The sequence below is a fragment of the Vibrio sp. 2130-1 genome, from assembly GCF_033339515.1.
Window position 1 is genome coordinate 171,289 of sequence record NZ_JAWOUT010000003.1, and the last position, 115,343, is coordinate 286,631.

Annotated in this window: 107 protein-coding genes, 2 pseudogenes and 1 riboswitch; of the genes and pseudogenes, 45 read left to right on the forward strand and 64 right to left on the reverse strand. The window is 44.7% G+C overall.

The window, feature by feature from the left end:
* Positions 1-177 precede the first annotated feature (177 nt).
* Together R7Q09_RS05550 and R7Q09_RS05555 are read right to left on the reverse strand one after the other, a co-directional pair.
* Positions 178-1,407 carry a glycine betaine/L-proline ABC transporter ATP-binding protein gene (locus tag R7Q09_RS05550; protein WP_318070581.1) on the reverse strand — a complete coding sequence of 410 codons (1,230 nt, stop codon included), beginning with the start codon at positions 1,405-1,407 and terminating at the stop codon, positions 178-180.
* A complete protein-coding gene (locus R7Q09_RS05555; RefSeq protein WP_005373926.1) occupies positions 1,400-2,299 on the reverse strand; it encodes an ABC transporter permease in 900 nt (299 codons plus the stop codon). Before R7Q09_RS05555 ends, R7Q09_RS05550 begins: the two co-directional genes overlap by 8 nt.
* Before the next feature lie 500 nt (positions 2,300-2,799).
* Between R7Q09_RS05555 and R7Q09_RS05560 the strand changes: the two genes are divergently transcribed.
* The 3 genes from R7Q09_RS05560 to nqrM are packed head-to-tail and all read left to right on the forward strand — an operon-like array spanning position 2,800 to position 3,804.
* On the forward strand, positions 2,800-3,090 hold the full coding sequence (locus R7Q09_RS05560) for a DUF134 domain-containing protein (RefSeq protein WP_005373924.1): 291 nt from the start codon (positions 2,800-2,802) through the stop codon (positions 3,088-3,090).
* Entirely contained in the window at positions 3,087-3,593 is a 507-nt protein-coding gene (locus R7Q09_RS05565; protein ID WP_005373923.1) for a NifB/NifX family molybdenum-iron cluster-binding protein, read from the forward strand. The genes R7Q09_RS05560 and R7Q09_RS05565 overlap by 4 nt, the downstream gene beginning before the upstream one ends.
* Before the next feature lies 1 nt (position 3,594).
* Positions 3,595-3,804 (forward strand): (Na+)-NQR maturation NqrM, encoded by a 210-nt coding sequence (nqrM, locus tag R7Q09_RS05570; protein ID WP_005373922.1) that lies wholly within the window; start codon positions 3,595-3,597, stop codon positions 3,802-3,804.
* On the opposite strand, the gene R7Q09_RS05575 is transcribed toward nqrM, so the two are convergent.
* Positions 3,782-4,528: a phosphotransferase gene (locus R7Q09_RS05575; RefSeq protein ID WP_318070631.1), complete on the reverse strand. Its 747-nt coding sequence runs from the start codon at positions 4,526-4,528 to the stop codon at positions 3,782-3,784. The genes nqrM and R7Q09_RS05575 overlap by 23 nt on opposite strands.
* A 253-nt stretch (positions 4,529-4,781) precedes the next feature.
* On the opposite strand from R7Q09_RS05575, the gene R7Q09_RS05580 reads away from it, so the two are divergent.
* Positions 4,782-4,976, forward strand: coding sequence for a hypothetical protein (locus R7Q09_RS05580; RefSeq protein ID WP_005373920.1), 195 nt, complete (start codon positions 4,782-4,784; stop codon positions 4,974-4,976).
* Positions 4,977-5,051: 75 nt separating this feature from the next.
* On the opposite strand, the gene fusA is transcribed toward R7Q09_RS05580, so the two are convergent.
* The 5 genes from fusA to R7Q09_RS05605 form a co-directional block, all read right to left on the reverse strand.
* The gene (fusA, locus tag R7Q09_RS05585; protein ID WP_318070582.1) at positions 5,052-7,076 is read right to left on the reverse strand and encodes an elongation factor G; all 2,025 of its coding nucleotides are present in this window, start codon (positions 7,074-7,076) and stop codon (positions 5,052-5,054) included.
* A 293-nt stretch (positions 7,077-7,369) separates the two neighbouring features.
* A complete protein-coding gene (dgcA, locus tag R7Q09_RS05590) occupies positions 7,370-8,362 on the reverse strand; it encodes an N-acetyl-D-Glu racemase DgcA (RefSeq protein WP_318070583.1) in 993 nt (330 codons plus the stop codon).
* Positions 8,363-8,412: 50 nt separating this feature from the next.
* Complete coding sequence (gene dgcN / locus R7Q09_RS05595) at positions 8,413-9,417, reverse strand: N-acetyltransferase DgcN (protein WP_005373907.1); 1,005 nt, start codon at positions 9,415-9,417, stop codon at positions 8,413-8,415.
* A gap of 101 nt (positions 9,418-9,518) precedes the next feature.
* Positions 9,519-10,400, reverse strand: coding sequence for a LysR family transcriptional regulator (locus R7Q09_RS05600; RefSeq protein ID WP_318070584.1), 882 nt, complete (start codon positions 10,398-10,400; stop codon positions 9,519-9,521).
* Between the two features lie 154 nt (positions 10,401-10,554).
* On the reverse strand, positions 10,555-11,763 hold the full coding sequence (locus R7Q09_RS05605; protein ID WP_062731075.1) for an MFS transporter: 1,209 nt from the start codon (positions 11,761-11,763) through the stop codon (positions 10,555-10,557).
* Positions 11,764-11,964: 201 nt separating this feature from the next.
* Here R7Q09_RS05605 and soxR point away from each other — a divergent pair, with 201 nt between their 5' ends.
* Positions 11,965-12,399, forward strand: coding sequence for a redox-sensitive transcriptional activator SoxR (gene soxR, locus R7Q09_RS05610; protein ID WP_005373898.1), 435 nt, complete (start codon positions 11,965-11,967; stop codon positions 12,397-12,399).
* A 9-nt stretch (positions 12,400-12,408) separates the two neighbouring features.
* On the opposite strand, the gene R7Q09_RS05615 is transcribed toward soxR, so the two are convergent.
* Both R7Q09_RS05615 and R7Q09_RS05620 read right to left on the reverse strand, forming a co-directional pair.
* Positions 12,409-12,804 (reverse strand): DUF2391 family protein, encoded by a 396-nt coding sequence (locus tag R7Q09_RS05615; protein ID WP_005373896.1) that lies wholly within the window; start codon positions 12,802-12,804, stop codon positions 12,409-12,411.
* A 13-nt stretch (positions 12,805-12,817) separates the two neighbouring features.
* A complete protein-coding gene (locus R7Q09_RS05620; protein WP_005373890.1) occupies positions 12,818-13,663 on the reverse strand; it encodes a tetratricopeptide repeat protein in 846 nt (281 codons plus the stop codon).
* A gap of 200 nt (positions 13,664-13,863) precedes the next feature.
* Here R7Q09_RS05620 and R7Q09_RS05625 point away from each other — a divergent pair, with 200 nt between their 5' ends.
* Positions 13,864-14,334, forward strand: a complete 471-nt coding sequence (locus tag R7Q09_RS05625) for an ASCH domain-containing protein (RefSeq protein WP_005373887.1) — start codon at positions 13,864-13,866, stop codon at positions 14,332-14,334.
* Between the two features lie 54 nt (positions 14,335-14,388).
* Here the strand turns inward: R7Q09_RS05625 and R7Q09_RS05630 are convergent, their stop codons facing one another.
* Positions 14,389-14,976 (reverse strand): class I SAM-dependent methyltransferase, encoded by a 588-nt coding sequence (locus tag R7Q09_RS05630; protein WP_318070585.1) that lies wholly within the window; start codon positions 14,974-14,976, stop codon positions 14,389-14,391.
* Between the two features lie 91 nt (positions 14,977-15,067).
* Positions 15,068-16,585 (reverse strand): phospholipase D family protein, encoded by a 1,518-nt coding sequence (locus R7Q09_RS05635; protein ID WP_318070586.1) that lies wholly within the window; start codon positions 16,583-16,585, stop codon positions 15,068-15,070.
* Between the two features lie 518 nt (positions 16,586-17,103).
* Between R7Q09_RS05635 and R7Q09_RS05640 the strand changes: the two genes are divergently transcribed.
* The 5 genes from R7Q09_RS05640 to R7Q09_RS05660 all read left to right on the forward strand — a co-directional run bounded on the left by R7Q09_RS05640 (position 17,104) and on the right by R7Q09_RS05660 (position 24,437).
* On the forward strand, positions 17,104-18,261 hold the full coding sequence (locus tag R7Q09_RS05640) for an efflux RND transporter periplasmic adaptor subunit (protein WP_025767993.1): 1,158 nt from the start codon (positions 17,104-17,106) through the stop codon (positions 18,259-18,261).
* A gap of 13 nt (positions 18,262-18,274) precedes the next feature.
* Positions 18,275-21,433 carry an efflux RND transporter permease subunit gene (locus R7Q09_RS05645; RefSeq protein ID WP_318070587.1) on the forward strand — a complete coding sequence of 1,053 codons (3,159 nt, stop codon included), beginning with the start codon at positions 18,275-18,277 and terminating at the stop codon, positions 21,431-21,433.
* A gap of 324 nt (positions 21,434-21,757) precedes the next feature.
* Positions 21,758-22,024, forward strand: coding sequence for a hypothetical protein (locus R7Q09_RS05650; protein WP_318070588.1), 267 nt, complete (start codon positions 21,758-21,760; stop codon positions 22,022-22,024).
* Between the two features lie 339 nt (positions 22,025-22,363).
* Complete coding sequence (locus R7Q09_RS05655) at positions 22,364-23,584, forward strand: hypothetical protein (protein WP_318070589.1); 1,221 nt, start codon at positions 22,364-22,366, stop codon at positions 23,582-23,584.
* A gap of 4 nt (positions 23,585-23,588) precedes the next feature.
* A complete protein-coding gene (locus tag R7Q09_RS05660; protein WP_064369407.1) occupies positions 23,589-24,437 on the forward strand; it encodes a hypothetical protein in 849 nt (282 codons plus the stop codon).
* A 498-nt stretch (positions 24,438-24,935) separates the two neighbouring features.
* On the opposite strand, the gene R7Q09_RS05665 is transcribed toward R7Q09_RS05660, so the two are convergent.
* The 9 genes from R7Q09_RS05665 to R7Q09_RS05705 form a co-directional block, all read right to left on the reverse strand.
* Entirely contained in the window at positions 24,936-28,037 is a 3,102-nt protein-coding gene (locus tag R7Q09_RS05665; RefSeq protein ID WP_318070590.1) for an efflux RND transporter permease subunit, read from the reverse strand.
* Positions 28,034-29,362 (reverse strand): HlyD family secretion protein, encoded by a 1,329-nt coding sequence (locus R7Q09_RS05670; RefSeq protein WP_318070591.1) that lies wholly within the window; start codon positions 29,360-29,362, stop codon positions 28,034-28,036. The genes R7Q09_RS05665 and R7Q09_RS05670 overlap by 4 nt, the downstream gene beginning before the upstream one ends.
* Complete coding sequence (locus tag R7Q09_RS05675) at positions 29,349-30,005, reverse strand: TetR/AcrR family transcriptional regulator (protein WP_005387092.1); 657 nt, start codon at positions 30,003-30,005, stop codon at positions 29,349-29,351. Before R7Q09_RS05675 ends, R7Q09_RS05670 begins: the two co-directional genes overlap by 14 nt.
* A gap of 187 nt (positions 30,006-30,192) precedes the next feature.
* Positions 30,193-30,858, reverse strand: a complete 666-nt coding sequence (locus tag R7Q09_RS05680; protein ID WP_315957408.1) for an HAD family hydrolase — start codon at positions 30,856-30,858, stop codon at positions 30,193-30,195.
* Positions 30,859-30,860: 2 nt separating this feature from the next.
* Positions 30,861-31,880 (reverse strand): ABC transporter ATP-binding protein, encoded by a 1,020-nt coding sequence (locus tag R7Q09_RS05685; RefSeq protein WP_025767985.1) that lies wholly within the window; start codon positions 31,878-31,880, stop codon positions 30,861-30,863.
* Positions 31,877-32,665: an ABC transporter permease gene (locus tag R7Q09_RS05690; protein ID WP_315957409.1), complete on the reverse strand. Its 789-nt coding sequence runs from the start codon at positions 32,663-32,665 to the stop codon at positions 31,877-31,879. The genes R7Q09_RS05685 and R7Q09_RS05690 overlap by 4 nt, the downstream gene beginning before the upstream one ends.
* A 2-nt stretch (positions 32,666-32,667) precedes the next feature.
* Entirely contained in the window at positions 32,668-33,558 is an 891-nt protein-coding gene (locus tag R7Q09_RS05695; RefSeq protein WP_047102769.1) for an ABC transporter permease, read from the reverse strand.
* Complete coding sequence (locus tag R7Q09_RS05700) at positions 33,555-34,379, reverse strand: alkaline phosphatase family protein (protein WP_318070592.1); 825 nt, start codon at positions 34,377-34,379, stop codon at positions 33,555-33,557. The genes R7Q09_RS05695 and R7Q09_RS05700 overlap by 4 nt, the downstream gene beginning before the upstream one ends.
* Before the next feature lie 12 nt (positions 34,380-34,391).
* Positions 34,392-35,459, reverse strand: coding sequence for an ABC transporter substrate-binding protein (locus R7Q09_RS05705; RefSeq protein WP_318070593.1), 1,068 nt, complete (start codon positions 35,457-35,459; stop codon positions 34,392-34,394).
* A gap of 210 nt (positions 35,460-35,669) precedes the next feature.
* Here R7Q09_RS05705 and R7Q09_RS05710 point away from each other — a divergent pair, with 210 nt between their 5' ends.
* Positions 35,670-36,398 (forward strand): UTRA domain-containing protein, encoded by a 729-nt coding sequence (locus R7Q09_RS05710; RefSeq protein WP_005387087.1) that lies wholly within the window; start codon positions 35,670-35,672, stop codon positions 36,396-36,398.
* 62 nt (positions 36,399-36,460) lie between these two features.
* On the opposite strand, the gene R7Q09_RS05715 is transcribed toward R7Q09_RS05710, so the two are convergent.
* Complete coding sequence (locus R7Q09_RS05715; RefSeq protein WP_005373846.1) at positions 36,461-38,047, reverse strand: BCCT family transporter; 1,587 nt, start codon at positions 38,045-38,047, stop codon at positions 36,461-36,463.
* A 303-nt stretch (positions 38,048-38,350) separates the two neighbouring features.
* Here R7Q09_RS05715 and R7Q09_RS05720 point away from each other — a divergent pair, with 303 nt between their 5' ends.
* Complete coding sequence (locus tag R7Q09_RS05720; RefSeq protein WP_318070594.1) at positions 38,351-40,759, forward strand: beta-mannosidase; 2,409 nt, start codon at positions 38,351-38,353, stop codon at positions 40,757-40,759.
* A gap of 101 nt (positions 40,760-40,860) precedes the next feature.
* Here R7Q09_RS05720 and R7Q09_RS05725 read toward each other — a convergent pair whose 3' ends face one another.
* Positions 40,861-41,115: a hypothetical protein gene (locus R7Q09_RS05725; protein ID WP_005387084.1), complete on the reverse strand. Its 255-nt coding sequence runs from the start codon at positions 41,113-41,115 to the stop codon at positions 40,861-40,863.
* A 166-nt stretch (positions 41,116-41,281) separates the two neighbouring features.
* Between R7Q09_RS05725 and R7Q09_RS05730 the strand changes: the two genes are divergently transcribed.
* Together R7Q09_RS05730 and R7Q09_RS05735 are read left to right on the forward strand one after the other, a co-directional pair.
* Positions 41,282-41,641 carry a DUF6559 family protein gene (locus R7Q09_RS05730; RefSeq protein ID WP_054865478.1) on the forward strand — a complete coding sequence of 120 codons (360 nt, stop codon included), beginning with the start codon at positions 41,282-41,284 and terminating at the stop codon, positions 41,639-41,641.
* A 137-nt stretch (positions 41,642-41,778) separates the two neighbouring features.
* Positions 41,779-42,813: a PotD/PotF family extracellular solute-binding protein gene (locus tag R7Q09_RS05735; protein WP_047102765.1), complete on the forward strand. Its 1,035-nt coding sequence runs from the start codon at positions 41,779-41,781 to the stop codon at positions 42,811-42,813.
* 107 nt (positions 42,814-42,920) lie between these two features.
* Here the strand turns inward: R7Q09_RS05735 and tyrS are convergent, their stop codons facing one another.
* From tyrS to ppsA, 4 genes are all read right to left on the reverse strand, one after another.
* Positions 42,921-44,180, reverse strand: a complete 1,260-nt coding sequence (tyrS, locus tag R7Q09_RS05740) for a tyrosine--tRNA ligase (RefSeq protein ID WP_318070595.1) — start codon at positions 44,178-44,180, stop codon at positions 42,921-42,923.
* An 82-nt stretch (positions 44,181-44,262) separates the two neighbouring features.
* Positions 44,263-45,069, reverse strand: coding sequence for a helix-turn-helix transcriptional regulator (locus R7Q09_RS05745; protein WP_318070596.1), 807 nt, complete (start codon positions 45,067-45,069; stop codon positions 44,263-44,265).
* Between the two features lie 193 nt (positions 45,070-45,262).
* Complete coding sequence (locus tag R7Q09_RS05750) at positions 45,263-46,042, reverse strand: hypothetical protein (RefSeq protein ID WP_005373824.1); 780 nt, start codon at positions 46,040-46,042, stop codon at positions 45,263-45,265.
* Between the two features lie 170 nt (positions 46,043-46,212).
* Positions 46,213-48,585: a phosphoenolpyruvate synthase gene (gene ppsA, locus R7Q09_RS05755; RefSeq protein WP_047102763.1), complete on the reverse strand. Its 2,373-nt coding sequence runs from the start codon at positions 48,583-48,585 to the stop codon at positions 46,213-46,215.
* Positions 48,586-48,836: 251 nt separating this feature from the next.
* Between ppsA and R7Q09_RS05760 the strand changes: the two genes are divergently transcribed.
* The gene (locus tag R7Q09_RS05760) at positions 48,837-49,673 is read left to right on the forward strand and encodes a pyruvate, water dikinase regulatory protein (RefSeq protein ID WP_005373820.1); all 837 of its coding nucleotides are present in this window, start codon (positions 48,837-48,839) and stop codon (positions 49,671-49,673) included.
* Between the two features lie 76 nt (positions 49,674-49,749).
* Here R7Q09_RS05760 and ansB read toward each other — a convergent pair whose 3' ends face one another.
* Together ansB and R7Q09_RS05770 are read right to left on the reverse strand one after the other, a co-directional pair.
* The gene (ansB, locus tag R7Q09_RS05765; protein ID WP_064369398.1) at positions 49,750-50,814 is read right to left on the reverse strand and encodes an L-asparaginase 2; all 1,065 of its coding nucleotides are present in this window, start codon (positions 50,812-50,814) and stop codon (positions 49,750-49,752) included.
* A gap of 371 nt (positions 50,815-51,185) precedes the next feature.
* On the reverse strand, positions 51,186-52,442 hold the full coding sequence (locus R7Q09_RS05770; protein ID WP_318070597.1) for an adenylosuccinate synthase: 1,257 nt from the start codon (positions 52,440-52,442) through the stop codon (positions 51,186-51,188).
* A 105-nt stretch (positions 52,443-52,547) separates the two neighbouring features.
* Between R7Q09_RS05770 and R7Q09_RS05775 the strand changes: the two genes are divergently transcribed.
* The 3 genes from R7Q09_RS05775 to R7Q09_RS05785 all read left to right on the forward strand — a co-directional run bounded on the left by R7Q09_RS05775 (position 52,548) and on the right by R7Q09_RS05785 (position 54,521).
* On the forward strand, positions 52,548-53,417 hold the full coding sequence (locus R7Q09_RS05775; RefSeq protein WP_086047533.1) for a LysR family transcriptional regulator: 870 nt from the start codon (positions 52,548-52,550) through the stop codon (positions 53,415-53,417).
* Positions 53,418-53,436: 19 nt separating this feature from the next.
* Positions 53,437-53,829, forward strand: coding sequence for a ribosome recycling factor family protein (locus R7Q09_RS05780; protein ID WP_017819813.1), 393 nt, complete (start codon positions 53,437-53,439; stop codon positions 53,827-53,829).
* A 77-nt stretch (positions 53,830-53,906) separates the two neighbouring features.
* The gene (locus R7Q09_RS05785) at positions 53,907-54,521 is read left to right on the forward strand and encodes a LysE family translocator (RefSeq protein WP_017633575.1); all 615 of its coding nucleotides are present in this window, start codon (positions 53,907-53,909) and stop codon (positions 54,519-54,521) included.
* Positions 54,522-54,613: 92 nt separating this feature from the next.
* On the opposite strand, the gene R7Q09_RS05790 is transcribed toward R7Q09_RS05785, so the two are convergent.
* From R7Q09_RS05790 to doeA, 6 genes are all read right to left on the reverse strand, one after another.
* Positions 54,614-55,135, reverse strand: a complete 522-nt coding sequence (locus tag R7Q09_RS05790) for a DUF2058 domain-containing protein (protein WP_086047532.1) — start codon at positions 55,133-55,135, stop codon at positions 54,614-54,616.
* A 172-nt stretch (positions 55,136-55,307) separates the two neighbouring features.
* Positions 55,308-56,711 carry an aspartate aminotransferase family protein gene (locus R7Q09_RS05795; protein ID WP_318070598.1) on the reverse strand — a complete coding sequence of 468 codons (1,404 nt, stop codon included), beginning with the start codon at positions 56,709-56,711 and terminating at the stop codon, positions 55,308-55,310.
* Positions 56,712-56,752: 41 nt separating this feature from the next.
* Positions 56,753-58,273, reverse strand: a complete 1,521-nt coding sequence (locus tag R7Q09_RS05800; protein ID WP_213965405.1) for an NAD-dependent succinate-semialdehyde dehydrogenase — start codon at positions 58,271-58,273, stop codon at positions 56,753-56,755.
* 155 nt (positions 58,274-58,428) lie between these two features.
* Entirely contained in the window at positions 58,429-58,908 is a 480-nt protein-coding gene (locus tag R7Q09_RS05805) for an Lrp/AsnC family transcriptional regulator (RefSeq protein WP_005387046.1), read from the reverse strand.
* Between the two features lie 124 nt (positions 58,909-59,032).
* Entirely contained in the window at positions 59,033-60,040 is a 1,008-nt protein-coding gene (gene doeB / locus R7Q09_RS05810) for a N(2)-acetyl-L-2,4-diaminobutanoate deacetylase DoeB (protein WP_318070599.1), read from the reverse strand.
* Between the two features lie 54 nt (positions 60,041-60,094).
* A complete protein-coding gene (doeA, locus tag R7Q09_RS05815) occupies positions 60,095-61,282 on the reverse strand; it encodes an ectoine hydrolase DoeA (RefSeq protein ID WP_005373780.1) in 1,188 nt (395 codons plus the stop codon).
* Positions 61,283-61,553: 271 nt separating this feature from the next.
* Here doeA and R7Q09_RS05820 point away from each other — a divergent pair, with 271 nt between their 5' ends.
* Positions 61,554-62,987 (forward strand): PLP-dependent aminotransferase family protein, encoded by a 1,434-nt coding sequence (locus R7Q09_RS05820; RefSeq protein ID WP_080996739.1) that lies wholly within the window; start codon positions 61,554-61,556, stop codon positions 62,985-62,987.
* Between the two features lie 20 nt (positions 62,988-63,007).
* On the opposite strand, the gene R7Q09_RS05825 is transcribed toward R7Q09_RS05820, so the two are convergent.
* Entirely contained in the window at positions 63,008-64,030 is a 1,023-nt protein-coding gene (locus R7Q09_RS05825) for a helix-turn-helix domain-containing protein (RefSeq protein WP_170896895.1), read from the reverse strand.
* 131 nt (positions 64,031-64,161) lie between these two features.
* On the opposite strand from R7Q09_RS05825, the gene R7Q09_RS05830 reads away from it, so the two are divergent.
* From R7Q09_RS05830 to R7Q09_RS05840, 3 genes are read left to right on the forward strand one after another with little or no spacing between them, the layout of a single operon-like run.
* Complete coding sequence (locus R7Q09_RS05830; RefSeq protein ID WP_054702561.1) at positions 64,162-64,923, forward strand: SDR family NAD(P)-dependent oxidoreductase; 762 nt, start codon at positions 64,162-64,164, stop codon at positions 64,921-64,923.
* Between the two features lie 40 nt (positions 64,924-64,963).
* Entirely contained in the window at positions 64,964-65,476 is a 513-nt protein-coding gene (locus R7Q09_RS05835) for a 2,4'-dihydroxyacetophenone dioxygenase family protein (RefSeq protein WP_023585584.1), read from the forward strand.
* Between the two features lie 4 nt (positions 65,477-65,480).
* A complete protein-coding gene (locus tag R7Q09_RS05840) occupies positions 65,481-66,539 on the forward strand; it encodes a zinc-binding dehydrogenase (protein WP_170896896.1) in 1,059 nt (352 codons plus the stop codon).
* A gap of 82 nt (positions 66,540-66,621) precedes the next feature.
* Here the strand turns inward: R7Q09_RS05840 and R7Q09_RS05845 are convergent, their stop codons facing one another.
* Both R7Q09_RS05845 and grxB read right to left on the reverse strand, forming a co-directional pair.
* A complete protein-coding gene (locus tag R7Q09_RS05845) occupies positions 66,622-67,746 on the reverse strand; it encodes an alkene reductase (RefSeq protein WP_318070600.1) in 1,125 nt (374 codons plus the stop codon).
* Positions 67,747-67,756: 10 nt separating this feature from the next.
* A complete protein-coding gene (grxB, locus tag R7Q09_RS05850; protein ID WP_085569174.1) occupies positions 67,757-68,386 on the reverse strand; it encodes a glutaredoxin 2 in 630 nt (209 codons plus the stop codon).
* A 198-nt stretch (positions 68,387-68,584) separates the two neighbouring features.
* Between grxB and R7Q09_RS05855 the strand changes: the two genes are divergently transcribed.
* Entirely contained in the window at positions 68,585-69,520 is a 936-nt protein-coding gene (locus R7Q09_RS05855; protein ID WP_064369389.1) for a LysR family transcriptional regulator, read from the forward strand.
* Here R7Q09_RS05855 and R7Q09_RS05860 read toward each other — a convergent pair.
* Complete coding sequence (locus tag R7Q09_RS05860) at positions 69,473-70,384, reverse strand: LysR family transcriptional regulator (RefSeq protein WP_318070601.1); 912 nt, start codon at positions 70,382-70,384, stop codon at positions 69,473-69,475. The two genes, R7Q09_RS05855 and R7Q09_RS05860, sit on opposite strands and share 48 nt — an antisense overlap.
* A 220-nt stretch (positions 70,385-70,604) precedes the next feature.
* On the opposite strand from R7Q09_RS05860, the gene R7Q09_RS05865 reads away from it, so the two are divergent.
* Positions 70,605-73,484 carry an MGH1-like glycoside hydrolase domain-containing protein gene (locus R7Q09_RS05865; RefSeq protein ID WP_318070602.1) on the forward strand — a complete coding sequence of 960 codons (2,880 nt, stop codon included), beginning with the start codon at positions 70,605-70,607 and terminating at the stop codon, positions 73,482-73,484.
* Positions 73,485-73,589: 105 nt separating this feature from the next.
* On the opposite strand, the gene R7Q09_RS05870 is transcribed toward R7Q09_RS05865, so the two are convergent.
* A complete protein-coding gene (locus tag R7Q09_RS05870; protein WP_318070603.1) occupies positions 73,590-75,158 on the reverse strand; it encodes a DEAD/DEAH box helicase in 1,569 nt (522 codons plus the stop codon).
* Positions 75,159-75,306: 148 nt separating this feature from the next.
* Here R7Q09_RS05870 and R7Q09_RS05875 point away from each other — a divergent pair.
* A pseudogene (locus R7Q09_RS05875) lies at positions 75,307-75,384 on the forward strand (VOC family protein); the annotation flags it as partial.
* A 59-nt stretch (positions 75,385-75,443) separates the two neighbouring features.
* Here R7Q09_RS05875 and R7Q09_RS05880 read toward each other — a convergent pair.
* Together R7Q09_RS05880 and R7Q09_RS05885 are read right to left on the reverse strand one after the other, a co-directional pair.
* Entirely contained in the window at positions 75,444-76,154 is a 711-nt protein-coding gene (locus R7Q09_RS05880) for a biotin/lipoate A/B protein ligase family protein (protein WP_053349299.1), read from the reverse strand.
* A 27-nt stretch (positions 76,155-76,181) separates the two neighbouring features.
* Positions 76,182-76,337 carry a hypothetical protein gene (locus R7Q09_RS05885; protein ID WP_196358484.1) on the reverse strand — a complete coding sequence of 52 codons (156 nt, stop codon included), beginning with the start codon at positions 76,335-76,337 and terminating at the stop codon, positions 76,182-76,184.
* Between the two features lie 42 nt (positions 76,338-76,379).
* On the opposite strand from R7Q09_RS05885, the gene R7Q09_RS05890 reads away from it, so the two are divergent.
* Entirely contained in the window at positions 76,380-76,706 is a 327-nt protein-coding gene (locus R7Q09_RS05890; RefSeq protein ID WP_005387015.1) for a DUF4156 domain-containing protein, read from the forward strand.
* Between the two features lie 68 nt (positions 76,707-76,774).
* Here the strand turns inward: R7Q09_RS05890 and R7Q09_RS05895 are convergent, their stop codons facing one another.
* Positions 76,775-77,803, reverse strand: coding sequence for a hypothetical protein (locus tag R7Q09_RS05895; RefSeq protein WP_053349297.1), 1,029 nt, complete (start codon positions 77,801-77,803; stop codon positions 76,775-76,777).
* A gap of 410 nt (positions 77,804-78,213) precedes the next feature.
* Positions 78,214-79,362, reverse strand: coding sequence for a PLP-dependent aminotransferase family protein (locus tag R7Q09_RS05900; protein ID WP_017819834.1), 1,149 nt, complete (start codon positions 79,360-79,362; stop codon positions 78,214-78,216).
* Positions 79,363-79,487: 125 nt separating this feature from the next.
* On the opposite strand from R7Q09_RS05900, the gene R7Q09_RS05905 reads away from it, so the two are divergent.
* A complete protein-coding gene (locus R7Q09_RS05905; protein ID WP_064369384.1) occupies positions 79,488-80,357 on the forward strand; it encodes a GyrI-like domain-containing protein in 870 nt (289 codons plus the stop codon).
* A gap of 80 nt (positions 80,358-80,437) precedes the next feature.
* The gene (locus R7Q09_RS05910) at positions 80,438-81,334 is read left to right on the forward strand and encodes a LysR family transcriptional regulator (protein ID WP_213867584.1); all 897 of its coding nucleotides are present in this window, start codon (positions 80,438-80,440) and stop codon (positions 81,332-81,334) included.
* 80 nt (positions 81,335-81,414) lie between these two features.
* On the opposite strand, the gene R7Q09_RS05915 is transcribed toward R7Q09_RS05910, so the two are convergent.
* Positions 81,415-82,452 carry a DUF4382 domain-containing protein gene (locus R7Q09_RS05915; protein ID WP_318070604.1) on the reverse strand — a complete coding sequence of 346 codons (1,038 nt, stop codon included), beginning with the start codon at positions 82,450-82,452 and terminating at the stop codon, positions 81,415-81,417.
* A gap of 232 nt (positions 82,453-82,684) precedes the next feature.
* On the opposite strand from R7Q09_RS05915, the gene R7Q09_RS05920 reads away from it, so the two are divergent.
* Entirely contained in the window at positions 82,685-82,924 is a 240-nt protein-coding gene (locus tag R7Q09_RS05920; protein ID WP_005373737.1) for a YdcH family protein, read from the forward strand.
* A 73-nt stretch (positions 82,925-82,997) separates the two neighbouring features.
* Here the strand turns inward: R7Q09_RS05920 and R7Q09_RS05925 are convergent, their stop codons facing one another.
* Entirely contained in the window at positions 82,998-83,669 is a 672-nt protein-coding gene (locus tag R7Q09_RS05925; RefSeq protein WP_005387008.1) for a cupin domain-containing protein, read from the reverse strand.
* A gap of 208 nt (positions 83,670-83,877) precedes the next feature.
* Here R7Q09_RS05925 and R7Q09_RS05930 point away from each other — a divergent pair, with 208 nt between their 5' ends.
* From R7Q09_RS05930 to R7Q09_RS05955, 6 genes are all read left to right on the forward strand, one after another.
* On the forward strand, positions 83,878-85,020 hold the full coding sequence (locus R7Q09_RS05930; protein ID WP_182015828.1) for a hypothetical protein: 1,143 nt from the start codon (positions 83,878-83,880) through the stop codon (positions 85,018-85,020).
* Entirely contained in the window at positions 85,010-85,936 is a 927-nt protein-coding gene (locus R7Q09_RS05935) for a metal ABC transporter solute-binding protein, Zn/Mn family (protein WP_213871436.1), read from the forward strand. The genes R7Q09_RS05930 and R7Q09_RS05935 overlap by 11 nt, the downstream gene beginning before the upstream one ends.
* 3 nt (positions 85,937-85,939) lie before the next feature.
* Entirely contained in the window at positions 85,940-86,734 is a 795-nt protein-coding gene (locus R7Q09_RS05940; RefSeq protein WP_005373725.1) for a metal ABC transporter permease, read from the forward strand.
* A gap of 299 nt (positions 86,735-87,033) precedes the next feature.
* Entirely contained in the window at positions 87,034-87,753 is a 720-nt protein-coding gene (fabG, locus tag R7Q09_RS05945) for a 3-oxoacyl-ACP reductase FabG (RefSeq protein WP_213871435.1), read from the forward strand.
* 312 nt (positions 87,754-88,065) lie between these two features.
* Positions 88,066-88,794 (forward strand): hypothetical protein, encoded by a 729-nt coding sequence (locus R7Q09_RS05950; protein WP_025767960.1) that lies wholly within the window; start codon positions 88,066-88,068, stop codon positions 88,792-88,794.
* 519 nt (positions 88,795-89,313) lie between these two features.
* On the forward strand, positions 89,314-90,687 hold the full coding sequence (locus R7Q09_RS05955) for a carbohydrate porin (protein WP_318070632.1): 1,374 nt from the start codon (positions 89,314-89,316) through the stop codon (positions 90,685-90,687).
* Positions 90,688-90,750: 63 nt separating this feature from the next.
* On the opposite strand, the gene R7Q09_RS05960 is transcribed toward R7Q09_RS05955, so the two are convergent.
* Positions 90,751-91,737: a LacI family DNA-binding transcriptional regulator gene (locus R7Q09_RS05960; RefSeq protein ID WP_050940955.1), complete on the reverse strand. Its 987-nt coding sequence runs from the start codon at positions 91,735-91,737 to the stop codon at positions 90,751-90,753.
* A gap of 235 nt (positions 91,738-91,972) precedes the next feature.
* On the opposite strand from R7Q09_RS05960, the gene R7Q09_RS05965 reads away from it, so the two are divergent.
* The 3 genes from R7Q09_RS05965 (at position 91,973) to R7Q09_RS05975 (ending at position 95,987) form a co-directional block, all read left to right on the forward strand.
* Positions 91,973-93,412: a sucrose-specific PTS transporter subunit IIBC gene (locus R7Q09_RS05965; RefSeq protein WP_005450218.1), complete on the forward strand. Its 1,440-nt coding sequence runs from the start codon at positions 91,973-91,975 to the stop codon at positions 93,410-93,412.
* Positions 93,413-93,577: 165 nt separating this feature from the next.
* Positions 93,578-94,501: an aminoimidazole riboside kinase gene (locus tag R7Q09_RS05970; RefSeq protein WP_318070605.1), complete on the forward strand. Its 924-nt coding sequence runs from the start codon at positions 93,578-93,580 to the stop codon at positions 94,499-94,501.
* A 31-nt stretch (positions 94,502-94,532) separates the two neighbouring features.
* Positions 94,533-95,987, forward strand: coding sequence for a sucrose-6-phosphate hydrolase (locus tag R7Q09_RS05975; protein WP_318070606.1), 1,455 nt, complete (start codon positions 94,533-94,535; stop codon positions 95,985-95,987).
* A 64-nt stretch (positions 95,988-96,051) separates the two neighbouring features.
* Here R7Q09_RS05975 and R7Q09_RS05980 read toward each other — a convergent pair.
* Positions 96,052-96,171: pseudogene (locus tag R7Q09_RS05980) on the reverse strand (dihydrofolate reductase); the annotation flags it as partial.
* A 253-nt stretch (positions 96,172-96,424) separates the two neighbouring features.
* Between R7Q09_RS05980 and yghU the strand changes: the two are divergent.
* From yghU to R7Q09_RS05995, 3 genes are all read left to right on the forward strand, one after another.
* Positions 96,425-97,282: a glutathione-dependent disulfide-bond oxidoreductase gene (yghU, locus tag R7Q09_RS05985; RefSeq protein ID WP_005373705.1), complete on the forward strand. Its 858-nt coding sequence runs from the start codon at positions 96,425-96,427 to the stop codon at positions 97,280-97,282.
* 1,182 nt (positions 97,283-98,464) lie between these two features.
* A complete protein-coding gene (locus R7Q09_RS05990; RefSeq protein WP_017819852.1) occupies positions 98,465-99,634 on the forward strand; it encodes a D-alanyl-D-alanine carboxypeptidase family protein in 1,170 nt (389 codons plus the stop codon).
* Between the two features lie 212 nt (positions 99,635-99,846).
* On the forward strand, positions 99,847-100,254 hold the full coding sequence (locus R7Q09_RS05995) for an SPOR domain-containing protein (RefSeq protein WP_005373701.1): 408 nt from the start codon (positions 99,847-99,849) through the stop codon (positions 100,252-100,254).
* A gap of 50 nt (positions 100,255-100,304) precedes the next feature.
* On the opposite strand, the gene R7Q09_RS06000 is transcribed toward R7Q09_RS05995, so the two are convergent.
* From R7Q09_RS06000 to R7Q09_RS06020, 5 genes are all read right to left on the reverse strand, one after another.
* A complete protein-coding gene (locus tag R7Q09_RS06000) occupies positions 100,305-100,778 on the reverse strand; it encodes a peroxiredoxin (protein WP_005373699.1) in 474 nt (157 codons plus the stop codon).
* A gap of 126 nt (positions 100,779-100,904) precedes the next feature.
* Positions 100,905-101,921: an adenosine deaminase gene (locus tag R7Q09_RS06005; protein ID WP_017819853.1), complete on the reverse strand. Its 1,017-nt coding sequence runs from the start codon at positions 101,919-101,921 to the stop codon at positions 100,905-100,907.
* 89 nt (positions 101,922-102,010) lie between these two features.
* Positions 102,011-102,110, reverse strand: a riboswitch (purine riboswitch).
* Between the two features lie 237 nt (positions 102,111-102,347).
* Positions 102,348-102,488 (reverse strand): PA3496 family putative envelope integrity protein, encoded by a 141-nt coding sequence (locus R7Q09_RS06010; protein ID WP_017633782.1) that lies wholly within the window; start codon positions 102,486-102,488, stop codon positions 102,348-102,350.
* Positions 102,489-102,538: 50 nt separating this feature from the next.
* On the reverse strand, positions 102,539-102,739 hold the full coding sequence (locus tag R7Q09_RS06015; RefSeq protein WP_318070633.1) for a hypothetical protein: 201 nt from the start codon (positions 102,737-102,739) through the stop codon (positions 102,539-102,541).
* 249 nt (positions 102,740-102,988) lie between these two features.
* Positions 102,989-103,198 carry a cold-shock protein gene (locus R7Q09_RS06020; RefSeq protein ID WP_005373691.1) on the reverse strand — a complete coding sequence of 70 codons (210 nt, stop codon included), beginning with the start codon at positions 103,196-103,198 and terminating at the stop codon, positions 102,989-102,991.
* A 401-nt stretch (positions 103,199-103,599) separates the two neighbouring features.
* Here R7Q09_RS06020 and R7Q09_RS06025 point away from each other — a divergent pair, with 401 nt between their 5' ends.
* Positions 103,600-104,448 (forward strand): pirin family protein, encoded by an 849-nt coding sequence (locus tag R7Q09_RS06025; protein WP_318070607.1) that lies wholly within the window; start codon positions 103,600-103,602, stop codon positions 104,446-104,448.
* A 142-nt stretch (positions 104,449-104,590) separates the two neighbouring features.
* Here the strand turns inward: R7Q09_RS06025 and R7Q09_RS06030 are convergent, their stop codons facing one another.
* The 10 genes from R7Q09_RS06030 to R7Q09_RS06075 all read right to left on the reverse strand — a co-directional run bounded on the left by R7Q09_RS06030 (position 104,591) and on the right by R7Q09_RS06075 (position 113,626).
* Entirely contained in the window at positions 104,591-105,439 is an 849-nt protein-coding gene (locus tag R7Q09_RS06030; RefSeq protein ID WP_318070608.1) for a patatin family protein, read from the reverse strand.
* 257 nt (positions 105,440-105,696) lie between these two features.
* Positions 105,697-106,035 carry a hypothetical protein gene (locus R7Q09_RS06035; protein WP_017635147.1) on the reverse strand — a complete coding sequence of 113 codons (339 nt, stop codon included), beginning with the start codon at positions 106,033-106,035 and terminating at the stop codon, positions 105,697-105,699.
* A gap of 690 nt (positions 106,036-106,725) precedes the next feature.
* Positions 106,726-107,157: a YccF domain-containing protein gene (locus R7Q09_RS06040; RefSeq protein WP_005373685.1), complete on the reverse strand. Its 432-nt coding sequence runs from the start codon at positions 107,155-107,157 to the stop codon at positions 106,726-106,728.
* 218 nt (positions 107,158-107,375) lie between these two features.
* Positions 107,376-108,308 carry a Gfo/Idh/MocA family oxidoreductase gene (locus R7Q09_RS06045; RefSeq protein WP_318070609.1) on the reverse strand — a complete coding sequence of 311 codons (933 nt, stop codon included), beginning with the start codon at positions 108,306-108,308 and terminating at the stop codon, positions 107,376-107,378.
* A 123-nt stretch (positions 108,309-108,431) separates the two neighbouring features.
* On the reverse strand, positions 108,432-110,087 hold the full coding sequence (locus tag R7Q09_RS06050; protein WP_086047515.1) for a phosphoethanolamine transferase: 1,656 nt from the start codon (positions 110,085-110,087) through the stop codon (positions 108,432-108,434).
* 21 nt (positions 110,088-110,108) lie between these two features.
* Entirely contained in the window at positions 110,109-110,465 is a 357-nt protein-coding gene (locus R7Q09_RS06055; RefSeq protein WP_017635149.1) for a diacylglycerol kinase, read from the reverse strand.
* A 127-nt stretch (positions 110,466-110,592) separates the two neighbouring features.
* Positions 110,593-110,985 carry a glycine zipper family protein gene (locus R7Q09_RS06060; RefSeq protein ID WP_005373677.1) on the reverse strand — a complete coding sequence of 131 codons (393 nt, stop codon included), beginning with the start codon at positions 110,983-110,985 and terminating at the stop codon, positions 110,593-110,595.
* 119 nt (positions 110,986-111,104) lie between these two features.
* The gene (locus tag R7Q09_RS06065) at positions 111,105-112,403 is read right to left on the reverse strand and encodes an ATP-binding protein (RefSeq protein WP_042522686.1); all 1,299 of its coding nucleotides are present in this window, start codon (positions 112,401-112,403) and stop codon (positions 111,105-111,107) included.
* Positions 112,403-113,116 carry a response regulator gene (locus R7Q09_RS06070; protein WP_005373673.1) on the reverse strand — a complete coding sequence of 238 codons (714 nt, stop codon included), beginning with the start codon at positions 113,114-113,116 and terminating at the stop codon, positions 112,403-112,405. Before R7Q09_RS06070 ends, R7Q09_RS06065 begins: the two co-directional genes overlap by 1 nt.
* A 213-nt stretch (positions 113,117-113,329) precedes the next feature.
* Positions 113,330-113,626: an isoamylase early set domain-containing protein gene (locus tag R7Q09_RS06075; protein ID WP_005373671.1), complete on the reverse strand. Its 297-nt coding sequence runs from the start codon at positions 113,624-113,626 to the stop codon at positions 113,330-113,332.
* 278 nt (positions 113,627-113,904) lie between these two features.
* Between R7Q09_RS06075 and R7Q09_RS06080 the strand changes: the two genes are divergently transcribed.
* Together R7Q09_RS06080 and R7Q09_RS06085 are read left to right on the forward strand one after the other, a co-directional pair.
* Positions 113,905-114,285 carry a hypothetical protein gene (locus R7Q09_RS06080; RefSeq protein ID WP_005373669.1) on the forward strand — a complete coding sequence of 127 codons (381 nt, stop codon included), beginning with the start codon at positions 113,905-113,907 and terminating at the stop codon, positions 114,283-114,285.
* A gap of 83 nt (positions 114,286-114,368) precedes the next feature.
* Positions 114,369-114,968 carry a thiol:disulfide interchange protein DsbA/DsbL gene (locus R7Q09_RS06085; protein WP_005373667.1) on the forward strand — a complete coding sequence of 200 codons (600 nt, stop codon included), beginning with the start codon at positions 114,369-114,371 and terminating at the stop codon, positions 114,966-114,968.
* 70 nt (positions 114,969-115,038) lie between these two features.
* On the opposite strand, the gene R7Q09_RS06090 is transcribed toward R7Q09_RS06085, so the two are convergent.
* The gene (locus tag R7Q09_RS06090; RefSeq protein ID WP_017819860.1) at positions 115,039-115,284 is read right to left on the reverse strand and encodes a hypothetical protein; all 246 of its coding nucleotides are present in this window, start codon (positions 115,282-115,284) and stop codon (positions 115,039-115,041) included.
* Positions 115,285-115,343: the final 59 nt, after the last annotated feature.

The following is a 115,343-nucleotide window of genomic DNA, read 5'->3' on the forward strand; positions in this document are numbered from 1 at the left end:
TGATCTAACTATGTCAATAAAACCGGATATGAGCATGAAATTGTCAGGAAAATCAGAACAATGTAAATGTTGCTTTGGGTATCAAGCTTGAGCCCACAGACAAATATCTAAAAGGGGATTGTGAGCGAGTTAATTGATAACAGCCCACATTGTTGTGAGCTGTATTATCAACATCATCTAAGAAACGTTATTGAAGCTTGAGCGTGAAGTGCCTCGTTTTGTGCTTCGTTGATCAGAAAACAGCTCCGCAATAACCTGACGATTTAATTCGCCTTTCAAATGGCCGTGCTCATCGATGACGGGCAGTGAATGTTCACACGACATGACTTCAGTCAGCACTTGCTCAATGGCTAAATGTGGAGAGATGATAGGCACCTCTTCATAGATATCATCACGCCAATCTGATATATGAGTTAACTTCGCTGCGTTTAGCAATCCTTGCTGTGTTATCACGCCTTGATAGCCTGCATTGGTCTCATGGTAGGCATAATCACGTTTAACACGTTTCATTTCACTTAGTGCATCTTCAATGGTTTCAGCGCGAACACAGTACGAAGGTGGCAGCATCAGCGTTTCGACTGTCAGTGCTCGCGCTCTATTGACGTCTTTTACAAAGGCTTCAACGTACTCATCGGCAGGATGCAGTAAAATTTCGTCTGGTGAACCTTGTTGGACAAGTTCACCGTCTTTAAGAATCGCGATGCGATCGCCAAGTCGAAGCGCTTCATCTAAATCATGAGTAATGAAAATAATGGTTTTGTGCAGCTTCTGTTGCAGCTCTACCAGCTGATCTTGCATTTCGCTCCGAATCAGAGGGTCCAATGCTGAAAAAGCCTCGTCCATCAACAGTATTTCGGCGTCGGTAGCCTGTGCCCGTGCAAGGCCCACACGCTGTTGCTGTCCACCCGATAGTTGAGCAGGATACTGGTGCTTATAACCCGTCAGTCCAACGGTTTCTAACCATTCATTTGCTTTTTCTAAGCGCGCCTCTTTATTCATTCCCTGAACTTCCAAACCATATGCGATGTTGTCGATAACAGTGCGATGAGGCAGCAAACCAAAGCGCTGGAACACCATAGACATCTTGTGACGGCGAAACTGTTCAAGCTCTTTGTTCGAAAGTTGCATGACATCCACCCTTTCTACCAAAATCTGCCCCATGGTTGGATCGATTAATCGGTTGAAGTGGCGAATCATGGTGGATTTTCCAGAACCGGATAATCCCATAATGACAAAAATTTCACCCTTTTGAATTTGCAGGTTGATGTCTTTTAGTCCGACCGTGTGGCCCGTTTCCGTTAAAACCTGCTCTTTACTATGTCCCAACTTAACGCGCTCAATCACGCTATTGGGCTTGGGGCCGAAGATTTTATACAGACCGCTGATTTCGATAAGTGGACTAGTCATGTTTTGAGTCTCCTAAATGAGCTTGAGTGCGTTTCGCATACGCTTGTGAAGCACGATCAAAAAGGATTGCTAGGGCGACAATTGCTAAACCATTGAGAAGACCAAGAGTGAAATATTGATTGGTAATAGACTTTAGAACAGGCTGACCTAAACCTTTTACCCCAATCATTGATGCGATGACCACCATTGACAGTGCCATCATGATCGTTTGGTTAATTCCCGCCATGATGGTTGGCATTGCAAGCGGAAGCTGAACCCCAAAAAGCCGTTGCCGAGTGCTGGCACCAAATGCGGTTGCGGCTTCCAATACTTCTTTATCAACTAGACGAATGCCCAAATTGGTTAAACGAATAACCGGTGGAATCGCGTAGATCACTACTGCGATAAGGCCAGGAATTTTCCCGATGCCCAATAACATCACAACTGGAATGAGATACACAAATGCCGGCATGGTTTGCATGACGTCGAGTAATGGTGTTACCACCGACTGAATGCGATTAGAGCGCGCCATAGCGATGCCGATAGGGATACCAAGTGCGATGGCAAGCATAGTACATACAGTGATGATACTGAGCGTGCGCATAGTATCTTCCCACATTCCAAAATAGCCAATCAGAATCAGCGAACCAAAACATGCAGCGGCCAGTTTCCAAGAGCGGCTAGCGGCATAAACGAGAGTGGTGCAGACACCTAAAATAATGAACCAAGGTGTAGAAATCAGAAGTTTTTCAAACCAGACAAGAAACGCCAGGAGCGGATCAAACAGAGACTCAATGAGTTCACCATACTCGCGAGAGAAATCTCTGTAGGCGCCGTCGAGTGTTTTGCGAATCGCCCTGAGATCAGAGGCATCCATTTCCGGGAATTCGCTGAGCCAATTTGAGTCAGACATATGTACTTCCTTTTTCTGATATACCTAAGCGCTTTCAAGAAACTTAATTTGGCAAGAAGAGTAGGGCACCTAGGCCAAGTAATGGTCGTTCGACAGGTTCTTTATCGAACGTATTACTCTTTAAGCTCAGGCGAATATCGTCAAACTTCTCTTTTTCGTTCCTTAGGTATACATCCTTTAAAATAAAACAATCATTAGTGTTCAAACTAATGATTTGCTTGGATTATAGTTTTTCTTCTTCAATAAAATGAACACATTAGCGTGTATTTGTATGAAAAATCTGCGCAAACTAACGTTTTTATTATCCGGTTAATTAGAATTGATCTTTTTGCTCGTTTGTCATCGAAATTTCTAAATTATTAGATGTCTAATTAATGCTGATGTATTACGTATTTGTCGTGTTGATTTTTGCAAACTTAGTTTATTGGCATATGCTAAAAATGTTATTGGCATATGCCAGTTTAAGGCGTAATTTGACTCTGTGTTTTTGAGGGACAATGATGGCAAGACCAAAGATAGAAAGACGAATATGCGGACGTGCGGCTCACCACTGCTTTAAGCCCAATGGCATTCCATTTAATCAGTTGGAGCAAGTCGCCATATTACCAGAAGAGTTAGAAGCGCTACGTTTAGCCGACTTAGAGGGGCTTAGCCAGCAGCAAGCTGCGGAGCAGATGGGCGTTTCTAGACAAACTTTTGGTAACACAGTAAAAAGTGCAAGATTGAAAGTCGCAAAAAGTTTAGTTGAAGGTCATGCATTAGTTTTTCCGAATGAGGAGTCAAACTTATGATTTATGCTATTCCTAATGATGGTGAGCGGGTGGCAAACCACTTTGTAAAAGCACCATACATCGCTATTTATTCTGATACTGACGGTATGCTAAAAAACTTAGCGAACATTGCTTCTATGCCACAAGCGGGTTGTAATGCGAAGTCTCAGTTGATTCAGTCTCTACAAGGGTACAATGTGGATGCTGTTCTTGTGCGAAATATTGGTGAACGTGTATTGGCAAAGCTACTTAGCAGTGGCACGCCAGTATTTAGGCTGTCTACTCGTAGTTCATTGGAAGATGTGCTTGCGGTTCCAAGAGAGCCTTTGATTGAGCCCTCTCAAGGACGCCCATCAAACAATCATAAGAAAAGTGTTCACAAACAAAAAGGCGGCTGCGGCTCCTGTGGTTGTGGTGGCCAAAAATCAAAAACCTCCTTGTTGGCAAGACCTAAAGCGCTACTCAAAGCAACATCTAGCCCTGCTATACTTAAGCTAGAGTCGATGGCTAATAAGGCAGGTTAACATGGTTTGGTTATTTACCTTTCTTGGTTTTCTCGCAATCATTTTGTTGATGTCACTTGGCGTCATTTTTCATAACAAGCGTATTCAAGGAAGTTGCGGCGGTTTAAACAACGTCGGTGTTGATAAAGTATGCAACTGCGAAACCTCATGCGCAGAACCTGAAAGGCGTTTATATCAAATCTCAGAGCCTAACTCATCACCTGAGCACTAAGGCTTTTGGCCCATTGCGGCAAGGTTTGCCGAAACCAGTCCAAATATTTGCTGGTCTGCGGATTCTCTCTGGAGACCAGTATGTTGACTACCTCGACAACGATCCACGCTTTTGCTAGTCCGATATCGCGCGCCAATTCTGTTGTTTCACCTCTCTCTGCGCACTTTATATATTTGTCTGCTACGTTCAAGTAATCATCAAATGTGCCCATGCCCTCGATGAGCGGCGCTAAATCTATCGCGACATGCCCTGTAGAAAAGCGCTCCCAGTCGAACAGCACCAGCTCGCCATTTTCGCGCTGTCCCCAGTTTCCTGCATTGGTGTCTCCGGAGATCAAGTTCCGCCTATCAAAAAGGTGCGCCGATCGTTGTTGTAGCTGGTGGAAGAACTGTTCTGTCTCTGAGCCCAGCTTAAGTGTAGTGAGTGCTTGTTGAGTCGCTTGTGGTGTCCACTGGTGGCGGTGATAAACACCATCTGATGTTGGTGGAAGTTGGTGCAGTTTGACGAGTTGTTCAATGACTCGATCATCTTCAAGTAAGAATGCTTGCTCGACTGCGTGGGGAACGTATTCAATGTGCAGAACGTTTTTCTGGTCGTCGAATTGAATCAAGCGCGGTACGTGTATTCCAAGCGCGTTAAACTGTTCGGCATAGCGTTGATAAAACGCGACTTCTATTTGAGTAGGGTTACGTTTTTCTATTACTTGGACGCCATCTTTTTCGATGAGAAAAACTTAGGCACTGCCCATTTGGTTGAGTTCTTGCTGCGACACCGGACTTCCTGTCTTCATGTAGAGAGAGCTCACCTTAATCGCTGCACTCACGTTTGCCAATAGCCACGACAAAGTGCCTCAAAAATATTAAATGCAACTGTTTAAATATGATTTTGTCGTTGGTGTCTAAATTTTACACAGTTACGCCTGTACTCCGATAAATTCGTTCTACGCTTACTATTCGTCTTAATAAAGGAGAACCAAAATGGCTGTAATGAAGCAGGATATTCCAAATCGTGTAACGGTTTACCATGACAATATCGATCAAGAACAAGAGCTGAAAAATGCGATGCTGCCAGAGAAACCACGCTACTTTAACGGTGCTCCGACTTACAAAGCGAACAGCATCGAAGAGTTTGAAAGCAAAATCAGTCAGATAGGTTTGTCTCTCGATAAATAATTTTTCTTTTACCTAAAAGCGCCCTCAAAATGAGGGCGCTTTTTTGTTTATGTGATTGATTTGAATCTTAGGGAATTAACCTTGTTGTGTACTGCCTTGGCAGACCTGTTTTTGCACTGCTGGTGGCGCAGGCTCGTAATGGCTTAAGGTCATACTAAAGCTGCCTTCACCACCAGTGATAGAGCGTAATCGACGAGCGTAATCTTGCAGCTCGTTTACAGGTGACTTGGCTCTGAGTAAGGTGAAGCTGCTGTCGATTGGCTCGGTGCCTTCGATTAAGCCTCGGTTTCCAGATAAATCTCCAGAAACATCGCCAACGTTCGCGGTTGGGATGTGCAGTTCCATCTGGACAATGGGTTCTAGCACAATAGGATCTGCGTTGTTAATCGCATCTAAAAAGGCTTTCTTACCTGCGATGACAAACGCAATTTCTTTCGAATCGACGGAGTGATATTTACCGTCATAAACGGTGACTTCCACATCCTTAATTGGGTTGCCAGAAATCGCGCCTTCCTCTAACGCTTGCAAAATACCTTTTTCTACAGCAGGAATGAGCGCGGTTGGAATGGCGCCACCCACCACTTTGTTGATGAACTTAAATCCGGCACCACGTTCGAGTGGACGAACCTTCAATTGCACTTCACCAAATTGGCCTGCACCGCCACTTTGTTTTTTGTGTCGATAATGCCCTTCGGCAGGTTTGGTGATGGTTTCAAAGTATTCGACGCTTGGTTGGCAGGTTTCGACGTCCAGTTTGTACACGTTCGCCATCTTTTCTAATGCGACTTTGAGGTGAAACTCCCCTTGGCCGCTGATGATGGTTTCGTTGGTGCGAGCGCGATGTTCGATGCGCAGCGAAGGATCTTCACTGGCAATTTTATTCAGCACATCTCCTAATTTTTGCTCATCTCCACGCTTAAGAGGCTTCAAGCACAAAGAATACATGGAGTCAGGAAGGTCCAACGTTTTGAGTTGAACTCCATCTTCTTCGTGAGAGTCATGAACGATTGAATCGAATTCGAGATCATCCACTTTGGCTAAAACGCAGAAGTCGCCTGCAAGCGCGCGAGGGATCTCGGTTCTATCTTTGCCCTGCAGTTGATATAAGTGCCCAACTTTAAATGCTTTGTTGCTTTCGCCAATATAAAGCTGGCTGCCCGCATTGATTTCACCCTGATACACACGTAAGTAGGCAAGTTTTCCCATGTATGGGTCGACGCTGACTTTGTACACGTGCGCGACGGTGTGCTCTAAGGTTTCGCAATTTACTTTGATTTTTTTGCTGTTCTTTTCCAGTAGAGGAGGGTTACCCTCGTTTGGCATGGGCATGATCTCCGCCAAGGTGCGTAGCAGCAGCTCGACGCCCGCGCCGGTTTGTGCTGAGACAAAACAGACCGGAATCACATGTCCAGTTCTCAGTGCTTCTTCAAACGGATCATGCAGTTGCTCTGCGGTGAGTTCAGAGCCTTGTTCCAGATACAGTTCCATCAGTTCTTCATCGACTTCGATGACTTGGTCAATTAAGGTCTCATGAGCTTCATCTACCGTTGCAAGTAAGGTTTCTCGTCCCAATTCTGGTTCGAAATAGCAGTCAACTACAGATTCCCCGTCAGCCGAAGGTAAGTTGATCGGCAAGCAGTGGTCCCCAAAATGCTCAACGATGTTCTCCATCAATCTTTCTAACTGATTACCGTGGTTATCGAGCTTATTGATGATGATCATCTGACATTTTTGTTGCTCTTTAGCAAAGGTGAATAAGCGATCGGAAGTTTGGTTTAGTGGCGTTTGAGGGTCGATGACAAGGGCGGATGTTTCAACGGCGGGAAAAACGCTGATCGTACGGCCAAGTAACTCGTTTTGTCCCGGAGTGTCGATGATATTGAGCCGGTGTTTATTCCTGCGCAGTGCGACTGGCGTTGCTTCAATACTGTGTTGATATTGGATGGACTGAGGGTCGAAGTCGGTAACAGTATCGCCTTTTTCTACGCTGCCTAAATGGTGGGTGGCATCGCAGGTGAAGAGCAGTTTTTCTATCAGTGTGGTTTTACCGGTCCCGGTTTGACCGACAAAAGCGATATTGCGTATTTTATTGATAGGCATAAAGCCTCCTTGCAAGATGGCGTGAAAAACCTACGAATTGCTAGGAAGTGGGTTGTTATAGAAACCCACGCACTGCATTGGAGTAGGGCGGGATTACCGCCTATTCGTTTTCCACGTCATTTTCCGGATGACTCGATACATAAGACCACCTTCTTGGACTACTGGAATCTTAGCATGCCTCAATAACCATATAATTTATGTGACTTATTTCATGATGGGGCTGATTGTTTTTTAATCGAGATCATAAACTCAGAGGTTCTGACTTTTGGAGCAAAACCTCTGGATTGTTTAGGCTATTTGGAAAGAACGATTTCGCCGTCGCGATAAACCAAGCTTGGCGTTACATCTTGTCCGAGCAACACCGGGCCATCAAGATCGACAACGCTTGCCTGAGCAGCAATGGGTAAGGCAGCACGCATCGCAAGCGACGTCCCCAACATACAACCGGACATGAGGCTAAAACCGAGTTTTTGGGCGTCGTCGGCTAATAATAGTGCTTCAGTGAGCCCGCCAGTTTTATCTAGCTTAATATTCACCATTTCATATTTTCCAACCAGCTGATGTAATTGCTCTCTGGTGTGACAACTTTCATCGGCGCAAAGTGGAATGGGGTGCGGAATGCTGGCGAGTACGTCATCGCAGTCTTGTGGCAACGGTTGTTCGATCATGGTGATGTCTAGCGGTTCGAGTTGAGCAAATACCGTCGCGAGGTCGAGGCCTTGCCACGCTTCATTCGCATCTAAAACAATTTGCGCGTGCGGCGCAGCATCGCGTACTGCTGCAACGCGCTCAAGCACGTGTTCACCATCCAGTTTTACCTTAAGCAGTTTTGCGCCTTGGCTAAGGTAAGCTTGTGCCTGTTTTGCCATCGCTTGCGGCGTGTCGATAGAAACCGTCATCGCCGTCACAATCGCCTCTGGTAACGTAAAGAGGTCGTGAACCTGTTGCTTGTGGCTCAAAAGCGCGTGAAGATGCCAAAGGGCGCAATCCAATGCATTTCTTGCCGCCCCCGTGGGCAATAACGATTGAAGCTGGCTTTTGAGAACCATGACATCAGCTTCGCCTTTGGCATACAAACTTTGCAGTTCATGTGCGGCGTGAGAAATCGCCTTAATCACCGATTCAACCGATTCACCATAACGAGGGTATGGCGTGCATTCACCTTGGGCGGTCATGCCTCGATGTTCAATTGTCACTCGGACTACGTGGCACTCTGTCCGACTGCCGCGAGAGATGCGAAATGGTGTCGCCATGGCAATCGTGACAGGTTCTACATGAATTTTCATCTCACTAGTTTTCCCTAAACCGCAGTTATTTTCTAAACCGTAAATGTTTCTTAAATCGTAAGGAGCCTATCTGCAACCGCATCAACGCCAAAACGTACAGGGTCGGTGACGGGCACTTGGTATTTGTCGCTCCAATCCTGGCATAACTGGGCAGCATCTTCTTCGCTGAGCGCCGAAGTGTTTAAGCAAATACCCACTAATTGAGCGTTTGGATTTGTTAGGCGAGCAGCGGCCAGATTCGCTTCTATCGTTTGTTCAATGGTTGGCAAGCTCGCATGTGGTAAGTTGCGGATGTGCGGGCGACCAATCTCATGGCACAGTATCAGAGCGTCAGCTTGTGCGCCGTGAAGTAAGCCCAAACTTACGCCAGCAAACGAAGGGTTAAATAACGAACCTTGCCCTTCGATGATGTCCCAATCGTGATCGGTGAACTCAGGGCTGATCGTTTCTACTGCGCCGGAGATAAAATCGGCAACTACGGCATCAATTGAAATGCCACTGCCTGCGATGAGAATTCCAGTTTGACCCGTTGCTTTGAACTCTGCGCGACAGTTTTTACGCTTTAATGTGTGCTCAATGGCGAGGGCAGAGTACATTTTGCCAACGGAGCAATCTGTTCCTACAGTAAGTACTCGCTTGCCTGCGCGAGCTTTGCCATTGCCGACCTTGAGCGGGGCATCATAATGGCGAACATCATACAGTTTGGTTAATCCGCGTTGTTCTAGATCGGCAAGAGGAGAAAGTTCCGCCAAACGTTGGTGCATGCCCGATGCAATTTCAAATCCCATCTCTGCCGCTTCAAGTAAGGTTGCTTGCCAAGCTTCGGGAATGACGCCTCCTGGATTTGCCGTGCCGAGCACCAGCGTTTTTGCTCCTTGCTGCTGCGCTTGTTGTAGTGTCATGTCGGTTAAACCAAGCGATACGGTTTCTGGCGTCAGGCGGATTTGGCCAAGACAAATCTCAGGTCGCCATTGGTATATGCCACGCGCGGTTTTTGCTGCGAGTGGATCGGTTACATCGCCAAGAAAGAGTAGGTAAGGTTGAGCAATTTGCATGATGGTTCCCTTCGTCATCGTTATTGCTCATTAATGTAGCCAGACTGATTTAGGAAACCGAATGCTTATTTGTTAGGCAGGTATAACTTCAGGTTATACCTTTAACCCATCTGTTGTTTTAGGGCGGTGATAAATTGCTTTGTCGCAATGGATTGAGGTGTGTGCTCTGCGAATAAAATAGAGACGGAGAAGGACATATTTGGCTCCAAAGCATGCACGGAAACGGCATTATCTTGGCGATATTGTTTTGCAGTCCAAGGGTCTACAATCGCGAATCCTGCTTCGTTTTTCACCAGTTCAGCCGCCGCGGAGTAGCTGCGGACGGTAATGGCATGTTGATAATGCTCGTCACGCGCTGACAAGGTTTGATGTAACAGCAAGCCCAGAGGGTCTCGGCTATCTAAACCGATAATGGGTAAATCGTGACTGATGAGTTCTTCTAAAGTGACGGTTTTTTCTGTGGGTATCGCTGCGCTTTTAGGGGCAATTAGCGCCAAGTTTTCTTTTAATAACATGTGTCCCATGATCGCTGGTGGCGTTTCTTCACCGAACGCAATGGCGACATCCAGTTCATGTTTCAGTAAACCTGAGCACAGCTCATCGCGATTAGCCGTTGAGAGCTCAAAGGAGATGCCGTGCTCTTTCGACAGCAACGCGACAGTCGGCGCTAACAAGTGTGCGGCCAAAACAGGCGGAGCACCGACTCGTAAATGTTGAGTTCCCTGTTTGACTTTGTTGGTCAGAGAGCGAAATTGTCCGAGTTGTTGATAGACTTTTTCAGCCTCTGGCAATAAGGCTTTGGCTTCTTGAGTTGGAACGAGACGGCCCTTTACACGCTCAAATAAAGCGAAGCTCAGTTGTTGTTCTGTATGGGCGAGAACTCGAGTGACATTAGGTTGGGAAACGTGCAGTAAGCGAGCCGCGTCTGACACCGTTCCTGCTTGCATAATGGCGTAAAAGACTTCTAATTGCCTTAAGTTCACTGCGATTTCCCTCTGCTCATGTTGGTCACCTCAGAATACCCAACCTTGCTGATAAGCGATAGAGGTAAAAGTGCTGGCGTAAAAAATAGGAAGACGATGTTGGTTGCCTTCCTATCTCGCTTTTTCAATTTCTCAACTTCTCAATTTCTATGCTTCACTTTGCTGCTGCATGAAGGGGTAGGTCGTTAAACGGCTCGACGTCTCGACTGAGTAATCCCATCAAAATCACTGCTAACACCATGACAGCAGCCGCGATTGCAAAACCGTATTGTGTTAGTTCGTAATGACTCAATATTGCAATCAGGACGTAACTGAGAGATTGAATGGTGGTGGCAAACATGCTGATGCCGCCATCGACGCGACCTCGTTGATGAACCGCTACGGTGTGATGCATCCAGTTGACTCTCGCAATGCGATTTAGCGCGTTAAATACGCCAAACAGCGCCGTAAACAATAAGATGGTCAGCGGGCTCATCGCAAAACTCATCCCGATAAGCGCAAAAGAGACCATAACCATCGAAGCGAACATAATGTGGCTATGGGAGGCACGGCTTAGCACTTTGGTGACAATAAAGCCGGTTAGCAACGAGCCGAGGCCAAAACTGATGTTGAACCCTGCAAACCAATCGCCAGAGATGCCTTGTTCAGAAAACCAAATCGGCACCAGTTTGCTCAAATACGTCAATGCAGGATAAGAGAGGCAAGAGAGCAGAATAAAGCCATAAAATCGGGGTTCGAGACGGAATATTTGTTTGCTCTCTTTGAGTTGCGCGATGAAAGCAACGGATTTTGATGCCCTTAATTGTTGGGTATAAGGCGTCAGAATATAGAACATCGCTGCTAACGCAGAGGCGCTGGCCGCAAACAAAGCAAACTCTTTCATACCCCACATTTCAAGCAAAACAATACCCAACGCGCCAGCTCCGAGGGTCGTGGATTGCATTACAATTTCTTGCTGACCCGAAATTTTCGCATACTCATGGTGCTGATAATTTTCTTGGGTGAAGGCATTGTTGGTCGTCCATGCAAAATTACTCGAAACCCAATACACCAATTGCGCAAAAGCCAGCAACCAGTGTGACTCAAACCCTAACCAATAAGCAATGAACACCACCAAAGCCATACCCGATTGAATCCATTGATTGAGCACGAGTAGTACTTTGCGTGAATGTCGGTCAATTAAAGTGGAAAAGAAAGGCGTTGCTAGAAAAGAAATCGCGGTGCAGCTCAGAGAAACTAAAGCTACGAAAGTGCCCATGTTAGGTTCGGAAAGCATGACCCATGGCAGCGCCATCATGAATAAGCCAGAGGAAATGCTGTCGAAGAAGCGGCCAGCTAAGTACGGCTGAGTTTTATTTTTCATTATGTTTGCCTCTAACTCCCGATGGATTTCAAAAGGTTGATGTCCAACTGTCTTGTGTTTAACAACCAAGTCGTTCGCGCTGAACACATTATCTTGAGATCGCCGGGGTTTAGCGTTAATTGAGATGGTGTAACTTTAAAACCTCAAGTAAACTTGAGGTAAAGCATTTTTTTAACAAAATTGATACACAGGGAGTCAAGGATGGAAATCAGCGTAGGAGAAGTGGCAAAACGTTCTGGAGTGAAAGTATCTGCCCTACATTTTTACGAGCAAAAAGGACTGATTTCGAGCTGGAGAAATCAAGGTAATCAGCGTCGCTACCATCGTAGTGTGTTGCGCCGTGTTGCGGTGATCAAAGCAGCGCAGCAAGTTGGGTTGTCGTTAGAAGAAATTAAACATGCGTTAGATGAACTGCCGAAACACCAAGCCCCTAACAAAGCGCAATGGGAAGAAATGGCAAGCCATTGGCATGAACAGTTAGAACAAAAGATTCAAAAACTTAAAGCGTTGCAAAACGATTTAGGCGGATGCATTGGCTGCGGGTGCTTGTCGTTAGAAACCTGCGCACTGCGAAACCCAGAAGATGTATTAGGGAAAGACCACTCGGGGTCGAACTTAACGTTAGAAGAAGAGTAGCGATTATCTCTATTCTTTGTCGAAACTGTCGACTACGATCGCGCCCATCGAAGCAGGCATTGTGATGACGATAACGCGTTTTATCGCAACCAAAGGCTCATTCATGAGTGGCAGTTTATCAAGACAGAAAAGAACTAACGCTACCACAACGGCCGCAATGAGGTACGCGATAACCACACGAAAAATAAAGATGGATACGCGATTCTTGATGTGGCTTTGAAACACGCTTTGATACGCGAAAAAACTGAGGAAAATGACAGAAAGACTTAACAGCATGAGCAAGTTTGCCATTGGTAGGCTCTCACCCAATCGCCACGCTTCCTCCGAAAATGAGATCGGGACTGCTAGGGCAAAAGCGCCAACCAATACTTGGCTAGCGTCTTCTAGATTAAAGTGGCTGCTCATGCTGTTTATTCCATTATTCGCTTGCTAGATGTAAGAGCTTTTCAAAACGCTCATTACCGTGCAGCAATTCGAGGTCTCGTTCTTCGGCAAGTAAATCACGAATGGATGGGCTGTATTCAATTGCGCGTTCCAAGTCTTCAATAGCTTGCTCTTCGATACCAAGGCGAGAGTATGCACACGCGCGTTGATACAGTGCAGGGCCGTTGGTGTAATCGACTTCAAGTACGCGGTTACAAATGCTAAGTGCCCAATGGTATTCGTTGATTTCCATCGCTGCGTCGGCTTTGTAAGTCAACGCTTCTAAATCACCTGGACGAATTAATAAGATTTCATCATAGATTTCAATACGTTGTTCTGGAGTTTGAGAGCTTTGTGCACGTAGCCATAAGTTATGGATCTCGTTGATTTTCTCGATCTCTTTGTTGTTTTCACTGATAATGCGAGTTTTGCGTTTTAAATCTCGCTCAAGGGCGACAAACTTTTTCTCGTATTCTTGGGCGATCTTCTCCAATCGTTTATCAGCCATCTCTTTGGTGTTGTGTTTAAACTCACGCAGAGATTGCCATCCGACAAAGGCAATCAGCGATGCGACACCAGCAATGATGTAGAAGAAGTATGTAACGGTCACGTTGGCATAGTTCAACGATTTATCTGCGACCGTTAGCTCGCGATCGGTGATCTCTGTGATCATTCGCTTTTCTAGGCTTTGATAGTCCTGACGCAGCGCTTTTAGTTCATCTAAAATATAGCGTTCCATTAATGGTCTATCTAACAGATCCGATTCTGAATACTTTTCCTCCGATGCCATTGTTGGCAAGGCAAGTATCAGCGAGAAAAAAATACCAATAAATAAGCGCATATAACGTCCTTTCACGAGAAGAGTACAGATAGACCATGCAACAATAGCAAATAGCACAAACGTTTAGCAAAGTTATTACAAAAGAAATAACAGTCGTCTACGTAGAAGTCATATTCTTGTTGTTTTTCAGCTTGTTCCTGGTGGTTATTTGTTGTGATATCTTTTATCCTCCTTGCGAATTTATGATTAATGGAGTGAGCATGGACGCGCGAGCTAAGGATTACTTAGAACAATTCCTAGAATTATTATCACCAGAACAAAGGGAAGCTGTACCATCAGTCAGTGCTGACTATTATTGTGCCGATGAATACAACGCGAATGTATGCGCAGATTTGGTTCGTATTGGACAGAAAACTGCATCGTGCAGTTTGGAGCTTTGGTATCGAGAGCATGGTGAAACCATGCCCCAAGTCGGTCATTTACAAGTAGTGACGAATTGGGATGGGGACCCTGTTTGCGTGATACGAATTACTGACGTAAGTACATGCAAATATGAGGATGTAACCGCAGAGTTTGCCTTCGCAGAAGGCGAAGGTGATAGAACCTTAAACTGGTGGCGTGATGCACATACTGCATTTTTTAAAGCTGAATGCGATGAGTTGAACATCGATTGGCATGAGAAACGTACGCTGGTTTTAGAGCGTTTTGAAGTGGTGTATCCCGTCAATTAATCTCTGATAGCAGCACTGATTTGAAGTGCTGCTTTCTTTATTGAGGGACCATTTTTAGCGCTTTCGAGCGGTCACACTAAACATATGCCAATGTTTTTGGCTTCCTACTACAGTGGTCCCGTCTTCATCTCTTTCATGCAATGAAATGAGGTCGTAACCCTCGAATAAGCTTTCCACTTCCTTTTTTGTTAATGCGGTAATGTTTGGATGCATTTCGGAGGTAACCCACGAGTCTTTCACTCCCAAGAAATCGCCGCAGAAGATACCGCCCGGTTGTAATGCGCTGTCTATTTTTGTCCAGACTTGTTTGAAGCCTGTGTCAGGGCAAAAGAACAAACTGGCATTTGCGATAACCAAGCTGCACTGAGGGTAATTAAATTCAGTAAAACAGCACTGCGAAACCGAAAATCGCTTATTACCTTCAAAGCGTGTTAAACAAGTTTTTACTGCATCTTCATTGCTATCACATGCGTGAACCTTAAATCCTTGTTTGAGGAGAAAGTGGCTGTCTCGACCTATTCCGCAGCCAATATCGAGAGCGACTTTGCCTTCTATCTTAAGTCGGGTTAGGGCATTTTCTACGTTTGGGCGGTGAGGTTGGCTTAAAATCTTCTGATAGTATTCATTCCATTGCGCTGGCATTGAACTTCCTTATGTTGGTTGTGTCCCCAGCCCCAAAACTAGCGTCCATTTTGTTTTGCGTGACTGGGGAGATTTGCAGTATTGGCAACTGTTATAGCTGATCTTCAATCGGTAATATTCCGGAGAACCAAGCGCCCATTTTTCGCCATACTCCTGCTTCTGGTTCGGAGTCGTATTCTTCGCCTGTTTTTACGTCGGTCCAGACAATGTCCCCGTCGCGCAGAGTTAAGGCGTAGGCGTTACTCGACAGTTGATTCGGCAGTTGTTCTAGAAACATTTGCACATATTCTGGCTGTTCTATAACAACGGCCATTTCGGTATTCAAAGCTGCCGAACGTGGGTCCCAGTTCATTGAACCAACGAAAAGTGTTTTGTTATCAATCGTCATTGCTTTAGCGTGTAAACTTGCTCTGCTACTCCCCGTGAGGCTCCACTTACTTTTGAGTTTTGCGCTCGCTTTTACTTCCCAAAGCTTGATTCCAGCTTCGAGTAGATCTTTTCGATATTTTGCGTACCAACCATGCACGGCAAACACATCGTTAGACGCGAGGCTATTGGTCACAATCGTGATATCAACGCCTCGCTTGGCCGCGTTACTTAATGCTTGAGTACCTACTTCAGTTGGAACGAAATAGGGAGAGATGAGCACAAATGAATCCTCAACACTTTTAACCAGCTCCGTTAAATTATCAATAAGTTGGCTCTCTCGAGTCGCGACTTTATCGGGCAGGTCAAACCATACTTTTGCTTCTCCCCAGTAGAGCTTGAGTTTGCCTTGTTTTAGATCTTGGTACATATCCAGTTGAGTGAAGTCATAGCGGCCGGTTGAAAACTTTTCCTCTAACCGGAGTTTATTGACCTGCTTTTGAATCGCTTGGTCGGTAATTTGCTGTGAATTCGGTGTAATCCATTCCATTGGTATCGAATAGGCGCTATTCCAGTAGAGGTCGAACTGATCGGCAGTTTGTTGTACCGCCTCACCATAGAGCAGAAGATCAAAATCACCAAACTCAACTTGCGATTCAAAAGAGAAGTATTCATTGCCGATATTTCTACCTCCGACAATGGCGGAAACACTGTCTGCAATCAGAGACTTATTGTGCATACGACGATTAAGGCGTTCAAAATCGCTAGCAAGAGCGAACCAACGGGAGTCGCGATACTGATGCGGGTTAAATAAGCGGATTTCTATATCAGGATGTGCATTTAGGGCAGCCATCACATCGTCGTTTCGCTTTTGCATATCGTCAAGCAACAGCCTTACTCGAACACCACGCTTAGCCGCTTCATACAAGCGCCACGTTATTAGCTGACTCGTTTCGTCACCACGGTAAATATAGTATTGAAGATCAAGGCTTTTCTGGGCGGACTCGATCAAAGAGGTTCGAGCAAGAAGGGCATCGTGTCCCTGATTTAACGGTGCAAAGCCAGTTATGGACTTAGGGTTTCTCCCGTAAGCTTCAAAGTACTGCGCAAGAACAGAATCCTTTTGATAACCGAGCTGAAAGCTGGTGGACTTTTCACTGGCGTCATTCAACGATACGGATGAGCATGCCGATAAAATAGTGAGCAGCGAGGGGAAGAGCAACTTGGCGAGCGTTTGTAACAAAGCACATTTCCTTGTCTTACAGAGTGTTACCTACTCCAAATTATAGACTTAAGCTGACGCCACATGCACCCAGAACCGTTTGATAACGAGCGATTAATCAATGAATTGCCATAGAGCCTGCACTAAGTTCAACTTTTAGAGCGCAGATAATCATTTATTTTAATTATCATTATGGCCGTATTGGTCATAATCACTAATATCTGGTGATTATGACCAATAGCACACTGGATAAAATAATGGTTTTTATATAACCATATGATTTCTAATAAATAAATGCTTGGCATGTCATTTGCTGTTTAGAATAAAAGTTAAGTCAGAGCAACTTGCGCAGTTGGTTAATTTTTTGTTAATTTTATTAACTTTGAATTGGCAATAACTATCTAGTTAGCTGCTTAAAAGACTAGGCAAGTGCCGCTTTGATGTTTATTCAAATTCAATTCTCTCACCACCATGCTTACCGGGAGCAATGGACTGAATAAAAGTGTGGTGTTGAAAACAACAATAAAAAAGGATTTTCGATGTTAGCAAAACCCATATTACGTTGGCTTTTACCCTTCGTCGTCGTTGGAGGCTCTTATGCAGGATATGCTGCAATTGCCGCAACTGCGCCGGAAAAAGAGTCAACCAAAGATGCAATTACAGAGCCTACTGTTCAGGCTTCTTCTCTTTTTCCTACCGATCACAAAGTGGTGATTACCAGTCACGGTGAATTAGTCCCTTTTGAAAAAACACACCTTTCCGCGCAAGTCAGTGGTGAAGTGATAAGTTGGCACCCGAATTTTGTAACGGGTGGCATCGTGAAACGAGGAGAGGTTCTTTTCACAATTGAGAGTGACAACTATGAAGCGTCGGTTTTACAAGCTGAAGCCGATTTAGCTAGTGCACGCGCAAACTTGATTGAGGAACAAGCGAAAGCCGAAGTTGCAAAACGTCAGGCAAAGAGACTGAGCGATAAGCAAGTGACGGATCTGTATTTACGCAAGCCTCACGTTTTGAGCGCACAAGCGCAAGTGAAGTCGGCTCAAGCGGCACTCAAACGAGCAAAAAGAGAGTTAGAAAATTGCAAAGTCGTTGCACCTTACGATGCGCTGGTTGTTGAGCGTGATATTGGTGTTGGTCAATTTGTTACATCTGGTTCTCGAGTTGCCACGTTAAACAACATCGAAGTGGCAGAGGTGCACGTACCCATTGCCGGTTTTGATAGTGCATTTTTACCCGAATCCATTGGTGAACTCACTGCGACAGTGACGCAGCAAGGTGTGTTTTCTACCACTAGAGAAGGTCGAGTAGTTCGTGATCTAGGCATGATTGATAGCGCTACCCGAATGATTAACATGGTCATTCAAATCGCGGACCCATACGGTGTCGATAACCAGCAGCCTCCAATTAAATTCGGCTCCTACGTTGAAGTGAGCTTCACTGGTAAGGAACTTAAGCACATCTACCGCTTGCCACAGGAATTAGTTAAAAACCGTACCGTGTGGGTGGTGAATGGCGATAATCAACTTCAACCCAGAACTGTCACGGTTTTGAGAGCAGAAGGTGAGTTTTTGCTGGTGGGCGAAGGCTTAGAGCAAAGTGATAAGTTGGTACTGACCTTACCCGAGTACCCTCAAAAAGGCATGGCGGTACAAATCGCAAAAAAGAGTGACGACTCCGAAACCGTCGTACAGTAAGTAGGAGTTTGTCATGGAAGATACTAAACAAAAGGGCTTAATTGCCTATTTTGCGAATAACCCCGTCGCTGCCAACCTTTTGATGGTGTTCATCATTATCATGGGTGTGGTGAGTTTTCTCTTTATTCAAAGGCAGATGTTTCCGAATATTGAGGTGAACTACATTGATGTTCGCGCGACTTATCCTGGCGCTTCTCCTCAAGAGATAGAAGAGAGTATTCTCGTTAAGGTCGAGGAATCGATTAAAGACGTCACCGGGATTAAAAAAGCAGTCTCAACGGCCTCTAGAGGTAGCGCGTATGTTTCTATCGAGGTAGACGTTAATGCCGATATCAAGCGTGTCTTAGATGATGTAAACCAACGTATTGATACATTGTCTAACTTACCAGCGGGTATGGAACCAATCAATGTTTACCAAGTTGAATGGCGCCAAGATGTAATCGAAATGGGATTAGTTGGGGACCGACCGCTCGAGGAGCTTAAACCGATCGCTAAGCAAATCGAAGATGAATTACTTCAGTTAGAAAACGTCATGCTGGTGTACCTGAGTGCGCCAGAAGAAGAAATAGCGATTGAAGTTGACCCACTTGTTCTTCGTAAATACGACCTTACGTTGAGCGATATCAGCAGCGCGATCAGCCGTTATTCAGCTAACTTTTCTGCGGGCGAAGTAAAAACAAATTCAGGGATGATTGCAGTAAGGATTGAAAACCAATACTACCGTGGTGATGAGTTTAGAAATATTCCTGTAAAGCTTGGCGCAAATGGTGCGAAGGTTTTACTGCAAGATATCGCCACGATCAAAGATGGTTTTACGGAAGAAGAGCGCTATTTTGAATACTCAGGGCAAAATGCGATCTACATGTCTGTTGAAGCAACTCGTGATCAGAACATTATCCCTGTTGCACAGTCCGTTCGTAATTATATTGAAGCAAAAAACAAGACATTGCCGCAGGATGTTAAGCTCAAAGTCTTAGTTGATACGACTTATTATTTAAATGGGCGTCTCGACATGATGTTGAAAAACTTGCTGCAAGGCGCTGCATTAGTCGCGATTATGCTGACCATTTTCCTACGTTTCCGCTTGGCTATGTGGGTAATGATTGGGCTACCTGTCTGTTTTCTCGGTGCCGTAATGATGATGCCTGCATTAGGGATCACGGTAAACATAGTGTCTCTTTTTGCCTTCATTATGGTGCTAGGTATTGTAGTTGATGACGCCATCGTGATGGGAGAGAGCGCTTACAGCGAAATTGAAGAAAAAGGCGGTGGCGTCGAAAACGTGGTTCGTGGTGTAAAACGTGTTGCCACACCAGCCACTTTCGGTGTGTTAACCACAATTGCTGTGTTTGCTCCTTTCTTGTTGTCTAGTGGTATTGATAGTGCCTTCTTTTATGGTATCGCGGGGGTCGTGATTCTTTGTTTGATCTTCAGTTTGATTGAATCGAAGCTGATCCTTCCTGCACACCTTGCGCATACTCATTTTAAGCCAGTTAAACCAGGTGGCTGGCGTGACCGATTTAACCAACGTTTTTTTGGTTTTGTAAATGGTCCATATCGTAACTTTGTAACAACATGCACCCATTGGCGCTGGACAGTGTTTGCGGTGTTCTGTGGTTTACTGCTGATCAGCGCGGCTTTGATCAACGCGAATTATGTTCGGGTGATCCCTAACCCTAAAGTGCCGACCGACTATCCTGCGATCACTATTGAAATGAATGATACCGTTTCAAGTGAGCAGACAATCAGTGCACTCAAGACTATTGAACGTATCATGCAAAAGATCGAATCTGAGACCATTGCGGAACATGGTCAAGGAATGATTCGTGATGTGCTGTCGTACAACAGAAGCCGCACCGAAGGTCGTGTATTAGTACCTCTGGTTGATGAAGAGTTACGCCCGTTCAATACATTTGAACTGGCTCGACGTTGGCGTGAAGCTATGCCTGTTATTCCAGGTATGAAGAGCATCAAAATCCGCGAGCAGAGTGCGGGTGGTGGTGACAGAGATGAGTTTGGTTACTTGTTGTTTGGTTCTAACATCAATGAGCTCAACAAGGCTGGGCGTTACTTGATAGAGCGTTTACAGCAGGAAGAAGGGTTATATGATATTTCATCTTCTATTGATTCTGGAAGCAAAGAAGTACTCCTGTCTCTTGCGCCTGTAGCGTACGATCTCGGTCTGGATCTCACCATGATCGCAGAGCAAGTTGGTGGCAGCTTTTATGGTGGCGAAGCACAGCGCATTATTCGTGATGGTGAAGAAATTAAAGTTATGGTGCGTTACCCGCAATTGACGCGTGAAGCATTCTCATCATTGCGTTACGCTGTGATTACCACACCAGCAGGTAAGAAGGTCATGTTGGGTGATGTGGTGAAGATCAATGAGCAGCCGGGCGTGAGTAGCATTCGACGTGAAGGCGGGTATCAAACCGTTTATGTCTATGGTTCCATAGACGAAGAATTGGTTGAACCTCAAGAAATCGTTAAGGTCATTGACGACAATATCTTACCGGACATGAAGCAAGCCTTCCCAACTGTGAAAACAGAATTGGGCGGTGATATTGAAGAGCAGGCTGCGCAGCGTAATGAACAGATTTTGTTCTTTATTGCAGGCATGATCATCGTCTACATCTTGTTAGCTGTACCGTTAAAAAGTTATACCCAACCTTTGATTGTAATGTCCGTCATTCCGTTTAGTCTGACGGGGGCGATTTGGGGCCATTTCTGGCTAGGTTTAGACATCAGTATGATGTCGACATTTGGTTTGATCGCCGCTGCTGGCGTGGTTATTAACGACTCTCTGGTTATGACAGATTACGTAAACCAAGTGAGAGAAAAGGGTATGAACATCAAACAAGCGGTTGTTGAGGCGGGTTGTGCTCGTTTTCGAGCTATCACGCTCACCTCAATAACGACGTTTGCGGGTGTATTGCCGATAATGTTTGAAACGAGTTTGCAGGCGCGTTTTGTCATACCGATGGCTGTCGCTTTGGGCTTTGCGGTGTTGTACGCAACGGTTCTGACTTTAGTGTTGGTGCCTTGTTTGTATTTAATGCTTGAAGATATTAAAAATATTTTCAGATCGATTAACAGGTTTATCCATCGTTTGATTAATCGTTTCAGAAAGTCGCCAGTGACGTCGAGCGTTGAAGCAAGCGTATCGAGTTAACAAGCTTGGTATTAACGATTAGGAGCAGCCTTCGGGCTGCTTTTTTGTTTCCGCATTTTGATTCAAAGCGATTTTTTAGTGGGCAGTTACGTAATTATCTGATGAGAAAACTGCCTGACAAAGCATTTCTAATGTGTATGTTTCTAATGTTTTAAATTCGTATGGTTAATTTGACACTTGGTTAGCGAAATTTACCATACGAAGATAACGTTGAACATGAGGGTTTGTTTAAGTTGTTGAAAAATAACAAAATAAAAGTTGGCATCGTATGTGCAATATATAAATTGTAATTAAAATTAACTGCTAATCCTCAAGGAGCTTATTATGAAAAGCGTATTTCTATCTACTCTAAGTCTTATTGCTGTAATGTCATCACCAATCGCTGCTGCTAACACTTTAGACAAAGAGGAGTGGAGCTCAGATTTACGTCAGGACTTTTTTGAAATGAAACATGAAGCTATAGCAGATATTCAGCAAATGAACATGGATGCCATTCACGCACGTGATGAGCGTATCGTGAAAAACATTAAAGATGAGCAAGAACAGTTAGTAAAGGTAACGTGCCACAAAGAGAAAGCAAGCAAGTCATAAACGCCGATAAAAGAGACTAACAGACGAAAATGAATCCAATACGAGTTCGGTGTTAGTTAGCAGTAAGCACTGACCTTGTTGCTCTACTTGCCAGCCTTTTAAGGCTGGCTTTTTTGTTTCTCATCTCATGGGTGGAGATCAGATCCTCAAGCCTATTATCAATAGTTGGCGTGTTTGATGAGCTATTGCTGGATGGAGCGGATGTAACTTTTAAAAGTGTAGATTTCAGTAAAGTGGAGGTGATGTTAGATATTTAAAATTTTGAAAAGATCCGATCTCCTTTTTGACCTTCATAATACCTTAGTATGTGGCTCACTTTTATTTGAAGAGGGATTAGTAATGACTTGGGAATTTATTGAAAGGAAAGAGGCTTTTGATTACATTGGGCTAAATAATAAGTCGGTTAATGAGGTTGAACAATTCTTACATGGAAGAGTGAGACTTTCAGCTGCACTCTTTAGCAATAAAAAACTATACTTATCAAGACAATCCCTCATCATGCTTGCGTCTCTGAATGAATATGATCAGAAGCAAGTTGTCAAAGAAATGTATTTTCTCTCATCTAATCCAAGCACACCGTCTGTAGTTAGACACAAACGCAATCCATTGCTTCGAATATTTCGAACTAGGTATCCCTTCAAAAATTATCATTATTTATTAACTTGTATCCTTAGAGACGGGAAAGTTGTAATTCATGATATTGCTTTTGATGAAAGATTACATGGCAAGGATATCGCAAGACATCCTGAACAAAGAACCCAGATGTACCATGTAAAAAAAATAGAGGGTAGAGGAGGTGAATACGATGGAACACAAAGTCACGAGGAAGCGGAGTTGCTTTTGGCTGAGTGGGATCACGCTAAGGCAAGTTCTACACATCAAGTTAACACACTTCATGCTTCGGTAAATGGAATGCTAAATGGCTATCAGAAAGCTGCGACACTGATGGGAGTGCATACGCAGGTAGCTTATAAAGAAGACAAACCGACCGAATATACTTTATTTCACAACCCTTCAGATCATGCAAAATTAGATCTCATTGAATGTGTTTATGACAAAACTCGTTTTACTTCGCACAATGCTCAACACCTTGCAGCAGTGATGAAACAATGTGCAGAGCAGGGTAAGCAAGTAAAATGGACAGTGCATAGCCAAGGTGCCATTATTTTTAACTCTGCTCTTGAGTATGTTAGAAAAAAGAACCCGAGCTTAAGATTATTGAATCAACAAATCGTTGTGCATGCAGGGGGAGCAAATACAACGAAGGTAGGGAAAAATGCACAGCAGCTTGGCTTGAAAGTTAATTACATAAAAACCAGAACTAACCCTTTTGATATAGTGCCAAATATTGCAGCGAGACAAACCCCGTTATCGGCAAGTAGTCTTGTTCGCTGTTGTAAGTTCTTGGGGCTGGTAATGAATGGAGAGGTAACTGAAAGTCCGCATACATTACCCTATTTTGGAGTTGAATCTTATCGACGACAGCTAATGATGTCTGGTAATAATATGGCTAGTAAACGTTTAAAAGATGTTGATAAATATTTAAAAAGTAAGAGATAGACATATGAGTTTTATTAAAATGTGTAAAGATGGTTTTAGAGGAAAGCCGGATTTCTCTAATTTATTACATAATGCGTTCCAGATAGATGACTTAGTGCTGTCATTTGAGTGTCCGAACAACATATATGAAGGACATGTATACCAGGATCTTGTTAATTTAGAACAGTTTGATGTTGAATCAAAAGTAGAGAGGCATGAAAGGTTTGTAAAGTTAGCTACGGTATATTTTTTGTTTCAGAAGAAAATATTAAACCCTTTGCTTCCTATTAACAAACAAGGTGGATTATATATTAGGCTACGGGTTAAATCTACTGGAGAAGATATTGATAATATTAGTCAATTGTCCTCATTTTTAGAGAGAGAATATTATGATTTTTATCATGCCCCGGAGCAAAGTGAAGGCTCTATGAGGGGGTATCATACAGACTTGATGAAAGAATTGACTAAGCGTGCGAATAAACAATGGGGAGAAATTCCAGAAAGTGAAGACCGAAAAAGAGAAAAAGAAGAATATTTAATTAGAGGTTTCTTAAGTGGTTATCCACCAATAAAGTGTGAGCTAGTTGAAGTTGGAAAAAACAAATACTCAAAATACTCAGAAGGTAATCTTAAGTATAAGAGTGAATTACGAAGAGTATACAATTTACCCATAAAAAATGAATTCTACCTGAGCATCGAGTTTTGGTATAAGTACGAATCGATGTTTGCTAAGCAGAAGTTTTTAGATTGGGTGAGAAGTGCTGATGAAACTTTTGAAAAAAAAGTATTGGAATTACTGGACTTGTCTCCGGTAATCGAATCGTATACGGCTGGAAAAACAGAGAGATTGAGCAAAGAAACTAACGCAGATTAAGTCCATTTCAGTGGGAAGAAAAAAGCCCGCGAAGAATGCTTTCACGGGCGAAAAAAGGGCACCAAATTGGGTGTCTATTCATTTTGGAGATGGTCGAACGTCCATATAAAACTGACAATAGGCTTGGTGAGAGGCTTACCACCAGCGCGACCAACGAGGCTAAAGTTAACATTGTTGTAATGATTGTTAAAATGTTAATTCTTCAATCAATGTTTTCATTATCGTGAGTTTAAATTGTGAATGTGTTGCCTACGTGTATTTTTACTCTGTGAAATTCCGTTTTTGACAATAAGACATATTATAAATCTTGTGTTGGTTATTTGATTTGGTTATATAAAACTCAACATACTTAATCCTTAACTGTTCATATTTACACTTAATGAGACACAATAACCCTCTGTTTGTTAAGTGATTGTGTGTTTTTTAACGTGTTGGTATTGAACAAAAAGCGACCTAAGCCGCTCTTGTTCATTTTGATAAGTTTACTTATCAGTCGTTTTAGATTTCTTCGTGCTTATGGACTAGACCGAAGTCAGCTAAAATGGCATACGCAGCAGGGATCATAAACAACACCAGCAGAGTGGATGCGAAAATACCAAACACGATGGAGATAACCAGTGGTTGGATAACCTGTGCTTGCAAACTGGTTTCAGTCAGTAACGGAAGCAAACCTGCTGCAGTGGTCATTGATGTTAGGAATACTGCTCTAAAGCGTTCCCGACTGGCTTTGACTACTGAGTCATGCACATTATCCCCTTCATCCACATGATGGCGTATGTACTGAACTAACAGAATCGAGTCATTCACCACAATCCCTGCTAATGAGACGAAGCCCATCATACTTGGCATACTTAATGAGTGACCGAGTAGGATGTGTCCCCATACCACGCCAATAAAAGCGAGGGGAATCGCAAGCATGACGACGAATGGTTCCAAATAACTGCGGAATTGGTAACTCAGAATCGCAAACACGCCAAACAAACCAAGCAAGAAGCCTTTACCCATTGATGCGCCAGTTTCAGCGGTATCTTTGGCTTCACCTTCAAAATCAAAGCGAAGACCAGGATACTTTTGCATAAGCTTTGGTGCTTCATCCTGTTGGAACTGACGAATAATGGCGGTTGAGTTGGCTTTCGTATTGTCGATATCGCCGAATACGCTTACAGTGCGCAAGCCATCAATGCGCTGGATTCTTACGTAATTACGCTGGAAATCCAAAGTTGCAATGGTCGCGAGTGGGATTTGATTACCATCGGACAAGATTATTGGGAAGTTTGCCAATTGCTGTAAGTCACCAGCTTGCGCTTTATTGAGGCGAACTTCGATGGAAATGTTTTCTACCCCAACTTGGATCTCGTCTGCGGTTTGGCCAAAGAAAGCCGCGCGCAATTGATTGGCAATGAGCTGACCGTTAATACCATAAGCTTCCGCCCCAGGACGAAGTTTAACCAAGACTTCTTCTTTACCCATGCGCATGTCATCTAATACGCCATGGACACCGTCAAATTCATTCAAGTATTGCTGAATGTCGATAGAGGCTGCTTTGAGTGCATCCAGATCATCATGCTTCGCTCGAATCTCAATCGCCCGGCCACCTGGCCCCATGGTCGGTTGTTTAAATACCAGTGAGATAGGATCCGCAAGTTCACCAATGTCTTCACGCCATGCGTCGATAAATTCATCGATGAGTGTGTTACGACTCTCGGCGCCAAGCAAATCCAGACGTACCGTGGCAATGTGAGGGCCAGATTCATTCGCGTCGGCGTTAGCATTGAATTGACTGGTGATGTGCAGAACCAATGGATTGCCGTCTTCCACTTTTTCTGTCCCTTCTTTATCTAGCTTTTGAGCGGAAGCGACGATCTTATCGACGACAGCTTCCGTTTGAGACAGAGAAGAACCCGGAGGAAGAATAATGCGCGCTTCTGCAATATCGCCATCCAGTTCAGGGAAGGGTTGGAACTTGAGTAAACCACCTACTAACGTGGCCGCGGAGATAAGAAGCAAGGCAACCACGCCACCCATAAAGGCATAGCGATACTCGACCACTTTATCTACTGCGTTGACCAAGGTGGTGTTACGGAAGTTTTCAAAAGAAGCGAGCAGCTTTTGTTTAAACTTCGGTGTCTTTCGCTCTTGCTTTTGTTTATGCAGTGAATGAGAAAGGTGGTTAGGTAGGATCAAGAAGGCTTCCACCAAACTTAAACTCAGTACGAGGATCAGAACTTGAGGAACCGCTTTAAGTACCGCACCCATTTCACCTTGCAAAAATAACAAGCTACCGAAAATACACACCGTAGTTAAAAAGGAAGAGATGACCCCTGGCAGTACCTTTTTCACTCCTTTGATAACAGCATCATCGATCTCTTCTCCTCGGTCGAGGTGAGCGGCAATCGATTCGGCAATAACGATGGCATCATCCATCATGATACCGATGGCCATGAGTAACCCGACCAAAGACATGATGTTGATGGACAGGCCAAGTTGCGCCATCAAAAATAACCCACCTAAGAAGGCAACGGGTAAACCAGCTGCGACCCAAAAGGAATAGCGAAAACTAAAGAACAACCACATGGTGGCGAAGACCAGAATGATACCTTGCCAACCGTTTTTGACCATCATGGTCAGGCGATCCCAAAGCACGGATGAAAGGTCATTGGTCATTTGTAGCATCACACCGTCTGGCGCGATAGCTTGTTGTTCTTCGACAAATTGAGCAACCCGTTCTTTAATGCGCAGTGCGTCATCTTCTTTGTTTTTGCTGACTTTTAGTAGGGCAGAAGGGTGACCATCGAAGAGGACTTTCTGTTCGTCCAATTCAAACCGGTCGGTAATCGTCGCAATATCTCTTAGACGGATGATTGAGCCATTTGTACCAGAGCCCACGACGATAGTCTCAAGCTCTTCCGGCGTCACGCGTCGTTCGTCAAAGCGGATCAGAAAGTTCTTATCTGGTGTTTCGACATTACCACTTGGCAACTTGACGTTTTGACGACCAATCTGGTCCGCAATATCACCAACACTCAAACCAAGTTGTCGGATAGCTTGAGTGTCTAACTCTACTCGGTATTGGTGGTCAGAGAAGCCAGCAACTTCAACCAAAGAGACATCGTAATCGATTTTTAACGTGCGTTTAAGCTGTTCGGCATACGCTTTTAGCTCTGGCCATGTGGTATCTGCGGTGATCGCGACATCCACAACTGGCTCGTTCCAATCGAGCTCTTGGACCACAGGAGATTCAATCTCTTGTGGGAAGTCGTTTATCGAGTTGATCTGGGTTTGAACATCAACCAACATGCGCCCAATGTCGGCTTCTTCATTCAGTTTTAAGATAAGACGCGCAGAACCCTCAATCGCTTCACACTGAGTTTCTTTAATGTTGGCAAGGCCATCGACAGCATCTTCCATTCGGATACAGATGCTCTCTTCTACCTCTTGAGGGGAAGCGCCGGGGTAAACCACACCAGCTAGGATGTAGGGCGGATCAAACTCAGGAAAAGTTTCACGCTTAATCGTGGAAAGTGAAGAAATCCCCAATATCAGCAGCGTTAGCATCAGCAAGTTGGCTGCTGTTGGATGCTTGGCGAAGAATCGGATCATGAATCAGACTCCTCAATAGCCGTTTCTGACTGTTCAGGTGACTCTTTCAATAGCATGCCGTTAATCGCAGGCAGCAAATCGTTGATGATCAGCTTCTGACCTTGCTCTAGTTCACCATCGATCACCACTTGGTTATTGCGACGATATAACACTTCAACCGTGACGACTTGCAGACGGTTGTCATCTCCCATCAGGTAAATCTTATCGCCATGAAGCGCACGCTCTGGGATGACCCAACTCGGGTTCTCTTGTCCCTCAATTAAGGCACGCACAAACATGCCGTTCACCAATGGAGGCGCAGACGTTGGGTTTAATGCACGGTAGTCTTGTTCAATTTCCAGAATCACACCGGCAGTCGCTTGGCTTGGATCAACCGTTTCACTGATGCGTGCAACTTTCGCAGGCCAGCTTGCAGAGAGGTTACCGCTGCTGAGTTCAATGTTGGCATGAATCGCATTCATATCAGGTTGTGGAATACCAGATTCATCGCGGACAAACTCACCGATGCTCGCCGCCAAAGTTTGCATGTCATGAATGGATAGTTGAGCTTCCACTTCCATGACATCAATACCATGTCCTGTCACCATGGTTTGTTGGAGGTTAACCACTTGCTTTTTCTCAATTTCTACGTCAGCAATACGCAAATCGTAAGGAAGCGTGATGATGGTTTTATCAAGCGAGCGTTCGGCCTCATCCACTTTTGATGCATTAACTTTAACTAGGGCTTCCGCGACTCGCTTCTCATCCGGCATCAAACCAATTTGATTTTCAATATCCAGTACTAACTTACGTTGAGAGAGCGCGTTTTGCTCTTGCTGATCTACATCCGATTGCGAGGTTAAGCCTTTCTTACGTAGGTTTTGTTTACGGTCTAACTCTTTGTTGGCGATAACCAGACGGTTGGCTTCTATCTTGAGTGTGCTTTTGAGATTCGCTTCTTCTTGGTTCAGCTTAGCCAGAGAGGTTTGAGCAGATTTGAGATCGGCTTGAGCTTGAACCAGTTTCAGTTCGTAATCGAGTGGGTCGATTCGCAAGATTTCTGTCCCTGCTTGCAACACTTGTCCTTTTTCCAGCTGCGGATGGCGGTAGACCACTTTACCCGTCACTTCGGCTATCGCTTTCCATTCCACTTTTGGGGCGATCTTGCCAAACCCTACGGCTACTGGAGCAATGGCTTTGAGCTCAAGAGGAATTGTCTCGACCAACCGTGCACGATCTCCTGCGGGTTTTACGGGCAAATCTGGTTTGAGGCTAATCGCCAAAAACAGAATGACGACCCCAACCGCAAGAGCAGGAAAGAACAGCAGCTTTTTATTTATTTTCATATTGGTCGCCCGAGTCTAAAAATCCATGTTTCATCAGTTGTATGTTGTGTTCGAATAATCGGTTCAAGAAGGCTTCTGAAAGTTCAATGCCATGAATGGCGAGCAGTGCTGGTGGTGCCATAAAAGGAAACACCATTAAGCTGATGTAAGAGACGCGACAAAGTTGAGGGTCGGCGTCTTTTCGTAAAACGCCACTGTCGATCAACTTATCAAAGATCACGCCTTGCATTGGCTTGCTGATATCTGCGAAGACTTTTTCGAGCAGTTTGCGTTGGGTTTCCGATGGGGGCATATTCATAACTTGGGCAACTAAGCGTGGGAACTGTGGTACCTTGATCATTTCGCGGTAGTAGGTACGCATTAGATCGAGAAAGTTTTGCTCGTTACTGTTGGATACCAACGTCTGCATCTGCTTTTGCATCGGTGACAGTGTTTCGCGCAACATGGTCTCGAACAAGCCTTCTTTGTTGCCAAAGTAGTAACGAATCATCGCCACGTTCACGCCTGCTTTCTGCGCGACTAGGCGAGTAGAGACCTTGTCATAAGCCATAATGGTGAAGAGTTCGCGCGCGTGGAAAATCAGTTTTTCCCGTGCGTCGATATTATCTGTGGGTCTTCCCGCCCTTCGATGCGCTTCCGTCACAATCTTCTCTCAAAATATTAAACATTTGATTAATTATAAGACGCTGATTTCTCATGCGACATGTGAAAAATTAATCAGTATTTAATCAATTGATTAATTTGTGATGAAGAGAAGTAAAAAAGAGCAGAAAGAACTGCTCTTTGAACAAATAGAAAAGTATTTACTTAGGAAGAACGGTCTTTTGAGGCTAGATCACCCCCCAACTTAACACACTCCAATTCGGTCTGTTGGCGTGTTCTTTTAGTTGTGGGCATGGATTTACCAGATAAGCGTAGTTCGCGTATTCACAAAGCGGTAAATCGTTGATTGAATCGGTATAGAAATGGATTTCGGAATAAGGCTCAGGCTGATTTTCTAGCCACTGTTTTAATCGCGTGACTTTGCCTTCACGATAACTCGGGATACCGTCGATTTCAGCAGTATAACGGTTGTTTTTCTCGATTAAATCAATTCCGAGTGCGGTTGGAATATTAAGACGGCGACCAACGGCTTCCACCAAAAAAGTGACGCTGGCAGAGATGATAACCATATCTATACCATCACGAGACAGCTGCTCAATCAGGGTTTTGGCTTGAGGGAACTGTTTAGGCAAAATATGGCTTTCAACACATTCTTCAACCAAGGCGTTTACTTCTTCAATCGGCATGTTTTCTAGTGGCTTCATGGAGAACGCTAGGTAATCTTCCATGTCCATTTTGCCTTCAGAGTACAAGGCCATTAGACGCTGATCTTCCTTAATAAATAAAGGATCAGTCGCGATGCCTCTCTCAACCATAAACTCGTTCCAAATCATTGCGCAGTCAGCGTTTATTAGGGTTTCATCCATATCAAAAACATACAAAGGTTTGGACATGTTTAGGCTCTCACTGGTTGAATTTCGTTTAGGTTAAAGAGTAGCTCTAGTTGGCTACCATTCGCTAGTAAGCGTTCTGAAGAGCGGTTAAGCAAGTCAACAGTGAGCTCACACTCTTCAACGTTCACTTGATAGCGAATAACATTACCTAGAAGCTGGTGGTTGGTGATCGTACCTACTTGTGGCGCTGAGATGTGGCTATCATATTGACGACCTTGCTCTTTTACATATATAGACTCTGGGCGAATCGCTACTTTCCATTCGGTATCAATGTTGAAGAGTTGCTTGGCTTTATTGGCCTCTACAAGGTTGTAGTGCCCCATGAAACCGGCCACAAACTCGTTAGCAGGATGAGTATAAATTTCTTCAGGTGTTCCTGCTTGAACAATTTCCCCTTTACTCATTAGGAAGATACGATCAGACATAATCATCGCCTCTTCTTGGTCATGAGTTACGAAGATAGTGGTGAGATTCATCTCTTTCTGAATGTCTCGGATTTGCTGACGAAGGTGTTTGCGGATTTTGGCATCAAGCGCAGAAAGTGGCTCATCAAGCAATAATATGCGAGGTTTCACCACCAACGCTCGAGCGAGTGCGACACGCTGGCGCTGACCGCCAGAAAGTTGATGCGGATAGTGTTTTTCTTTACCTGCCAGATCCACCAGTTTGATGACTTTAGCCACTTCACGTCGAATATCATCATTCGCAAGCTTTTTCATTTTTAAGCCAAATGCAATGTTGCCTTCGACGGTCATATTGGGAAACAGCGCATACGATTGAAAGACCATCCCAATACCACGCTCTTGCGGGACTTGATGCGTGATATCTTCTCCGTTTACCCAAACCTCGCCTCCATCGACAGGGTTAAGCCCAGCAAGGCTGCGAAGTAGTGTCGATTTACCACAACCGCTAGGGCCCAAAAGCGTAATGAATTCACCTTGCTCGATGTTAAAGTGAATGTCCTCAAATACGGTGTTATCACCAAAACGTTTAGTCAGATTTTTCGCTGTTACGTAGCTCATTGTTTGACTCCTCGGCTGAAACGACTTGCCAACCAAGTCAGTAAAAAAATAAATAGGAAGTAGGTCATCACTAAGGCAGACGTAAAGTGGCCGCTCGTCTGACGCATGTTATACAAGTAGATTTGTAGGGTTTCATAACGTGTGCCGACTAAAATATTGGCGAACACAAACTCTCCCAATAGAAATGAAAATGAAAGGAAAAGCGATGCCATCAGTCCTTTTTTGAGGTTAGGTAAAATGACCATCAAAAACGTTTTGGTTGTGCTTGCTCCTAGCAAGTGTGCAGCGTCCATTAAATCGTTAAGGTTAATTGCTTCGAAGCTATTAGAAATCGCACGATACATAAACGGTAACGCTATGGTGAAGTAAGTACCTACTAGAATCCAAGGAGTACCGATAAGGGAGATTTCACTGTCAGCATAAAGTTGAAGCAAGCCGACGGAGGACACCACTGGTGGTACAGCGAATGGTAGCAAAATCAATACGTTCATGAGCTTATCGAGCCTTGGAAAGTAGTAAAACACCACGAATATCGCTGGCAGAACCAGAATCACACTGAGGGTTAGCGAAGCAATACAAATAAACAGCGAACGCCCAAACGCTTGCAAAAAGCGTGGGTCGGTCAGCAATTTAACGTACCAATCAAAAGTGAAACCATCTGGAAGCACCGTGGCGCCCCAGCGTGATGAAAGCGAATAGACAAAGGTCGCTAAAATCGGGATGAGCATGATCCCAACAATGGAATAAACCACCGTTTTATGGAATCGAGTATTAACGTTGTTCATGACTACTTCCTACCTGCATAGCTTTTCGAAATGAGCCATTGGTTAATCACTGTGATAAAGGCAAGTAACGCCATTAGAATCACCGAAATTGCAGCGGCGAGATTAGGTTCAAGGAACAGGTCTCCCGATACCAGACTCGCAATTCGAATTGTGATGACGTTATAGTTACCGGAGGTCAGCGCATAAACACTCGCATAAGCGCCAATTGCGTTGGCTATTAAGATAATAAAGGTACCGAATAAGGCTGGTGAGAGCACTGGCAGAGCGATTTTCGCCCAATACTGTGATGTTTTGGCTCCCAGTAGCGCAGCTGCTGCTTGCCAATCATCACTCAACGCGTCGAACGCAGGGTAGAGCAACAACACCGCCAGCGGGATTTGGAAGTAGATGTAAATGGCCAGCAGGCCCCATTTACCATAAAGGTCGAAATCACCGAGTAAGCCATACTGCTTGAGCAAAAGGGTAATCGCCCCATTGGTGCCCAAAATAATAATAAAAGCGAATGACAGAGGTACGCCTGCAAAGTTGCTGCTCATGTTTGTAAACGCAATCACACCGTCGCGGACTTTAGAATCGACTCTGCGTAGAGAAGAGACCAACAGAGTCGCAATGGCTAAGCCAAAAATGCTCGACCATACAGCTAACCACAAACTGTTGCCAAACGCCTGCATCATAAAGGCGGAGTCGAGCACTTCAATGTAGTTATCGAAGGCAAACTCGCCATCGTAGATAAAGCTGTTTAACAGTACCCAAATCATCGGTGCGAGTTGAAATAGGTAGAAAAACAGCGCGAAAGGCACCAACCAAATGGCTGGCTTAAAGCGCTTTAACCAAGTACTTGCCAAATTTGAGCGTGATTCGCTGGAGCTTGGGGAGAGGACTGAACTGCTCATAGTGCTAACAATTCCTGAGTGTATGGCTTCGTGTGGTCAAGGTTTAGCAATTGACAAACGGTGCCACAAATATCAGTCTGCTTAATATGACAATCTTGATGGGTAAACTTATCACCAATGACAAACAGGGGAACTTCTCGTTCTTCAGGTAAAATCCCACCGTGAGAAAGATCGTTGTTCATGCCATGATCGCTGGTCACAATGATTTGATACCCATCAGCAAGCCATTGATCGATGTAGTTGGAAAGAATAACGTCTGCACCTCGCGCACAATTGCGGTATTGGCGAGAGTCTAGGCCAAACTTATGTCCTGTATCGTCGATATTCATCGGGTGGATCAGTAAGAAATCAGGTTGATAGTTTCGACGTAAATACTCTGCGTCCAGGAACAAGGCTTCATCAGGATAATGATCCCAATGGTAAAAGTAGCCGTGCTGGATATTCAGGGTTTCATCATGCGTGAAACGATCGCGAACAGGTTCAAATGGCGCGCGATTATAAAGCTCACTTACCCAGTGGTAGGCAGCCGCAGCGGTCACTTTTCCTTGGGCTTTTGCCAAACTGAAAATGGAATCGTGTTTGGATAGACGAACGATATTGTTGTTTACGATGCCGCTTTCTACAGGGCGAACGCCCGTTAAAATGCACTCATAAAGTGGGCGAGACATAGAGGGCAGCTCACACTGCACAGGATAAAGCGTTGCGCGAGTTTCTTGTTGGGAACGACTTTGCTCTAGAAGACCATTGAGGTAGCCCATGCAATCACGGGCTACCTGATAGTTCAGTCCATCTAGAACAACAAGGATGACCTTATTGCTCATAACGACTTACTCTTATTGCTGGTGGATTAAGACACTTTCTTGCCATTGACGTGGCAGCTTACGTGCGGACTTTTCCCAAGCTGAGAAGTCAGTCACTGGGTGAACATTGCTGTATTGGTCATTAGCAATTAGCTTGTCTTGCACTGCTTGAGGCAGTGTGATGTTGGTGCGGATTGGACGCGCATAACCTTCTGCTAAGTTGATTTGCCCTTGATCGCTGAAGATGTATTCACGAGCAAGCTTTGCTGCATTAGGGTTCTTCGCGTATTTATTGATTATGGTTGTATAACCAGAAATCACAGAGCCATCTTGAGGAATGCTCACTGTAAAGCGGTCGCGGTCAATTTTGTCGCGGTAGTTCAATGCATTGAAGTCCCACATGATCGCCACTTCCACTTCGCCTTTTTCTAGGTTGGCGATGTTCGGATCGGTAAATGAAAGACGACCTTGCTTCGCGAGTTCAGAAAAGAATTTGAGCGCAGGCTTGAGGTTGGATTCGTCCCCACCGTTGGCGAACGCTGCGGCGAGAACCGCGTTGTTTGCCTGTGCTGCTACGCCTACGTCACCTACGGTCACTTTGTAGTCGCCTTTTAATAGGTCACCCCACGTTTTTGGCGCGTCTTTTACGAGGTTATTGTTGGAGATAAAAGAAATAGTGCCAGTGTAAGCAAGTGCCCAATGACCATCTTCGTCTTTTGCCCAATCTGGGATGTCATTCCAAGTTGTTGGTTTATATGGCTGAGTGACGCCTTTTTTTACCGCTACACGTGCGAAGGCAAAGCCTATGTCACCAATGTCTGCGGTCGCGTTTTTCTTCTCAGCTTCGAATTTTGCGATTTCTTGAGCCGAGCTCATATCCGTGTCTTGGTGCTTAAGGTTGTAATTTGACTTTAAATCAGCCCAAGTGTCTTTCCAGTTTGCCCAACTGTCAGGCATACCCACACTGTAAACCGCCCCTTCTTTTTGTGCTGCTGCTACCAAAGATTCAATATCGGCTTCTTTCGCTACTGTTGGCGTAGCGAGCGTTACCGCAATGATTGCCGCTGGTGCGGTAATTGAACGACTTAGCAAAGTTTTCATTGTCTCCATCCTTCTGGACTAGGTCAGTAAGTTCGCTTTGTATGCTATGGATGGAATGTGACGATTTAGCGCAAGTAATTTGACAGTTTTGCTGATTTTATATGGCACTTATATTTCATACGTTCAGTATGTGTTCTGTTGATTAATGTCATACTTTTGTTACGTAAACGCCTTATGTTATTCGTCAAATTATCGTTGGACTAGATCAGAATGAGAGCGACAGGCACCGGACAATTTGGTACTCAATTAGGAAAAATTAGAAGCAGCTTAAAACAGCAGATTCTTTCCGGCATCATGTCGGAAGGACAAAAACTGCCGTCAGAGAGAGAGCTCAGTGAGCTGTTTTCTACAACTCGAATCACTATCAAAGATGCGTTGGTGTCTTTAGAAACTGAAGGTCTTATTTATCGAGAAGAGCGCCGGGGTTGGTATGTATCTCCTGAGCGTATCTGTTACAACCCGTTGTCTCGTTCTCACTTCCATCAGATGATTCGAGAGCAGCATCGTATTGCAGAAACCAAGTTACTCAACGTGCGAAGTGAAATGGCCGCAGGTGAGTATGCCAAATCGTTAGAGGTTGAGCGAATTACCCCAATTTATGTGATTGAACGGTTACGTTTTATTGATGGGCGAGCGGTATTGTTTGTTGAGAACGTGCTCAAAGCGGCACTGTTTGAGGGTATATTGTCTGAGAACCTCACCATGTCCCTGACGGGCATTTATCGTGAGAAGTATGGTTACGAGACAAAGCGCTCTCGTTTTGATGTGATTCCCACGTCAGCTCCTGCTCATGTCGCTAAGGCGTTGAACCTAGCTGAAGGACAACCCGTTCTGAAAATTCGGCGGGTAAACTACAAACAAGATGGGCATTTAATGGACTGCGAATTCGAGTATTGGCGTCCAGACGCAGTGATGATTCGCATTGATAGCGTAGGATAAAGCGCAGAATTAAAAAGAGCCCAATGAAGGGCTCTTTTTCGCATATTGGTTAGAGAGGCGGTTTAAACGAGGCCTTGCTCTTTTGCCATTCTGCTTGCAATGCCGGGTGCTTTCCAAATGCTTGGCAGCAAAATGAAAGACACAGGCACGGCAGTAATTACAATGAAAGACTGCAATGCAGAAATACCACCAGAGCCCATTGAGATAAGCGCAATAGCGACAATACCCATAATCAGACCCCAGAACGAGCGAATCACTGCGTTTGGTTCTGTTGAGCCCGTCATCACTACACTGATTGTGTAAGTCATCGAGTCACCCGTCGTCACGATAAATGTTGTCGTTAAGATCAGGAACAGAACCGAAATGATCATTGGGTAAGGTAATTCACCAGTAATCGCTAGCAGTGCTGCGGGCAAGTTAAAGCCTTCAAACGCAGATGAAATCAAACCAGGGTTATCAAGTTCAAACGCAAGGCCACTGCCACCAACGATACTAAACCAGAAGCAAGTAATCAGCGGTGCCGCGATGCTAATAGACATGATTAATTGGCGAATTGTACGACCACGAGAGATACGAGCAATAAAGATCGCCATCATTGGGCCATAACCGATAAACCAACCCCAGAAGAATACTGTCCACCAACTTAGCCAGCCTGTATCACCACGGTAAAGTGCCATAGGGAAGAAGTTATCCACCATACGACCAACGCCTTGCACGTAGCCATCAACGATAAAGCTTGTCGGCCCGAAGAACAGGATGTAACCAATTAATAGTACAGACAAAATGATGTTGTAACGACTGACGATTTGAATACCCTTGCTCAAACCGCTCAGTGCGGAAAGGGTATACATCAGGATCGCCGCCATGATAACCATGCTTTGCGTTACGAACGTATCTGGCAGGCCAAACAATGAGTTTAGCGCGTAGCTAATTTGTAAACCTAAGAAGCCGATAGGACCGATGGTTCCTGCTGCTACGGCAATGATGCTACATGCGTCAGCAACATCACCAATCCAGCCTTTAATGGCTTTATCACCAAAAACAGGGTAAAGCAGAGTACGCGGCTTAAGAGGCAGGCCTTTATCGTAATGCAAGTGCATTAAGACAATGGAAGATAGACCACCAAGGATCGCCCAAGCTAAGAAGCCCCAGTGCATAAAAGACTGAGATAGGGCATTGATTGCGGCAGTTTTCGGTGAAGCTTCCCCGTATAGAGGCGGAGCAGTCACAAAGTGCGCGATAGGCTCAGCAGCGGCCCAGAACACACCACCACCTGCAAGTAGAGTACAGAGTACGATTGACAACCACTTAAAGTTATCAATATCAGGTTTCGCTAGACCACCTAGGCGCACATAACCAGTGCGACCAAACGCAAGAGCCAAACCAATTAGGAAATTCAGAAGAAGCAGTACTTGCCAGTAAGCTCCGAAATATTTAGTAGCAAAGCCGAAGCCGGTGTTAACCATTGCGGTTAGAGAGTCGGTATTCGTTAGAGCAAGTAAAACGAATAGAGTGAGGAAGCTACCACTTAACCAAAAGACAGGATTGGTGAGTTCGAGGCGCTTGAGTAAAGATGGGGGATGAATAGCAGAATAGTCAGCATCCTGAATAGGCGCTGTGTGGGAGGCGGCATTCGTCATATTTGACATAATTACTTCGCTTTTTAGGGCTATGAAGCCGTGCATTTCCCCTCACATCGTTTCAACGAAAAGTGTGAGGATGTTCAAAAAGCCGATGATGTTAACATGTCGAAGTTGCAAATATAACCTTAGATTTCGATTAATTTTTAACAGGTTAGCCAAGTTGCTGATTTTTGGGTAGAGATCAAAAGAAAGAGTTTTTACGTGAAATGCACCGCATTTCGTATGTAATTAACATTTCCCTTGTTTTCGCATGGGTTTATCAGGATTACATTGAGAAAACATGTTTTTCCCAAGCTAAGGTTTAACTCGATGGCTCACTTCGAACTTAACGGGCAGTGGATGCTTACCTCGCCACAGCGCCCCAATCTTGAAATTCCAATGTTTATTCCGGGCGATAATGTGTCGGCGCTTTTACAAGCAGAGCAGATTCCAGATCCTTATTTTGCCGATAATGAAAACAAAGTTCGATGGATTGAAGAGTGTGAGTGGCATATCTCACGTGAGTTTGACGTCGACGCGTTTACGTTGTCTGCCAAGCAAATTTGGATGACGCTAACTCGTGTCGATACATTGGCAACCTTCTATGTTAATGGTGAGCTAGCACTAACTTGCAGCAACATATTTACCCAGCAACGTGTGGATATTAAACCGCATTTAAAGCAAGGTACTAACACGATTCGGGTTGAGTTTGCTCGGGCGGATTTAGAAGGTATCGCAAGAGCAAAAAAACTGCCATTTCCTATTCCATCGGCAATGGGCAACAACCAAATTCCACACATGAACTTGATCCGCAAAACACAATGCCATTCCGGATGGGACTGGGGCATTTGCTTGATGGTATCGGGTATTTACGACCCCATTCAAATCGACATTGTGAATGAGCTTTGGCTCAAAGGCTTCTCGACAGAGCAGCAATGGCAAGCCGATGGGAGTGTGTTTCTTGATGTAGTAGTTGAAGTGGAAACGGACAGTCAACGCCATGAAATGATGGTTGAATTTAATGGTGAGCGTCAATGTATTCAAACAAAAGGAAGTGGTCACTATCATTGCCAGTTCCACATTTTGGAGCCTCAACGCTGGTGGCCATCGGGTTATGGCGAAGCGTATCTCTATCCCATTACCATTTCTTGCAGAGAGCAAAAGTTAACGCACAACATTGGTTTGCGTCAGTTAACCCTAAATAACCAAGCTGATGAGCACGGCTCTGCAATGGAATTTATCGTCAATGGCGTACCGATTAATGCTAAAGGTGCCAACTGGATCCCTATTGACGCAATGCCGGGGCGAGAGTACGAAACACGTTATCGCAACCTTTTGCAAAGTGCGGTTGACGCCAACATGAACATGATTCGCGTATGGGGCGGTGGTCAGTACGAGAGTGAAACCTTTTATAACCTTTGTGATGAACTTGGCTTGTTGGTGTGGCAAGACATGATGTTCGCCTGCTCGTTGTACCCATCAAACGACGAGTTTTTAAAAGACGTAGAAGAAGAACTTAGATTCCAAATCCCGAGGCTTAAGAAGCACCCATCAATCGCACTTTGGTGTGGTGACAATGAAGTGATTGGAGCTATTGGTTGGTATGACGAATCTAAGCGCAGCAAAGTCAAATACACGGTTAACTACGATCGCCTCAACCGCATGATTGAGAAGGAGATTACCGAGCAAGATAGCACTCGCCGTTTCTGGCCAAGTTCCCCATGTAATGGTGAACTGGATTTCGGTGATGCGTGGCATGATGATAGTAAAGGCGATATGCACTTTTGGGACGTTTGGCATTCAGGAAAATCATTCAGTGCCTACCTTGACGTGAATCCTCGTTTTTGCTCTGAGTTTGGTTTTCAATCTTGGCCATCTTTTGCTGAAGTTAAGCGGTTTGTCCCTGAGCAAGACTGGAATATTACATCCCCAACTTTCGAACAACATCAGAAGAACCCTCGAGGTAATAGTATTATCACAGAGATGTTCACGCGCTATTTTCGTTTTCCCTCTGGATTTGAGAGTATGCTGTATTTAAGTCAAGTTCAGCAGGCAATCGCGATCAAAACTGCATGCGATCATTGGCGTGCCATTTCTCCAGTTTGTCGCGGCATGCTGTACTGGCAACTCAACGACAATTGGCCTGTCAGTTCTTGGTCTAGTTTGGAATACAGTGGTAGATGGAAGCAGTTGCACTACCATGCAAAACGCTTTTTTGCGCCACAGTATTTGGTATTTTCCGAGCATACAGGCGAGTTGAGCCTACATTTGCTCAATGATGCAAAAGAGCCCGCAAGCGTCAACGCACTGCTTAAGTGGGTAGATTGGCAAGGGGAAGAAAAGCAATGTTGGAGCTTAGAACAAACAGTCATAGCAGACAGCAATACGATTTTGTGGCAGTTGGATGAATTGATCGAGAAGGATGAACTTACGTCAGGCTTCTTCTATGTTGAAGCGCAAATCGGTGAAGACAGAATAAGCAACACATGGTTTAGTACTCACGAGCTAAAAACCTTGCCGATAGCGAAAGCCAATATAGATGTCTCTATTGAAGGGAGGCGAATTACATTGATTGCGGATAAGCCTGCGTTTTTTGTTCATTTGGAGAGTGATGCTGATGGAAGATTCAGTGACTCCAGTTTTACTCTGTTGGTCAACGTTCCAATGACGGTTGAGTATTTAGGTGATGATGTTTCAGGTATGCAGCAGTCGTTGAGGGTATGCCACCTTAATGATTAAAGCGGGCATAGAACATCTACATGCTGATAACTAAAAAGGGAGCGTTTGCTCCCTTTTTAGTTACCAAGTATCCGTTATTAAGCTCAGGTTGAGACAGAAGACTATTTAAGTTTCTGATGGACCCGATAGCTAACGACAAAGCCAATGTAGAATAGTGCAGCAAGAGTAATCACTGCCGTCGCGTACGCCAGCAGGCTGTTTAACCCTAAACCAAAAGCCAAAGTGAAGGCGATACCATGAATGGCTTCCGCAGGGATTCGGTACCAAGCAGCGTGGACGGAAGATCCGAAGAGGATAAAGGTACTAAGTAAGACAATCGTGCCGCCTATAAAGCCGACCCATCTGCTGTTGTTCATGTTGCAGTCTCAGGGGTTACCGAGGTAACGTAACAAAATATTTCAGAATCGTATTATACAACCGATCATCGCGAAAAGCGCTAGAGAAATTTCGCGGATAAAACAGAGTGTTTTAATTCGAACAAAAGAATACGACATAGCCAACTTAATACAGGAATAACAAAACATGTTGAGATTTATACAACGTCGCCGCATTAAGAAAGTGATTAAACTAATGAGTACCAGATTGGTGGTGGGATACGGCAGTCGTGACTACTTTTCGGTTGGTCAGGTAAAGACGAGCACCAGCGAGTTAAGCGCGTGCCAACAAAAAATTGCGTTGGCATTATATGCGGATCCGCAAGATCTTGATTTGGAAAACCAACCAGAGTTGCAAGCAATACGCTCAGACGTGGCGCATGACTTCTTCGCTGGTGTCGATTATACCGCTCAAGATGTGCTTAATTTACTCGGTTCTGGTGGCTGGAAAGGTGGCCGAATGGAAGATGGAATGTCTCATCATTTTGGTATGCACAGTCGCTATTAAAAACATGCGTTAATTTTATAAATTCGATAAATATTTTTGCTGTTAAAGATTAATTAAATTTTCTTTCAATTGGGTAACAATTACCTAATTATGCACCCGAATCCCAGCGCGTCGCTGGACTGGTTGGATTGCATACCATGAAATTAATCATCAAAGGATTGGGGCTGAGTGCTCTTGTGCTCAGCATGTTTGCTCATGCAGATAGCAAAACGTTGAACGTTTATGCATGGGGTGGCTATTTGCCGGAAGCATCGTTAAAAGCGTTTGAAAAACAAGAAGGCGTTACGATTAATTATTCGACCTTTGAGAATAATGAATCAATGTACACCAAGCTAAAATTGCTAAAAGGTTCTGGTTACGATGTGGTTTTTGCTTCTGCGTACTTCATTGAAAAAATGGGTCGAGAAGGACTGCTTTCGAAAATAGATCACGCTCAAGTGCCAAACATGCAAGACACAATGGACGGCTTACTTGGCCAAGCGCACGATCCGAAAAATGATTACTCGCTGCCTTATATTTGGGGCATTACAGGGATCAGCTACAACGAATCCATGGTTGAGCAACCAGTGACCAAGTGGGCAGACTTATGGGAGTCTCAATACGAACAACAAGTCATGTTGATCGATGACGTGCGCGATGTGTTTGGTATGGCGCTTAAGAAAAATGGCCATAGCGTGAATACAAAAGACGAAGCTGAAATCGAACAGGCTTTTGATTCTCTAGTTGCGCTGAAAAACAACGTATTACTGTATAACTCAGATGCGCCGCAAGTCCCTTACGTGTCCGGTGAAACATCGGTCGGCATGCAATGGAACGGCAACGCATTCCAAGGGCAGGTTGAAATGCCTGAACTGAAGTTCGTGATGCCGGAAGAGGGCGCGGTATTGTGGATGGACAACTTCACTATTCCGTCTGGCAGTAAAAACAAAGCATTGGCGCATAAATTTATTAACTTCATGTACCAATCAGAGAACCAAGCGGAAATCGTGACCAGTTTGGGTTATGCGTCGGCAACAAACGCTGGGCGTGACAAATTGCCAGAAGAGTTGAAAAATAACCGTACTATTTTCCCTTCATCAGAAGACATGAAAAAAGGCGAGTTTATTAATGATGTTGGCGCAGAAACGTTAGCGATTTACGAAAAGTACTGGCAACGTTTAAGAACGCAATAAGCAACGTCTTTGCCTATTGTTAGGCTTAAAATCGTTCAAATTTGGATTCCCCTCATCACGAAAGTGGTGAGGGGAATTTTTTTATAGGTTTTGTACTGCGAGTGTTGCTACGCGGAACGCTTTACGAGGCAGAAGTGCTTTTTACCGCGTTGCAGTAACCAATATTGATCAAACAGTGGGAAGCTTAAACTCGGGTTATCAGCCGCCACTTTTTCACCGTTTACACTGATGGCGTTGTTGCTGATGTGTTCGCGTGCAACACGCTTCGAACTTGCTAAGCCCGACTCAATCAACAGCTCAACCAAATCTTGTTGTGTGCTCTCAATGCTTGGTAAACCATCCAACTCCAACTGTTTTAATTCACCCAAACTCAGTTGTTGCACATTACCGCTGAATAAAGCTTGAGTGATACGCTCGGCACTGGCTAGGCCTTCTTCGCCATGAACAAATCGCGTCATTTCTTCAGCGAGAATACGTTGTGCTTGTGGCTTACCTTGGCTTGCTTGGTCTTGCGCTTCAATGCTGGCAATTTCTTCGCAGCTCAAGAATGTGTAGTAACGCAAGAAGTGGTAAACGTCGGCGTCTTCTGCGCCAAGCCAGAACTGGTAGAACGCGTAAGGAGAGGTCTTGCTAGGATCTAGCCATACTGCACCACCTTCAGTTTTGCCAAATTTGGTGCCATCGGATTTGGTGATCAGCGGCAGAGTTAAGCCAAATACTTGCTCACCATTTTGACGGCGAGTTAAATCGATCCCGCTGACGATGTTTCCCCATTGGTCATTGCCACCGATTTGCAAACGGCAACCGTATCGACGGTTTAGCTCGGCAAAATCATACGATTGCAGTAGGGCGTAGCTAAATTCGGTGAAGGAGATACCTTGGTCAGGTCGTTGCAGGCGTTGTTTTACCGATTCTCGGTTGACCATAGTATTGATCGAGAAGTGCTTACCCACATCGCGGAAGAAGTCGATCACATTGATCGCTTTCATCCAGTCAGCGTTGTTCACCATGATCATCGGCTTGGTCAGTTGGTGATTCATCAACTGCTGAATTTGATTAGAAAGATCGTTAACCCAGCCTGAGACGATTTCCTCTGAGTTCAGACTGCGCTCAGTCGCTTTAAAGCTTGGGTCACCAATCATGCCCGTTGCACCGCCAATCAAGGCAACAGCTTGGTGTCCGGCATCTTGAAAGCGCTTAAGCATAATCAAAGGCACGAGGTGGCCGATATGCAAGCTGCCAGCTGTAGGATCGAAGCCGCAGTAAACGGTTTGTGGCTGTGAGAGAAGTGTCTGAATTTCTTCCAAATCGCTGGCTTGTGCAATCAAGCCGCGATCTTGTAAATCTTGCAGTAATGGTGTCGTCATTCTTTTTGTCTGTTTTAGTGGTTGTTACATTCAGACTAAAACGCGACACCTTTTCTCGATATATCCCTTAAGGGACAGTTTTTTATCTTGAATGGAGAATGAGGTGATTGAGGAAAAGCTGGAATAACTCACTCAATGAAGACACATTTAATTGCGAGTAAATTCGCTTTCGATGATTTTTGACCGTGCCTTGAACTAAGTGTAACCGCGCGGCAATTTCTTTGGTGTCAAACCCTTGAGCGAGAAGCGAAGCCACCTCTTGTTCGCGACGGGTGAGTGATTCTACGCCAAACGTTGCTAAAGCTTGCTCAATGGCTAATCGCATACTGCCAGAATAAGCACTCTGTGCAAAAACAGGCACAGAAAAGGTAAATTCCGTTTGTTTCCAATGCTGCTGACAAAGCGACTGAATTATCGGGAAATAGGGCTTTAGCTTATTGATTTGTTGCTGAGAAAAGTATTTTCCATCATTCATATACCCGAAGTACAGCATGACCCAACGGCCAGATTCAACTTCGACTAGCATGCTCAGTTCGTCTTTCCACCCGGTCTGATGGTAGAACTGTTCGCAGTAGGAAGTAAAATCAACGCCTTTACGCGCCACGTCTTTGAGCGTAAATACGCCTTGTTGCTTTGTCTCGTTTAGTTTGAGAAAAAAAGGGTCATTTTGAAATGAGTCAGTAAGGTAGCGTTGAAAAAGTAACTCTCGCTCGTTCTCAATTGAGTCGTAGAGATAAATAGGATGTTTACCTTCTCGGTAACCTAAAATAACTGCGCAATCAAAATGAAAAAGAGTGCGAATGACACGCATAAGTTTAGGAGTAAAGTTAGGCGTGTTAAGAGCAGAAATTGCTTCTGCTAGCAGATTATTAAAGTTATTGTCAGGCATGGGATACCGAATTGCAGGTGGTTTTGCGCAAGCATAACCAAAAGCAATCCAACGAGAAAGGGAAGTCGCCATCTTCTGGTGACTTCCATAGAGAAAGTTGCGTAAGTGCTCAGTTTTGAGGAATCATATCCCCGTTAACTTATTGATAAGGGTGCATAACAACGGTTTTATTTAAGCGATTAGTTGCTATGCATTACTGCGAGTTAGTGAGCTCTTCGTTAACCCAATATTTAGAACCAGACACGTTAGCATCGATGAGCAAACCTTTAGCGTTCAACTGATAGACGGCGACGCCGCTGTTAAATTGTTTTGAAAGTTGCTCTGAATCTTCGCCCGCAACAGCAGAGGCTTCACTTGTGGCCTCCCATCCTTCGTTGACGAACGTATCAAAGTCTTCTTTGCTCTCAAACAGAACCACTTGTTGGTAAAATTTGCCGCCAGCCCCAAGTGCAACGCCCAAACCAAACATATTCATATAAGTGCGTTCTTCTGTTTCCTTATTCACTGCGACTCCTGACCCTGAGTTGGTGTGAAACAGCAAAGATAATTTGCGAGAATCAAAGACCGCGTAGCCGTACGCGTTGTCGTAAATAGCTTTTGCCTCCGGCTTTTCATTAAATAACTTGAGCAAAGCGCTATCTGCCATTAAGTCCACGGCTTGGCGAGCTTCTTCTGGCGTATCGCCTTCCATCAGCTCATCAATTTTTTTGTCGGCAGCATCTATCCATTCTTTGCTCTTCTCGATGCTGGCTTCTGTCCATTCGCCTGCGGTATTGATCGCTTCCTCGGACCAATTCGTGAAATCTTGCCACGCTTGTTTTGAAAACGCTTTGGTGTCGTCCCAAGCATCTTGTGCAGTATCAGAAACTGCGTCGCCAAGCTCAGACATTTTATTGGAAATTTCATCCCAATCGGCATAAGCAGGGGATGCCAGGAGCATCAATGTAGTAAGGAGTGCGATAGGCTTTTTCATCAAATTCTCTCTGGAGTTATCGATATACCATTCATTTTAGGTCATCAGACTTTGATAATGAAATTGACTAAATGACGAACTTGAGAGAGGAATCACGAACTGATTGTGAAATGACGTGTGAATAACAAAGCCCTCACAAGGGGAGTGTGAGGGCTAGAGTTTATCGTGTGTTACTTGCTGCTAACTTTACCGAGTTTTAACCAAGTATCGATAACCGTATCTGGGTTTAGTGATACAGAGCTAATACCTTGATCCATTAGCCATTCCGCTAGGTCGTCGTGGTCTGATGGGCCTTGACCACAAATACCAACGTATTTGCCTGCTTTTGTTGCCGCATCAATCGCCATCTGAAGCATCACCTTAACCGCTGGGTTGCGCTCATCAAATAGATGTGCGACATCGCCAGAGTCACGGTCAAGACCAAGCGTTAGCTGAGTCATGTCGTTTGAGCCAATCGAGAAGCCATCAAAGTACTTCAAGAACTCATCGGCAAGGACCGCGTTGGATGGCAGTTCGCACATCATGATGACTTTAAGACCCTGATCGCCACGGCGCAGATCAAACTTCGCTAGCAAATCAATCACTGATGCTGCTTCGCTTGGTGTACGCACAAATGGGATCATGATTTCAACGTTTTTCAGACCCATTTCGTTACGAACGCGTTTGATTGCTTGAGTTTCTAGCTCGAAGCAGTCTTCAAACACTGGAGAAATGTAACGAGACGCGCCACGGAAGCCCAGCATTGGGTTTTCTTCATGCGGTTCGTAGGCTTTACCGCCAACCAAGTTGCTGTATTCGTTAGACTTAAAGTCAGACATACGAACAATAACGCGTTTCGGCCAAAATGCCGCAGCAATGGTTGCGATACCTTCTGTCAGTTTGCTTACGTAGAAATCGATAGGATCTTTGTAACCACGAATACGCTGAGTGATTTCTGCTTTTAGCTCATCGCTTTGTGCATCAAAGTTAAGTAATGCTTTCGGGTGGATACCAATCATCTTATTGATGATGAATTCAAGACGAGCAAGACCAACACCTTCATTTGGAATTTGTGCGAAGTCAAACGCACGATCAGGGTTACCCACGTTCATCATCACTTTTGTTGGTAGCAGTGGCAGTTCATCAACAGAAGAGCGTTTTACATCAAATTCAAGTTCACCTTGGTAAACGTAGCCCGTTTCACCTTCAGAACAAGATACGGTCACGGTTGCACCATCGGTTAACTTGCTTGTCGCATCGCCACAGCCAACGATTGCAGGAATACCAAGCTCACGAGCGATGATGGCTGCGTGGCAAGTACGGCCACCACGGTTGGTTACGATTGCAGATGCTTTTTTCATCACTGGTTCCCAATCTGGGTCAGTCATGTCTGTAACTAGCACGTCACCTTCTTGGACTAAAGACATTTGGTCCAGAGAGTCAACCAAGCGAACCACGCCTTTACCGATGCGCTGACCGATTGCACGACCTTCAACTAAAACATCCGCTTTGTTTTGTAGCTCGTAGCGCTCAATCACGTTTTGTTCCGTTTGTGAACATACGGTTTCAGGACGCGCTTGAACAATGTACAGTTTGCCATCAATGCCATCTTTTGCCCATTCAATGTCCATTGGACGCTGATAGTGCTTTTCGATGATCATTGCTTGCTTTGCGAGCTCTTTGATCTCGTCGTCGTTCAATGAGAACGTGTTGCGCTCTTCATCAGGAGTATCAACGATATCAACTTGTTTGCCGATTTCTTGGTTATCTGAGTAGATCATTTTGATCAACTTAGAACCAAATGTTTTCTTAACGATTGGGTGTTCGCCTGCTTCAAGCATTGGCTTGTGAACGTAGAACTCGTCAGGGTTTACTGCACCTTGAACGACCATCTCGCCTAGACCCCATGAAGAGGTGATGAAGACAACTTGGTCGAAACCCGATTCAGTGTCTAGTGTAAACATAACACCCGACGAGGCTTTATCTGAACGCACCATACGTTGGATACCCGCAGATAGCGAGATGCCACGGTGGTCGAACCCTTGGTGAACGCGGTAAGAAATCGCACGGTCGTTAAATAGAGAAGCGTAAACGTGCTTAGTTGCTTCTAGTACTGCGTCGATGCCTTTCACGTTCAAAAACGTTTCTTGCTGACCAGCAAAAGAAGCATCAGGTAGGTCTTCTGCCGTAGCAGATGAACGAACTGCGACTGAAAGCTCAGGATTGCCTTCGATCAGTTCTTGGTAATTTTCACGAATTTCTTGTTCAAGGTCCGCAGGGAAAGGGGCCTCTAATACCCATTGACGAATGTTTGCACCTGTCTTACGCAGAGCTTCTACATCTTCAACGTCTAGTTCATCGAGTAATTGGTGAATACGCTCATCCAAACCTTCGTGGTCAAGGAATTGGTTAAACGCGTATGAGGTTGTCGCAAAACCATTTGGTACAGAAACGCCTGCGTTTGCTAGGTTAGAAACCATTTCGCCAAGTGAAGCATTCTTACCGCCGACTTTGTCGACATCATCCATGGATAGGCCATTGAACCAGAGGGTGTTCTTTTGCATGTCTTTCTCCAGAAACATTGCAGCTTAGTAGGGGGACTTAAATCGATCTAAACAATCGCATGTTGGCTGTTATTACACGTTGACCATACATTGCTTCATTTAGATTGATATCAAAGGCAAACGATTACGTTCTGGCTGAAAAAAATTCAAAAGAATTTTTAAAGCTGTGGTGAACCTAACTGAAAGCCAAACTGATTTATTAATATTATGTGTACCATCCTACTCAAAAGATTTTGAAAAATTAAACAGAAATGCAAATAAATAACCAAAGTCGTGATGTATTCTATGTTTCTGACGGTACGGCGATAACATGTGAGACATTAGGGCATGTTGTTCTCGGTCAATTTCCGTTCATTCCTAACGAAAAAACCTTTCCGTTTGTAGAAAGCCAGGACAAAGCTACTGACGTAGTCAAAGAAATTGAAACTTCCTACCAGCGCAATGGCGTCAAACCTCTGGTCTTTTTCTCAATTGTCGTTCCAGAAGTACGTGAAATGCTGCTTGAAGCGCCAGCATACAGTTACGATGTGTTGGAGAGTATTGTGCAGAAAGTGCAAGACGACATTCAGATGGCACCAAAGCCTAAGTTGCAGCGTTCTCGCAGCGTGGGGAAAGATTCCGACACCTATTTTGACCGTATTGCGGCTATTGAATACACATTGGCGCATGATGATGGCATTACGCTAAAAGGGTTGGAGCAAGCTGATATTATCTTACTTGGCGTGTCGCGCAGTGGAAAAACGCCGACTAGCTTGTACATGGCGATGCAATTTGGTTTACGTGTTGTGAACTATCCGTTCATTGCGGAAGATGTGAAGATGATGCGTTTGTTGCCTGAATTTGAGATCCATCGTCATAAGTTGTTTGGGCTGACGATCGATCCCGAGCGCTTGACTGAAATCCGTGAGAATCGTTTGTCTGGAAGTGATTACGCTAGCACAGAGCAGTGCAAGCTGGAGCTAGACACTGTTGAGGCGTTGTTTAGAAGAGAGGCGATCCCATATATCAATACGTCCTCTCTGTCTGTTGAGGAAATTACTACGCGTATTCTGGAAAAAGCAGGAATGAAGCGTCGCTTGTTTGGCTAACAAGAGACGCTCATGTCGCTATGTGTAAGAGGAGGCAAGGTGTGTACCTCCTCTATCGAATGAACCTTAGACAGAATTAATAGTATTGGAACATCTTTTGGATGTCTTGATAGTTTTTGGTCTGAGTCAGTGACAGCATCAGTAAGATACGTGCTTTTTGTGGGTTCAATGTACCAGCGGCAACAAAGCCGTATTTTTCGTCATCAATTTCAGCATCCAAAGTGGTTGAGCCGCTAGGCGTTCGGGAGCTTCTTACAACAACAACGCCATCTTTACTCGCTTTCTCTAGCTCATCAAACACAGTGTGGTACAAGTTACCATTACCGACACCAGCACTTACGATGCCGTCAAACTTCGCATCCACAAAGGCTTTCACTGGCAAATTGGAGGCATTTGCATAGTTATAAACAATACCGACCTTAGGCAACTTAGTAAGCTTTGATACATCGAATGGGGTTTCTGTCGTATGTTTACGCTCTGGGCTTCGTTGATATTTGGCATCGCTATTATGAATGTAGCCGATAGCACCAAAGTTGGGTGACTGGAAAGTGCTGACGGAGGTTGTATTGGTTTTTGTCACATCTCGCGCATCGAAAATCGTGTCATTCATTGCGACTAGCACGCCACGTCCTTCTGAATCTTCATCGGTGGCTGTTACGACTGCATTGTATAAGTTGACTGGTCCATCAGCACTCATTGCGGTGGAAGGACGCATTGCACCAACGATCACGACAGGCTTTTTGCTCTTGACGGTCAGAGCAAGGAAGTAAGCGGTTTCCTCTAACGTATCCGTACCATGAGTAATGACGATGCCGTCAACATCATCTTGAGCGAGTAGCTCATTAACTCTTTTCGATAATTTTAGCCACACTTCATCATTCATATCTTGTGAACCGATACTGACCACTTGCTCTCCAGAAATATCGGCAATCTTGGTCATACTCGGCACCGCAGAAATCAATGATTCAACGCCGACTTTACCTGCTGTGTAGTTTGACTCGGTTGCAGATTGACCTGCGCCTGCTATGGTGCCGCCAGTGGCAAGAATTTTAATGTTCGGAAGATCGGATTGCGCGAAAGACAAAGAACTAAGGCACAAACCAAGGGTTATCGTACTGAGGCGGAAAAGATTTTTCGTCATGGGAATCACCTGCTGTTAGGTTGGATGTTGGGGAACTCATCTATCCTAAAAACAGTGGGTTAGATTTTTTGAGTACTAGTTCAACAAATTGCAGATGAAGATCGTGATCAACTAATCACTTAAAGAATATTAAATCAACCAGTTAACCTAATTGGCGTGCTTCTTTAACAAGTGAGATGTGCTAGTAACGTGCACAACGTGTTAAGTCCTATAATTTATTGATTTATAAATAAAGGAGGTAGGAGTCTCGTGATGAGGTTATTAAACATGAATTTAGCCGTGCAATTTTCCAAAGTTTACAGTGTAAAAAAAAAGCGGCTTTACCCCGGAACAGATAAAAGCCGCTTGCCAATGATGTGTTAATTCACATCTTATCGCATAATCATTTGTTCACGACCAGGACCCACAGACACCATTTTTACTGGTACGCCCATGAGTTCCTCAATGCGTAGAACGTATTTCTGTGCTGCTACTGGAAGCTCTTCAAACTTACGACAACCAGTGATGTCCTCGCTCCAGCTTTCCATCTTCTCGTAGATTGGCGCAAGAGAGGCAGTTTGAGGCCAGATTGGGTTTTCGCTGTGGTCGCCTTCGTAGCCAACACAGATTTTCAGATCGTTAAGGCCAGTCAAACAGTCTACTTTCGTTAGTGCAATTTCAGTTGCGGCTTGCAGTTCAACGCCATTTTTCGTAGCGACTGCGTCGAAGTAGCCCATGTCGCGTGGACGACCCGTAGTTGCACCGAACTCGCCAGCAAGTTCGCGGAAAGCGTCTTGCTCTTCCATTGCAGTGATCAACGTACCAGTACCCACTGATGAGCTGAAGGCTTTTGCAACCGCAATAACGCGTTCAGGACGAAGTGCCGGAAGGCCACTACCGATACCCGCGTACATTGATACAACGTTAGAAGATGTTGTCCAAGGGTACTCACCGTAAACAAGGTCACGACCCGCGCCAAGCTGCGCTTCGAACAATAGAGTTTTGCCTTTCGCTTGTAGTTCTTTTAGAGGAAGCGTTACGTTGCAAATTGAATCGCGCCAAGGTGCAGAGACTTCTAGCAGCCAGTTCGCCAGTTCTTCAGCGGTTTGTTCAAACTCGAACGTCGGGTAAAGTGCACGCAGTTGCGGCAGTTTCCAATCCATCATGAATTGAAGGCGTTCAACCAATACTTCTGGTTGCTTCAACCAACCAACTAGGATGCCTTTCTTCATTACGCGATCACCGTACGCAGGTGCAATACCTTGGCGAGTTGAACCGTATGCTTTGTCGCCTAAACGTTGTTCTTCTAGCGTATCTTCTAGTGCGTGTAGAGGTAGACACAGTGTTGCGCGATCAGAGATGCACATATTCACTTTTACGCCCGCTTCTTCAACTTCCGCAATCTCCTGAGACAGCAACGCAGGGCTGATAACCATACCCGGACCTAACACTGCCAAACAGTCTGGGTTGAATACGCCACTTGGTAGCTGGTGCAGCTTAAACGTACCTAGATCGTTAACCACGGTGTGACCCGCGTTGTTACCACCTTGGAAACGAATGCTCGCAGAAGCTTGCTCTGCCAAAAAGTCAACGATGCGGCCTTTGCCTTCATCACCCCAGTTTGCACCCACAACAACGATAGACGACATAATTTAATCTCCAAAAACAGATGCAAAAATCTTAAGACGTTCGCCATAATAAGAGAAATTAATTATACTCATTAACTTGATAAGAATCTCATATCGGAATTGGCAATGTTAGATTTGAACTGGCTGCGAACCTTCGTAACTCTTGCAGAGGTAAAACACTTTGGTAAAACAGCGACGGAACTGCACATGACGCAGCCGAACGTAAGTTTGCATATCAAGCAGTTGGAGCAAGCCACGCGCACGAAATTGATTGAGCGAAATCCCGTGCAGTTGACGCAAGCGGGGAAGCGTTTGTTAGCTACTGCGCAGCGGATGCTCAATGAGCTGAAAATTTGTCAGTCAGATCTCAATGCCATCAACGATCTTACGCAGGGGACGCTTTCTATTGCGGCGAGCGATATTGTTTCACGTTTACTGCTTATCAAACCATTTCAGCAATTCAAAAGTGAATATCCGGGGATCGACTTGGCATTGTTCAACACCACATCTTCTCAAGCGGTGGATTTGGTGAAAAGTGCGCGTGCCGATATCGGCTTTGTTATCGCACAAAAAGAGAGTCAACCGCTGCATTTTACGCCTCTCACGCAAATTCACTGGTGTGCGTTTGGCGATAACATTTTTGAGTGGCAAGACAATCGAAAAGAGAGCCAGACGCTGATTCTACTAGGGCACGATACTCGAACCCGAGAGCTGATTGATGCGTCTTTACCTGAGCTAAATCTGCCTAAGCATCGCGTGATGGAAGTGGGCAGTGTGGAAGCACAAATCGACTGGGCGGAAGCGGGATTTGGGACTGCTATTGTGCCGGATTTCTCGCTCGATCCGAGATTAAAGCTTTCTCGTGAAGTTACGCCTTTGCCAAGTTTTCCAAACACTGATTTCGGCTACATCGTGCGTCAAAATCAGGTGTTGTCCAAAGCGGCAAAACAGTTGTTGGCTTGGGTTGGCGAGAATGTGTCGGTGGTTGAGGGCTAAGGCGATGAAAGAAAAAGCCATGAAAGAAACGAAGATTACGATTTCGCTCCCATCCTTGATTCACCGTATTGGGGGCGACCATGCCAAGCGAGCGAAAACACTCGCAGCAGAAAAACAGTGCGATCTTAAGCGAATTAGACGATCTCGTCACTGGCAAATCTCGGGCGAGGCTTTGGATGTAAAAGCGTTTTTAGAGCATCTCAAAAACGAAGAAGCAGAGACGATGCGATTTGCGATCAACAAGATCGAACAAGCTCTACTTGCTCACCAAGACAAATTGGAACCTTTGGACGTGAAGTTGATACGTTTGGTGAGACAAAACCCAAACATCACCCTAGCGGAGCTGATGGCTGAAACGAACTGCACGTTAGTTCAAGCTCGCACGGCACGATTTGATGCTGAGTTGCTTTAAGATCGGTTTGTGGTTTACTCACTTTATTAACAGATGTTAGGGTACCGATCAAAATCACTCACTAAGACCATTTTATTATGGATATTTGGCAGCTTCTCCTTTTTATTCCTGCTTGCTTCGCTCTAAATATGGCTCCAGGCCCAAACAATTTATTGGCAATGAATAATGCGCGTTGTTACGGCTTTAGGGCCGCGTTTACGGCCAGTTTAGGCAGAATTGCTGCTTTTTCAGCGATGATTGCGTTGTCTGCATCAGGTCTGGCTGTGATTTTGTATACGTCAGAAATGCTATTTTTGGCAATAAAGTTGGTAGGAGCGCTGTATCTACTGTGGATTGCGTTTAACCTTTGGCGTTCAGAGTCCAGCCCGATCTCTGACTTGGACAATTCGCGCAATTACGCAGGACTTGCGAAGCAAGAATTTACGCTTGCTGCTGGCAACCCGAAAGCGATTCTTATTTTTACTGCATTCTTGCCGCAATTTGTTGATGCCAATGCTAACGTTCAAGAGCAGTTTTTTGCCCTTGGCTCCACGTTTTTGATATTAGAAATGGTCGCCATTTCAATCTATGCCATCTTTGGTTTGTACTTGAGACACTGGTTTTCAAATCCCAAAATGGCGAAACGTTTCAATCGCGGATGTTCGTTGTTTTTAGCTGCATCAGGGGCGAATTTGCTACTAAGTAAGCAATAACAAAACATCATCTCTGTAGATTATTTTTCTATAAAAAAGCCGCTGATGTTACATTAGCGGCTCTTTTCGTTGATGCATCGATTAATTTATTGTTACCACATCAAATCGTCAGGCACGACGAAATCTGCGTATGGATCGTCTTCTGCTGGAATGTCCGATTCAGGTTCTTTTTGTTCGATGATGACGGACTCATCACGTTGAGCAATTTTATTCGCTACTCCACGTGGAATGACAACATAGCTTTCACCAACAATTGCGATTGCCAAAATACCTTTGATCAACTGCTCGCGGATAAGTGAATCTACATAAAGTGATTTCACTAGCGTACCGTGAGTGAAGTTGTATTTGATGTCGCCATCTTTTAGCTCGATCTTGTTCATCTCAATCAATTGATTGATCTGCGCTTTGATCTCTTTGTTTAGTCGCTCAGCATTTTGCTGCTCGCTCAATTGTTTATCACGCTCTAACTGTTGGCGTTTATTCTCTTCAACCGCCGCTTTTACTTCGCGTGCTTGAACGCGTGATTTTTTAGAGCCTTTCTTCGCTTTCTTTAGTTTCTTTTCATTAACTAAGCCAGCTTTCAGCATTTGTTCTTGAAGGGTAAGTTTTGCCATGTTTTATCCAGTTAGTGCGCAATTTTGGGCATTTTACCCACTATTGCCACTTGTAGTAAATAATAGTGCTTTCTATGGGTCTAAAATGTTTGGTTGGCTTGTTATCTCTTTAATGGAAAGTGCAAAGCGGGCCTTCTCCAAAGCCCGCGAGCGTTACTGAAATCTAGGTGGGTTATGGCTGCCACTGTTTAGATGTGACAAGGTTATCCATCACTTTGTTTACCGCTTGATGCGCTTTGTCGACAATGGTGTCTATATCGTTACGGTTCGCGATAAGCGGTGGAGCAAATCCGAGGATGTCACCATGTGGCATGGCGCGAGCGATTAAGCCTTGCTCTAAACAGGCAGCCGCGATTTGCGGGCCTACTTTCAAGTTTGGATCAAAGTGTGCACGGCGGAGCTTGTCTGAAGAAAACTCCAACGCATGCAACAAGCCAACGCCACGAGTATCACCGACCAATGGATGATCGCTAAACGTCTCCGCCATGCGTTGCTGCAAGTAAGCGCCGACTTCGGCCGCGTTTTTTACCAAGCCTTCACGTTCAATGATATCGAGGTTGCAGTTCGCGGCTGCCGCTCCCATTGGGTGACCAGAGTAGGTATAACCGTGTCCGATAGCGCCCCATTGGTCGGTGCCGTTTTCTAGCACACTCCAAACTCGTTCACCGACGATCACGCCAGACAGCGGTTGATACGCTGAGGTTAACCCTTTCGCTACCGTGATGAGATCTGGTTTCATGTCGTAGTGCAGTGAGCCAAAATCGGAGCCGAGGCGACCAAAGCCACACACCACTTCATCCGCAATCAAGAGTACATCGTATTTGTCGAGCACTTTGCGAATCGCCTGCCAGTACCCTGCTGGTGGTGGCACAATACCGCCAGTACCGAGCACTGGTTCTGCAATCATTGCTGCTACCGTTTCTGGGCCTTCTTCCAAGATCATCGCTTCGAGTTGATCTGCGCAATATTGAGAGAATTCGAGCTCAGACATACTCTCGTCTTCACGGCGATAATAATATGGCGCGATGGTGTGTTTGATACGCTCAAGTGGTAAATCAAAATGGGCGTGGAACAGCGGCAAACCTGTCATTGAACCGGACGCGATACTTGAACCATGGTAGCCGCGGTCACGCGAAATGATTTTTTTCTTCTCTGGTAGACCACGAGCATTGTTGTAATACCATACCAACTTAAGTTGAGTTTCGTTCGCGTCGCTGCCTGACATGCCGTAGTAAACTTTGCTCATGCCTTCAGGCGCCATTTTGATGATGCGATCTGACAGTGTCACGAGCGCTTCGTTCGTATGACCGACGTACGTGTGGTAGTACGCCAGTTCTTTGGCTTGCTCATAAACCGCATCGGCCATTTCGGTCCTGCCATAGCCAATGTTTACACAATACAACCCGGCAAAGCCGTCTATCAGCTCGATGCCTTCTGAATCGGTGATGCGTATTCCGCTTCCGCTCGAGATAATTCTTCCCGGAAGCTCCCCGGCCGCATACTGCTTCAGGTGGGTTGAGGCATGAAATACTCTCTGACGATCGATCTCTAAAAGTTGTTGGGTTTTGTTACTCATGATCCTTCTCCTCGAATAATTGGATATCCATATTTCGTGCCTCAACTGCCACTGACGGTTGGTAAAGCGCCTAAGCAGCAGTATTTGATTTCGCTGTATTCTTCAAATCCGTGACGGCTTCCTTCTCGTCCAAGACCAGACTGTTTCACGCCGCCGAATGGGATAGGGTGCCCTGTCATTTTGACGGAGTTCACGCTCACCATGCCAAACTCCAAACCGCGCATGCAGTGCCAAATTTGGTGAATATCGTGACCATAAACATAGGCAGCTAAGCCGTACTCAGTGTCGTTGCTCATTTCAATCACGGTATCTAAGTCTTGGTAAGGCAATACGCCTGCCACAGGACAAAAATTCTCTTCGCGATACACCGCCATTTCAGAGGTTACATCGGCTAGCAATGTCGGCGCGAAGAAGTTTTCGCCTGGTACGGGCTGGTGGTATCCCGCTACCAATCGCGCGCCTTTGTCGAGCGCGTCACGCACCAAATCATGCGCTTTATCCACCGCAGTGCGATTAATAAGTGGTCCCATGGTGGTTTTTTCGTCTAAGCCATTGCCCAAAACGATGTGGCTCATTTCTTTGGCAAACGCTTCCAAAAACGCTTCGTACTTATCGTCAGGGACGAAAATACGGTTTGCGGCCAAGCAGTCTTGTCCTGCGGTTTGAAACTTCGCATCCACGGCGGCTTTGGCTGCTTGCTCGATATCCATATCTGGCAGCACGATGAAAGGGGCGTTACCACCGAGTTCCATACTGCACTTCTTCACGGTTTGTGCCGCGTCGCGTAGCAATAGTTTGCCTACTCGAGTTGAGCCTGTGAACGAGAGCGCTTTGACTTTATCGGAGTGACACAAGGTTTGTGACACCATCACCGCATCGCCAGTGATCACGTTAAAGACACCAGGTGGAAAGCCAGCTCGGTCTGCTAACTCTGCCAACGCTAACGCAGAAAAAGGCGTTTCACTGGCGGGCTTAATGAGCACCGGACAGCCTATTGCTAGTGCGGCAGCGGCTTTGCGTGTGATCATGGCATTAGGAAAGTTCCATGGCGTAATCAGTGCTGCGACACCAATCGGCTCGCGCACGGTTGATAGCTGCGCATTCGGAATATGACTTGGGATGGTTTCGCCATAACAGCGGCGTGCTTCTTCGGCAAACCAACGAACAAAGGATGCGCCGTAGTCAATCTCACCTACAGCATCACCTAGTGTTTTTCCTTGCTCCATCACCATCAAATGGGCAAGATCTTGCTTTGATTCTAGAATCAGGTCGTGCCAACGCATGAGAATTTCAGCGCGTTCTTCTGCTTGCATTTTTCGCCATTGACGAAAGGCTTGGTCGGCTTCATCAATCGCTTGATAGAGTTGTTGCTGAGATAGCTTAGTGATGTAACCGATGACCGTGCCATCTGCTGGATTATCCACCGGATGAAATTGATCACCACTTACCCATTTGCCATTTACGTACGCTAAACCTCTCACCAAACGTACGTCTTTCATTATCGCCATCATGTCGTGCGAGGCTTTTAATTCTTCAGCGTGTAAGCTGTGCAGTGCTGTCATGAGTCCTTCTCCCAGCATCGTTGTCCATAATGAAACTGTAATGGAGAAGTGACCGAAATAATTTCTGATACCGAGGTTTAAAACGTCAGAACTTTCTTTTTAGTGCCGTTAAATATGGTGTTTTTTCTGTTCACGCCTGATGCGCATTTTCCCTTTTATAACAAAGCGTTTTGGTTTACTTCGAATGTGCCCGCATCACGTTTGATTGTTTTTGTCACAATGTAAGTAAAGTAGCGCTCAATGCCCACATCTGAGTCTAACCAGTTGTCGATAAGCCGCTGATATTGGTCGATATCTTCTGACTGAATTTTAAGGATGTAATCGATACCACCGCCCGTGGCATAGCAATCAGTGACTTCTGGTGAATGTTGAACCAGTTGCTCGAAGCGTTTGAACGCTTGGGCGTTGTGTTCTTTGAGTGTAACTTCAACCATAACCGACGTTCGTTTGAACAAAATATCGGTATTTACTTTTGCTCCGTAGCCTTCAATGATGCCTGCTTCTTCCAGTTTTTTGACACGCTCCCAGCAAGGGCTCACGGATAGGTTGATGGCCTCGGCAAGGTGAGATTTGGTGATACGACCATTATCATGAAGTATTTGTAGAATTTTTACGTCGTAGCGATCGAGGCGCATTATGAGTCTCCCTGTTGAATACTAATCATTTCATGAAAGGCTGATGACTGGTCGTTGTTATAAGGTGCTTTCCAGTTTGCTTCTGGTATGCCATTTGTTTTGATTTCTTTAGTTGGCTTTTCAATCAGCCTATCTCGCCGCAGTCTTCGGCTATAACTGCGATAGTTTCACCGATATTCACCATAGCAGGAAAACGACGTGCCGCGAAAATACCATTGCGCTGTGACTTGTACTCAACGGGGGCGGTACCTGTGCGCTCGGTCGAGAAGATTCTCACTAATACATCTCCCTTTTTGACGGTATCGCCAAGATCAAATAAGTATTCTGTGATGCCCTGGTGCTGGCTTTGCACATAACAACTTGCATCAGGCATATCTAATAACTTAGTTGGTTGGGTTGGTTGTTCGTAGTCACCGGGCAAGTTGCCTGAGAAGCGCAAGAAGTTGCGAATGCCACGGTCGGAATAAGCGATGGTTTCTGGAGTGCTGGTTCCGCCTCCTCTGAGTTCGGTGGTAACAAAGATTTTTCCCTGAGACTCCACGGCAGTGTCATACAGGCTGGTGGCGTCCATTTCGAGCAAGATCATGGTGTAAGGTGCGCCAAACAGTTTTGCACCTAATATGCAGGCTTCTTCTTGATCGAGATTGTCGAGACGATGGGCAGCGGCGAACGGCACGATATCTAACGTTTTACCACCTGAGTGAATGTCTAACGCAAAATCGCACTTAGGAACTAGATAACGAGTAAAATAATCCGCAATTTTCTCGGTCACTGTGCCTATGGGGTTGCCGGGAAAGCTGCGATTTAAATTCCCCTTATCGATAAACGACGTACGTGAGGCATTTTGTACCGCAGGTAAGTTCATCATGGGTACAATAATGACACGACCTTGGATTTGATCTGCCTGAAGCGAGTTCGTCAATTTTAGCAGGCTGGTGATGCCTTCGTATTCGTCTCCGTGATTACCGCCAGTAAGCAGTGCGGTTGGTCCGTGACCATTTTTGATCACGGTGATAGGTATCATAATACTTCCCCAAGCGGAGTCGTCATGTGAATAGGGCAGCGTTAAAAAGCCGTGCTGTACACCTTCTCGGTCAAAGTCTATGGTGGCTGTGATCGAGCTTTTTTGCATATCAAGTCCTTTTAGTTCTCAGACCTAGCTCAACAGAGCCTGAGGTTTGAAAAATTAGTGTTTAACAAATAAGTGGCGTGGAAAGTCACACAGCGTTTTTGCTCCATCATGGGTAATGACGATACTTTCCGTTGTTTCTAACCCCCAATCTTTGAACCACAGCCCCGGCATAAAATGGAATGTCATGCCTTCTCTCAAGATGGTTTTATCGGTGTCTCGCAAACTCATGGTTCGTTCCCCCCAATCTGGTGGGTAGCTCAAACCTATTGGGTAGCCACAACGGGCACCTTCGCGTGAGAATCCCGCTTTATCGAGAACCTGGTTTAGTGCATTGGCGATGTCGGCGCAGGTATTTCCGGGCTTTGCCACTTTCAAGCCCGCTTCAAGTCCTAGAGTCAGGGCTTCGTCGGCTCGTTTGAACTTGTCGTCAGGCTCGCCAAGAAAAATAGTGCGTGAGAGTGGGCAGTGGTAACGGCGGTGCGCCCCTGCGATTTCAAAAAACGTCCCTTCGCCTTTCTTGAAGGGTCTGTCATCCCAAGTCAGGTGAGGTGCGGAAGCATCAGAACCTGATGGCAAAAGCGGCACAATCGCGGTGTAATCGCCAAAGTGGTCTTCATGCCCGAGCACGGCTTGGCGGTTAATCTCGGCAACAAGGTGGTGTTTCGGTAATCCTGGTTCAATCATGTCGAACGCGACGCGGTGCATATTTTCAACAATGCGAGCGGCACGGTACATGTATGCCAGTTCTTGATCGGATTTAACGGCGCGGCACCAGTTGACTAGTCCAGTTGCATCGAGAAGTTGAGCATTCGGTAGGTGCGTAGTGAGTGATTCGTAAGCGGTGGCGCTAAAGTAATAGTTATCTTTTTCTACACCGATGCGACCACGATCCCAAAGGCGCGGAGCCAGTACGGCTTCGACCAGGAAATCCATCGGGTGTAGCGGCGGATTCATTACATAATGGTCTGGATAGTAGGTGATGTTTTCTGCCGACATATACGCAGTCCTGTATGCTCCGTTGGCATCTTGGCAGCGTCCAAACCAAACTGGCTCATCAGATGGACCAACAACGACACATTGTGGCACGTAAAAAGACCACCCATCATAGCCTGTCAGCCACGCCATGTTAGAAGGGTCATGAATGATAAGGACATCCAATTCTCTTTCTTCCATCGATTGCCGAACTTTCGTTAACCGATCCTGGAACTCATCCAGTGTAAAATGCAAAGCAACGCCTCTCATATTTTCTCCTTGTTAGAAATCCGACGCCTTATGGGCCTTCGGAGACGCTGAGGTATTTCTACCTTCTACCAGCTAGCCAGATCTGCGTTAAAAATGATTGCAATTTACCTCTGGGGTTGTATTTGGATTGAACGATGCTGTTTAACATGTTTGTTTAACCCATACATTTCATGTCAATCATTACAATTGTGGTTTATTTTTGTGCATTTCACCTCGTTTTGTGAGTTAAAGTTCGCCATTTGTTAAATAGAAGTTACAATGAGCGTTAAAAATGAATCAATTAAAATATTGTGTCATGACAATTTCTTTGAACCCGATCATTCGGCCAGGCACCGCTAAATACATCTCCATTGGTAACTATCTTGTCGAATGTGTCCGCAGTGGTTATCTAAAACCGGGAACTCGATTACCCACACATCGTGAGTTTGCAGAGCAAATTGGCGTCAGCGTACAAACGGTGAGCCATGCATATGGTTATGCAGAGAAAAAAGGGGCGATCGAGTCTTGGGTTGGAAATGGTACTTTTGTCAAATCAGGTTTTGTGGATGAAAGTACGGACACGGAGTTCATGCTGACACAAGAGATGAAAGAAACGCCGGATGAAATTGATATGTCGATTGCACATCCAGTGGTGACCGATCGCCACATTACGCTTTTTAATCAGGCGTTAATGGAGATTGCTGGGCAAACAAACAATCGTGGTTTGATCAGTAAAGCAAAGCCGGTAACAGGTCAGCCTCATCATATTGAGTCAGGAGCACGATTTCTAAGTAGCCAAGGGTTGGATGTGGGTGCCGATCAAATATTACTCACAAATGGCGCATGCCATGGTTTAACGTTGGCTTTAAGCACAGTTGTTGAACACGGCGATTTAGTTGCTTGTGGTCACTTGGTTGATCATGGCTTGATCTCTCGCTCGAGAATGCTTGGATTTAAGTTGCAACCACTTGAAATGGATGAGTTTGGTATAACGCCGGATGCATTTGAATGGGCATGTAAACACAAACCAATCAAGGTATTGTGTTGCACACCGAGCATGGCTAACCCGACTAGTGCGCATATGGATGTTGAACGCCGAGAGGCGATAGCGAATATTGCGCAGCAATACGACATCTATGTAATTGAAGATGACGTGTATGGAGCACTAGAACCTAACCGTGTCCCACCCCTTGCCACATTGTTACCCGAACAAGCTTTCTATGTCACCAGTTTAACCAAAGTTGTAGCGCCAGGCATGCGCACTGGCTATCTGACGGTCCCACGTCATTTTCTGCAGCACGCGATTGGTCGTTTAGCGGCTACGAGTTGGTCTGCGACTCCATTACCATTTGAAGTCGCTCATTTGTGGATCGAAAACGGTACGTTAAATCGACTTATTCGCTTTCAAGTCAATGAGTTTGCTAAGCGACAGCGAATAGCAAAAGCCGCTTTAGAAGGGCATGTTTATAGCTCGCACCCGAATGGACAGCATATTTGGTTGAGACTACCCGAGCAGTGGAATAGCGATGACCTGGTTGCTTCGGCTAAGCGTTCAGGGGTGCAGATCACGGGATACAAACCGTTTGTTCTCGATACTAATCAGCCAATGCCTTACGTGCGAATCAGTTTGGGAGCAGAGACTAATCGAGGCTACATCAAACACGGGTTATCTGTGATTGCTGAAATTCTCGATACCAACCCTCCCACCTCACACTTTTTGGTCTGAGCGATAGGTTATCTATGCTTTTAACTGATGGGCTTAAACGTTTGTAACTGAGTTTTTTCTTGTCGCCATCGCCTTGGCGATTTTCCCGTCCAGCGACGAAAGTGGCGGCTGAAGACCGCAGTTTCTGCATAGCCCAGTTGCAACGCGATATCGGTAATACTCTGAATATTCTCATGCAATCGCTGTTCGGCGAAATCCTGACGCACTTGTTGTAAAAGCTGCCGATAATTTGTGCCCTGTTGTTTCAGCTTGTTTTGCAGCATTCTCGGATGCAGATCCAATGCTCTTGCAACGCGCTCAACGCTGCATTCTCCGGTTGAGAGCAGACGGCCAATCATGTTTGCTGCTTGGTCACTGAGATTGTTGGGGTAACGAGTTTGCAGCTCTTTGAGGTGCTGCTGAAAATGGCGCTCTAGTGCGTCTTCATCTTGGTGGTTCTTAGCGTTAAGCAGACTCGCTTTAAGTAGGATACCGTCAAACTTATCACCGAAACGCAGTTTGTTCTGCTGGGCAAATTCGCTCTGTTCTGCCTCGAAGCTTGCGTGTTGGGTAAGGTGTAAAGTGAAGTAGCTCGCTTCAATATCAAGTAAGCTCGCAACAAACATGGCTAAGTGCGACACACTGAGCTGCATCAGCTGTGCGATACCTCGTTCGCTGTGCACATCAATATTGAGCGACAACCGTACCCAATCATCTTGTGGGGTCATGTTGAGAGTGACTCCTGACGAATGCAGATAGAGAAAATCATTCACCCGCGCCAAGGCTTCACCGACCGTTTGCGCCCGGGAAACCAGCATTGGCAAATCGCCCAAACTTTGCAGGTTTTGGCGCTCGGCGAGTAACGCACCAAACAACGGCTGCTGACAACGAGCAGCCGCTTCCTCCAGCAATTCAGCCAACCTTGGATAAGCGAGATAGGTATCGGGGTCGCGAAATTGCGCCGCAGACAGCCCGACGGCAGCCATAATTTCAACCGGATTCTGCCCTAGTTCGGAAACCAAGCTATCAAATTTATCGGCGGCGCCACTTCTTACGATATGCATGTCTCGATTTTCAAATGTTAACAACTTGTAAATCGCAATATATCAAATTTACTTCGCAAAAGGTCAAGTGAGTGTCAATGAGTTGATCTAAGTTACATTTTGATAACAACAACACATGGACGAGAAGCCGTATGGAACTTATCAATAAAACCGCGATTGTCACCGGCGCTGCGGGTGGAATTGGCCAAGCCATTATTCACAAACTGCTGGAACAAGGCGCGAAAGTACTTGCTGTCGACATTTCCCCTCAATCACTGAATGTGTATCAAGACTTCGATGCAGATCAGCTACGAACATTTGTTGCGGACGTCACCGAATACCAAGAAGTGGAAGCCATGGTCAAGCATGCAGCCGAACAGTTTGGCTCGCTCGATATCATGATCAACAACGCGGGCATCGGCGCCCCGAAACCTCTGCTTGACCACGACCCAATTGCCGATTTTGAGCCGATCTCTAAGGTCAACCAAAATGGCGTTTACTACGGCATTCTTGCCTCTGGAAGACAATTCCAAGCGCAAGGCACGCCGGGCGTGATCCTCAATACTTCTTCTGTTTACGCACGAATGGCGTCTGAGATGACCTTTACCTACAACGTCAGTAAAGCCGCAGTCGATATGATGACCAAATGCGCCGCATTAGAACTCGCACCATTGGGTATTCGTGTTTGCGCTGTCGCTCCGGGACGCGTTGATACTCCTATGTTAAGGCAATACGAAGAGATTGGCCTGTGGGACCACATCCGCAAAGAACAGATGCGTCAAAACTTCACACAACCAGAAGAGATTGCTGATGTGGTGGCGTTTCTGGTCAGCGAGAAAGCCAACTGTATCAACGGTTGTACCATCAGCGCATCTGACGGTTTCGAGAATTTTAAGTACCCACTTATGGGATAGGCGAGTACGCCACATTACAGCAATAGCGAGGATGTAAGTTATGTCATTACCAGAAGTTATTCAGCACCAAGATTTCTTATTAACTCTTAATACTAATGAAGAGTCGATCATCGAAGACGCGTTACCGGGTGTGGATGTTTACCCGTTGTTTCTTGATCCAGAAAACGGGACTTGGGTGGTTCGCGCCAAATTCAAACCGGGTATCACTCTGCCTAAGCACTACCACACTGGTGTGGTGCATTTCTATACCCTGAGTGGCGCTTGGCACTACATCGAGTATCCGGACCAAGTCCAAACCGCTGGCAGCTACTTATATGAGCCGGGCGGTTCAATTCATACCTTCCACTGCCCTGAAAGCTCAGGCGGTGCCGACGGATTTATGGTGATCCAAGGTGCCAACATTAACTTTGACGAAGAAGGTAACTTCATCAACATCATGGATGCAGGTTGGATTGAGCAAGTTGTTATTGCAACAGCGAAAGCACAAGGCTTTACCGCGCGTTACATCAAACCGGGTGCGATTGCTGGCCTAAGCGATGAGCTAGCGGAGTAACCCCATGCAACAGATGAACAGTATCGTAATGCAAGATGGTAGTGTCCGCCTGAAGCAAGTCGAAATCCCTAAACCTGCAGCGGGACAAGTGTTGGTTCGCAGCCTTGCCTGTGGCATTTGTGGCTCCGACCTTCACATTACTCGACACGCGGATGAGGTATTTGATGTATTCCACCAGCTCGGGTTGATGCCTGATGAAGCCGGTGAGCACGCTCAAGTGATGTTGGGGCATGAGTTCTGTGCGGAAATTATCGAATACGGTGCCGATACGCAGCAAACGTTGTCCGTTGGTAGCCGAGTCACCTCAGTGCCGATGTTGCTCAGCCAAAATGGCGCGGGCGTTGGTGTTACTCCGGGTACTTATGGCGCTTACTCTGAGTACTTCCTGCTTGATGAAGCGTTATTGCTACCTGTGCCAGACGGAATGCCATCTGAGGCGGCGGCACTGACTGAACCACTGGCGGTCGGTTTGCACGCGGTCAATCGCAGTGAAATCGAGACGGAAGAAACAGCGCTGGTTGTCGGTTGCGGTCCTATAGGGCTGGCTGTGATTGCTGCACTGAAACAACGTGGCGTCAGCAATATTCTTGCGGTCGATCTTCAGGAAGAAAAGCTGCAACTTGCCAGCGAGTTTGGCGCAAATCGATTGATCAACCCGACCAAGGAAGACGAGATCGCCGTTGGTGAGCAGTACGCGATGAACTCACATCTGGTCATTTATGAATGTGTGGGCAAGCATACCTTGATTGACGATTTTATGCGCCGCGCCCCTGCCCGAGCGCGAATCGTCATCTCGGGTATCCATACGACACCCGCAATCATTAACTACGCGTACGCAACGGTAAAAGAGCTCGACTTGAGATTCTCTTACTACTACCAACCGCACGAGTTTGAGCAATGCCTACAAGCGATTGCCGAACATAAGTTGCCTTGGCAGAAAATGCTCACTGCCAAAGTAGGGATCGATGGTGTGGAAGATGCGTTTAGACAGTTAATGACTCCCAACGACCACATCAAAGTGGTTATCGAACCTTGGCGCAGCGGCGCGTTAGAAGTGATTTAACTCTTAGCCAGATTTAGCTAGCTAAAACCAATTTTAGTTTGGTGACAGCCCCAACCGTAGCAGCTAGGTTGGGGCTTTTTTGTTAGGCCTGTTCTGCGCATTCCTGTTGCAGAGCAGGGTAATCGGTGTAGCCTCGTTCGTTTCCGCCAAACAACGTTGAGCCATCGAGTTCTGCCAACGGATGGTGATGTTGCAAGCGAGAGACTAAGTCTGGGTTTGCTACGAATGGCCGTCCGAATGCGACAAGATCCGCGTAGCCTTTCTCTAACACTTCGTTTGCTCGTTGAGGATTGTAGCGACCTGCGACAATGATAGCGTTGCGAAAGCGCTTTCTAAGTTCGATTCGAAACGTCTCTGGAATCGTTGGTGCATCGGCCCAATCGGCCTCGGACAAGTGCAAGTAGGCAATGTCGCGCTCCTGTAGCTGTTTTGATGCCTCTAAGATCGTTGGCACGATATCTGGGCAGTCCATATCTTTAAACGTAATAAATGGTGCCAATCTCACTCCAACTCGATGCGCACCAACAGCGGCGATAACTGCATCCACTACTTCGATAAGAAAACGGATACGATTTTCTCGTGAACCGCCGTAGTTGTCTGTTCGATGGTTTGAATTGGTTCTTAAGAACTGGTCTATCAGATACCCATTCCCGCCGTGGATTTCTACACCATCAAAACCCGATTCAATGGCGCGTTTGGCTGCGTTCGCGAAATCACCGACAACTCGGTTGATATCCGCTTGTGTCATGGCGCGAGGCTCAACACAATCGACCATATTGCCGTTGCCTTGTTCATCTGCAATCCAAACTTGCGTCTCTACCGGAGCGAGCGCAGATGGTGCGATAGGCTGTTCACCATTTTGGAATGTTGGGTGAGAGACTCTGCCCACATGCCATAGCTGACAAAACATCGCTGCGCCTTGTGATTTGACCGCTTTGGTCACACCTTGCCAGCCCGCCACTTGCGCATCGGTGTAAACGCCAGGGGTGAACGAATAGCCTTGAGAATCGTCCGAAATTTGTGTGGCTTCGGAAATGATCAGCCCGGCAGAAGCGCGCTGTTGATAATACGTTGCCATCATCTCATTCGGGATGTTGCCCGGCTGAGTGGTGCGTGCGCGAGTCATTGGTGCCATGACAATACGGTTTTGTAGTGACAACGATTTCAGTTGAGCTGGTTCAAACAGCTTATTTGTTCTTTGTTTCATGTTGCGCTCCTCAGATAAGCACTGGCACGTTGGTCGCTTTACGAGCGCTTGCCATCCAGTGAAGTACGGCTGGATCCCATTGCACTTCGGAAGCACTGAAGAAACCGCGCAAAATGGAGAACATAATGGCTTGATCAACCAGTGATGTTTGCTTTTCTGAACTTAGGTTGAGCAAGGGTTTGGTTTGTTCTATCAAAGCGGCGACTTCTTTCGCAATCGCAGGTGTATCGTTAATCAAAGCTTCAAAATTTAACGCTTCGGTTTCTTTTTTTGCACGCCATGCTTGTTTCGCGGTTTCTGTTGCAAATTCCGGTAACGTCATGTTTGACCAACGCGGATACCCGACTTTTTGTAGCGGTAAAAACGCTTTTTTTTGCCAGTCTAAAACCGGTGTTGAGGGTTGGCTGCTTTCATTGGAAGATGCCAATTCAAGGAAGTAGTTGATGATGTCTAAGCTTTCCGCCATGGCTTCACCATCGTCTTTGATCAAAAGAGGAACTTGTTTGGCGCCGATGATGTTTGTGGTGGTGCTCTCGTCGTCATAAGCAATGTTGACGACGTCGAGCTGAATATTCAGCATGCCTGCAACAAAACGGACGCGGGCGCTAAAGGGGCAATGTTCATAAATGTACAGTTTCATGTTTTGTTTCCTATCTCTGGCTGGGCAGGGCGTGTTGTTGTGCGTTGTACAGCGTTACGGCGTTTAACTTTGCCCTGTCACATAACGTTCTGGGTCTAAACAATGTCGATAGGGTCAGTATATGGATTCGATTTAATTTGATAATTGGGTAATATCTGAATTGATTATTCAGTTTTTCCAAACAACAAGGGCGCGAAGATGGATAAGTTTTCGGATATGACGTTGTTTGTCAGCATCGTTAAACATCAAGGTCTGGCAGCGGCGGGAAGGGAGTTAGGTTTGTCTCCGGCGACGGTAACGGCAAGGCTGCAAGCGATAGAAGAACGCTATGGCGTAAAGCTGCTCAACCGAAGCACACGCCACGTATCACTGACAGACGCAGGGGCAATGTACCATCAAGCTTGTCTGAACATCATTGATAGCGTGAAAGAGACGGAAAACTTACTGCAAACGGGTATTTCGGAAGTGCGCGGAACGTTGAAAATTTCAGCTCCACGAGATATTGGCAAACAAATTATTTCGCCGATGGTGTCGGCTTTTTCTGAGCAATATCCGGATGTGACGCCTTATCTTTATCTTAATGATAATTTATCGAACTTGGCTGAATCGGGGCTCGATTTAGTGATTCGTTACGGTGAGTTAGCGGACAGCAATCTCATTTCGCGCAAGCTGGCGTCGAGTCAACGTGTGCTGTGCGCGTCACCTGATTATTTGTCGAAGCAAGGTATCCCAAACTGCCCACAAGATCTCGCGGATCATCGCTGCTTAGCGATGGTGCGCAGTAATGAAGAATTAAAAACGTGGCACTTTAAAGATGAAGAGTCTCACCAATCGATTACGGTCACGCCAAAGCGCTTTTCTGATGATGGTGAAGTGATTCGACAATGGGCGTTGGACGGTGCGGGGATTGCGTTGAAATCGATTTTAGATATTCAGCAAGACCTAAAACAACAACGTTTAGTAACGGTTTTGGATGGGTATATGAAAAACTTCAGCGCCTTTTCGCAAGGCGCTGAAGCGGATTTGCATGTCATTTATCAAAGCCGCCAATATCAACCGAAACGAGTTCGCCTGTTTTTGGACTTTCTAGTTGAGCAATTTAGCGCGCTGAGTGATGCCAGCAATCAGATCTAGATGCGATTCCGAGGTTTCTCGGCGGTGGCGATAAATCCCGACGGTGCCAAGGTTTGGTTCGTTTTCCATGGTTAAGCATCGTAAACCAAAAGATTCCAAATACGGTTGCAGATGGCGGGTATAAGACATCACCGCGACGCTTTCTTTCAGTACATCAATGCTGGCGAGCAGAGAATCCACTTCGTAAGTCGGTCTGTCATCCAGTTGCTGCCTTTCGCGTTCATTTTGTTTCGGGATTGGGTTATCGATGACGTGAGCGAATTTCTTCGCGTCATAAGTGACCGAAAGAGCAGGGTATTCGTGCAGCATCTCTTCGGTGACGGTTTTACCTAGCAGTGGATGGTTTGGGGAAACAAAATAGGCATCACCCGTTTGAAATAGCGGAATAAACGTAACATCGCATTTAGACGACAAGCCGACAATCTCGTGGCCGATGAAGAATTCAATCTGTTCGTTGATTAATGAATCCATCAAGCCTAAGTGGTTGCCAAATTCGACGTGTGTAGATGCCGATGGCTGCTTGGTCAGATGTTCATTGAGTGCTTGTTTGACTAACAGCGGCCACCACGCATCGCCAGTACCCATTTTAATTTTTCCGACTTGGTACTGTTTCCGTTCATCAATGCTTTGCATCATTTGGTTGTATTCATGCTGCATCGCGTTGCTATGGCGATAGAGGATGCGTCCGTATTCGGTCAACACCATGCCATTAGGGTGACGTTCAAACAGCGTTACGCCGAGATTCTCTTCCAGCTTCTTTAAATTGCTTGTTACCGTTGGCTGGCTTAACCCTGCCATTCTTGCCGCAGCGCTGATGCTTTGGCAGCGTGCAACCAGTAAAAATTGCTGCAGAGATTTGTCCATTTTCTTTCCCCTCTAAGAACGAGGGGTATTTTGCACAATTTCATTTATAAATCACAAATCTGTAATCTCATTTGATTGAAATTATGCGCATTTCATAGATCTACATCACTGTTGGGGTTTGACGTATAGATGTTATCTATAGCTCGCTCCTGACTTCCTATTTTCCCCTCAAAAAGGTGTTCTTTAGACTGTCGCCAAAACAACAATCTAAGGGATGAACATGAAACCGAGTTTTATTGCGCTTGCTGTCGCGTCTTGTATTGGTCTTGCTGGATGTGGGTCAGATTCCTCTGATGCGCCTGTGCCGGTCGACAAACCAATTATTTCAGCCGACTTATATTTACGTGGTTTAAATGGGGATTGGGGCACGGCAGAGTATGCCAAGCTAAACTATTTGGGTAATAACGAGTACGAAACCGTACTGCGCGTCGCTCGAGGTAGCAATCAGTTCAAGATTGCTGATCCGGGTTGGCAGATCCAATACACCTATTTTGAGGAGCCCGCGGCGTTGGATAAAGCTCAAGAGTACCAGCCAAAACCGGACACGAATGAAGCGTGTATGAACGATGATTGCAACTCTGAGATCACGTTTGAAGACAAAGGGTATTACAAGTTTTCTGTGAGCTTTGCCGATGAAAGTCGCGCGACAATGACTGTGACGAAAGCAACGCAAGAAGAAGCGGAAAAATACTACTCTGATGCGATTCTCGACCCTGCAATGGTGCATGAAGGGCATCAGAGCAAAGAAGTGAAACTGTTCGCCAATTACGATGACTCGAGTGATACCGTGATTTTTTCGGTGAAAGATCCTAAAGCTGAACTGCGTGAATTTGGTATTTCAACGACGACAGAATTACGTGATGCGCTCGACCAAGGCTTAGTGATTAATGAACAAACAGGGCCGCGAGTGGTGTCGGGCGATGTCGCGTTTGACGCGTTGTTTGCGTTGACGATGAAAGAGCTAGACCAGCTTGCCGTTTCTGAAATCAAAGACGGCAATTACAACTACAACAACCCAATCAAAGCGGAAGTTTTTGAGACGGGCGCGAAGTGGCATTACGTATGGACGCGTGATTTGGCGTACGCAGCAGACCTTTCGCTTGCATTGATGAATCCAACTCGCGTGCAAAATGGTTTGAATTTCAAATTGTCCGCTTTCCGCGATACGACCGATCAGCAATACGATGGCGAGCAGATTGTGCAAGATACGGGCACGGGCGGTAGCTGGCCAATCAGTACCGACCGCACGACTTGGGCGCTTGGTGCAGAACGCTTACTTTCGGCATTGGATGGGGAAGAGTACAACCAATTTGCCGAGCGCGCTTACAAAGCGATCAGTAATACACTTGAAGCCGATCGCCTGGCGGCTTTTGATGCGAAATCTGGTTTATACACCGGTGAGCAATCATTCCTTGATTGGCGTGAGCAAACGTATTCAACGTGGACGCCAAACGATGTCAATGCGATTGGTAGCAGCAAAGCGTTATCGACAAACGTGGTTCACTACCGCGCGATTCAGCTCGCGGCTAAGTTGGCAGAGAAGTACGATTCAACCAACGCGGTCAAATACACCGAGTGGGCTGCACAGCTAAAAACCGCTATCAACGAGCAGTTTTGGAATGCCGAACGCGGTATGTACGTAAGTTATTTGTTTGATAATGGCAAAGACATCGCGGTCGACAAATATGACATGTTGGGCGAAGCACTTGCGATCATCAGTGGTGTGGCAAGTGATGCGCAGGCGAAACAAATCATGGCCAATTACCCACACAGTGAGTTTGGCGTGCCGGTTTACTTCCCTCAACAACCGGACGTGCCTGTGTACCATAATCGCGCAATTTGGCAATTTGTTACCGCGTACAGCTTGCGCGCCGCGCATCAAACACAAAATGTGGCAGCAGCGAACAATGCCATTCAATCGTTGGTTCGTGGTACGGCAACTAATTTATCCAACATGGAAAACTTAGAGTGGCTTTCTGGTAAGTCATTCATCATCCATAGTGATCATGGTGAAGATCCAAGCATGGATGGCCCAGTTATTAACTCTCAGCGTCAGCTTTGGTCTGTGGGTGGCTACTTGAACATGGTGGTAGAGACCCTATTCGGCATCCATACCGAAACGGGCAAGTTGGAAGTGAAGCCGTTTATCACAAGTTGGGTGCGCAATAACTTGTTGGCTCAGTCTGAACAAATCACGTTGGAAAACTTTGCCTTCAAAGGAAAGAACTACTCGGTAACGATTGACTTGCCTGAAGTAAGCAAAGATGACACAGGTTACTACCCAGTTGAAAATGTCACGATGGACGATGAGGGGCATTTCCACGTGACATTGGGCGCGCTTGTGAATGTAGATAGCAGCATTACTTTAGTTTCTGGTGTGAAACCGTACGCAAGTGAAGATAGTCGCGTTTATTCTCCGCAAGAGCCAACATTGGTGGTAAAAAGCGTTGATAATTCGGTTTCGATTGACGTGACGAGTAAGTACAACGTGAACTTGTATCGCAATGGCGAGCTGATTCAAAAGAACGTGATTGCTCAATCTTATTCCGATACGCCAATAGGTTTTGCTTGTTATTTGGCTGAAAGCATTAACGATAAAGGCTTCCGTTCTAACCCAAGCCAACCTGTTTGTGTCGGTGAAGAGATCCGCATCAAACTCGATGGCGAAAATCAGCCACTCAAAGACAATGTCTCAGTGGTTACGGTGAGTAAAGACAGTGGCATCGTAAAAGGTACAGAGTCGTTTACAGCGCCTGTAACGAGCACTTACCAGTTCGATGCTTGGTACAACAATAACCTAGGGCAACTTAATACTGGCATCACGAACACCGTGAAATTGTTAGAGGTATTGGATGATGCAGGTAAGGTGGTTGGCCAAGGTTACTTGCAGATGGGCCATATTGGTGAAAACCAAGGTATGCGTTACTCAACGCCAATTGAAGTAGCGTTGGAGCAGGGAAAAACCTATCAGATCGCGCTGAAGGACCACTTCAATATGAGTTACCTCAAATCGAATGAAACCTACATTTACGCTGGTGGTATTGAGGGTGAAAAGAACGAAGCGCAAATCGCAGATATTCGAATCACACCTTTAATGTAGACTGTTTTAACAAAGCTGTATTCTAAAAAAACTGTGTTTTAAGAAAAAAAGCCGCTGAGATTATCAGCGGCTTTGTTGTATTTGCTATCGGTGGCCGTTTACAGGTTAGTTTGCAGCTTGCGGACGAGGCTTACGGCGCTGACCTGACGGTTTGTTTCCTGCAGGCTTAGCATTGTTTGGCTTGCGGTTACCAGACGGTTTACCAGCGTTGCCACTCTTATTACCGTTTGGTTTATTTCCATTCGGTTTATTACCATTTGGCTTGTTGCCGTTAGGTTTGCGGTCATCTGGTTTACTGTTTGCACGACTTTGGCCTTCACGGTTGCCTTTAGGCTTGCCCGCACCGCCTTGGTTGGTGCTGTTTTTGTTGCCGTTGTTACCACCGTTGAAGCGACGCTTAGGTTTGTTTGCACCATTGCCTGTTTTCTTTTCGGTTGCTGGAGCGTTTTCACTTGCAGCATTTGGCGTTTTTGGTTTTTTTGGCTTCTTAGGTTTTTTCGGTTTGATTGGGCGCGTATCCAGTTTAGATTCTGGCACCACATTGGTTGGCGCAAAACCTTCCAACTCTTTACGTGGTAGTACTTCTTGAATCAAACGTTCAATCGCAAACAACTCAGATGCTTCTAGCGCACACACCAGTGAAATCGCTTTACCTACTTCGCCCGCGCGGCCAGTACGACCAATACGGTGAACGTAGTCTTCTGCCACTTTCGGTAGCTCAAAGTTCACCACTTGCGGTAATTGCGGAATATCGATACCGCGCGCAGCAATGTCCGTCGCGACCAACACACGAATTTCACCCGATTTGAAATCCGCCAGTGCTTTGGTACGTGCGCCTTGGCTCTTGTTGCCGTGGATGGCAGCAGCCGGTAGATTTTGTTCGATCAGGAACTTCGCCAGACGGTTTGCGCCGTGTTTCGTTTTCGTAAACACCAGCACTTGCTTCCAATCGCCGTCTTTGATCAATTTAACCAACATCGGTGCTTTCTTCTTCACGTCTGCTGGGTAGATGCTTTGCTCAACCGTTCTCGCCGTCGAGTTTGCCGGGTTCACTGAAATCTCAACCGGGTTGTTCACCAAGCCTTTCGCAAGGTCGCGGATTTCATCCGAGAAAGTCGCAGAGAACAGTAGGTTCTGACGTTGTTTTGGTAGCAGAGCTAGGATTTTGCGAATATCACGGATAAAGCCCATATCCAGCATGCGGTCTGCTTCATCCAGTACCAGAACTTCTAGTTGGTCGAATTTGACCGCATTTTGGTTGTACAAATCCATCAGGCGGCCTGGTGTTGCTACCAGCACATCCGCACCTTTGCGAAGACGCTGCATTTGCGGGTTGATCTTCACACCACCAAAAACCACCGTACTGCTTAGTGGAAGGTGACGGCCGTACATAAACACGTTTTCTTGCACCTGAGCCGCAAGTTCACGCGTTGGCGTCAGGATAAGTGCACGAACTTGGTTAGCACGAACGCGAGGGCCGTTCGATAAACGCTCAAGAATCGGTAGCGTAAAGCCTGCGGTTTTACCTGTACCAGTCTGCGCTGCTGCCATTACGTCTTTCCCTTCCAAAATAGCAGGAATTGCTTTTGCCTGAATTGGCGAAGGGGTGTCGTAGCCTTTCTCTTGAATAGCTTTAAGGATTGGAGCAGATAGACCTAACGAGGTAAAACCCATATGTATGATTCTCAATTGTAGAGTTAGATAACAACGCGCCGAAAACAAATCGGTGCGAAAAGTGCGACATTCTGAGGCTTTTACGCGCAGGCTTCAACTAATTCCGTCATGGATAAATATTTGAACTGGATCTCATTTCTTTTGGGCAGGCAAAACTGATAACTGGTTTGGTCGATCGATTGAATGGTTTTACGTTGGCGATGCCCATTCTTACATCGCTATCACGGTATGCAGTTTTAGTTTATCGAATGATGTTCGGAGTGTGGGGGAGGATTGCTCCTTTCATTACTCCGCTTTTGCATGCGTTAAAAACGCACTCGTCAATTGCTGAAAGAGCGAATCTACCGATGGGCGGTCGGATATATGATGGAAGAGCGGTGTGTGGACATCACCACGAATATCATCGCTGTGACCGCAGAGCTGATTACACATTCGTACTGGTTCGACAATCTTCTCGACGTCGGCATCAATCAGAATGCATGCTTGTGATAACACCACTTGCCCACCGCCTTTTTTCAGTAAAACGCGCTGCGCGGTTCCCACGACTTTTTGCCCGCCAATGTTGAGGTTGTACTCGCCATCGCAGTAGGAATAAGGCGTAGCATGAACATCCACTTTCACGCCGAGCTGTTTAAAGAAAACCGTTAATATCGCACATAAATCGAGATACGCTTTTTTGATGTTGTAAGGCTCGCCTTCTGGCCAGTGGTAAATGTGGGATAGATTGATAATACCTGGCACCTGAGGGACTGGGGCACCACCGGTTTTACGAGAAAAGAGCTTCCAGCCAGACGTATTTAACGCATGTTCTAACTCATTAGACACTGGCCATTTCTTACCCGCGGGAAGCACGAGCGTTGGACTTTTTACTTGCCAAAGCAATAGCACTTGCGAGAGTTGGTTGGACTGAACTTGTTTAATGAGCTCATCTTCTTTGTCAAATGCATCAGCGACTTCCGTAGCTGTGTAGCGAATTAGCTTATTTTTAGCAACCAAACTCTATCCCTCGCGGCTATTTAATCATTACTGTTGTATCTCAGATACAGCTTTATTGCTAGGTCTGTGATTATTAGGTTTTTGCTCGCTAGCTGCATGATCACCTTTTGGATCTTTTCCGTTGTCCATTAATTCTACTTGAACACGCGATAAAAAGTTTTTGCTAGTCATCACATCAGCCATTCATAAAATCTGCCATCTATGAAAAATTTTGGCGATATAAGTATGAAAAAGCGAGTGATGACTCTCGCGTTAGCGGCATCATTAACGGGATGTGTGACGTTCCCAACTCAAGAATCTGAGCAAGTACAGGTGCTTTGGGACAATGTGAATGCGATTGAAAACTGTGAACTAATGGGTACCGTGATCGGCTCAGAAGGACACTTTTACGACTATTGGCTTCACGCAGATAAAGACATGGTTTGGGGTACGCTAAACCAAATGCGCATCAAGGCGGCGGATTTAGACGCAGATACCTTGTACTTATATCAACCATTGAGCTTTTCTACGTCAGTAACGATGTTTGCAAATGCTTACAAGTGCAAACAGTAGCTATAGGCTTGAAGACAGGCGCTGCTCTCCTGTCTTTGATGCGTTCTACAAATACTGGCTACCTTGCGTTAATTGACGTTTGCTGTCGCCACCGCTGATGTATCAGAGAACGACAATGTAAAGTCTCGCTCGGTATTAAGCACTTTGGCTGGAAACTCTAAGCTCAACTGCGTATGTGGCGCGACTTCTGAAGCAATGCTAGTAACGAATTTTCGGGTTTCTCCAGGAGAGATCGATATGTCACTTCCACCTTGTGATGAGAGCTCAGCGATACCCATTGTTTCAAGTGTGTTACCGGCAGTATCCGCCAGGTGTAATAAAGATTCTGACTTGTAGATTAATTCTCCACTTTCTGTGCGATATGCATTAAACGTGTTGAAATTTGGTTGTAATGATCCTTGTGATCCAATGTTAGTAACGGAAAATGTCACATTAGCGCCATCAAAGTTCTCGACTCTTACGAGTACGTTACCGTCTTGGTAACGAGCGGCTGCTGCCGCAGTTGCTTGTTGTTTCTGCCTCTGTTTCTCTTTTTCAATGTCGCTTAACTGTTTCTGCTCATTAGCGATTCGATTCTTTGCCATGGAGTACGACTGATCGACCATTGCTATTAAAGCGGGGATTGAATACAAAGTGAGGCCTTCCAAATGGTCAAAGTCGATTTTGGCATGTTGAGTACGTTTATGATTAGAAAATTGGCAGTAACCATCAATCAAACTGATGAAAGCCACTTCAAAAGTGCCCTGTAATCGGCTTACTTCCTGTGCTGCTTTCTCTAGATTTGAGCGGACTTTCCGAATCTCGTCCAAACTCTTTTGTGAAAGACGACCGTTTGGCGATACGTCGTTAGAAACCGAAACCAGTTCTTCGGTCACAAATGGATTGTTTTCGGCAGGAATCACCGTAGTGATACGGTTGGATTTGGTGATGTCTTCGCCCAATAAAACCATCATTTTTTGCGATGCGGCGGTTGTGTTGCCCGCTAATACGTCACTACAGTTTGGCGACGTATTGGCATATGCGGCGAATGCGGTAAAAAGTGAAAGTGTAACGGACCAGCCGATGGTGACAAGTCCTGTCGTGATTCGAGTATTCATCCTGATAACCCCTCTGTCATTTGGTGCGATTCACTGACGTAATTGCCAATCAAAAGATTGGCTCGCGACATTCAGAATGGTTCTGGTCAACCCTTCGTAGTGGGTATGCCCACAGATGCTTTTTTAGTCGTTTATCAACCGCTAAGCCACGATTGATAAAGTGTCTGAAATTGAGAGCATTAACGCTGCGAAGTTGATGTCTTTGACTGAAAGATAGACGTAACTTTTCTAACCATCAAATACGTGATTGAGTTCTCATTTTTATATGAGTGAGAGGTTCAAGAGAAAACAGGCACTTACTGTAGAGAGTTGATTTGAAGGAAAAATATAAATTTTTTTGGGGAACTTTTTTGATGCTGCCTTTGAGACTTTTTTGAATCTCAAAGGCAGGTTCTTACACTCGCGTTCAATTACAACGTGTTGAGGACATCCGCGAGTCGAGAGACAGCTGTCGTCAGTTCTTCTGGTGTAGCATTGGTAAAGTTAAGACGCAGAGCGGCTTTTACCTTTGAACCTTCTGGATAAAAGACCGGGCTCGGCACTACAGCAACCCAGTTTGCGAGAAGGTTTTTCGCCAGTTCGAAGGTGTCGCATTCTGGAATTTCGACCCAAACGAACATACCACCATCGACGGGTTTGAGTACGCAACTTTCTGGCAGCTGTTTTTGCAGTTCAGCAAACATGACATCGTAACGTGATTTGTAAAGCGCACAGATGGTTGAAATGTGCGTTTCGAAGTTGTCATGTTGCAGTAGACCATGCAGCAAAGCTTGCATAGGAATACTAGAGTGCAGATCGGCACCTTGTTTAATTTTGATGAGTGGCTCAAGGTAGCTACTCTTGCCCGTAACTACACCAATACGCAAGCCTGGTGAAGCTATTTTGGAGAAAGAGCGCAATACGATGGAGTGCTGCGGGCAGAAATCCGAAACTAGCGGCAGTGCTTCACCAGAAAAACGCAGCTCGCGGTATGGTGCGTCTTCAATGAATGCAACGTCGTATTGGATACAAAGTTCGGCAACTTTTTGGCGAGTCTCTAGCGCCCAGCATACGCCCGTTGGGTTGTGAAAATCGGGTACGGCGTAGAACATTTTTGGTTGCTGCGTGGCAAAGCATTGTTCGAGTTCTTCAAGGTTTGGGCCACACTCGGTTTGTGAAACGGTCACGATGTTGGCTTGCACTAGACCGAATACTTGCATAGCACCAAGGTAGCTCGGTGCTTCCATCACCACTTTATCGCCCGGATTTACGTACGCACGCGCAATCAAATCTAGCCCTTGCTGAGAGCCCGTTGTGATCATAGCCAAATGAGATTCCGGCAGCTGGTAATAATCGGTCAAAAAGTTAAGTAGCGGGGCGTAGCCTGCTGTTGCGCCGTATTGAAACACCTCTGGCATATTAGCGAGGTTTTCGAGCGTCGGTTTCATTAAGTCGATCGGGAAGGTTTTTTCGTCCGGCAAGCCACCTGCAAGAGAAATGACGTTCTTATCGCTCGCTGCTGCGAGGATCTCTCGGATATAGGATGACTTAGTTTGTTGTAATGACTGTGCGATTTCCATGTGCTGTGCTTCTCGTAATTGTCTTTTTTTATGTCAGAAATAGTATAGGTAAATTGCCAAGCTTGGTGTGTCCATTTATGCTGTTAAACATGTCCATTTATGCTATTTAAGCGAAAGTTTACTCCGTGAGCCATCAACAAGTTTCCAGAATCAATGACGTGCTGTTTTACATTCACCAGGACATTAGCAGAGATTTATCGGCTAAAGAGCTAGCAGATGTAGCAGCCTATTCTGAACAGCACTTCCATCGTATTTTTAAAGATGTGGTAGGGGAGTCTGTCCATCAATATATCCGTCGAACAAGAATGGAATACGCCGCCAATCAACTGATGTTTGATACCAGCTCATCGGTGTTAGACATTGCTAACAAGTGCGGCTTTAGCTCGGTATCTTCTTTTAGCCGAGCGTTTAAAGCAACGTTCGCTATGTCTCCTGGTGCGTGGCGAAAGCATGATTTACAAGTCGCAGAAAAGCCGTATCTAAAAGATCCGGAAGTGGCTGCGGGTTATCATCGGGTTGCTAAACGCGAGTTGCCAGAACCTAAAATTATGGAGGTTCCACAACGCTTTGCGGCTTATGTGCGGCATGAGGGTTATAGCCGTTCCATTCGCAATGCGTGGCTGATTTTGAAGGCGTGGGCAAGCTCTGAGAATCGGGACTTTTCGGTTCAATATGGTTTGCATCACTCCAACCCCGCTTGGGTCGAGCTAGATAAGTGTCGCTATGTGGCTTGTATGGCGATTGATAAGCCGCTTAAAGTACGCGGTGTCGTGAATCAAATGACGATTCCGGGTGGTTTACATGCTGTTTTTCGCTTAACGGGAGTATATGGTGAGCTTCTTCCTCAACTGAGTATGGTATTAGAGAAGTGGTTGCCGAATTCAGGCTTTAAGCAGCGTTCTACTCCCGCTTATGTTCACTATCATAAAAACCATTTCCTCAGCCATGATGAGGCGTTTGAGCTGGACTTCTATCTTCCCGTCAGTTTTTTCTAACCGGAGTACTTATTTACTATCCATAAGGAAGAAAATGCTAAGCTCTATATGGTGATTTTTTACAAATAATTGAAAATTAAATGAACATCGATCATGTAAAGCTATTTGTCCGTTTGGCTTCGACACACAACATCAGCATGGCTGGCCAGGAGCTTGGACTTTCTCCTGCTGTCGCTAGCGCACACATCAATAAACTTGAGGACAGCTTAGGAGTACGTTTAGTTCATCGCACCACACGCAAAGTTTCCTTAACTGAAGAGGGGCAGGCTTTTTTACCTCACGCGGAGGAGGTCCTTGCAACAGTGGAGGCAGCAAGGGGAGCTGTTGGATCAGGGCAGAGTGCGCCAACGGGAGTATTACGTATAACCGCTTCTGCAACTTTTGGTCGCTTGCATATTGTGCCCGCATTAAAAGGTTTTATGGCGCGTTACCCAGGGTTAACCGTGGACTGCCGATTTTCTGATTCCATTATTGATCTGGTTGAGGGAGGTTTTGATGTCGCCATTCGTGTCGCTGAGTTGAAAGATTCTTCATTGGTCGCAAGAAAGCTTGCGCCAGATCGTCGTATTATCGTTGCATCACCAGATTATATTGAACAATTTGGGAGACCTAACAAGCCCCAAGACTTGACGAATCATGAATGTATTAACTTAGTTGGAATGAATAATTGGTCATTCAATACAAAAGATGGAATGTTCAATGTAAGAACTTCTGGTCGTTTTAAAACCGATAATGGTGATGCGATGAGAGACGCGACGGTAAACGGGTTAGGTATTTCTATCAACTCGGTTTGGAGTGTTTATCAAGAATTACAAAGTGGTCAGCTAGTGGAAGTACTCGAAGATCACCCTTTAGCGATGGATGCTGGGATTTGGGCTGTGTACCCAAGCTCTCGTTTAATTGCGCCTAAGGTGCGTGCCTTTATTGATTACTTTGCTGAATACTATGGCACGCCACCTTATTGGGAAGAGGTTTAAAAGTCACAAAGACCATGATCCGTGCTCAGTTGGAATAGCAAAAAAAGCAGACCCATGCAGGGTCTGCAGTGTTAGAGAGATTAAAAGTCTGCGTTTGTATCGGTACCAACAAAGACGCTAATTCCGCTGGTAGATTGATAAATGCTAAAGGTTTCACCTGCAACAATACCATCTACAGAATCGTCATTTGCGGTACAGGTATAGCCGACGGAGTACGTACCGGGCTCTACAAAGCCAAATTCATATTCGTAATTTGCTTCATCAATGTCTTCCACTACGTTCGCCGCTGCGATTGGCATTATTTGGCCTTCTGCGCCTGCAAATGGCCCCATGTTCTCTTCGGCGATATTTCCTTCATATAGGTAGACCGCGTGTGCATACCCATTTGCACTTGGGGTATCCGTTTCGCAGCTTTGATAGGTCAATGTTGCGACATCACCCTGAATCTCCCCCGTTGTAACCGTGTTAATTAAAGTGACGGAGGTGCGTTGAATGCTGTAGCCTTCGTTTTGGCCTGTTCCGTCTTTTAAGCCACGGCGCAGATCAAATTCAACTACGAACTCATTATTGTCAGGGTTGACTGCAAAGGTGTTGTTAAAGAACAGTACTCCAGAGTCAGGATCCTTTCCGACACCTTGTGGGCAAGCACCATCACCTTTGACGGTCAGTGGGATTTGATTTCCTGTCGCTTCGTCAATCACATACGATGGGTAGTTTGGATGATCGCCATCATTAGCAAACACGCAGAGTTTATAATTACCAGTTGGTATCAGTTCATCATCCACCAATTCCTGCGCGTCACTGCCTTGGAAATTGAGTAAGTTAACACTTAGTGGGAGTGGATCTTCACCTTCGGGAAGGGGGTTACCATCTTCGTCGACCAAATTGCCTTCTTCGTCTGTTTTATACACATCGAAAACTAGTGGTGTACCACCATCCAAAGGGAGGAATGCCACTTTGTTGTATGCGATAACCACTTCTGATACGTCATCAATAGGGGCATCTGATACAGACAAGGTAACCGGAGTCATTGTGCTGACAGAGTCACTGTCTGAATTACAGCCAATCAACGCAACTGTTATTGACGCACTGATCAAGCCAATTTTCATGCTGTTCATTTAGATGTACCTTTTTATTAGAAGTGTATTAAATGTAGTCGATTATTGATAAAACACAGAATAATAACGAGCGGAGTCGCGCGGTTAAAAGAGTGATAAACCATGACTAAGAAGTTCAGTAAAAGTGTGCTCAAATCGACGATATTGTGCTATTTGAAGTGCTATGGTTAGAAATGTGTCGCTCAAAAAATGAGCGGACAAATACATCAACAACTCTAGCCAAGAGGTCTCTATGTTAGGTGAAAATCACTCATTAACTCATGAATTCCCAGAACATTTGGATACCATTACCCAGCTTACCGAAAACGATGCATCATTTGCTGAAACCGTTAAAAACTACAATGCTTTAGATAAGGAAATCCGCGTACTAGAACTTCAAGGAAGCCCGATTGATGATCACGAAATGAACGTGTTAAAACATAACCGGGCTGAGCTCAAAGACTGGCTCCACTCGCGAATAATGGGTTCTTAGTGACGAAATGATCATCGGCTCGTAAATAGCGGGCCGATTTTAGTTCCAATGGACGATGCCAAGTGTGCAAACATTAGGAGTGCTGAGCAGGAGCTTGGAGCGGCAGGTGACCAGTTTTTACCCAAATGATCGTTTCTTGCTCTACAAAAGGAAAATGCTCGCTCATATGTGGGCTTCGGATCCAAGAGAGAGCGGGATAGGTACCTAGCTCGTCTCTAAACTCTCCTGACAATACGAAAATCTCTTCACCACCAAAGTGACGGTGTGGTTGAAATTTCTCACCTTTTGGCCATTTAACCAACGCGACATGTTCGTGCTCAAAATTATGTAGAGGCATGACTTGCAACCCACCGACACCACTCTGCCAGCTCGCTTGGTTTGTATTAATGCGAACTGTTTCAAGATCCTCAGATTCGAACTGATTTAGTTTAACTAAAATCACACAGCCTTCTTCGCTAAATGGTGCGTGTTGACTTCCTGGAGGGTTACGAAGGTAAGTGCCGGCAGGGTAGTCACCGTATTCGTCAGAGAATACTCCCTCGAGCACCAATATTTCTTCTCCTTGAGGGTGAGGATGAGTCGAAAACTGCGAATTTGGCTCGTATTTAACGACGCTGGTGGTATGCCCTGATTCTTTGGCTTCTCGTTCCAAAGGTTTGCGCCACACACCTTTGGAAGGGCTGGCGATCCATTCCTGTTGAGCAGTATCTATCACGATTCTTTTTGAAAAATCCATATTCAACATATTGAAATTCCGTTACTTATTTAATTACTAATTCTCATTAGTATACGTATAAAAAACATCAATTGATTCATTTGTTGATAGCCCAATTCATGGATTGAGTACGAACATGAAATCGGAGCCTAATTTAAATTTCTGCTTGTGTAATGAGAATTGTTATATTATAACATCGCAAAATTAAATGTTATAACATAACAAAAAGGAAAAAGTAGTGAATAAGAAATTGGTGTCTCTCGTGATCGGTAGCATTTTTGCATCCCCTGTTTTTGCCGACACACTATCGAACCCACAGATTGGTGTTGTTGTTGATGGCTACTACCAAGATGGCCAACGTCATAATTCTGAGCGCGAAGAAGGCTTTGGTCTAGGCCATACGGAATTAAACTTCTCATCAAATATCGACGACAAGTTTTACGGCGCATTGACCGCGGTTCTTGAAAGTCATGGTGATGATACAGAATTAGAGCTTGAAGAGGCATTCATCGAAACTTTGGCATTGCCATATGGTGTAAATGTGCGCGCTGGCCGATTCCTATCTGACTTTGGTTATCTGAATAACCAACACATGCACACCGATAGCTTTGTCGAGCGTCCAATTGCTTATCGTACTTTCCTTGGCTCGCACTACTACGATGATGGTGTACGTGCAAACATCGTGTTGCCAACCGACCTTTACGTAAAACTTGGTGTAGAAGCGCTTAGTGGTAGCAAAATGTCTTCTGTCGAAGATGGTTCTGAAGTTGGCGTGTACACCACGACGCTGAAGCTTGGGAATGACTTCTCCGAATCTTCAAGTTGGCAGTTTGGTTTAAGTTACCTGCGCAACGAAAACGGCAAGGTTAAAGAGTTCGAAGATCACGACCACGGTCATGAAGAAGAGCATGATCACGAGCACCATCATGGCGCAGCAGTGACAGGTGCGAACCTTTACGGTGCTGATTTTGTTTGGAAATGGGCACCAGACGGTAATTACAAATACAGCAACTTCACGCTATCGGCTGAATACATGCTGTTAGACGGTGTGGTAGACAGCAAATATAAAAACGATGCAGAGTCACCAGACAACCTAAGCGCATACTATGTTTCGGGCGTTTATCGCTTCAACCCAAGCTGGTCAGCTGGTCTACGTTACGGCGAAGCAGAAAGCTACGATGGTCATGCACACGGCGACCACATGCATTTTACTGAGCTGAATGATAAAGAAATGGATGCGATGATCGCATGGGATTCTTCTCATTTCGGTACTATCCGTGCGCAATACACTCGCATTGATAACCAAGACAGTGAGACAGACAACGTGTTCACTCTGCAATACGTGATGACATTTGGAGCGCACGGTGCTCATGCGTTCTAAGCTGACATTGAATAAATGCAGTTTGGTGATGATGGCGGCAGGAGCTGCCATCATCTCTTCGCCTGCTTTAGCTCTAAACATTTTTGTTTGTGAGCCAGAATGGAAAGCCTTTCTTGAAAGCCACGCGCCAGATGCCAGTATTTATTCAGCGACAACGGTCAAGCAAGACCCACATTACGTACAAGCTCGCCCTTCTTTGATTGCGAAGATGCGCCAAGCGGACATGGCAATGTGTTCGGGCGCAGAACTAGAGGTGGGGTGGTTACCTATGCTGCAAGTTCGTAGCAGCAATGCGGCGGTGCAAAATGGTGCGCCGAGCATGATCTACGCGACGGACTTCGTGCGCATGTTAGATACTCATGCTCACGTTGACCGTAGCATGGGAGATATACACGCTCACGGTAACCCACATGTTCAATTTGCGGCAAATGACATGATTCCATTATCTCGTAAAGTCACGGAGCGCCTAAAAGCGATTGATCCCGACAACGCACAAAGTTACCAAGTGAATGGTATGAAGTTTCGTGCTCATTGGCGTAAAAAGCTTAAAGAATGGAATGAGAAAGGGGCTGCTTTAAAGGGTAAGCAAGTTGTCGGTTATCACGCGACGTATCGTTATTTGTACGATTGGCTCGGAATGAAGCAGATTGCCGATCTCGAACCTAAACCGGGCATTTCACCGACCACATCTCACCTGCAATCGCTTACCAAGTTAGATGCTGACAGTTTTGATGCGATTGTTTACTCCTCTCATCAGGATCAGCGTCCAGCGAACTGGTTGCAAGATCATACTGACAAACCTGTGATTCAACTGCCATTGACCGTTTCTGAGGGTGAAAGCTTGGATGAGATGTACGATCAGGTCATTGATGATTTACTGGATGTGTTAGTGCCGCCCGTTCCTGTGAAGATCTAAGCCATGGCGGATTATGCATGGCTTTTACCTGCGGTTTTGTGTGGTTTAATTGCGTTAGTTGGCAACATCGTTCTGGGGCAACAAGTTCTTAATCGTCAGATCATCTTTATAGATTTGGCGGTGGCGCAAGTCGCGGCATTGGGGGCAGCACTAAGCCACTACTGGTTGAGCCAATACGCGCTGTTCTCAGGCTCATTCTTTGGCGAAATGATTGGCCCTTGGGTGATGTCTTTGATGCTTTGCGGTTTGATCGCCTTAATGGAGAAACGATACCAGCAGCATTTAGAGCCCATGATCGGCAGCTTGTTTGTCGTGTCTGCATCGCTGGCGATCCTGCTGGTGAGCAAAGACCCACACGGCGGAGACTTTATTCAAGGCATTCTTAATGGGCAACTGTTATGGGCGACTTGGGCAGACGTTTGGCCTTTGGCACTCATTACCGCTGCGATGTTGCTATTAGTTTGGTTAAAACCTGCGTTTATGCGCGGTAGTGGTTTTTATCTGATCTTTGCTATTCTGATGCCCATTACGGTCAAGTTAACCGGCATTTATTTAGAATTTGCTTTGTTGGTGATTCCAGCTTTATGTGCGGCAGCATTGAAGGGAACTCGATTCTTTGTCGCCAGTATCAGCATCGGTATTGTTGGGATCTTATCGGGTATTGCCGCGTCGGCTCGCTATGACTTACCGAGTGGTGCGAGTATTGTGATCACCCTGTTTATTGCTGGCATGTTGTTTAATCTCTTGCTTCAGCCTTTTCTGGTGAAAATAACAAAACCAGCTTTTGTAAGAGATTAAGAGACAAGTAATATTGGTCTGATGAAGTAGTATTTGATTAATCAGACCAATACTTTTCTATCCAAGTCCTCCAATCGTGTAACTTTGCGCCTTCCAACACACTTTCTTACGTTGATCTTGCCATAGTCATCAAGTTGCCTTGATTAGTTCACATCCGACTCCCAGACTGTTTCTATAGTTTTTATAAGATATAAAAGACCCTGCGTATGAGAAGCGCAGCTGTAACGCGATTAGGCATAAAAACAAAAACGCTAGGGATACAAGCGAATTTGTAATCTCAACATTTAAGGAAGACCAAGATGAAACCGGAAAAAGTAGCAGTAGTCACTGGTGCGGCTCGTGGTATTGGCCAAGCGATTTGTGAACAATTACTGGAGGATGGATTCCATGTTGTCGGGCTAGATATATCGCCCGTGGAATGGAGCCAGTCGGCGCAGCTAAGCAGTTATCAAGTCAACTTGTGTGATGCCGAAGCCGTCAGTGAAGTAGTAGAAAGTGTTGTAGAGCAGCACGGAAGAATCGATGCTCTGGTTAACAACGCGGGCATCACTCGAGATGCATTGTTGCCAGATATGTTAGAGCAAGACTGGGACAGCGTGATCGACGTGAACCTAAAAGCGGTGTTCTTACTCACCCAACGTGTTGCTCCTGTCATGCTAGAGCAGGGCACAGGCAGTATTGTTAGCATTTCTTCTATAGTGGGAACGGATGGTAATATCGGCCAGAGCAACTACGGCGCAAGTAAAGGCGGCGTCATCTCAATGAGCAAAGGCTGGGCGAAAGAACTTTCAAGAAAGGGTGCACAGATACGCGTCAACTGTGTCGCGCCAGGCTTTATCGCCACCGACATGACCAAGAACCTGCCAGAGAAAGTTATTCAAATGATGGAAGGCAAAACCCCATTAGGGCGCATGGGCTCAGTTCAAGATATTGCCAATGGCGTCTCTTTCCTAACCTCAGACAAGAGCGCCTACATCACAGGACAAGTGCTCAAGATTGACGGTGGGTTGGTATTATAGCTCGCTAATCAAAATCTAAAATAAAAATGCCTTTTACTTATGTAAAGGGCTTTTTTGTTTGAGGAATGTTATTCGGGCTTTTGACACTTTCACTTTATTCGTTTCGCACTGCCGGACTTGTATGATTAAGTATAGAGTGAGTACACATAATTCACTTTTACATCGTTCTCTGTTATTAACCTAGATATGTAGCTAATCAAAAATATTAACTTCGAAATAGAATAGCTGTTGAGGTATTAAAGTATGATTTTGTTGCCCATGGTATTAATTTAAATGATAATGCCAAGAAATAATTAACTTTGAATACTCACTATGTACTTAAAAACTGTACTGTTTAGCGCGTCAACTCTTCTTATTTTGGGTTGTAACTCCGAATCAACTAACCCATCTACTGAAGAAAGCGGATGGATAGTTGTAAGCTCTCACTCCGAGCCAAGAAAGCATCAGGTAATTTACGAAAAACATAGCAGGAAAGGTCTAAGTCTTGCCACTAACGTTCCGGATCTTGACCTGCCTTTAACTTACCAACTAGCGAACCAAATTATTGAGGTCAAAGAAGAGCTTACATTTGGTGAAAATATTGACGGGAACCGCCTAACTTGGAAAGCTATTGGCAATGCTAAACTTAGAGAAAATCAAGTCCACTACGGAGTTAATAAAGATTACTCAGCTTCTAATGAAGGTATTGCTATCGGTTATGTTAACTTTGAGTCGAGGTTTGAGGCTGAAGGACAGCTTGGAATCGAAAAGTTAGTAATTGCGATGTATGACGATGTCAAGAGTGTCGAATTTTACTCTGGATGGGATAGTTCTAAAATATCTTGTTACCAAAATACGTTTGATGAAGACTTAGCTTGTTACGGTGAAATTTTAATTAACGACGATATAGTTCATGTTTTTGATAAATATCTGTCGTATGAATATGTAAACATGGTTTACGACACCGTTATGTCCAAAGGTCGAGAAGATATAATTGAGGCAGATTTTCAACATCAAATTAAATACTTACTAGTCGAAGAGAATAACGTTGAGATGCATTAGCTTGATTACTTTTTGGTAATGAGTGGCTTTTCGAAGCCGAAGTGACCATGAGCAAGATTATTAGATTTTACAAAACTCATTTATGTTCAAAAAATGAGTTTTGTAGATATTAAAATGCATGGAGCCAAATTCTCTCACTGATTCTATGAAGTTTTTGTGCGCTCTAACCACAAGACAATCTATAAAAGACGTTGAGCCAACGTCTTTGCCACAATGCCACCTGTTAATAAGGCTTTCAATGCCTCTTTCTCATTGCTATTCAAATGTGCGCTGGTTAATGATTTTTCTGTAAGTAACACAATTGAACGTGATAGAAGTAACAAAATGGCCTCTTAACGGTAACGTTCCCGAAAAGTTTATATATTATCGCCCTCATTGATATAAGTAGTAGAGACGCTCTGAGTACGAGCGCTCTGAAATTCAGGCTTTAGATGGACATTTAAAGTCACCATAAGTTTGCGATTTTTCTTGGGAACGTTTGCAGCATGCCTAAGTATAAATTTACGTGAGACTATGGAAATGAAACTACACACTTTGACGATGGCAGTAGCGCTTGGACTGGTTACTGCACCTGCATTCGCAGCAACAGATGTTGACGCTCTTGAAAAGCGAATTAATGAATTAGAACAGAGACTTGAGCAGACAGAAAAAGCATCCACAGAAGCAAATGAGAAAGCCTCAAGCTTTGAGTTTCATGGCTACGCTCGTTCCGGGCTACTGATTAATGACGATCTGAATGGTGCAGTGGGTACTGGTCCTTACATGACGGCAGCTGGTGCTATTGGCGCTCCAGTTGGGCGATTAGGGGTAGAGGATGATCATTATGTGGAAGCAAACCTTATTCACAAACGTTTTGCAGATGATGGTTCCAGCGCATTGTTCCGAATCATGTTGGCAGATAGTACGGAAACCAATAACGAATGGACGGCGAGCGAGAGTCAATTAAACGTTCGTCAGGTATATGCTGAGCTAAACAAGTTGAGTATGTTCTCTGAATCAAGAGCTTTTGCTGACGCGACGTTTTGGGCTGGTAAACGATTTGACCGTGATAACTTTGACATTCACTTCTTTGACTCGGATATTGTTTTCTTATCTGGTACTGGTGCTGGTGTGTATGACGTCCAAATGAGCGATTCGTGGAAAGCAAACTTCTCGATCTATGGTCGTGATTTTGGTGAGATTGATAGCTCGTCAACAGATGTTGAAAACTATATCGCGACAATGAACAACCGCTTCGGTAATTGGCAATTGATGCTGAGCGGCATGACGTCTGCTGATAACAATGATCGCGTAGAAGGCGCAGCGGACAAAGGTTTACATGCGATGTTTGCTTACCATGGCGATAACTTCTTTGGCATGAGTGAAGGCTTCTCAAAAACCGGTATTTTGATGGGTGATGGACTGGGTGCGGAACTTAAAGGCATCGGTTCAAACGGAGATTTGTTAGAAGACGCAAAAGCCGTACGTTTGTTCAGTTATGGTGTAACACGCATCGGCGACAACTGGCGTGTAGCACCTGCGTTGCTAGCAGAACATAGCCAAGATCGCTTTGCTAAAAATGATGAATTCACGTGGGCATCGTTCAACATCCGCTTAGCGCAAGAGTTTACACAAAACTTTGAGATGGTTTATGAAGGCTCATACCAATACATGAACCTAGACAATGCGATTGATAAAGCAAGTGGCAGTTTTTACAAAGCGACAATTGCACCAACGCTTAAGATGTCTACCGCAGCAGGTTTCTTTGACCGTCCGGAGCTACGTTTTGCTGTTAGCTACGTTGATTGGAGCGAAGACTTGAATGGCTACTCGATTAGCCAGGATGCGGGCGCTGCAACGATGGGTGATGGTGGTGAAGTTCTGTTTGCACTGCAAATGGAAACTTGGTTCTAAAGGGGTCTAACCGACAAAGAGTAATAAGAAAAGCGCCAACTGATTTCAGTTGGCGCTTTTTCATTAACAGGACTGACGCTCAATTGTTTTGAAGGTTAGTACCATCTTACTCATTTCAAAACTTCTGTTGGCAATTCTATCTAGTAACAGTTTCGCACCATTTTCCCCTGCTTTATCAAATGCATAGTTAAATGTTGATAAGGTTGGGGTGCACACTGATGCGAGCTCATCATCACCAACTCCTAGCACTAAAACGTCTTTACCCGGTGTTAACCCGAGCTCTTGAATCGCTCTCATCGCACCGATAGCAATACGGTCTGTTGCACAGAACAAGCCATCTAGTTTAGGGTTCTTTGTTAAGTGTTGTTTTGCCAATGAATAGCCAGAATCGATTGTAAAGTCACCACGAGCATGGAAGGTGAGCTCAAAACCATGGTGTTGCAGAGCTTGAACAAATCCTTCAGAGCGTTGTTTATCTACCGCGATATCGTCACCTTGCACACCAATAAAACCCATGGTTTGGCAACCTTTTGCAACCAGTCTATTTCCCGCTTCAAACCCTACTCGTGCGTCATCATGAATGATGCTTGGAATATTAAACATGGAACCATCTTGACCGACGAGCACAACTGGGACGGCTGAGTTTTGAATTGCTTTTACCAGCTTGGAATCGAGGTGGGTGGCATAAAGAATGATCCCTTCAACCCGTTTTTGGTTAAAGATCTGAATATATTCCAGTTCTTTTTCGTGGGCTTGGTGAGTGCTAGCAAGTAAGACATGTTTCCCAGCTTTTTCAAGGACATCGGTTAATCCATCGACACCTTGGGATGTGGCATGAGAGGAAACCCGAGGAACAATGACACCAACCAGATTGGTCTTTTGAGATTTTAGATCTTTAGCGACTTGGTTCGGCACATAGCCACACTCCGCTACTGCTTGGCGGACCTTTTGTTTTGTCGCTTCTTTTACGCCATACTCATCGTTTATAACCCGTGACACTGTTGATTTTGATACGCCAGCCAGACGGGCGACATCATGCAGACTCGCCATTGTTCCTATCCATTCTGTTTTTCGTTTTTGGGATTGTTTGCAAAGAGAAGATGAAAATCTCTTTGATAAGTAGCGATTCTAACCTCCTATACTGCTCTTAGGGAGAGAATTTGACGATCATTCTCACATTCTCTCTGCTTTATCTTTGATCATTTGGTTTTATTGAGCAAAAATCTGTTTTGCAAACGTTCCCGAAAATATCGCAAGCTCAGATAATAATCCAATGGGGTATGAAATGAATTATCCGGCAGTAGCAAAAGAGTTGTTAACTCTATTAGGTGGTAAAAGCAACATCACCGCACTTGCGCATTGTGCGACACGCTTACGCCTTGCCGTTGCAGATGAGCAAAAAATAGATGAACAAGCGATTGATAGCCTTGAAGGGGTAAAAGGGCAGTTCAAAGTTGCGGGTCAGTACCAAATCATTTTTGGATCGGGCATCGTAAACCAAGTTTATGCAGAAATGGCGAAGTTGACGGGGATGAGTGAAATGTCCACCAACGACGTTGCGTCTGCTGGCGCAGAGAAACAAAACATCGTTCAGCGCGCGGTGAAAGGGCTGTCTGATATTTTCGTCCCAATCATTCCAGCAATCGTCGCTGGCGGTTTGTTGATGGGTATCTATAACCTATTGACTGCTCAAGGCTTGTTTATTGATGGCAAATCTTTGATTGATGCCAACCCAGGACTGACAGACTTGGCGAACATGATCAACACGTTTGCGAACGCTCCGTTTGTTTACCTGCCTATTCTGCTGGCATTTTCAGCCAGTAAGAAGTTTGGCGGTAACCCTTATTTAGGGGCGGCGTTAGGTATGTTGATGGTCCACCCAGAATTACTTAACGGGTGGGGCTTCGGGGGAGCTGCGGTATCTGGCAACATTCCGGTTTGGAATATTCTTGGCTTTGAAATTCAAAAAGTGGGCTACCAAGGTTCGGTGTTACCGGTTTTGGTATCGGCATTCATTCTTGCGAAGGTTGAGTTGGGTCTGCGCAAGGTTATTCCTTCTGTTTTAGATAACCTTTTAACGCCGCTACTTGCGATTTTCATCACGGGTTTATTGACGTTTACTGTCGTCGGTCCATTCACGCGAGATATCGGTTTCCTATTGGGTGATGGTCTGAACTGGCTATACAACACAGCTGGCTTTGTTGGTGGTGCGGTATTTGGTCTTATCTATGCTCCGTTTGTTATTACCGGTATGCATCACAGCTTCATTGCGATTGAAACGCAACTTCTTGCGGATATTGCGACGACGGGCGGCACCTTTATCTTTCCTATTGCGGCAATGTCTAACGTTTCTCAAGGCGCAGCAGCGTTGGCAGTGGGCGTGATGAGTAAAGATAAGAAGATGAAAGGTATTGCGATTCCATCGGGTGTCACGGGTTTGCTGGGTATTACAGAACCAGCCATGTTTGGTGTTAACTTAAAACTACGTTACCCATTTATTGCGGCAGTTTGCGCTGCGGCGTTATCAAGTGCGTTCATCACAATGTTTAATGTGAAAGCTCAGGCATTAGGGGCAGCTGGTCTTCCAGGCATCATTTCCATCACGCCGGATAAGATTGGTTACTACATTGCGGGTATGGTGATCGCGTTCTTGACCGCATTTGTTCTCACCATTGTTCTTGGTATGCGTGACCGCGCTAAAGTCGGTAAAAAAGCAACGGCTTAATCTGAATTCCTTAAGGGTGGAGTCCCCCAAAATCCACTTCTTTTCCTAAATGTTTGGGGTGCTAGCCAAGCACTAATGGCTTGGCTAGCCTTTTTCAATTTTTACTTGGTAGTGAAGGTGTTCAACACGTTGGACTATCAGGGCTTTAATTTTAAGGTAAGCAAGATGAATCAAGTGTGGGTAACTGGTGATGCTGTTGTCGATCTAATACCGGAATCTGAGACTTCTTTACTCAAATGTCCCGGTGGTGCACCAGCGAATGTCGCCGTAGCAATTGCTCGTCTATCTGGTAAGAGTGCGTTTTTTGGACGTGTGGGTGATGATCCATTTGGTCGCTTTATGAAATCAACGCTGGATCAAGAGGGCGTGTGCACGGAGTTTCTCGTTAAAGATCCTGAGCAAAGAACATCAACAGTGGTGGTGGGTTTAGACGATCAAGGTGAGCGCAGCTTTACGTTTATGGTAAAACCGAGCGCTGATCAGTTTATGTCTGTTGAAGACATCCCAAACTTTAAGCAAGGTGACTGGCTGCATGTTTGTTCGATTTCACTGGCAAATGAGCCAAGTAGAAGCAGCACATTTGAGGCGATAAAAAGAGCAAAATCCGCTGGTGGTTTCATTAGCTTTGACCCTAACCTGCGTGATGAAGTGTGGCAAGATCAATCAGAAATCCAAGCTGTCGTAATGAAGGCTGTAGCGATGGCTGATGTGGTTAAGTTCTCTGAAGAAGAGCTTTTGTTCTTAACTGACTCAACATCGATAGCGCAAGGTTTACAACAAATAGCCGCTATGAATATTGCTTTGGTCTTGGTGACACAAGGTGCGAAAGGCGTTTGGCGCGTCTTTGAAAGTCAGAGTGAGCTGATCACCGGTCAAGTCGTTAGTCCGATTGATACCACAGGTGCGGGTGATGCTTTTGTCGGAGGGCTACTGGCATGTCTGTCTCAACATGACGATTGGAAAAATCATCCTGTTGTTAGCTCTGCGATTCAATGGGCAAATGGCTGTGGTGCATTAGCGACGACGCAAAAAGGCGCAATGACCGCGCTTCCAACCCAGACAAAATTGCTGCAATTTATTGGGCAATGATTTTCAGATCCAATTTCAGTTGAGAAAAATTATGAGCTTAGACAACCGTTGGACTGTAGAGCAAAGATATCGCCGACTTGAGCAAATCCCTCAGTGTGATATCGAAGAAATGACACTTTTACGTCAGCAAGATAAAGGCTTTCCTAGTTTTCATATCGCCCCTAGATTTGGGCTGTTAAATGACCCAAATGGGTTGTGCTATTTCAATGGTGAGCACCACATCTTTTACCAGTGGACGCCTGTGGGACCAGTCCATGGAATGAAGTATTGGTATCACCTTTCTACTAAAGACTTCATCCATTTTAAAGATCATGGCGTGGGTCTTCATCCCGACCAAGACTACGATTCACATGGTGTCTATTCGGGCGGTGCTTTGGTGGAAAACGACAAGGCTTTGCTGTTTTTTACTGGCAACAAGCGTGACCAAAACTGGAATCGAATCCCAACACAGTGTTTTGCCACCATGGATTCAGACGGCAACATTGAAAAGCACGGTGTGGTCATTGAGAACGAACATTACACGGAGCACTTTCGTGATCCAAAAGTTTGGAAGAAAGGCGACGACTATTTGATGGTGGTGGGTGCTCAAACCAAAACTGAGCATGGTTCTATGGCGCTCTATCAAAGCAAAGATTTGAAAACGTGGCAGCATAAAGGTCCTATCAAGACCAAGTTTTCTGACCTTGGGTACATGTGGGAGTGTCCTGATTTCTTTGAGATTAATGGTCAATCGGTGATGCTGTTTTCTCCACAGGGCGTGAGCAGTAGTAATCCTTATGATTTTAAAAACATCTATTCTGTCGCGTATATCGTGGGTGATCAGTTGAACCTAGAGTCGATGACTTTAGAAAACCACCAACATATATTACAGCCAGATTATGGGTTTGATTTCTACGCCCCACAAACCTATTTAGATGAGAATGGGCGTCGCATTCTTATTGCATGGATAGGGTTGCCAGAAATCGATACACCATCGGTCACACACCAGTGGGCAGGAATGTTGTCTCTTCCTAGAGAACTAACGTTGAAAGATGGTTTTCTTGTTCAAACTCCGCTCCCTGAGCTGAAGAATTTAAGAAAAGAAGAGGTGGTCTTTGCACAATCCCATACACTGGAAAGCACCAGTTGTTTGATCCAACTAGACCTTGAGGGCGATGGCTTTGAACTTGAGCTGAGTAACCTCAAAGGTGACAACATCGTCTTTAGTGCGACAAAGCACGAGTTTATGCTGGACCGTCGTCACATGTCTCATTTGTACGCAGAAGAATTTGGTAGCATTCGAAAAGCACCAAGATTGGACGCTAAGCAGACGATTGATATATATATCGACAATTCTGTCATCGAGATTTTCATTAATGGTGGCAAACACACGATGACCAGTCGTTTCTTTATTGATGACCTTAGTAAAGTAACGTTGATAGGTTTGGAAGAAGCAAGGCTTTTCCCTTTGAAAGGTATAACTGGTTTGTTTGAATCAGCTAAGTAACGGTTTCGAATACATTAAAACGCCCTTCATTGATTTAGTGAAGGGCGTTTTTCTTTCTAACTATCTAACTTAACTGCCTATCACGCACGTAAGTTGTTTGAACTAAGGTATCCAGAACAACTTCATTCTTGGTGACTTTGAAGTTTAGCGGTTGTTCTAAATCCCCAAATAGAGGTGCGCCGCCGAGTGTCGCTTACTCATCGTTGGCATCTCGAACCTAGTTCACATTATCGCGACGTTTTTACTTATAGCGTGAAAGAAAATCCCATAACCAAAGGTTCTAACTAAAAGAGATTGCAGGACTTTTATTTAGCGAATTCGACCTAATATCTTGAGTATGCCTAATCGCAGTTGGCGAAGAGGTGATGTTAATAATGCTTGCTGGCGCGTAAGACCCGTCAGTTTGAAGATGCATTCAAACACAATAAGGGAAAACAATGGCTAACGAATACATTCCACCAAAAGTTTGGACAAACGATAATGAAAACGGCGGTCAGTGGGCGAGCATCAACCGTCCGGATTCTGGCGCACGTCATGAGCAAGAGCTTCCAGTTGGTGAGCACCCATTCCAACTTTACTCAATGGGTACCCCAAATGGTCAGAAAGTGACGATCATGTTTGAAGAGCTTTTGGCGGCTGGCGTAACGGCAGCAGAATACGATGCATACCTGATTAAGATTGGCGATGGCGACCAGTTTGGCTCTGGCTTTGTGGCTGTTAACCCAAACTCTAAAATTCCGGCATTGGTTGACCGTTCGGGTTCTGAGCCAGTGAACGTGTTTGAATCTGGCAACATCTTGTTTTATCTAGCAGAGAAGTTTGATCATTTCTTACCAAAAGAAGGCGCTAAGCGTGCTGAGGTAATGAACTGGTTATTCTGGCTGCAAGGTTCTGCGCCATATCTAGGCGGTGGTTTTGGTCACTTCTACGCGTACGCACCAGAGAAGTTCGAGTACCCAATCAACCGCTTTACAATGGAAGCAAAACGTCAGTTAGATGTATTAGACAAGCGTCTTGCGAACAATGAATTCCTAGGTGGCGATGAGTACAGCATCGCTGATATCGCAACATGGCCATGGTACGGCAACCTTGTGTTGGGTCGTGCTTACGATGCGGCTGAATTCTTAGACGTAGAAAGCTACAAAAACGTTGTGCGTTGGGCAAAAGTAATTGATGAGCGTGAAGCGGTAAAACGTGGTCGAATTGTGAACCGTTCATGGGGTGAAGAATGGGAGCAGTTACCTGAGCGCCACAGCGCAGAAGATATTGATAAAGTATTGAAACTTAAACCATAAGCAATCTTGGCCTAGCTACGTCAAATGAGTTTAGTTTTATCTATGCTTATACAGTGACCTTAATCAAGTCTATAGCGCACCATATACGGTGCGCTATTTTTATTCTCATTTAGTCTCGAAATGCTAATTTATATCACCTCTTGAAGAGCATTTAGTTCGTAGATGAATCTTTAATGTATTTATATATTATGATGAAAAACAAAGCTCATATTTTCATGTTAAATATGGACTGGTTATACTGATTTCTAATAATTAAATTATTTAAAAATTATAAACTGATTTTATATCTATTATAAATAAAATTAATGATAATTAATATTTGACATAACCACTAAATTTATGTGGAATATGCGGGTTGATTTGTTTTGAAGAAATAAAATTAATTTCTATTACTTTTATTTAAGACAAGCTTAGCTTTTAGCGATGTTTAATTATTAATGCTTATATCATGAAAGAGGATATGTATGATGTCGTCGTTTGAGTCGTACTGGGTTGGGATACGTCAAAGAATAGCCGCACAAACCGAAGGTAACCGCAGTTTAAAGTCTCTAGTCATTAAAAAGCAGCGTGTGAACTTAAATAACAGTGGGTTATCCTTTCGCGCTAAGTCCGGATGCCTTATCCCTCACTGTTATACCAAGTTCTCTGATGAGATAAACCTAAAAACATCGAAAAAATCGTCTCTTAGTTTTAAGAAAGGAAAGCTGTATTTTTCTCCGATTTAATAATAAATGAAATTTACATAAATTATAATCTGAGGTTTTTAAATTTATCGATAATTAATTGCGATTTTATGATGCGTTTTCAGTATGTTTTCTTGGTAAGTAATTAGCTGGGCTTATTGTTGGTTGTTTTGTTGTTTCCTATTTAGATATGGATAAAAGCTCAACTACTTTTCCTATACCAACTTACTCCCTGAATTGACTTGCGCGCTTTTTCTCTCCTCTCAAAAAACATAGCGTTACGGAATTATTTTCGCTCCTGTGTCGTTCTTCAAGACGAAAGCTCTACCTACCTCTCATTATTTTCGACAAACATTGAGTAAAAGTAACCAATCGTAACAAGGTGGCTGTAACTGAGCGCCGTTTCAATATACTCGTTTTTTAACTAGGTAATCCCGCGCTTTGAATTCATTCGGGTACCGTTTGTAAGCCTTAAATGCTACTAAGATAAGATGTCATGATGAGAAAAAGTACTATATTACACACAGTGTTAATTACAGGGTTCGCTGCTGTATCCTCGTTGGCTTATGCTGCGCCTTCAGTTGTGCCAAATGCGCCGGAACTCAGTTCTCGTGGTTATGTTTTGATGGACTTCCATACGGGGAAAGTACTGGTTGAACGTGATGCCCACAAACGTTTAAACCCTGCGAGTTTAACGAAGTTGATGACTGCTTATGTAGCTGGTCAAGAAATTAATACAGGCAATATTACGTTGAATGATGAGGTTGTCATCAGCCGAAATGCTTGGGCAAAAAATTTCCCAGATTCTTCAAAAATGTTTATTGAAGTCAATACTTCCGTTTCTTTGTCTGACTTATACCGTGGTCTGATTGTTCAATCTGGTAACGATGCCAGTGTTGCTATTGCTGAGCATGTTGCGGGAAGTGAATCAGGGTTTGTGAGTTTGATGAATAGTTGGGCCGCCAAGCTTGAATTGTCTAACACGGCATTCACCAACCCTCACGGCCTAGACAGTGACGGTTTATATTCGACACCTTATGATATTGCCAAGTTGGGCCAAGCGATTATTCGTGACTTACCTGATATCTATCCGCTGTATAGCGAAACCTCGTTTACTTACAATGGCATCACTCAATACAACCGTAATGGCTTGCTTCGTGATCGTAGTATGAATGTCGATGGCATGAAAACTGGTTATACAAGCGGCGCGGGTTATAGTCTAGCGACTTCTGCAACACAAGGTGATATGCGTTTGATTGCCGTAGTGATGGGAGCGAAGAGTGAGAATGTTCGTGAATCAGAAAGCAAGCAGCTGTTGAGTTATGGCTTCCGCTTTTACGATACGGTAATGCCGACTGAGGCGGGTGCGGAACTTGCGAAAGCTCGAGTTTGGATGGGCGAAAAAGACGAGCTTACTGTCGGCGTAGCTAACGATGTTTATCTCACTTTGCCAAAAGGAGATGTAAAAAATCTGCAAGCGGAAGTTGAATACAACGGTGATTTAGTTGCGCCAATTTCTGAGCAACAAGTGGTTGGTAAAGTGCTTTACAAAGTCGACGGTAAGGTCGTAAATGAAGCCGAGCTCGTTGCATTGGAGTCCGTGGAGGAAGGCAGTTTATTCAAGCGAATTTTAGACTGGTTTAAGCAATTGGTCGCTAGCTGGTTCTAAACAGTAGCGAACTTCTGTCTATATCACTCTATCTTGTTAATGTTCTATTAAATCAATTTACTAAGGCGACCAACGTGGTCGCCTTACGTTTTTGGAATACTCGTTGCGTTAAAACACAGGCCCTCTTGTAAGGGTGTGTTTTTACCTGACCAAGAGCGTTTTGTGTTTTTGGGTGCGAGAGAAAAGAAACTAGAACAAGAATGGAGTGACACGTGCACAAGATTTTATCTTTGACATTGATTTTATCGCTCATGGGCTGCGCTATGCCTTACCAGCAGGAGGTCGATAGCGGCCAATGTGTTGGAGTCATGACCTCTCAGGATGCATATGGTTATTTAAACCCAAACCATTACACGATGCAGGTACTCGCGCTAAAGCAAGAAAAAGATGTGAAAGATTATATTCGCTATATCGATCCTAAGCATCCGGTTTGGGTTAACTGGAAAAACAGCCGAGGCACGCGTTGGTATACGGTAACTGTTGGTGATTTTAAAACGAAGCAGGATGCCTACAATGCGCTTTCTTCATTACCAAGCCGTGTAAAGCAGTCATCCCCGTTTGTGCTGACTTTTGCGGAAATGCAGCGTAAGCAACAAACGAGTGTTGTGAGAATGCGTTAACCAACAAAAAACGGAAGCGATGGCTTCCGTTTTTGTATTTAGGAGTAAGCTTAAAGCGCCGCTAAAATCGTTTCTGCTTTGCTTGCTTCAAACTCTTTTGGCTCTTCAACGTTTAGCTTAGTCACTGTGCCGTTTTCAATGATCATTGCGTAACGTTGTGAGCGAATACCACCAAAGCCGCCTGTATCCATTTCAAGACCTAATGCTTTAGTAAAGCTAGCGTCGCCATCACCCAACATCAAAATCTCAGAAGCGTTTTGAGCTTCGCCCCACGCTTGCATCACAAATGCATCGTTTACAGAAACGCACGCAATTAAATCAACACCTTTTGCCTTTAGCTCATCAGCTAATACCACATAGCCTGGTAGATGGGCTTCTGAACAGGTAGGGGTGAATGCGCCAGGTACAGCAAAGAGTACGACTTTCTTGTTCGCAAACAGTTCTGTAACGTCGTGGTTCACCATACCATCGGCAGTCAACTCACTTAGAGTTGCAACTGGTAGAGCTTGGCCTTGTTGAATCATGATTCTATTCCTTTTTGTGTGCTAGTTTAGCTTTCTCAGTCTAGCGTTTATAAATGCGGTTAACCACAGAGTTTTTGTAGGGTTTTAATACCTACGCGTTTGGCCTAAGGCGTGGCACTGATGCCTTTATTGCAAAGCTTCGTGCTGGTTTACGTATTGGCTAACAAGGTGACGATATTTCGCCTTTAACTCGTTATCGATAAAGCTGGCATCAATCGCGTTCATTGTAAATTGGGCAAGTTCACTCTTACTCATTGGATGTGCGTTGTTGACGGCCAGAAAGTTATCCGTCATGTAGCCACCAAAGTACACAGGATCGTCTGAGTTAATCGTTACAGCGACACCTTTTCGTAGCAAATCCACAATATTGTGATCTTTCATATCGTCGAATACACATAGCTTAAGATTCGATAACGGACACACTGTCAGTGGCATTTGGCTTTCGATTAAGGATTCAACTAATGCTTCATCATCAACACAGCGAACACCGTGATCCACGCGGCTCACGTAAAGCATTTCAATTGCATCGCTAATATTTTGTGCGGGGCCTTCTTCACCTGCGTGAGCAACGGTAAGTAAGCCTTCTTCTACTGCTTGTTTAAATACGCGCTTGAATTTAGCTGGCGGATGACCTTGTTCTGAAGAATCTAGTCCAACACCAATGATCTTATCACGGTGTTTCAGAATAGCCTGTAGGGTCTCTATGGCGCTCTCTTCTGAAAGGTGACGGAGAAAACACGCAATAATTTGCGAGGTAATGCCAAGTTTTTCGTGACCATCTTTTAGCGCACGAGCGATTCCATTGATAACAGTGTCAAAGTCTATGCCGCGTTCTGTGTGTGTTTGAGGGTCAAAAAAGATTTCGGTATGAATAACGTTGTCTTCTTTACAGTGCAGTAAGTATTCCCAAGTGAGATCGTAAAAATCTTGCTCCGTACGCAGAACTCCCGCTCCTTGGTAATAGAGGTCGAGAAATGATTGTAAGTCTGTAAACTGATATGCGCTGCGTAGTTCACTCGGAGAAGAGTAAGGGATCTCGATGCCGTTTCGTTTTGCTAATTTGAATAAGAGTTCCGGCTCAAGTGAACCTTCGATATGTAAGTGCAGCTCTACTTTTGGAAGACCTTGAATAAATGCGTTCATATTCCACCTTATGTGTATTGTGGATGCAGTTACTCTAAGAATAGGTATAGATAGAAATAAATCGAACGCTATCACAAAGAGTAAGACCCACGATGATCTCAACTCTTCGTAATCAGCACTTTGCGGGAACTGGTAGAGACCCCCAAACCATATCATTGGGGTTATACGAAGCAAACGAGAGGGATTATACGCAAAAATATCGCTTTGGCTATACGCAAATAACCTAACTGTCATTAGTCACGGGTTTTCCTGTGAGCGAAACGACTATTTGCAAGTCACTTGAGTATAGAGGAGCCAGTTGTTTTTGCGTGTGTGAGAGGCACGTGTAATTAGAAGAGTAGTCTAAAAGAGTGGAGATTCGTTTGAGCAAAGGTAGGTGGCGGTACCTTGCACAACGATAAAGGCAGAGAAAGCACTAGAGAGCATTTATAGATCGAATAACTTATCAAATTCTCTTTGTTCCATAATGTCTTCTATGCGGCGTCGAGTTTTCTGCTTTACCGCCGCCGCGTTTTGTTCAGACTCTTTTTTGTCTTTTTCTGACTGCTTCTTACTTTTTCTAGCCATTGGATACCTTCCAAATTAGTTGCATTATCCATTAATGCATGAAAACTGAATCAGTTAACAGTAAAACTTCCTAACTTTGAACCTGAATCACAGAGAATAGTTCCAGATTGCGTTTTCTCACAATATTCAAAATCGATCATGAAGCTATGAGAAAGAAGTTTCGGTAATACGTGTCTTCGTAAAATATCACCATTTAATTGATGTATTTTAGCGTTCCAAGAGGTTTGAGGTTGTTCTAAATTAAATTCAATTTATAACATTTATTCTCCTGTTTTTTAGTGATTTTCTCTTTGTTAAGTAATTGATACCAATGCCTTTGACGGCCAGTTCTTTTTGAGGACATGATTTTTCCTATAAATAATAAATTAAGCAGTACTATTCAGTTTATTTTAGATAGCACAAAGCAATGCCTAAAATTAGGCTGAGTGATTGATGAAAGAATATTTTTGAAGGAGAGAGGTTTGGTGCAGCATGGGCATGCTACACCAAGAAAAGCAGTATTATAGAGGAGTTACTTCAGTCGCTTGAGGACCTTTTTTACCTTGCTCTACATTGAAGCTTACTTTCTGACCTTCAGTCAGTGTTTTGAAACCGTCAGAAACGATAGCGTTAAAGTGTACGAATACATCTTGGCCGCCGTTGTCTTGAGATAGAAAACCGAAGCCTTTAGTTTCGTTAAACCATTTTACTGAACCAGTTACTTTAGACATAAAAATACCTTTGAATTAAACATTAAAATTATGATTTGTTTTGTGGATCTTTTCTAAGCTATTGAATGTTCAATCAAGAGGAAGTTGTACGCAGGTGTCTGAATTGGGGATTCAAGATTTTACTGAGAGGAAACTTAAACTAAATGTTGCATTAACAGCTCTCTTCTAAGAGCCAAGGCACACTATACACCTTGTTTAGAAAATAGCTACATTTATTTTAGATAAATTAAATGTGCTCATTATTAACTCGATAAATTGTATTGTTCGAAAAAGTTGAATAAGTAGAACGAATAGTATGGCTCATAATTTTAGCTCATCAACCTAAAATAGAACCTTATCGATAGCCATAGATTGAACATGCGATTTGCAAGCGGTCACATAGATAAACTAGGAGAACTAGTATGAGTACATTCAGAGACATTCGTCAGCTTATTCCTGCGCAAGCTACTGCTGATGGTGATGGAGTGAAAATTCGCCGAGTAGCGGGTTTCAATAATGCTAGCTTTTCTCCATTTTTGATGATGGATGAACTCAAATCAGAAGACCGCGCTGATTATATCGGCGGTTTCCCTCCGCATCCGCACCGCGGTATCGAGACGCTTACTTATATGTTGAAAGGTCATTTCCAGCATCGTGATCATATGGATAATGTTGGTGAGCTTCGTTCCGGTGGTGCACAGTGGATGGCGGCAGGAAGAGGCGTCATCCATAGCGAAATGCCTATTATGAAGGAAGGCGAATTGCATGGTTTCCAAATTTGGATTAACCAGCCCGCGAAAAATAAGCTGCAGCCAGCTCAATATCATGACTTTCAACCTGAAACGATCACTGAGTTTGATACTCCGAATACGGGGGTTGTACGTTTGATTGCGGGTCATATGACTATAAACAACGAACGAATTCAGGGGCCGCTAACAGAGACAGGTGTTTCTGCCACGGTAGCCGATTGGAGAGCGATGGGTGGTCAAGCTTTGAATTTGAACACGGAGCAAGACAACAACATGATGCTCTATGTCTATAAAGGTCGTATTCAATTAAAAGGTCGTGAGATCAATCAAGGCGAAATGGCTATTTTATCGAAAGGTGAATGGGTTGAATTGCAGGCCGAAAAAGAGAGTGGTGCACTGATCTTTATAGGTGAGCCAATTAATGAACCCGTGGTGCATTATGGCCCTTTTGTCATGAATAGCATGGAAGAGATAGAACAAGCCATCCAAGACTACAACTCTGGGTTGTTTGAAACTTACTAGTTTTGACAGCCTACTCGCTTTCTCAGTTAGCGAGCAAATTAAAACAGTTTTGAGCCTGAATATTGGGCTCGACCAGAAGCAAATACGATAATCCACTGCCATCGAATTTGCGTTAGCCACGTTTAATCAACGTGGCTTTTTTCTACTTATGACTCCAGCGTATGATGGCTTCCTTTCCTGCTTCAATTCCTAACTCATAAGCATGACGCAGTGGTGCTGGCGATCGACTCAGCCGTTTCAACTTGAATGTTTCAGGAGGACACACTTGAATGATTTCGATACCAGGTGGAGGGTTGTTGATCAGCGCTAAGGTCTGATTGTAGCGAACTTCACGTGTCAACATCGGTTCAATTAATCCGGGCGTTTCTTTCAACATCCTCTTAGTTAGGGCGCTGAATCTTCCTCTTGGCTTTTGATAGCTTGCGGGCTGACTGCGTAAAACCATAATCTTTTTGGCTCCTCGCTTTATTGCTTCTGCAACAGGAAGTGCGTCTGAGACGCCACCATCAACGTATTGAATTCCGTTCAGTGATACGCCATTTCGGTAAAGTACAGGCAGTGCGCTGCTGGCTTTCATTGTTTCTGCCAAGTCGTCGACATCAGGAAGGTGGTACTCCGCTTGCCCATTGTCTTGACGCGTCACGCCTAAAAAGAAAGGTCGTGAATCAGCTTTGAGCGCAGATTTATCGATGCCAAGTTCTTCGAGGGTGACATTCCACATCCAGTCTAAGTTCATCATATCACCACCACGTAGAAGTTGAGATGGAGAGATAAATTCTTTTCTTAAGCTGTAATCGAGGTAGATTTTTAAGTTACGTCCGGGCATTTTAGCTAAGTAGGCAGCCAAGTTGCTAGCACCCGCAGACACTCCCCAAAAGCTATCAAATGGAGAGAACTCGCTAGCAAGAAAATGATCGAGTATGCCGCATGAAAATACGCCTCGCATGGCTCCACCTTCGACAATCAATGCTCGAGAGCCTACTTTTTCCATCACTTCGCTCCACTCTTTATCAATCGGATAATAGCGTGCAGCTTAACGCATAATGGTTTTATACCCAAGTGGGCCAAAGGTCTAGGTTGCGTTCCTTTGAATAAAAAGGGCATCAACGGATGCCCTTGTCACTTTTAGCCTATGGAATTGCGGGTAATTGAGTCGCTAATTTAGTGAAGGAGACCGAGCGAATTAGCCCCCTTACATAGAGCCATACCTGTAGTCCCATACTGATCGTTGTTGGAATAGTTTGATGATCACTTGTTAAATAGGCATACAAACACTATCCAGAGCGTTGTAAGCAAAAGTAATGGGGTGAATACTTTCTGGATAGAAGCGCCATCAGTTAAATTGTAAATTTTGATGGATTCATTATAGAACGCTCGTTTGAATTCTTTGAAGCTAATGTCGCTCTTCGCATGCGACTGTTCATAGTGCTGGTGCGCAGCGTCCGATAGCTGGTATTCCAAGTCTTGGAGCTCGTACTCCTTGTTAAAAAACGCATCCCAAGCCGAAAGGCGGGCTATCGTTTTAGGAGATGGATCCCCATTTAGTTTCTCTAGACGCTTAGCATAAGCTGCTTGATATTTATCCACGGTATATTCCTGTCTGAATAGACGTTGAGTTAGAACATATGTAAAAAGAAAAATAAGTAATAAAAGGTTTTTTACGTTCTATACCTGTGATAAATGCTAAAAAGTTCAATGCTCTAGCACTCCGATGTCGCAAATGATATTGATGGAATTGCTCTGCGACAAATAAAATAATTACTCTAGATAACAACGAATTTTTGTTGTTTTTTTAAAAAACTGATCATGAGATTGAGTGGGGAGTTTTACCGAGAAGAATTTCGCTACTGTAACTGTCTATATTTACTCAAAAAGAGAAAATCTTAGAAGCTTTCTTTGATTGATGTGAGATATTTTAGGTCGAAAAGCATTAATTTTGGCTATGATTATAGTTCGTCTTTTTGTTGTTGAACTCTACTTCGAGGGGGAAAGAATCCATATTTCGAGCATAGGATAGCTCGCTTTTTCGTTACGTCGTTTTTGGAGTTTGAGTCAGTGACGACGCTATGAGTCTAGCATCTTGAACTCGATTGGGCGTATTAATTAATTATAAAAGTAAAGCAGTGCTGAGCTAGGATAAACTTCAACGTAAAGGTGACGGTATGAATATACAATCAGCCATTATTGAATATGCGATAGCGATTATAGGCTTACTTTTGACGGGCGTTACCCTCTGAGCATGACTGCCCAGAGGATAGAAAGCGCATTAGCTTTTTGCTAACGATTGATGTTGTATCGAGCCATTGCAGCTTCTTCTGACGATACAACCGTTTTACCAATTGGTGCGAGTGAAATAACCGCTAGCTTGAGGTGTTGGAGCGCAAACGGAATGCCGATTATGGTGACAAAGCATGCTGCGGCAGAAAGTACGTGACCGATAGCTAACCAAAGGCCTGCAAATACAAACCAAAGGACGTTACCAATAACGCCGAGCGGACTCGTGCCAATGTCCATTTCATTGGTCAATTCATCGCGTGAGATGGCCTCTTTACCGAATGGGAAAAAGGAAAAATTACCCATAACGATACACGCACGCCCCCAAGGTATTCCGATGATGCTAATAAAGGCTAAAATACCAAAAAACCACCATAGCAACCCCATAAATACGCCACCAAATACAAACCAAATGATGTTACCAAGTGTTCTCATTCTATTTCCTTTATTCTTGAATGTGATGATTCAGATACCTGAGAGCACCGTAAAACAAATCTAAACCGTCTGTTTTGTCGATGTGTGCTTTTGTGCCCTCATTCACCTGATTGATAGAATAATCGCCGTAGTCTTAACAGAGAATGAATGCCTTCCTTAAGGCAAGTCTTTTTAGTATAGAGCGTAATACTCAATCAAGCATATAGCCAAGAATCGCATTATCTAGAGACAACTTTCTCGAGATATTGACAAATTTGCTCTGCCAATCGATGGCTGGCAATGTTGCGTTTTACTACTTCATTAGCAATATTTCCAGACTCAACGACGCCAAACCAGTCGAGCAACATCGAATGGAAACCTTTACTCGTCAGCATTGGCGTCCAGTCTTTCAAATTGATTTTTTGCTCTTGGTTAGCTTGCCATAGTTTGCCTTCAACGAAGGAGTCGAACTCAACTGCCTTGTTTGCATAACAAGCTTGAACGCGCTCTGTAGTGATACCGAAGTGGCGATTCATCGAGGCGTGGAGCAAAGTATCTCCATGTTGCCACTGAATATCTAAGCGCGCCAACTGACCACCTTCAAGTTGATGAGTTACATAAGCATCTTTTAGATCGGCTTTGGCTGTGACGTTAACGCTGTCTAATGGGTGAATAAAATCATCAAATATAAAGGTACGAACATCCCCCGGTAGTTGATGACGGTTCTTTTCCCAGCGTAGCGACTTTAAGTTAGATATGTTGCCTTGCTGCACTTGTGGCATATGTTGGTTGTAAAGTGGAATGTGACGACGGTTAAAGCCCACATAGAGTGGCTGTCTCTCTTTTTCGGCAATGTCGTACAGCTTTTCTACGTCATCAGCACTATTCGCTAATGGTTTGTCGACAAAGGTTGGAATTCCATGCTGCAGAAAAAATGCCGCTATTTGAGGGTGTACGCTTGTTGCCGCATGAATCATGACGGCATCGACGCCAAAGTGCAGAAGTTGCTGGTAGTCTTGGCAGATCTCTGAGATTCGATACTGCTTAGCCAGGCTCTCAAGTGTGTTTGGGTTGCGGGTACAAAATACAAGTTCGATATTTGGAAGCTGAGTGATAACAGGAAGGTATGCTTTCTGAGCGATATCCCCTAGACCAATAATACCAATTTTCATCCTAGTCCTTATCTCGATGTATGGATCGCGGACTGTCAGTATAACGCTTGGCGCGGCGATGAGTTTAAATACCTTGTTAGAAAAAGCCTGATTCACACTTTGAGCCAGGCTTTATTGAATGATTTAGGAAACGGCTCGGCAGGCTTTGAATATATCTAACTTGCTATCGTAGGCTTGAGTTTGTACATCCATAATGCCTAATAAAGAGTGGAACACGTTATCATGTGAGTATTGGCCTGCATTCTGTGCTTGTTTATACAAACAGTCAGTATTGATCTGCTTTGCTTGTTTAAAGCCTGAAGACAGCCACATAATCAAAGGAACGCGTTTTTGGAAATCTGGTGCAAGGCCATAAGGCATACCATGTAAGAACAATCCGTTTTCGCCTAGTGACTCACCGTGATCCGATATATAAATTAGCGCGGTATTATACTCAGACTCTAACGCTTTAAGTTTTTTGATGGTTTCTGCCAATACAAGATCGGTGTAGCGTATTGTATTGTCATATGTGTTCACTATTTGTTCGATGCTACAGTTTTCGATGTCTGCACGTGGACAGTCTGGTTTAAAGAAGGCGTTGTCTCTTGGGTAACGCTGAAAGTAGGTCGGACCGTGGCTTCCTATAAGGTGCATGGCGACCACTCGGTTACCGTGCATATCCGCGACTTCCTGATCAAAATGATCTAATAGCGCCATGTCGTAACAAGTTTGGCCATTACACATAGGGCTTACTTGCTTTCGATCCACTTCAATCTTCTTGATCTTGTGGGCTACTTCTTTATCCCCACCGTCATTTTCTTTCCAAATGAGGTCAACCCCAGCGCGCTGCATTATATCGAGAGCATTGTCCTGGTTATCCGCTTTGGTGCGTTCAAACTCGTTTCGCGTGAGCTGTGAAAACATACAAGGCACAGATACAGCAGTCGCGGTGCCACAAGATGCGACGTCTTGAAATGAGATAACATCCAATTTACTAGTATAAGGGTTTGTCTCTCGTGTATAGCCATTGAGTTGGTAGTTCTGCGTTCGAGCGGTTTCTCCTACGACAAAAACCAGTAGTGTTGGTTTGCGCTGTGCTTGCTGTACGGCGCTATCTGACTGCTTTGCATCTGTGCCGATTTCTCGATATGGCTGTGGCGTGGTGAAATATTTCTCCTTCACATACCCGGTCGCGCTGTAAACGAACTGGGTGGGTATGATGATTTTTTTTAGGTGGCTATTGTTGCGCCCTACAGATGCGTAGTCTTGATAGTACACGCTGGCAATGACGGCGATGACAGCTAGCGACGACAGCATCGATACTAATTTGGTAACAGAGAAGTACAGTAATTGGTGGCGTTGAGATTGCAGCTTGACCTTAAAGACAATTATCGCTGGGATAACTCCCATAATCAGCGTCCAAATTACAGAGTGAGCACTCAGGTAAGAACTCGCCTCGCTCGAATCGGTTTCAACAATATTGGCAATCATTCCAGAATCGAAAAGTGTGCCATAGTTATAGCTTGCGTAGCTCACCATACTTGAAACAATGATTAAAATTATAAAGAACGGCTTGCCGATCCAAGGCCAACTAAATAAATTAAAAAGGAAATTGAGCGCGGCAAGAAAGAAAATTGGTATTGTGATAATAAATCCAATCTTGACATTATCTAAGTGTGTAAAGATGCCGATCAGTTCTTTATAAATAGGGATATTTACGACGAGAGCGAAATACAGCGCCAACAGGAAAGTAAAGGTAACGTAAGAGATACCTCTCTGTTGTAAATCATGTGTCTTCATAATGAGTGTCTTGAATAAAAATTAGAGCAAGAACGAAGCCCAAATAAAAAGGGCAAGAGTTAACGCAACAAATACTGCTGCTGAACCAATATCTTTGGCTCTACCACTGAGCTCGTGCCAGTCATCGCTAACACGGTCGACAACCGCTTCTACGGCGGAATTAATGAGTTCGACGATCAATACCAAGAACAGGCTACTGATCATCAGCACTCTTTCGTATGTGGTGACAGGAAGGAAAAAAGCACAGACGGAAAGCACCAAGGCGAGAATCAATTCTTGTCTAAAAGCGGCTTCGTGTGTCCATGCGGCTTTCAATCCTTGAAATGAATAGCCGGTCGCATCCATGACACGGCGTATACCTGTTTTACCTGGCTTCAAAATATGACCTTACTATTTAAGCATTGGGATGGAACACATATCCCAGAGAGGTAACGAGATTAATCGTTACAGCGTGAAACATTTGTGAATAGAATCCATCGCGCGATAATTTAAGAAAAGTGCTTATTTAATCAAGATCGTAGACGGTATAGCCTTTGTTCTGGAGACATTTACGCAATACGAGAGATTGGGTTTTGGTTGAATCATTTGTTCCACTCAAAGCACCAGCTCCAGCTCCTACAGCACCGCCGGCAGCAGCACCGACAGCCGCTCCACCTAATCCGTCTTCTAGCGCACCAGCAGCTGCGCCGATCAATGCGCCTGTAACTGCCCCATTAGTGGCTTCAGATTTCGCTGCCTCTGATTTGTCGACATTTTCTGCATAGCCTTGGCAGTAAAGAAAGTCTTGTTCATATGTACTAGGGTCAACATTGGTCATGTCGACGACAGGTTTTTGGTTGTAGGCGCAAGCTGTAAGCGTAGAAGTAAGCGCCATAATCAGGATAAAAGATTTATACATGAGTACTATCCATTTAGTGTGTGAATCTTATGGATTAAATGTACACTGTTTTATTGTTGGGCTCTGTCGCTTGAGTGTATTGAAGTGTCGTCTTCTGTAAACGGGGTAGGAAGGTTAAGTTAACTGTCTGATTTTTTGAGGCTAAGTGTGAAGCAAGCTCCTCCAAGTGGGCTATGGCAAATCGAAACTTCTCCACGTTGAAGCTCCATTATCTGTCTGACAATCGCCAAACCGAGCCCAAACCCGCTCGTCTTTTTGTTGCGAGATTCATCCGCGCTGTAAAATGGTTCGAATAGATGAGGCCAATGCTTTTCTTCAATACCTATGCCATCATCATGAACATTGATGAAGCAGCGGTGCTGATCGTGTTTTATCTCCACTAAAATCTGCTTATCTGCGTACCGCATTGCATTGCGCAGCAAGTTATCTAAGGCTCGCTTTAACAATTTTGGGTCAGCAAACGCGAGAACGTTTTCTGAGTTTACTTCTTGAAGCGAGATAGCGAGTGTAGTCTCTTTTTGCCATCTCTGTCGTAATTCTTTGACTAAGTTGAATAGGACGACTTCTTCTTGAGTTTGTAATGCTGTGTCAGGACGCTCCATCTTTGCGTAGTAAAGCAATTCTTCAACCATTTCTTCCATCTCGTCAATGTCTTCGACGATACTGTAAACATACTTTTTCTGTTGTTCAGTTAAGGTTGAATCCGATAACAAATCTGCTTGCCATTGTAAGCGGAAGATTGGGGTACGCAATTCATGTGCAACGGCGTTAGTTAGCATTTTATTGCTAGTGATCAAGCGAGATACTTTATCGGCCATCGTGTTAAAGCTTTTGTTTAACGTCCCAACAGACTTAGCGCTTGAGGTACTAGCTCGAGCCTTGAAGTTACCTGAGGCAAACTCAACGGTCACTCTCTCTAGCTCTCGAATCCGACGGCTTAAGAACCAGATCAACAATATGCAATACAGAGCAAATCCAGCTAAAAAGAACAACCAAACGATATTGTCATCAAAGTTGGCAGCTTTAACCACAGGGCTATTCGGATTATCGCTCATTTTAAAGATAGGCGTGCTCGCATCTAGGCGGAACCAGATATCCCTTTCTTCATCGTAAGCGACGTTAACGGAGGTATCATTTTCAAACGCCTTTTTGATGTCTGTTGGAAGCTCTTCAAGCGTATGAGGCACCAACAAACGATGGCTTGATGTGGCAAATTGTTCCAACTGTTGTTGAGTATATTCTAATCCGTGTTCTTTATAGATAGGGTAGATCAGATCGTGAAAAGCTTGACCCTCATGCTCTTGTAACAGGTAGTCATAATCTGTGTTGATCTCATAAACTAAGAACTCGTATCCCCACAAGCTAGCCATAAACAGAATGATAAGGCCAACAAAGCTTTCCAGATAAATCCGTCTCATTATTCATTCCATGCATCAGGCATAAATAGGTAGCCTTTGCCGCGAACGGTAATGATTTTTTGTGGTGAGCAAGAAGCATCGCCTAGCTTCTTTCTCAGTGTCACTATGCGATTATCAATGGTGCGGTCTGTTCCATCGTATTCAATACCACGCAGTGTTTTGGTCAGCCACTCGCGTGATAGTGTTTTTTCAGCATGCGTTGCAAGAACCCACAACAAATCGAACTCGCCGTCTGTCAGCGCAATTTCTTCTTGGTTCATTACGCACGATTTACGCAATCGGTTTAAACACAGAACACCAATTTGTAGGCCGTTTTCGGACTCGGTAGGCGCCGCCTCTTTTCTTCTTAATAGCATGCGAATACGAGCCAGCAATACGCGAGGTTTGATGGGTTTAGTAACAAAGTCATCTGCGCCTATTTCTAATGCGGCGACATGATCGAAGTCATCATCACTTGCTGTCAGCATCAACACTTTGCCTTTGTAGCATTCTCGGATTTGACGACATACACTCAGACCATCTTGCCCGGGTAGCATCAAATCTAACAGCACCACGTCTGGTTGTGTGTCAATAATCGCATTGGGTGCGTCCGTCCCATTGTCGATACATTTGACCTGAAAACCTTGTTCAACAAAATACTCTCCCAACATAGTTTGTAATTTGGGATCGTCTTCCACAATGATTAGAGATGGTTTGATTTGTTGTGCGTTCATTTAAGTGATGTATACAATATTTAATATCAATGGAACTTAAACAAATTTACGAATTATTTCAAATAAAGCTTTCTCAGAATAAGGTTATCGGATGAGTTAACTGGATAAAATTGCCAATTAATGATTTAAATCTAATCACCAATCACATTTCGAGAGATGTAAAAAGGCGCAACGTTTGCGCCTAGGTATGGAATCTTAAAGCGAAATTACCGCTTATTCGGTGGTACATACGACGCTGTTGTCGCTGCCAAATGCATTTGGAACGTAAGCATCAGCTTGTGGGTCATTTTCCCACTTCGCGTCATCGAGCAAGTAACGGAACTGAACATTCTGCGCTTTAGGTAAGCGGGTTTTAAATTTAAACTGACGACTTTTCTTCACTAATTTCATCGGTTCTGGTTGCCAGTTGTTGAAGTCTCCAGCAATTTGGACCGAGTCCCACTGATCTTTATCTAGCTCGAACGTGACTTCGACTTCATCTTTTGTCTTAAAGAATCTCTTTTTAAGCATTGATCTTTCCTTGTTCGTACAAAAACTGTTCTAACTATTACTCGTGTTTCATAATGATTTCAAGTTTTATCGAATTGTTGCTGGTATCTGATGAGGGGAGTATCCGAACGGTGAATAGTTCGTTGTGCTGGTTTCGTGTACTGAGGGATCGTTAGAGAGAAAATTCACTAGCCTAAAATGGTCAAAGAACAGAGTTTGTTAGCGAGCCGAGAGTCCGTATCTTGAAGTCAAACCGTTATCATGTATTATCTTAAATCACCATTTTCCTTGATGTAGCTATGTTGAAGTTTAACCGTACATTGTTGACTGCGATAGTTTGCTTAGTTGCTATGCTTTTGAGTAGTGTCGCTCCTGTGGCGCAGGCTTCCGCTCCGATGAAAACAATTGAAGTACGCGATCTTATTGTTCAACAGGCTGCTCTGCACAAACAACTTGGCGTCAATGACGACTGCGTAGAATCACATCACGATGAGTCAGCCATCAATAAGGCACAACAATCTCACACGAGTTGTAGCTCTTCCTGCATGGTCAAAATTCCCGCTAACTTATCTCAAAACGACTTACTGCTTCTTCCTTATAGCCTTGCCTTGATTGATAGGCCTCTAGTCGAAAAAGTAGTGACAGTGATCACCAAGCTTTATCGTCCTCCGATTGTTTAATTCCTCATCTCAAATTACTTGGGGTTTACCCTTTTTTACCAAATGAAATGATTTGGCATTTGAATGCCACAAGGAAATAAACAATGAAAAAACTACTTGCCTTATGTAGTGCACTTTTACTGACTTTTACCGCTCATGCAGCGCAATTTGAAGAAGGGAAGCACTACAAAGTTCTGGATGTTAAGAAAGCATCGAAACCTGTTGTGACGGAATTCTTTTCTTTTTATTGCCCACATTGCTACAAGTTTGAGTCGCTTATTGAGCGTTTAAAACCTGCTCTGCCAAAAGAGGCAAAGTTTGAAAAGGTGCATGTGGGGTTCATGGGCGGAGATATGGCGATTCCGATGGCCAAGTCCTACGCGACGATGGTGTCGCTAGGAGTTGAAGATACAATGATTCCTGCTATGTTTGCCCAAATTCATCAAAAGCGACAAGCGCCAAAAGACGAAGCTGAGCTGAAACAGCTGTTCGTTGATAATGGCGTCGAAGGTAAGAAGTTTGATGCGGCGTACAATAGTTTCGCCGTAAACTCAATGCAGAAAGGTTTTGATAAGCAATTCTCTGCTAGCACGTTGAGAGGGGTTCCGGGTGTGGTTGTGAACAATAAATACATTGTTTTGGCCAACGAAATTCGTACTTACGACGAGTACAATCAATTAGTTAATTACTTATTGACTCTGTAACTATAAATAGCATTGAAGCTTAAAAATGGCGACGGTAGAGTCGCCATTTTTTATGCTTATCACTTTCGTATTATCTAAGAACGCTTGTACATGCTTGAGTCGGAACACTAGTCATAAATATGGCATGCGGATAAAACAAGCTAGCAGCAGTGATTGCAACATTACATGGCTGAGCAATCGTGGTTTTAATCACATTGGTAAGCACAGTGCCTGTATTATTTACTGTTTGAGCGGCGGCTTGTTGTGCCTGGTAAGACACGCAACCTGTCGTTGCATTGATCATCGCAGTGCTAAACAAAAGTTTGCGAAAAAACATATTCATATCCTTTGTGAATGCTTTGAATTACTTATATGTGGATTGATTCATAAATGAAA

Coding starts and splice junctions, on each gene's coding strand:
- R7Q09_RS05550 (WP_318070581.1), bottom strand. CDS start 1,407: ATGACTAGTCCACTTATCGAAATCAGCGGTCTGTATAAAATCTTCGGC.
- R7Q09_RS05555 (WP_005373926.1), bottom strand. CDS start 2,299: ATGTCTGACTCAAATTGGCTCAGCGAATTCCCGGAAATGGATGCCTCT.
- R7Q09_RS05560 (WP_005373924.1), top strand. CDS start 2,800: ATGGCAAGACCAAAGATAGAAAGACGAATATGCGGACGTGCGGCTCAC.
- R7Q09_RS05565 (WP_005373923.1), top strand. CDS start 3,087: ATGATTTATGCTATTCCTAATGATGGTGAGCGGGTGGCAAACCACTTT.
- nqrM (WP_005373922.1), top strand. CDS start 3,595: ATGGTTTGGTTATTTACCTTTCTTGGTTTTCTCGCAATCATTTTGTTG.
- R7Q09_RS05580 (WP_005373920.1), top strand. CDS start 4,782: ATGGCTGTAATGAAGCAGGATATTCCAAATCGTGTAACGGTTTACCAT.
- fusA (WP_318070582.1), bottom strand. CDS start 7,076: ATGCCTATCAATAAAATACGCAATATCGCTTTTGTCGGTCAAACCGGG.
- dgcA (WP_318070583.1), bottom strand. CDS start 8,362: ATGAAAATTCATGTAGAACCTGTCACGATTGCCATGGCGACACCATTT.
- dgcN (WP_005373907.1), bottom strand. CDS start 9,417: ATGCAAATTGCTCAACCTTACCTACTCTTTCTTGGCGATGTAACCGAT.
- R7Q09_RS05605 (WP_062731075.1), bottom strand. CDS start 11,763: ATGAAAAATAAAACTCAGCCGTACTTAGCTGGCCGCTTCTTCGACAGC.
- soxR (WP_005373898.1), top strand. CDS start 11,965: ATGGAAATCAGCGTAGGAGAAGTGGCAAAACGTTCTGGAGTGAAAGTA.
- R7Q09_RS05615 (WP_005373896.1), bottom strand. CDS start 12,804: ATGAGCAGCCACTTTAATCTAGAAGACGCTAGCCAAGTATTGGTTGGC.
- R7Q09_RS05620 (WP_005373890.1), bottom strand. CDS start 13,663: ATGCGCTTATTTATTGGTATTTTTTTCTCGCTGATACTTGCCTTGCCA.
- R7Q09_RS05625 (WP_005373887.1), top strand. CDS start 13,864: ATGGACGCGCGAGCTAAGGATTACTTAGAACAATTCCTAGAATTATTA.
- R7Q09_RS05630 (WP_318070585.1), bottom strand. CDS start 14,976: ATGCCAGCGCAATGGAATGAATACTATCAGAAGATTTTAAGCCAACCT.
- R7Q09_RS05640 (WP_025767993.1), top strand. CDS start 17,104: ATGTTAGCAAAACCCATATTACGTTGGCTTTTACCCTTCGTCGTCGTT.
- R7Q09_RS05645 (WP_318070587.1), top strand. CDS start 18,275: ATGGAAGATACTAAACAAAAGGGCTTAATTGCCTATTTTGCGAATAAC.
- R7Q09_RS05650 (WP_318070588.1), top strand. CDS start 21,758: ATGAAAAGCGTATTTCTATCTACTCTAAGTCTTATTGCTGTAATGTCA.
- R7Q09_RS05655 (WP_318070589.1), top strand. CDS start 22,364: ATGACTTGGGAATTTATTGAAAGGAAAGAGGCTTTTGATTACATTGGG.
- R7Q09_RS05660 (WP_064369407.1), top strand. CDS start 23,589: ATGAGTTTTATTAAAATGTGTAAAGATGGTTTTAGAGGAAAGCCGGAT.
- R7Q09_RS05665 (WP_318070590.1), bottom strand. CDS start 28,037: ATGATCCGATTCTTCGCCAAGCATCCAACAGCAGCCAACTTGCTGATG.
- R7Q09_RS05670 (WP_318070591.1), bottom strand. CDS start 29,362: ATGAAAATAAATAAAAAGCTGCTGTTCTTTCCTGCTCTTGCGGTTGGG.
- R7Q09_RS05680 (WP_315957408.1), bottom strand. CDS start 30,858: ATGTCCAAACCTTTGTATGTTTTTGATATGGATGAAACCCTAATAAAC.
- R7Q09_RS05685 (WP_025767985.1), bottom strand. CDS start 31,880: ATGAGCTACGTAACAGCGAAAAATCTGACTAAACGTTTTGGTGATAAC.
- R7Q09_RS05690 (WP_315957409.1), bottom strand. CDS start 32,665: ATGAACAACGTTAATACTCGATTCCATAAAACGGTGGTTTATTCCATT.
- R7Q09_RS05695 (WP_047102769.1), bottom strand. CDS start 33,558: ATGAGCAGTTCAGTCCTCTCCCCAAGCTCCAGCGAATCACGCTCAAAT.
- R7Q09_RS05700 (WP_318070592.1), bottom strand. CDS start 34,379: ATGAGCAATAAGGTCATCCTTGTTGTTCTAGATGGACTGAACTATCAG.
- R7Q09_RS05705 (WP_318070593.1), bottom strand. CDS start 35,459: ATGAAAACTTTGCTAAGTCGTTCAATTACCGCACCAGCGGCAATCATT.
- R7Q09_RS05710 (WP_005387087.1), top strand. CDS start 35,670: ATGAGAGCGACAGGCACCGGACAATTTGGTACTCAATTAGGAAAAATT.
- R7Q09_RS05715 (WP_005373846.1), bottom strand. CDS start 38,047: ATGTCAAATATGACGAATGCCGCCTCCCACACAGCGCCTATTCAGGAT.
- R7Q09_RS05720 (WP_318070594.1), top strand. CDS start 38,351: ATGGCTCACTTCGAACTTAACGGGCAGTGGATGCTTACCTCGCCACAG.
- R7Q09_RS05725 (WP_005387084.1), bottom strand. CDS start 41,115: ATGAACAACAGCAGATGGGTCGGCTTTATAGGCGGCACGATTGTCTTA.
- R7Q09_RS05730 (WP_054865478.1), top strand. CDS start 41,282: ATGTTGAGATTTATACAACGTCGCCGCATTAAGAAAGTGATTAAACTA.
- R7Q09_RS05735 (WP_047102765.1), top strand. CDS start 41,779: ATGAAATTAATCATCAAAGGATTGGGGCTGAGTGCTCTTGTGCTCAGC.
- tyrS (WP_318070595.1), bottom strand. CDS start 44,180: ATGACGACACCATTACTGCAAGATTTACAAGATCGCGGCTTGATTGCA.
- R7Q09_RS05745 (WP_318070596.1), bottom strand. CDS start 45,069: ATGCCTGACAATAACTTTAATAATCTGCTAGCAGAAGCAATTTCTGCT.
- R7Q09_RS05750 (WP_005373824.1), bottom strand. CDS start 46,042: ATGAAAAAGCCTATCGCACTCCTTACTACATTGATGCTCCTGGCATCC.
- ppsA (WP_047102763.1), bottom strand. CDS start 48,585: ATGCAAAAGAACACCCTCTGGTTCAATGGCCTATCCATGGATGATGTC.
- R7Q09_RS05760 (WP_005373820.1), top strand. CDS start 48,837: ATGCAAATAAATAACCAAAGTCGTGATGTATTCTATGTTTCTGACGGT.
- ansB (WP_064369398.1), bottom strand. CDS start 50,814: ATGACGAAAAATCTTTTCCGCCTCAGTACGATAACCCTTGGTTTGTGC.
- R7Q09_RS05770 (WP_318070597.1), bottom strand. CDS start 52,442: ATGTCGTCTATCGTTGTTGTGGGTGCAAACTGGGGTGATGAAGGCAAA.
- R7Q09_RS05775 (WP_086047533.1), top strand. CDS start 52,548: ATGTTAGATTTGAACTGGCTGCGAACCTTCGTAACTCTTGCAGAGGTA.
- R7Q09_RS05780 (WP_017819813.1), top strand. CDS start 53,437: ATGAAAGAAACGAAGATTACGATTTCGCTCCCATCCTTGATTCACCGT.
- R7Q09_RS05785 (WP_017633575.1), top strand. CDS start 53,907: ATGGATATTTGGCAGCTTCTCCTTTTTATTCCTGCTTGCTTCGCTCTA.
- R7Q09_RS05790 (WP_086047532.1), bottom strand. CDS start 55,135: ATGGCAAAACTTACCCTTCAAGAACAAATGCTGAAAGCTGGCTTAGTT.
- R7Q09_RS05795 (WP_318070598.1), bottom strand. CDS start 56,711: ATGAGTAACAAAACCCAACAACTTTTAGAGATCGATCGTCAGAGAGTA.
- R7Q09_RS05800 (WP_213965405.1), bottom strand. CDS start 58,273: ATGACAGCACTGCACAGCTTACACGCTGAAGAATTAAAAGCCTCGCAC.
- R7Q09_RS05805 (WP_005387046.1), bottom strand. CDS start 58,908: ATGCGCCTCGATCGCTACGACGTAAAAATTCTACAAATACTTCATGAT.
- doeB (WP_318070599.1), bottom strand. CDS start 60,040: ATGCAAAAAAGCTCGATCACAGCCACCATAGACTTTGACCGAGAAGGT.
- doeA (WP_005373780.1), bottom strand. CDS start 61,282: ATGAGAGGCGTTGCTTTGCATTTTACACTGGATGAGTTCCAGGATCGG.
- R7Q09_RS05820 (WP_080996739.1), top strand. CDS start 61,554: ATGAATCAATTAAAATATTGTGTCATGACAATTTCTTTGAACCCGATC.
- R7Q09_RS05825 (WP_170896895.1), bottom strand. CDS start 64,030: ATGCATATCGTAAGAAGTGGCGCCGCCGATAAATTTGATAGCTTGGTT.
- R7Q09_RS05830 (WP_054702561.1), top strand. CDS start 64,162: ATGGAACTTATCAATAAAACCGCGATTGTCACCGGCGCTGCGGGTGGA.
- R7Q09_RS05835 (WP_023585584.1), top strand. CDS start 64,964: ATGTCATTACCAGAAGTTATTCAGCACCAAGATTTCTTATTAACTCTT.
- R7Q09_RS05840 (WP_170896896.1), top strand. CDS start 65,481: ATGCAACAGATGAACAGTATCGTAATGCAAGATGGTAGTGTCCGCCTG.
- R7Q09_RS05845 (WP_318070600.1), bottom strand. CDS start 67,746: ATGAAACAAAGAACAAATAAGCTGTTTGAACCAGCTCAACTGAAATCG.
- grxB (WP_085569174.1), bottom strand. CDS start 68,386: ATGAAACTGTACATTTATGAACATTGCCCCTTTAGCGCCCGCGTCCGT.
- R7Q09_RS05855 (WP_064369389.1), top strand. CDS start 68,585: ATGGATAAGTTTTCGGATATGACGTTGTTTGTCAGCATCGTTAAACAT.
- R7Q09_RS05860 (WP_318070601.1), bottom strand. CDS start 70,384: ATGGACAAATCTCTGCAGCAATTTTTACTGGTTGCACGCTGCCAAAGC.
- R7Q09_RS05865 (WP_318070602.1), top strand. CDS start 70,605: ATGAAACCGAGTTTTATTGCGCTTGCTGTCGCGTCTTGTATTGGTCTT.
- R7Q09_RS05870 (WP_318070603.1), bottom strand. CDS start 75,158: ATGGGTTTTACCTCGTTAGGTCTATCTGCTCCAATCCTTAAAGCTATT.
- R7Q09_RS05885 (WP_196358484.1), bottom strand. CDS start 76,337: ATGGCTGATGTGATGACTAGCAAAAACTTTTTATCGCGTGTTCAAGTA.
- R7Q09_RS05890 (WP_005387015.1), top strand. CDS start 76,380: ATGAAAAAGCGAGTGATGACTCTCGCGTTAGCGGCATCATTAACGGGA.
- R7Q09_RS05895 (WP_053349297.1), bottom strand. CDS start 77,803: ATGAATACTCGAATCACGACAGGACTTGTCACCATCGGCTGGTCCGTT.
- R7Q09_RS05900 (WP_017819834.1), bottom strand. CDS start 79,362: ATGGAAATCGCACAGTCATTACAACAAACTAAGTCATCCTATATCCGA.
- R7Q09_RS05910 (WP_213867584.1), top strand. CDS start 80,438: ATGAACATCGATCATGTAAAGCTATTTGTCCGTTTGGCTTCGACACAC.
- R7Q09_RS05915 (WP_318070604.1), bottom strand. CDS start 82,452: ATGAACAGCATGAAAATTGGCTTGATCAGTGCGTCAATAACAGTTGCG.
- R7Q09_RS05920 (WP_005373737.1), top strand. CDS start 82,685: ATGTTAGGTGAAAATCACTCATTAACTCATGAATTCCCAGAACATTTG.
- R7Q09_RS05925 (WP_005387008.1), bottom strand. CDS start 83,669: ATGTTGAATATGGATTTTTCAAAAAGAATCGTGATAGATACTGCTCAA.
- R7Q09_RS05935 (WP_213871436.1), top strand. CDS start 85,010: ATGCGTTCTAAGCTGACATTGAATAAATGCAGTTTGGTGATGATGGCG.
- R7Q09_RS05940 (WP_005373725.1), top strand. CDS start 85,940: ATGGCGGATTATGCATGGCTTTTACCTGCGGTTTTGTGTGGTTTAATT.
- fabG (WP_213871435.1), top strand. CDS start 87,034: ATGAAACCGGAAAAAGTAGCAGTAGTCACTGGTGCGGCTCGTGGTATT.
- R7Q09_RS05950 (WP_025767960.1), top strand. CDS start 88,066: ATGTACTTAAAAACTGTACTGTTTAGCGCGTCAACTCTTCTTATTTTG.
- R7Q09_RS05955 (WP_318070632.1), top strand. CDS start 89,314: ATGAAACTACACACTTTGACGATGGCAGTAGCGCTTGGACTGGTTACT.
- R7Q09_RS05960 (WP_050940955.1), bottom strand. CDS start 91,737: ATGGCGAGTCTGCATGATGTCGCCCGTCTGGCTGGCGTATCAAAATCA.
- R7Q09_RS05965 (WP_005450218.1), top strand. CDS start 91,973: ATGAATTATCCGGCAGTAGCAAAAGAGTTGTTAACTCTATTAGGTGGT.
- R7Q09_RS05970 (WP_318070605.1), top strand. CDS start 93,578: ATGAATCAAGTGTGGGTAACTGGTGATGCTGTTGTCGATCTAATACCG.
- R7Q09_RS05975 (WP_318070606.1), top strand. CDS start 94,533: ATGAGCTTAGACAACCGTTGGACTGTAGAGCAAAGATATCGCCGACTT.
- yghU (WP_005373705.1), top strand. CDS start 96,425: ATGGCTAACGAATACATTCCACCAAAAGTTTGGACAAACGATAATGAA.
- R7Q09_RS05990 (WP_017819852.1), top strand. CDS start 98,465: ATGAGAAAAAGTACTATATTACACACAGTGTTAATTACAGGGTTCGCT.
- R7Q09_RS06000 (WP_005373699.1), bottom strand. CDS start 100,778: ATGATTCAACAAGGCCAAGCTCTACCAGTTGCAACTCTAAGTGAGTTG.
- R7Q09_RS06005 (WP_017819853.1), bottom strand. CDS start 101,921: ATGAACGCATTTATTCAAGGTCTTCCAAAAGTAGAGCTGCACTTACAT.
- R7Q09_RS06010 (WP_017633782.1), bottom strand. CDS start 102,488: ATGGCTAGAAAAAGTAAGAAGCAGTCAGAAAAAGACAAAAAAGAGTCT.
- R7Q09_RS06020 (WP_005373691.1), bottom strand. CDS start 103,198: ATGTCTAAAGTAACTGGTTCAGTAAAATGGTTTAACGAAACTAAAGGC.
- R7Q09_RS06025 (WP_318070607.1), top strand. CDS start 103,600: ATGAGTACATTCAGAGACATTCGTCAGCTTATTCCTGCGCAAGCTACT.
- R7Q09_RS06030 (WP_318070608.1), bottom strand. CDS start 105,439: ATGGAAAAAGTAGGCTCTCGAGCATTGATTGTCGAAGGTGGAGCCATG.
- R7Q09_RS06040 (WP_005373685.1), bottom strand. CDS start 107,157: ATGAGAACACTTGGTAACATCATTTGGTTTGTATTTGGTGGCGTATTT.
- R7Q09_RS06045 (WP_318070609.1), bottom strand. CDS start 108,308: ATGAAAATTGGTATTATTGGTCTAGGGGATATCGCTCAGAAAGCATAC.
- R7Q09_RS06050 (WP_086047515.1), bottom strand. CDS start 110,087: ATGAAGACACATGATTTACAACAGAGAGGTATCTCTTACGTTACCTTT.
- R7Q09_RS06060 (WP_005373677.1), bottom strand. CDS start 110,985: ATGTATAAATCTTTTATCCTGATTATGGCGCTTACTTCTACGCTTACA.
- R7Q09_RS06065 (WP_042522686.1), bottom strand. CDS start 112,403: ATGAGACGGATTTATCTGGAAAGCTTTGTTGGCCTTATCATTCTGTTT.
- R7Q09_RS06070 (WP_005373673.1), bottom strand. CDS start 113,116: ATGAACGCACAACAAATCAAACCATCTCTAATCATTGTGGAAGACGAT.
- R7Q09_RS06075 (WP_005373671.1), bottom strand. CDS start 113,626: ATGCTTAAAAAGAGATTCTTTAAGACAAAAGATGAAGTCGAAGTCACG.
- R7Q09_RS06080 (WP_005373669.1), top strand. CDS start 113,905: ATGTTGAAGTTTAACCGTACATTGTTGACTGCGATAGTTTGCTTAGTT.
- R7Q09_RS06085 (WP_005373667.1), top strand. CDS start 114,369: ATGAAAAAACTACTTGCCTTATGTAGTGCACTTTTACTGACTTTTACC.
- R7Q09_RS06090 (WP_017819860.1), bottom strand. CDS start 115,284: ATGTTTTTTCGCAAACTTTTGTTTAGCACTGCGATGATCAATGCAACG.